The sequence below is a fragment of the Comamonas sp. 17RB genome (genome assembly GCF_030056555.1).
In the GTDB taxonomy this organism is placed as follows: Bacteria; Pseudomonadota; Gammaproteobacteria; order Burkholderiales; family Burkholderiaceae_C; genus Comamonas; species Comamonas terrigena.
The window spans coordinates 57,077-172,419 of record NZ_JASHHY010000002.1 but is presented as its reverse complement, the minus strand read 5'-3'; the positions used below and the strand labels follow the sequence as shown (position 1 = coordinate 172,419).

At 66.8% G+C, this 115,343-nt stretch carries 91 protein-coding genes and 2 riboswitches (2 of these 93 running past the window's edge); of the genes, 42 read left to right on the top strand and 49 right to left on the bottom strand.

Annotation, left to right across the window (positions count from 1 at the left end; genetic code table 11):
• Positions 1-287: the final stretch of an NAD(P)-dependent oxidoreductase gene (locus QM470_RS04035; RefSeq protein WP_283338296.1), read on the top strand. It extends 376 nt beyond the left edge of the window; only the last 287 of its 663 coding nucleotides appear in the window; its start codon lies off the left edge, out of view; the stop codon is at positions 285-287.
• Between the two features lie 105 nt (positions 288-392).
• On the opposite strand, the gene QM470_RS04030 is transcribed toward QM470_RS04035, so the two are convergent.
• Positions 393-1,406: a bifunctional helix-turn-helix transcriptional regulator/GNAT family N-acetyltransferase gene (locus tag QM470_RS04030; protein WP_283338295.1), complete on the bottom strand. Its 1,014-nt coding sequence runs from the start codon at positions 1,404-1,406 to the stop codon at positions 393-395.
• 232 nt (positions 1,407-1,638) lie between these two features.
• On the opposite strand from QM470_RS04030, the gene QM470_RS04025 reads away from it, so the two are divergent.
• The 3 genes from QM470_RS04025 to QM470_RS04015 all read left to right on the top strand — a co-directional run bounded on the left by QM470_RS04025 (position 1,639) and on the right by QM470_RS04015 (position 4,141).
• Positions 1,639-1,995, top strand: coding sequence for a VOC family protein (locus tag QM470_RS04025; protein ID WP_280013475.1), 357 nt, complete (start codon positions 1,639-1,641; stop codon positions 1,993-1,995).
• A gap of 315 nt (positions 1,996-2,310) precedes the next feature.
• Entirely contained in the window at positions 2,311-3,537 is a 1,227-nt protein-coding gene (locus tag QM470_RS04020) for a sugar transporter (RefSeq protein ID WP_283338294.1), read from the top strand.
• Between the two features lie 349 nt (positions 3,538-3,886).
• Positions 3,887-4,141: a hypothetical protein gene (locus QM470_RS04015; protein ID WP_280013472.1), complete on the top strand. Its 255-nt coding sequence runs from the start codon at positions 3,887-3,889 to the stop codon at positions 4,139-4,141.
• 316 nt (positions 4,142-4,457) lie between these two features.
• Here QM470_RS04015 and QM470_RS04010 read toward each other — a convergent pair whose 3' ends face one another.
• From QM470_RS04010 to QM470_RS04000, 3 genes are all read right to left on the bottom strand, one after another.
• Complete coding sequence (locus QM470_RS04010) at positions 4,458-5,423, bottom strand: tripartite tricarboxylate transporter substrate binding protein BugE (RefSeq protein ID WP_066536502.1); 966 nt, start codon at positions 5,421-5,423, stop codon at positions 4,458-4,460.
• A gap of 300 nt (positions 5,424-5,723) precedes the next feature.
• Positions 5,724-6,998, bottom strand: coding sequence for a CaiB/BaiF CoA transferase family protein (locus QM470_RS04005; protein WP_218333703.1), 1,275 nt, complete (start codon positions 6,996-6,998; stop codon positions 5,724-5,726).
• A 270-nt stretch (positions 6,999-7,268) separates the two neighbouring features.
• Positions 7,269-8,459 (bottom strand): acyl-CoA dehydrogenase, encoded by a 1,191-nt coding sequence (locus QM470_RS04000; RefSeq protein WP_066536498.1) that lies wholly within the window; start codon positions 8,457-8,459, stop codon positions 7,269-7,271.
• A gap of 220 nt (positions 8,460-8,679) precedes the next feature.
• On the opposite strand from QM470_RS04000, the gene QM470_RS03995 reads away from it, so the two are divergent.
• Both QM470_RS03995 and QM470_RS03990 read left to right on the top strand, forming a co-directional pair.
• Positions 8,680-9,648: a LysR substrate-binding domain-containing protein gene (locus QM470_RS03995; protein ID WP_218333704.1), complete on the top strand. Its 969-nt coding sequence runs from the start codon at positions 8,680-8,682 to the stop codon at positions 9,646-9,648.
• Between the two features lie 831 nt (positions 9,649-10,479).
• Positions 10,480-10,866: a hypothetical protein gene (locus QM470_RS03990; protein ID WP_283338293.1), complete on the top strand. Its 387-nt coding sequence runs from the start codon at positions 10,480-10,482 to the stop codon at positions 10,864-10,866.
• 115 nt (positions 10,867-10,981) lie between these two features.
• Here the strand turns inward: QM470_RS03990 and QM470_RS03985 are convergent, their stop codons facing one another.
• Positions 10,982-11,977, bottom strand: a complete 996-nt coding sequence (locus tag QM470_RS03985) for a LysR family transcriptional regulator (RefSeq protein ID WP_283338292.1) — start codon at positions 11,975-11,977, stop codon at positions 10,982-10,984.
• A gap of 97 nt (positions 11,978-12,074) precedes the next feature.
• On the opposite strand from QM470_RS03985, the gene QM470_RS03980 reads away from it, so the two are divergent.
• From QM470_RS03980 to QM470_RS03970, 3 genes are all read left to right on the top strand, one after another.
• On the top strand, positions 12,075-13,058 hold the full coding sequence (locus tag QM470_RS03980) for a DMT family transporter (protein WP_283338291.1): 984 nt from the start codon (positions 12,075-12,077) through the stop codon (positions 13,056-13,058).
• Between the two features lie 288 nt (positions 13,059-13,346).
• Positions 13,347-14,579 carry a collagen-like triple helix repeat-containing protein gene (locus tag QM470_RS03975; RefSeq protein ID WP_283338290.1) on the top strand — a complete coding sequence of 411 codons (1,233 nt, stop codon included), beginning with the start codon at positions 13,347-13,349 and terminating at the stop codon, positions 14,577-14,579.
• 66 nt (positions 14,580-14,645) lie between these two features.
• Positions 14,646-16,316, top strand: coding sequence for a ShlB/FhaC/HecB family hemolysin secretion/activation protein (locus QM470_RS03970; protein WP_283338289.1), 1,671 nt, complete (start codon positions 14,646-14,648; stop codon positions 16,314-16,316).
• 136 nt (positions 16,317-16,452) lie between these two features.
• Here QM470_RS03970 and QM470_RS03965 read toward each other — a convergent pair whose 3' ends face one another.
• Positions 16,453-17,169 carry an LrgB family protein gene (locus QM470_RS03965; RefSeq protein WP_066536475.1) on the bottom strand — a complete coding sequence of 239 codons (717 nt, stop codon included), beginning with the start codon at positions 17,167-17,169 and terminating at the stop codon, positions 16,453-16,455.
• Positions 17,166-17,540: a CidA/LrgA family protein gene (locus QM470_RS03960; protein ID WP_218333710.1), complete on the bottom strand. Its 375-nt coding sequence runs from the start codon at positions 17,538-17,540 to the stop codon at positions 17,166-17,168. Before QM470_RS03960 ends, QM470_RS03965 begins: the two co-directional genes overlap by 4 nt.
• A 578-nt stretch (positions 17,541-18,118) precedes the next feature.
• Here QM470_RS03960 and putP point away from each other — a divergent pair.
• The gene (gene putP / locus QM470_RS03955) at positions 18,119-19,609 is read left to right on the top strand and encodes a sodium/proline symporter PutP (RefSeq protein WP_283338288.1); all 1,491 of its coding nucleotides are present in this window, start codon (positions 18,119-18,121) and stop codon (positions 19,607-19,609) included.
• A gap of 77 nt (positions 19,610-19,686) precedes the next feature.
• On the opposite strand, the gene QM470_RS03950 is transcribed toward putP, so the two are convergent.
• Both QM470_RS03950 and QM470_RS03945 read right to left on the bottom strand, forming a co-directional pair.
• Positions 19,687-20,448 (bottom strand): 3-oxoacyl-ACP reductase, encoded by a 762-nt coding sequence (locus tag QM470_RS03950; protein WP_283338287.1) that lies wholly within the window; start codon positions 20,446-20,448, stop codon positions 19,687-19,689.
• A gap of 85 nt (positions 20,449-20,533) precedes the next feature.
• Complete coding sequence (locus tag QM470_RS03945) at positions 20,534-20,692, bottom strand: hypothetical protein (protein WP_283338286.1); 159 nt, start codon at positions 20,690-20,692, stop codon at positions 20,534-20,536.
• A gap of 369 nt (positions 20,693-21,061) precedes the next feature.
• Between QM470_RS03945 and QM470_RS03940 the strand changes: the two genes are divergently transcribed.
• Positions 21,062-22,690, top strand: a complete 1,629-nt coding sequence (locus QM470_RS03940) for a methyl-accepting chemotaxis protein (RefSeq protein ID WP_218333714.1) — start codon at positions 21,062-21,064, stop codon at positions 22,688-22,690.
• 3 nt (positions 22,691-22,693) lie between these two features.
• Positions 22,694-23,209: a bacteriohemerythrin gene (locus QM470_RS03935; protein WP_218333715.1), complete on the top strand. Its 516-nt coding sequence runs from the start codon at positions 22,694-22,696 to the stop codon at positions 23,207-23,209.
• 125 nt (positions 23,210-23,334) lie between these two features.
• On the opposite strand, the gene QM470_RS03930 is transcribed toward QM470_RS03935, so the two are convergent.
• Together QM470_RS03930 and QM470_RS03925 are read right to left on the bottom strand one after the other, a co-directional pair.
• Positions 23,335-23,769, bottom strand: a complete 435-nt coding sequence (locus tag QM470_RS03930; RefSeq protein WP_283338284.1) for a VOC family protein — start codon at positions 23,767-23,769, stop codon at positions 23,335-23,337.
• 174 nt (positions 23,770-23,943) lie between these two features.
• Positions 23,944-26,622, bottom strand: coding sequence for an FtsX-like permease family protein (locus tag QM470_RS03925; protein ID WP_283338564.1), 2,679 nt, complete (start codon positions 26,620-26,622; stop codon positions 23,944-23,946).
• Positions 26,623-26,775: 153 nt separating this feature from the next.
• A riboswitch (cobalamin riboswitch) is annotated at positions 26,776-27,003 on the top strand.
• A 132-nt stretch (positions 27,004-27,135) separates the two neighbouring features.
• Here QM470_RS03925 and QM470_RS03920 point away from each other — a divergent pair.
• Positions 27,136-28,992 carry a TonB-dependent receptor domain-containing protein gene (locus tag QM470_RS03920; protein WP_283338283.1) on the top strand — a complete coding sequence of 619 codons (1,857 nt, stop codon included), beginning with the start codon at positions 27,136-27,138 and terminating at the stop codon, positions 28,990-28,992.
• Between the two features lie 38 nt (positions 28,993-29,030).
• Here the strand turns inward: QM470_RS03920 and QM470_RS03915 are convergent, their stop codons facing one another.
• The 4 genes from QM470_RS03915 to QM470_RS03900 form a co-directional block, all read right to left on the bottom strand.
• Positions 29,031-29,735 carry an ABC transporter ATP-binding protein gene (locus tag QM470_RS03915; protein ID WP_283338282.1) on the bottom strand — a complete coding sequence of 235 codons (705 nt, stop codon included), beginning with the start codon at positions 29,733-29,735 and terminating at the stop codon, positions 29,031-29,033.
• 38 nt (positions 29,736-29,773) lie between these two features.
• Positions 29,774-30,769 (bottom strand): tRNA (adenosine(37)-N6)-dimethylallyltransferase MiaA, encoded by a 996-nt coding sequence (gene miaA, locus QM470_RS03910; protein WP_283338281.1) that lies wholly within the window; start codon positions 30,767-30,769, stop codon positions 29,774-29,776.
• Positions 30,770-30,819: 50 nt separating this feature from the next.
• Positions 30,820-32,010, bottom strand: coding sequence for a multidrug effflux MFS transporter (locus QM470_RS03905; RefSeq protein ID WP_280025227.1), 1,191 nt, complete (start codon positions 32,008-32,010; stop codon positions 30,820-30,822).
• Positions 32,011-32,164: 154 nt separating this feature from the next.
• On the bottom strand, positions 32,165-33,064 hold the full coding sequence (locus QM470_RS03900; protein WP_283338280.1) for an alpha/beta hydrolase: 900 nt from the start codon (positions 33,062-33,064) through the stop codon (positions 32,165-32,167).
• Positions 33,065-33,179: 115 nt separating this feature from the next.
• Between QM470_RS03900 and QM470_RS03895 the strand changes: the two genes are divergently transcribed.
• Positions 33,180-34,052 (top strand): methylglyoxal synthase, encoded by an 873-nt coding sequence (locus QM470_RS03895; RefSeq protein ID WP_066536436.1) that lies wholly within the window; start codon positions 33,180-33,182, stop codon positions 34,050-34,052.
• 135 nt (positions 34,053-34,187) lie between these two features.
• On the opposite strand, the gene QM470_RS03890 is transcribed toward QM470_RS03895, so the two are convergent.
• The gene (locus QM470_RS03890) at positions 34,188-34,652 is read right to left on the bottom strand and encodes a cupin domain-containing protein (protein ID WP_283338279.1); all 465 of its coding nucleotides are present in this window, start codon (positions 34,650-34,652) and stop codon (positions 34,188-34,190) included.
• 222 nt (positions 34,653-34,874) lie between these two features.
• Between QM470_RS03890 and QM470_RS03885 the strand changes: the two genes are divergently transcribed.
• A complete protein-coding gene (locus tag QM470_RS03885) occupies positions 34,875-35,987 on the top strand; it encodes an alkene reductase (RefSeq protein ID WP_283338278.1) in 1,113 nt (370 codons plus the stop codon).
• 23 nt (positions 35,988-36,010) lie between these two features.
• On the opposite strand, the gene QM470_RS03880 is transcribed toward QM470_RS03885, so the two are convergent.
• Together QM470_RS03880 and QM470_RS03875 are read right to left on the bottom strand one after the other, a co-directional pair.
• A complete protein-coding gene (locus QM470_RS03880) occupies positions 36,011-37,006 on the bottom strand; it encodes a porin (RefSeq protein ID WP_283338277.1) in 996 nt (331 codons plus the stop codon).
• Between the two features lie 181 nt (positions 37,007-37,187).
• Positions 37,188-38,195 carry a LysR substrate-binding domain-containing protein gene (locus QM470_RS03875; protein WP_283338276.1) on the bottom strand — a complete coding sequence of 336 codons (1,008 nt, stop codon included), beginning with the start codon at positions 38,193-38,195 and terminating at the stop codon, positions 37,188-37,190.
• A 134-nt stretch (positions 38,196-38,329) separates the two neighbouring features.
• Here QM470_RS03875 and QM470_RS03870 point away from each other — a divergent pair, with 134 nt between their 5' ends.
• Entirely contained in the window at positions 38,330-39,082 is a 753-nt protein-coding gene (locus QM470_RS03870; protein WP_283338563.1) for a sulfite exporter TauE/SafE family protein, read from the top strand.
• 127 nt (positions 39,083-39,209) lie between these two features.
• Here the strand turns inward: QM470_RS03870 and gdhA are convergent, their stop codons facing one another.
• From gdhA to QM470_RS03850, 4 genes are all read right to left on the bottom strand, one after another.
• Positions 39,210-40,556 carry an NADP-specific glutamate dehydrogenase gene (gene gdhA, locus QM470_RS03865; RefSeq protein ID WP_066536423.1) on the bottom strand — a complete coding sequence of 449 codons (1,347 nt, stop codon included), beginning with the start codon at positions 40,554-40,556 and terminating at the stop codon, positions 39,210-39,212.
• Between the two features lie 667 nt (positions 40,557-41,223).
• The gene (locus tag QM470_RS03860) at positions 41,224-42,069 is read right to left on the bottom strand and encodes a MurR/RpiR family transcriptional regulator (protein ID WP_066536420.1); all 846 of its coding nucleotides are present in this window, start codon (positions 42,067-42,069) and stop codon (positions 41,224-41,226) included.
• Between the two features lie 92 nt (positions 42,070-42,161).
• Entirely contained in the window at positions 42,162-44,228 is a 2,067-nt protein-coding gene (mutL, locus tag QM470_RS03855; RefSeq protein ID WP_283338275.1) for a DNA mismatch repair endonuclease MutL, read from the bottom strand.
• 192 nt (positions 44,229-44,420) lie between these two features.
• Positions 44,421-44,657, bottom strand: a complete 237-nt coding sequence (locus tag QM470_RS03850) for a YMGG-like glycine zipper-containing protein (RefSeq protein ID WP_066536417.1) — start codon at positions 44,655-44,657, stop codon at positions 44,421-44,423.
• 345 nt (positions 44,658-45,002) lie between these two features.
• Between QM470_RS03850 and QM470_RS03845 the strand changes: the two genes are divergently transcribed.
• Positions 45,003-45,659 carry a DedA family protein gene (locus QM470_RS03845; protein ID WP_218333811.1) on the top strand — a complete coding sequence of 219 codons (657 nt, stop codon included), beginning with the start codon at positions 45,003-45,005 and terminating at the stop codon, positions 45,657-45,659.
• 142 nt (positions 45,660-45,801) lie between these two features.
• On the opposite strand, the gene QM470_RS03840 is transcribed toward QM470_RS03845, so the two are convergent.
• The 7 genes from QM470_RS03840 to tsaE all read right to left on the bottom strand — a co-directional run bounded on the left by QM470_RS03840 (position 45,802) and on the right by tsaE (position 55,087).
• Positions 45,802-46,023, bottom strand: a complete 222-nt coding sequence (locus QM470_RS03840; protein WP_280013091.1) for a glycine zipper 2TM domain-containing protein — start codon at positions 46,021-46,023, stop codon at positions 45,802-45,804.
• A gap of 142 nt (positions 46,024-46,165) precedes the next feature.
• Positions 46,166-46,693, bottom strand: a complete 528-nt coding sequence (pgaD, locus tag QM470_RS03835) for a poly-beta-1,6-N-acetyl-D-glucosamine biosynthesis protein PgaD (protein WP_280013090.1) — start codon at positions 46,691-46,693, stop codon at positions 46,166-46,168.
• Positions 46,690-48,036, bottom strand: a complete 1,347-nt coding sequence (pgaC, locus tag QM470_RS03830; protein WP_283338273.1) for a poly-beta-1,6-N-acetyl-D-glucosamine synthase — start codon at positions 48,034-48,036, stop codon at positions 46,690-46,692. The genes pgaD and pgaC overlap by 4 nt, the downstream gene beginning before the upstream one ends.
• Complete coding sequence (pgaB, locus tag QM470_RS03825) at positions 48,033-50,075, bottom strand: poly-beta-1,6-N-acetyl-D-glucosamine N-deacetylase PgaB (RefSeq protein ID WP_283338272.1); 2,043 nt, start codon at positions 50,073-50,075, stop codon at positions 48,033-48,035. Before pgaB ends, pgaC begins: the two co-directional genes overlap by 4 nt.
• A gap of 8 nt (positions 50,076-50,083) precedes the next feature.
• Positions 50,084-52,396 (bottom strand): poly-beta-1,6 N-acetyl-D-glucosamine export porin PgaA, encoded by a 2,313-nt coding sequence (pgaA, locus tag QM470_RS03820; protein WP_283338271.1) that lies wholly within the window; start codon positions 52,394-52,396, stop codon positions 50,084-50,086.
• Positions 52,397-53,093: 697 nt separating this feature from the next.
• Complete coding sequence (locus QM470_RS03815; protein WP_283338270.1) at positions 53,094-54,575, bottom strand: N-acetylmuramoyl-L-alanine amidase; 1,482 nt, start codon at positions 54,573-54,575, stop codon at positions 53,094-53,096.
• Positions 54,572-55,087, bottom strand: a complete 516-nt coding sequence (tsaE, locus tag QM470_RS03810; protein WP_502846799.1) for a tRNA (adenosine(37)-N6)-threonylcarbamoyltransferase complex ATPase subunit type 1 TsaE — start codon at positions 55,085-55,087, stop codon at positions 54,572-54,574. The genes QM470_RS03815 and tsaE overlap by 4 nt, the downstream gene beginning before the upstream one ends.
• Between tsaE and queG the strand changes: the two genes are divergently transcribed.
• Positions 55,070-56,158: a tRNA epoxyqueuosine(34) reductase QueG gene (queG, locus tag QM470_RS03805; RefSeq protein ID WP_283338268.1), complete on the top strand. Its 1,089-nt coding sequence runs from the start codon at positions 55,070-55,072 to the stop codon at positions 56,156-56,158. The genes tsaE and queG overlap by 18 nt on opposite strands.
• Positions 56,159-56,162: 4 nt before the next feature.
• Here queG and QM470_RS03800 read toward each other — a convergent pair whose 3' ends face one another.
• On the bottom strand, positions 56,163-57,068 hold the full coding sequence (locus QM470_RS03800) for an AEC family transporter (RefSeq protein ID WP_066537324.1): 906 nt from the start codon (positions 57,066-57,068) through the stop codon (positions 56,163-56,165).
• A 298-nt stretch (positions 57,069-57,366) separates the two neighbouring features.
• Here QM470_RS03800 and QM470_RS03795 point away from each other — a divergent pair, with 298 nt between their 5' ends.
• Entirely contained in the window at positions 57,367-58,335 is a 969-nt protein-coding gene (locus QM470_RS03795; protein ID WP_066536388.1) for a tripartite tricarboxylate transporter substrate binding protein BugE, read from the top strand.
• A 174-nt stretch (positions 58,336-58,509) separates the two neighbouring features.
• Here the strand turns inward: QM470_RS03795 and rpoD are convergent, their stop codons facing one another.
• From rpoD to QM470_RS03775, 4 genes are all read right to left on the bottom strand, one after another.
• Positions 58,510-60,969, bottom strand: coding sequence for an RNA polymerase sigma factor RpoD (rpoD, locus tag QM470_RS03790; RefSeq protein ID WP_280013082.1), 2,460 nt, complete (start codon positions 60,967-60,969; stop codon positions 58,510-58,512).
• Positions 60,970-61,527: 558 nt separating this feature from the next.
• Complete coding sequence (gene dnaG / locus QM470_RS03785) at positions 61,528-63,627, bottom strand: DNA primase (protein ID WP_283338267.1); 2,100 nt, start codon at positions 63,625-63,627, stop codon at positions 61,528-61,530.
• An 834-nt stretch (positions 63,628-64,461) separates the two neighbouring features.
• Entirely contained in the window at positions 64,462-64,992 is a 531-nt protein-coding gene (locus QM470_RS03780; RefSeq protein ID WP_283338266.1) for a Fur family transcriptional regulator, read from the bottom strand.
• A gap of 148 nt (positions 64,993-65,140) precedes the next feature.
• Positions 65,141-66,157 carry a cytochrome-c peroxidase gene (locus QM470_RS03775; RefSeq protein WP_280013079.1) on the bottom strand — a complete coding sequence of 339 codons (1,017 nt, stop codon included), beginning with the start codon at positions 66,155-66,157 and terminating at the stop codon, positions 65,141-65,143.
• 298 nt (positions 66,158-66,455) lie between these two features.
• Here QM470_RS03775 and QM470_RS03770 point away from each other — a divergent pair, with 298 nt between their 5' ends.
• Positions 66,456-68,099 (top strand): acyl-CoA synthetase, encoded by a 1,644-nt coding sequence (locus QM470_RS03770; RefSeq protein WP_283338265.1) that lies wholly within the window; start codon positions 66,456-66,458, stop codon positions 68,097-68,099.
• Between the two features lie 136 nt (positions 68,100-68,235).
• A riboswitch (TPP riboswitch) is annotated at positions 68,236-68,354 on the top strand.
• 319 nt (positions 68,355-68,673) lie between these two features.
• On the top strand, positions 68,674-70,620 hold the full coding sequence (gene thiC, locus QM470_RS03765) for a phosphomethylpyrimidine synthase ThiC (RefSeq protein WP_283338264.1): 1,947 nt from the start codon (positions 68,674-68,676) through the stop codon (positions 70,618-70,620).
• Positions 70,621-70,786: 166 nt separating this feature from the next.
• Here thiC and QM470_RS03760 read toward each other — a convergent pair whose 3' ends face one another.
• The 5 genes from QM470_RS03760 to yjgA all read right to left on the bottom strand — a co-directional run bounded on the left by QM470_RS03760 (position 70,787) and on the right by yjgA (position 75,644).
• Positions 70,787-71,299: a GNAT family N-acetyltransferase gene (locus tag QM470_RS03760; protein ID WP_283338263.1), complete on the bottom strand. Its 513-nt coding sequence runs from the start codon at positions 71,297-71,299 to the stop codon at positions 70,787-70,789.
• A 101-nt stretch (positions 71,300-71,400) separates the two neighbouring features.
• Positions 71,401-72,609, bottom strand: coding sequence for an ABC transporter substrate-binding protein (locus tag QM470_RS03755; protein ID WP_280013073.1), 1,209 nt, complete (start codon positions 72,607-72,609; stop codon positions 71,401-71,403).
• 255 nt (positions 72,610-72,864) lie between these two features.
• The gene (locus QM470_RS03750) at positions 72,865-74,073 is read right to left on the bottom strand and encodes a multidrug effflux MFS transporter (protein ID WP_283338262.1); all 1,209 of its coding nucleotides are present in this window, start codon (positions 74,071-74,073) and stop codon (positions 72,865-72,867) included.
• 286 nt (positions 74,074-74,359) lie between these two features.
• Positions 74,360-74,974, bottom strand: a complete 615-nt coding sequence (gene mog, locus QM470_RS03745; RefSeq protein ID WP_283338261.1) for a molybdopterin adenylyltransferase — start codon at positions 74,972-74,974, stop codon at positions 74,360-74,362.
• Positions 74,967-75,644, bottom strand: coding sequence for a ribosome biogenesis factor YjgA (yjgA, locus tag QM470_RS03740; RefSeq protein WP_280014073.1), 678 nt, complete (start codon positions 75,642-75,644; stop codon positions 74,967-74,969). Before yjgA ends, mog begins: the two co-directional genes overlap by 8 nt.
• 65 nt (positions 75,645-75,709) lie before the next feature.
• Here yjgA and pmbA point away from each other — a divergent pair, with 65 nt between their 5' ends.
• From pmbA to QM470_RS03720, 4 genes are all read left to right on the top strand, one after another.
• A complete protein-coding gene (pmbA, locus tag QM470_RS03735; protein WP_283338260.1) occupies positions 75,710-77,119 on the top strand; it encodes a metalloprotease PmbA in 1,410 nt (469 codons plus the stop codon).
• 262 nt (positions 77,120-77,381) lie between these two features.
• Positions 77,382-78,269, top strand: a complete 888-nt coding sequence (locus tag QM470_RS03730) for an EamA family transporter (RefSeq protein WP_502846808.1) — start codon at positions 77,382-77,384, stop codon at positions 78,267-78,269.
• Between the two features lie 403 nt (positions 78,270-78,672).
• On the top strand, positions 78,673-81,279 hold the full coding sequence (locus tag QM470_RS03725; protein ID WP_283338258.1) for a sensor domain-containing protein: 2,607 nt from the start codon (positions 78,673-78,675) through the stop codon (positions 81,277-81,279).
• Between the two features lie 180 nt (positions 81,280-81,459).
• The gene (locus QM470_RS03720) at positions 81,460-83,253 is read left to right on the top strand and encodes a monovalent cation:proton antiporter-2 (CPA2) family protein (RefSeq protein ID WP_283338257.1); all 1,794 of its coding nucleotides are present in this window, start codon (positions 81,460-81,462) and stop codon (positions 83,251-83,253) included.
• A 119-nt stretch (positions 83,254-83,372) separates the two neighbouring features.
• On the opposite strand, the gene QM470_RS03715 is transcribed toward QM470_RS03720, so the two are convergent.
• Positions 83,373-84,443, bottom strand: coding sequence for a hypothetical protein (locus QM470_RS03715; RefSeq protein WP_283338256.1), 1,071 nt, complete (start codon positions 84,441-84,443; stop codon positions 83,373-83,375).
• Between the two features lie 183 nt (positions 84,444-84,626).
• Positions 84,627-85,718, bottom strand: a complete 1,092-nt coding sequence (locus QM470_RS03710; protein ID WP_283338255.1) for a tartrate dehydrogenase — start codon at positions 85,716-85,718, stop codon at positions 84,627-84,629.
• A 92-nt stretch (positions 85,719-85,810) separates the two neighbouring features.
• Here QM470_RS03710 and QM470_RS03705 point away from each other — a divergent pair, with 92 nt between their 5' ends.
• Positions 85,811-86,731, top strand: coding sequence for a LysR substrate-binding domain-containing protein (locus QM470_RS03705; RefSeq protein WP_283338254.1), 921 nt, complete (start codon positions 85,811-85,813; stop codon positions 86,729-86,731).
• Between the two features lie 91 nt (positions 86,732-86,822).
• On the opposite strand, the gene QM470_RS03700 is transcribed toward QM470_RS03705, so the two are convergent.
• On the bottom strand, positions 86,823-87,269 hold the full coding sequence (locus QM470_RS03700) for a GatB/YqeY domain-containing protein (protein WP_280014065.1): 447 nt from the start codon (positions 87,267-87,269) through the stop codon (positions 86,823-86,825).
• A gap of 199 nt (positions 87,270-87,468) precedes the next feature.
• Positions 87,469-87,681: a 30S ribosomal protein S21 gene (gene rpsU / locus QM470_RS03695; protein ID WP_003052999.1), complete on the bottom strand. Its 213-nt coding sequence runs from the start codon at positions 87,679-87,681 to the stop codon at positions 87,469-87,471.
• Between the two features lie 599 nt (positions 87,682-88,280).
• Between rpsU and QM470_RS03690 the strand changes: the two genes are divergently transcribed.
• The gene (locus tag QM470_RS03690) at positions 88,281-91,532 is read left to right on the top strand and encodes an EAL domain-containing protein (RefSeq protein WP_279999917.1); all 3,252 of its coding nucleotides are present in this window, start codon (positions 88,281-88,283) and stop codon (positions 91,530-91,532) included.
• A gap of 61 nt (positions 91,533-91,593) precedes the next feature.
• Here QM470_RS03690 and QM470_RS03685 read toward each other — a convergent pair whose 3' ends face one another.
• The gene (locus tag QM470_RS03685; protein ID WP_283338253.1) at positions 91,594-92,874 is read right to left on the bottom strand and encodes a BaiN/RdsA family NAD(P)/FAD-dependent oxidoreductase; all 1,281 of its coding nucleotides are present in this window, start codon (positions 92,872-92,874) and stop codon (positions 91,594-91,596) included.
• A 173-nt stretch (positions 92,875-93,047) separates the two neighbouring features.
• Here QM470_RS03685 and QM470_RS03680 point away from each other — a divergent pair, with 173 nt between their 5' ends.
• The 6 genes from QM470_RS03680 to QM470_RS03655 all read left to right on the top strand — a co-directional run bounded on the left by QM470_RS03680 (position 93,048) and on the right by QM470_RS03655 (position 99,991).
• Entirely contained in the window at positions 93,048-93,530 is a 483-nt protein-coding gene (locus QM470_RS03680) for an acyl-CoA thioesterase (protein WP_066536347.1), read from the top strand.
• Positions 93,531-93,645: 115 nt separating this feature from the next.
• Positions 93,646-95,640: a PhoX family protein gene (locus QM470_RS03675; protein ID WP_283338252.1), complete on the top strand. Its 1,995-nt coding sequence runs from the start codon at positions 93,646-93,648 to the stop codon at positions 95,638-95,640.
• Between the two features lie 236 nt (positions 95,641-95,876).
• Positions 95,877-96,371, top strand: coding sequence for a nickel-responsive transcriptional regulator NikR (gene nikR / locus QM470_RS03670; protein WP_283338251.1), 495 nt, complete (start codon positions 95,877-95,879; stop codon positions 96,369-96,371).
• 169 nt (positions 96,372-96,540) lie between these two features.
• Positions 96,541-98,580, top strand: a complete 2,040-nt coding sequence (locus tag QM470_RS03665) for a TonB-dependent receptor (RefSeq protein WP_283338250.1) — start codon at positions 96,541-96,543, stop codon at positions 98,578-98,580.
• Positions 98,581-98,634: 54 nt separating this feature from the next.
• Entirely contained in the window at positions 98,635-99,351 is a 717-nt protein-coding gene (locus tag QM470_RS03660) for a DUF4198 domain-containing protein (RefSeq protein WP_283338249.1), read from the top strand.
• Between the two features lie 133 nt (positions 99,352-99,484).
• A complete protein-coding gene (locus tag QM470_RS03655; RefSeq protein ID WP_283338248.1) occupies positions 99,485-99,991 on the top strand; it encodes a RidA family protein in 507 nt (168 codons plus the stop codon).
• 131 nt (positions 99,992-100,122) lie between these two features.
• Here QM470_RS03655 and cobA read toward each other — a convergent pair whose 3' ends face one another.
• Entirely contained in the window at positions 100,123-100,941 is an 819-nt protein-coding gene (cobA, locus tag QM470_RS03650; RefSeq protein ID WP_280014219.1) for a uroporphyrinogen-III C-methyltransferase, read from the bottom strand.
• On the bottom strand, positions 100,938-101,882 hold the full coding sequence (gene ybiB, locus QM470_RS03645; RefSeq protein ID WP_283338247.1) for a DNA-binding protein YbiB: 945 nt from the start codon (positions 101,880-101,882) through the stop codon (positions 100,938-100,940). Before ybiB ends, cobA begins: the two co-directional genes overlap by 4 nt.
• 411 nt (positions 101,883-102,293) lie before the next feature.
• On the opposite strand from ybiB, the gene QM470_RS03640 reads away from it, so the two are divergent.
• From QM470_RS03640 to tsaD, 3 genes are all read left to right on the top strand, one after another.
• Positions 102,294-102,941, top strand: a complete 648-nt coding sequence (locus tag QM470_RS03640; protein ID WP_283338246.1) for a DUF937 domain-containing protein — start codon at positions 102,294-102,296, stop codon at positions 102,939-102,941.
• Between the two features lie 269 nt (positions 102,942-103,210).
• Positions 103,211-103,663, top strand: a complete 453-nt coding sequence (locus QM470_RS03635; protein ID WP_283338244.1) for a CBS domain-containing protein — start codon at positions 103,211-103,213, stop codon at positions 103,661-103,663.
• A 92-nt stretch (positions 103,664-103,755) separates the two neighbouring features.
• Positions 103,756-104,796: a tRNA (adenosine(37)-N6)-threonylcarbamoyltransferase complex transferase subunit TsaD gene (tsaD, locus tag QM470_RS03630; protein WP_066537293.1), complete on the top strand. Its 1,041-nt coding sequence runs from the start codon at positions 103,756-103,758 to the stop codon at positions 104,794-104,796.
• Between the two features lie 92 nt (positions 104,797-104,888).
• Here the strand turns inward: tsaD and wrbA are convergent, their stop codons facing one another.
• A complete protein-coding gene (wrbA, locus tag QM470_RS03625) occupies positions 104,889-105,491 on the bottom strand; it encodes an NAD(P)H:quinone oxidoreductase (RefSeq protein WP_283338243.1) in 603 nt (200 codons plus the stop codon).
• 387 nt (positions 105,492-105,878) lie between these two features.
• On the opposite strand from wrbA, the gene QM470_RS03620 reads away from it, so the two are divergent.
• From QM470_RS03620 to QM470_RS03605, 4 genes are read left to right on the top strand one after another with little or no spacing between them, the layout of a single operon-like run.
• Positions 105,879-107,366 carry an efflux transporter outer membrane subunit gene (locus QM470_RS03620; RefSeq protein WP_283338242.1) on the top strand — a complete coding sequence of 496 codons (1,488 nt, stop codon included), beginning with the start codon at positions 105,879-105,881 and terminating at the stop codon, positions 107,364-107,366.
• Between the two features lie 40 nt (positions 107,367-107,406).
• Positions 107,407-108,789, top strand: a complete 1,383-nt coding sequence (locus QM470_RS03615; protein WP_283338241.1) for an efflux RND transporter periplasmic adaptor subunit — start codon at positions 107,407-107,409, stop codon at positions 108,787-108,789.
• Positions 108,786-109,589 (top strand): ABC transporter ATP-binding protein, encoded by an 804-nt coding sequence (locus QM470_RS03610; RefSeq protein ID WP_283338240.1) that lies wholly within the window; start codon positions 108,786-108,788, stop codon positions 109,587-109,589. The genes QM470_RS03615 and QM470_RS03610 overlap by 4 nt, the downstream gene beginning before the upstream one ends.
• Positions 109,589-110,794 (top strand): ABC transporter permease, encoded by a 1,206-nt coding sequence (locus tag QM470_RS03605; protein ID WP_280014316.1) that lies wholly within the window; start codon positions 109,589-109,591, stop codon positions 110,792-110,794. Before QM470_RS03610 ends, QM470_RS03605 begins: the two co-directional genes overlap by 1 nt.
• A gap of 522 nt (positions 110,795-111,316) precedes the next feature.
• Here the strand turns inward: QM470_RS03605 and QM470_RS03600 are convergent.
• Entirely contained in the window at positions 111,317-111,700 is a 384-nt protein-coding gene (locus tag QM470_RS03600) for an Hsp20/alpha crystallin family protein (protein WP_066536305.1), read from the bottom strand.
• A 180-nt stretch (positions 111,701-111,880) separates the two neighbouring features.
• Between QM470_RS03600 and QM470_RS03595 the strand changes: the two genes are divergently transcribed.
• Positions 111,881-113,185, top strand: coding sequence for a branched-chain amino acid ABC transporter substrate-binding protein (locus tag QM470_RS03595; RefSeq protein ID WP_283338562.1), 1,305 nt, complete (start codon positions 111,881-111,883; stop codon positions 113,183-113,185).
• Positions 113,186-113,305: 120 nt separating this feature from the next.
• Here QM470_RS03595 and mltB read toward each other — a convergent pair whose 3' ends face one another.
• The gene (gene mltB / locus QM470_RS03590) at positions 113,306-114,433 is read right to left on the bottom strand and encodes a lytic murein transglycosylase B (RefSeq protein WP_283338239.1); all 1,128 of its coding nucleotides are present in this window, start codon (positions 114,431-114,433) and stop codon (positions 113,306-113,308) included.
• A 476-nt stretch (positions 114,434-114,909) separates the two neighbouring features.
• Between mltB and QM470_RS03585 the strand changes: the two genes are divergently transcribed.
• Positions 114,910-115,343 carry the beginning of a histone deacetylase family protein gene (locus tag QM470_RS03585; protein WP_280014318.1) on the top strand. The gene runs 520 nt beyond the window's last position, so the window shows 434 of its 954 coding nt (coding positions 1-434); its start codon is at positions 114,910-114,912; its stop codon lies off the right edge, out of view.

Below are 115,343 nucleotides of genomic sequence, written 5' to 3'. Positions count from 1 at the left end.
CGGCTTTCATCAAGCCCGGTGCCAGTGCCGCCCGCGATATGTACACCGAACTGCAGAAGGAGAGCGCGCTGGACTGGACGCTGCTGAGCCCGGCTGTGGGCTTCCACGGCGGTTCCGACGCGCAATCCCGGGGCCGCACCGGCCAGTACCGTACCGGCCAGGATGCGCCGCTGATGCAGGCCGACGGCCAGCCCGGCGATATCTCGGCGCAGGACCTGGCCGTGGCCCTGGTCGATGCGCTGGAGCAGCACCTGCACAGCAAGCAGCGCTTCACGGTGGCGTACTGAGGCAGGGACAGGGGGCGGTGAGCGGCACAGCCGCCGCTGCCTTTGGCTATCCCTGTGCCGGGAAACCAGGTATGGGGAGCATCCCGATCAGTACCGGCACCGGAGTCAGGCCCTGGCCGCTGGTGGGGTGGCGCCAGCGCTGGGGCGGGGGCGCGTGAATTGCTGCTCGGTCACGGCGTGGCCCCACTGGCTGCCGGGGGCCTCGTGCACCAGGGCAAAGCCATGGGCTTCATACAGGGCGCGGGCGGCGTCCAGCCCTTGGAATGTCCACAGCTGCGTGGCCGCAAAGTCCTGCTGGTCGCAAAAGGCCAGCGCCTGCTGCAGCAAGCGGCGGCCCGTGCCGCTGCCCCGGCAGCCGTCATCCAGAATGAACCAGCGCAGATGGGCCTGGCGCTGGCCCAGATCCTGCCCGTCGATGGCGATGGCACCCACGATCCGGTCCTGCTGCATGGCGCACCAGATCTGGTTGCCCTGCTGGTCCAGCCGGCCGACGAATTCCGCCAGACCGCCGGCCACCTTGCTTTCAAAGAACGCTCCGAAGCCGGCATGTCGGGCATAGAAGCGGGCGTGCATTTCCGCCACGCGGCCAATCACCCCCGGCCGGTAGCCGGCGTGGATGGTCACCGCGGGCGGTATGGTCTGCCCCTGGGGGAGGTCCTGCGCCTGTCCCTGGCGGCAGCTTTGAAGCGCTCCGGCATAGGCGTTCAGGCCCTGGGCCACGGTCTGCTGCACGGCGGGGCTGAGCTGCTGCAGCGCCGCCTCCACCCGCTGTCGGCCGTAGCGGTGGATGGCGGCCGCCGTGCGCCGGCCTTGCGCCGTCAGCTGCAAGGGCTTGGTGCGGGCATCCGCCGCCATGCCGGCCGGCGGCGCGCATTCGGCCACTTCGCCCGCGGCGGCCAGCTTGGCCAGCATGCGGCTGACGCTGGATTTCTCCAGCCCCAGCAGCTGTACCAGCTGGGCGGCGGTGAGTGCGCCCTGCATGTCCAGCTCCAGCAAGGTGTGCACGGCCGACGGTGAGTAGTCCGTGGCAGCCAGGGTGGTCTGCATGAAGCCCAGCTCGCGCACCATGGTGCGCGAGGCAGAACGGACGAGGGCAACCAGATCGGTATCGGTGGACATAGGGGCAGTCGAGAAATTAATGGTTGTACTGTACAACCATTTGCGTGCGCTGTGTGCCTGGATGTCCCAGGGACTGGCGCAGCAGGTGAATAGCACAGGCCGGGTCATGGGGCGCAGACGTCTGGCAGACGTCCGGCAGATGCCATGGCATATTGGCGCCTGTCCTTTATCTGCCTTGCCTGCGCCGCAGCGGGTGGGGCATACACCAGCCTGTCGCCGTGGAGGAACTCCCATGTCAGCCCGTATCGGTCAGATCGATTTCATCGAATTCCCCGGCGCCGATGCCGCCACCTTGCAACAGGTGAAAGCCTTCTACGGCAAGGCCTTTGACTGGGAGTTCCAGGACTGGGGTGGCAACTATGTGGACACCGCCTCCAGCGGTCTGGGTGCCGGCTTCAATGCCGATGCGGCCCAGGCGCCCCGGCAGCCGCTGGCGGTGATTTTTGCGGTGGATCTGGAAAAGGCCCTGGCGGCGGTGCAGGCCGCCGGTGGCACCATCAGCAAGGCGATTTTTCCCTTTCCTGGCGGGCGGCGTTTCCACTTTCACGACCCAGCAGGCAATGAACTGGCGGTGTGGTCGCCGGAGTGAGGGCCGCAGCACCAGCGGTGCTCCCTGTGGGCCTGTGAAGCGCGGGGCTGGCCGTGAATGCGCGCGTCCGGGTCCGCGCGGCCCGTAGTGCGACGCCCTGCAGGGCATTGCTGCGGCCTGCGCTGCGTGTGCGGGCTGAACGCCGTACCATCCCAGGTTGCGCGGCATGTGCTGCAGCGGTGGGCAACAGGCCGCCAGGGCCTGTCCGAGGGCGCGCCACCACATGCAGACCGATTGCCGCAAGGCGCAGCAGGGGCGCAGGGTCTGCCTGCCGTCCTCCTTCTGTGGGCTGTGCGCCGGCCTGTGTGAATCTCTATGTCTGAATCTCTTTCCTCCGCTGCCACCGCATCTGCGCCGGCTCCCGTGTCCGACGCCCGCGCTTGGGTGGGCGTAATCGCGCTGGCGCTGGCCGCTTTTGTCTTCAACACCACGGAATTCGTCCCCGTGGGCCTGCTCAGCGACATGGGTGCAAGCTTTGGCATGCGCACCGAACAGATCGGTCTGATGCTGACCATCTACGCCTGGGTGGTGGCGCTGGCCTCACTGCCCGGCATGCTGCTGACCCGCCACTGGGAGCGCCGCCGCCTGCTGATGGGTGTGTTCGCGCTGTTCATTGCCAGCCATGCGCTGTCGGCGGTGGCCTGGAGCTACCCGGTGCTGCTGGTCAGCCGCATCGGCATTGCGCTGGCGCATGCGGTGTTCTGGTCCATCACCGCAGCCCTGGCGGTGCGTGTGGCACCGGCCGGACGCAAGGCCCAGGCCCTGGGTCTGCTGGCCACCGGCACCACGCTGGCCATGGTGCTGGGCATTCCCCTGGGGCGTGTGGTGGGCGAGGCCCTGGGCTGGCGCACCACTTTCGGCGCCATCGGGGTGGCGGCGCTGGCCGTGATGCTGGTGTTGTGGCGCCTGCTGCCGCTGCTGCCCAGCGAGAACGCCGGGTCCGCCCGCTCCATCCCGGTGCTGCTGCGCCGCCCGGCCCTGCTGGCCACCTACGCGCTGCTGATCCTGATGGTGACGGCGCAGTTCACCGTCTACAGCTACATCGAGCCGCTGGTGCAGCAGGTGGGCGGGCTGAGCAACCATGTGACCACCATCGTGCTGCTGCTGTTTGGCGGCATGGGCATTGTGGGCAGTATGTGCTTCAGCGCCTTTGGTCTGCGCTTTCCGCGCAGTTTTCTGCTGCTGGCGTTGGCGGTACTGACCGCCAGCCTGTGGCTGCTGCTGCCCAGCACGGCCTGGCTGCCCGGTCTGTACCTGGTGTGCGCCGTCTGGGGCGTGGCCATGCTGTGCATGGCGCTGGCGTTGCAGGCCAAGGTGCTGCGGCTGGCATCGGATGCCACGGATGTGGGCATGTCGCTGTTCTCCGGTCTGTTCAATGTGGGGATCGGCGCCGGTGCGCTGCTGGGCAGCCAGGTGGGCACGCATGCCGGCCTGCAGCACCTGGGTGCCGTGGGCGGCAGCCTGGCCGTGGCGGGCCTGTTGTGGTGCGCATATGCCACCTGGAAGTGGGCGGGCAGCTTTCACCCCGCGCCACAGCGCTGAACGCTCATCCAGTTTGTTGCCTGCGTGTAATCAAGGTGATGGACGGTAAATCCGGCGCACCCACGATGTAACAGCCCGCCTGCCCGCACCCCGGGCAGGCGGGCTGCTCTTTTTGGGGGAGTGCGTGCTTGCAACACCGGCCTGCGCAATGACCGCTGGTGCGCTGCAACACCCTGTGAAGCGCGTCACCGGGTCAGACACCACCGCACCCGGGCGGGCGGTGCTGGCAGGGGGGAGGCCATGGTGTCAAGATGAAATCCAGTCCATCCGGAGCGGCGGTTGAAGCGTTTTCTCCCGGGCCGGAGGCTGGTTTTCAGGCGTGAACTTCGTCACCACGTGGAGGCGCACCATGGACCGCGAGACCAAATGGACAAGTTTCTTTCTGCTGGCGCTGGGGCTGCTGGGCATGCTGGTGGGCGGTATGTCGCTGCTGGCGCTGCAGCAGGTGGCCGAAGGCAGCAACTGCGTGGCGCTGTGTGCGGTGGAGCAGGTGTTTGCCGACATGGTGGGGCCGCGCGTGAGCCAGTTGCTGGTGGGGGTGCTGTGGCTGCTGGTGGGGCTGACGTTCAGCAGCGCGGGGGTGAGCGTGTGGCGCAGCCGTTGAAAAGCGGTGGCCAGCAGGCGGTGGCACGGGCATCCAACAGTCGATCCAGGGTCTGCCTAGGCTGTTGCCTCTTCACCGGTTCGTATCCAAAAGACTGCTTCGGCAGTCTTTTTTTTTCAGGAGTCGGAGACAGGGCCCGCAATCGCCATGCACGCACGGATCCCGCATATTGCGGCAGATACATGGCAGCCGGTGCGATTATCTATCCCTATATAAGGCGAGCCTGTATGCGTATTTTGAAAATCATGCATGCCATGGACTTGGAAAATAAAAAACCCCGCACTGCGGGGTTTTTTTGATACGGGTCAGGAAAGATTTATTCCATCGTCAGCTTTTGCTTGTCGACCACAGCCTTGTACGCGGTGTATTCGGCCTTGATTTCCTGGGCAAACTTCTCGGGCGTGCCGGCCACGATCAGCGAACCGGTGTCTTCGATGCGCTTGCGCACGGCCGGATCCTGCAGCACCTTGTGCACGGCGGCATTCACCTTGTTGACGATGTCCTTGGGCAGGTTCTTGGGGCCGACGATGCCGTAGTAGGCCATGCGGTTCACGCCAGGGGCGCCGACTTCGGCCAGCGTGGGCACATCGGGCAGCACCGCCAGACGCTGGGGTGCAGCCACCACCAGGGCGGTCAGGCGCTTTTCCTTCACAAAGGGCAGGGTGGAGGGGAAGTTGTCAAACAGCAGCGGAATCTGGCCTGCGACTGCGTCGTTGATGGCCGGGCCCGAACCACGGTAGGGCACGTGCAGCATCTTGGTGTCGGTGGCCAGCATGAACATTTCCATCATCAGGTGACCGATGGAGCCGGTGCCGGGCGTGCCGTAGGAGTACTTGTCGGGATTCTTCTTGATTTCTTCCAGGAAGCTCTTGTAGTCCTTGCCCACGAACTTGGGGTTGGCGGCAATCACGTTGGGCGTGGCTGCGATGTTCACAATGGGCGTGAAATCCGTGAACACGTTGTACGGGATCTTGGGATTGATGGCCGGGTTGGTGGCCGTGGTGGACACGGTGGCAATACCCAGGTTGTAGCCGTCGGCCGGAGCGCGGGCGGTTTCGGCGGCACCGATGGCGCCACCGCCACCGCCGCGGTTTTCCACGATCACGGGCTGGCCCAGTTCACGGCTCAGGGGATCGGCCACCACGCGGGCCACCAGGTCGGTGGTGCCGCCGGCGGCAAAAGGCACCAGCAGCTTGATGGGCTTGGTGGGGTAGCTTTGGGCGTGGGCGGCGGTGCCGAACGCGGCCAGGATGCCCAGGGCGAGCAGGCTGCGACGAATCATGTTGTCATCTCCGTATTGTTTTGTTGAAACTACCGTTTGGGTAAAACGTGGGAGGAATCGTACGGCCCGGCTTCTGAAAGCGCTATATGCGAAATGCGGTTTTGATTCGGTAGTTACCCTGGGGTGAACGGATTATGTAGATAATCCAGAAATACGATTATCCCTCGCGCATGAATATGCTGCGAAGGATATAAAAGCCAGAGGAGAAAATCCTGCAGCGCCGGGCGCGTGTGGCGCCGGCGGCGCTGCAGGGAAGGTGCCTCTGAAAGCAGCTGCGCCAGGGCAGCGGGGGACTGCGTGTCAGATCACCTGCTGGGCTTGGAGCTGGGCCAGCTGGGCGGCGTCCAGCCCCATTTCGGTCAGCACCTCGGTGGTGTGCTGGCCCAGGGACGGGGGCGCGCTGCGGTAGACCACCGGGGTGCCCGACAGGCGCATCGGGCTGGCCACCGTGCCCACCGTGCCCAGTCCTCCTGCGGCCGGCAGCTCCTTGCGGATGCCGCGCGCCCGGACCTGTGGGTCGTCGAAGGCCTGGGCCACGGTGTTGATGGGGCCGCAGGGCACGGCCTTGTCTTCCAGCAGCGTGATCCAGTCCTGGGTGCCGCGCGTCTGCATCAGCGGGGTCATCAGCATCAGCAGATCGGAGCGGTTCTGCACCCGGGCGGTGTTGGTGGCAAAGCGTGCGTCCTGGGCCCAGCCGGGGTGGCCGACGGCGGTGCAGAAGCGGGCGAACTGGCCGTCGTTGCCAATGGCCAGCAGCACATTGCCGTCACGGGTCTTGAAGTCCTGGTAGGGCGCCAGACTGGGGTGGATGTTGCCGGCCCGGCCCGGTGCCTTGTCGGTGGCCAGGTAGCCGGCGGCCTGGTTGGCCAGCACGGCCATGCCCACGTCCAGCAGCGCCATGTCGATGTACTGGCCTTCCCCGGAGCCATGGCTTGCGTTGTCGCGGGCATGGAGCGCAGCGATGATGGCATTGCTGGCGTACAGCCCGGTGAACACGTCGATCACTGCCACCCCCACCTTCAGCGGGCCGCCGCCGGGTTCGTGGTCGGCGTGGCCGGTGATGCTCATCAGCCCGCACATGGCCTGCACCATCAGGTCGTAGCCTGCGCGTTCGGCATACGGGCCGTCCTGGCCGAAGCCGGTGATGGAGCAGTAGATCAGCCTGGGGTTCAGCGCCTTCAGGCTGTCGTAGTCCAGCCCGTATTGCTGCAGGCCGCCGACCTTGAAGTTTTCCACCACCACGTCCGCCTCGGCTGCCATGCGGCGCAGCAGGGCCTGGCCTTCGGGGTGGGCCATGTCCACGGTGATGGAGCGCTTGTTGCGGTTGCAGGCCGTGAAGTAGCTGGCTTCGCGCGTGTCGTTGCCGGCCGTGTCCTTCAGGAACGGAGGGCCCCAGTGGCGGGTGTCGTCGCCGGCCACCGGACGCTCCACCTTGACCACATCGGCGCCCAGATCGGCCAGTAGCTGCGTGGCCCAGGGACCGGCCAGCACACGGGACAGGTCCAGCACCTTGATGCCGGCCAGCGCGGCGGGACGGGAAGCAGCGGGTGTGGAAGCAGGGGAGGAGGCGGTCATGGAGGATCCGATCCGGCGGGATGTGAGGGGGATAAAGCCAGAGAGCCCGAGGGCTCTGCCAACCAGGGCAGTTGGTGCGCCAGGTGATTGGGCTCTGGAGGCACAACACAGCCAGAACCCAATCAGCTAGCGCCGGGGCGGCGGTGCATGGTGCAGTGCCGCCCCGGCGGTGCCTACGGACGCTAAGGTGAGGGGTGTGGAGTCGCAGGTCGTCGCAGCGCTGCGACCCGGCTCCACCACCCCGCACCCGAGCGTGCGGGCGCCGCGACCTCAGTTCGCGAATGCGGCGATGCCGGTCTGTGCGCGGCCCAGAATCAGGGCGTGCACATCGTGCGTGCCTTCGTAGGTGTTCACCACTTCCAGGTTCACCAGGTGGCGGGCCACACCGAACTCGTCGGAAATACCGTTGCCGCCCATCATGTCGCGCGCCAGACGGGCAATGTCCAGGGCCTTGCCGCAGTTGTTGCGTTTGATCAAGGAGGTGATTTCCACCACGTTCTGGTGCTCGTCCTTCATGCGGCCCACGCGCAGGGCGGCTTGCAGGCCCAGCGTGATTTCGGTCTGCATGTCGGCCAGCTTCTTCTGGATCAGCTGGTTGGCAGCCAGGGGGCGGCCGAACTGCTTGCGGTCCAGCGTGTACTGGCGGGAGGTGTGCCAGCAGAACTCGGCGGCACCCATGGCACCCCAGGCAATGCCGAAGCGTGCGCTGTTCAGGCAGGTGAAGGGTCCCTTCAGGCCGCGGACTTCGGGGAAGGCGTTTTCTTCGGGCACGAACACATCGTCCATCACGATTTCACCGGTGATGGAGGCGCGCAGGCCCACCTTGCCGTGGATGGCGGGAGCGGACAGGCCCTTCATGCCCTTTTCCAGCACAAAGCCGCGGATCTGGCCCACGTTGCCGCCTTCGGACACTTCCTTGGCCCAGACCACGAACACATCGGCCACGGGCGAGTTGGTGATCCACATCTTGCTGCCCTTGAGCTTGTAGCCGCCGTCCACCTTGTAGGCGCGGGTGGCCATGGAGCCGGGGTCGGAGCCGTGGTCGGGTTCGGTCAGGCCAAAGCAGCCGATGAATTCACCGGAAGCCAGCTTGGGCAGGTACTTCTGCTTCTGGGCTTCGGTGCCGAATTCGTTGATGGGCACCATCACCAGGGAGGACTGCACCGACGCCATGGAGCGGTAGCCGCTGTCCACGCGTTCGATTTCGCGGGCCACCAGGCCGTAGCTCACATAGTTCAGGCCGGCGCCGCCGTATTCGGTCGGGATGGTGGGGCCCAGCAGGCCCAGTTCGCCCATCTCACGGAAGATGGAGGTGTCCACGGACTCATTGCGGAACATGGACTGCACGCGGGGCATCAGCTTGTCCTGGCAGTAGCTGCGCGACGCGTCGCGGATCATGCGTTCGTCTTCGGTCAGTTGCTCGTCCAGGTGGAAGGGATCGTCCCATTGGAAGTTGGCCATGTTGTGTCTCCTTGAATCCGTGAAGGTGGGGGAAGAGGTGCTTGTCGCCCGCAGGCATTGCCGACGACAACTGGATGGGAAGGCATGGTAGGTGGCGCCGACCGGTGCCGCAAACGATTTGATTGCATCCATGTATGCGTAAACCGCATTTATGAAACCAATTTCTGCCGCCTTTAGGTATGCTGGAGTCTGTAATTCACTTTTTGCATGAAGGTTTTGCATGCGTCGTGCCATTCCCTCTACCCAGGCCCTGGCCTGTTTCGAATCCGCCGCCCGCCACGAGAGCTATACCAAGGCGGCGCAAGAGCTGGCGCTGACGCAGAGCGCGGTCTCGCGCCAGATCATTGCGCTGGAAGAGTTTGTCGGCCTGCCCCTGTTCAAGCGCACCCGCCATGGCGTGCTGCTGACCGAAGCCGGCCGCCAGTACGCCCAGCAGGTGGCCCGCTGGCTCCAGGGGCTGGAGCGCGACACGCTTGACCTGATGGCCCACCAGGGCGAGGGCGGCACCATCAACCTGGCAGCCGTGCCCACGTTTGCCACGCGCTGGCTGCTGCCGCGCCTGCCGCAGCTGATGAAGGCCCACCCCGATATCCGGGTGCACATCGATGTGCAGACCCGCCCCTTTCTGTTTGCTGACACCGGCTTCGACGCCGCCCTGTACGCCGGCACGCCTGAACAGGTGGCCCACTGGCCGGGCGTGCAGGCCCAGTGGCTGATGGACGAGGAAACCCTGCCGGTGTGCAGCCCCCAACTGCTGGCCACCGCCCAGGAGCGCGACCTGGGCCGCGCCTGGCAGCCCGTCAGCCCTGCCGTGATCGCCGGCATGCCGCTGCTGCAGCAAAGCACGCGGCCCTACGGTTGGCAGCAATGGTTCGATGCCATGGAAGTCAGCGCCCCGCGTGCGCTGGATGGCGCGCGGCTGGAACTGTTCTCCATGCTGGCCGTGGCCGCCAGCCAGGGCCTGGGCGTGGCGCTGATTCCGCCCATGCTGATCGAGCAGGAGCTGGCGCGGGGCGATCTGGTCATTGCCTGTGACCGCCCGCTGCGCGGCAACCGTGCCTACTACCTGGTCACCCCCGCACTGGCGGAAGGCGCACCCCAGGCGCCTGCGCTGCGCGTGTTCAGCCAGTGGCTGCTGCAGCGGGCCGAAGCCGTACGTCCACCCGCAGTGGTGATGCTTAAAAAATAAGCAGCAACCATATTGTCCAATGCTGACAACTGCTTAGTTGACTTATCCCATGTGGACAATGAGCTTGTCCACAAGCTTGGTCAGATCGGATGGGGACAACCGGTGCGGACCGGGCTGGATGAGGCTGGATCTGTCCCTGAACGTGCCCACGGCAGGCTGTGGAGTGCTTTCGCGCCATGATTTATGCCCCTGATTGCCATGCCGAGGCCGGTTTGCATAAAAAATAAGCAGCAACCGGAAACCCCTGTGCTGGCAGTCACTTAAGCCACTTATCCCGCAGGCGGGTGGCATTTGTCCACAAGCTTGGGCAGCCCAATTGGGGAAAACAGCCGCGTGCACGGCGCGGGCGAGGCGGAGACTGCGGTTTCTGTCCCTGATTGTCTCTGTAGGATAGATGCTGCTTAAAAAATAAGCGGATATGGGAAAATCATTGTGAATCAAATGCTTGTCTCACTTATCCATGTGCCGGTGCAGACTTTTCCACAAGTTTGATGGGGTGCGGCGGGGACAAGTGGCGGCAGGTAGGGAGGTCTGCTTTTTATCGGGGACAGATGTTGTGCGACGACATGGTGCCAGTGCGCGCAGGAAGACCGTGGTGTTCTCTTTCGATGCAACTTCGAGATGCGTCCTTCCACAAGCCGGGAAGGCACCGCTCTCACCGATGCTGTTACATTGCCTGCCGATCCGTTCGGCGGCACAGCGCGCAACCGGGGCTGGCAGCACACCTGTTTCCGCCTGATAGGGCCGGACGGAGCCTCCCACCCCAGCACCTGGGCGCCCCGAGCAGTGGGGCAGGAGCCTTCGCCGTGGGTCTTTACCTCCATCCAAGCCATGAAATTCAAGCGGGTGCTGCGTGAAACGCTGCGGTTCTGGCCGTCGCAGATACCGATTGCCGATGGGGAACCCATGGCCGGCAGTGGCGGCGTGTTTCCGCAACTGTCCAGGCTGTGGGACCGGGCCGAAGCCCACGCACAAGCATGGAGCGAAGCGCACCAGTTGATGGTGTGGGCGGTCTTCTGTGCCTGGCACAAGGCTGCGCTCCTGCGCCGGCAGGCGGGCCAGGATTGGGTTGCCAAAGCGGATCTGGATGGCAAGTACCTGCGCCGGAAGTACGAAGAGAGCCTGTTTGCCCCCAGCAGCGCTTACCCACGCCAGATGCTGCGGGCATACCGCCGCGAAATGAAGGCCAGGCAAGGCCGGATCCGTCGCTCCCGTTGAGCCGTGCCGGCAGGCCAGCGCCTGCGGTTCAGCATCTGCATGGAAGATCTGCCTGTGGGGATCACACACCGTGGCCCATGGCCGGGCGCTGTGGACGAGAGCGGCGCGGCGGTCCTCACGCCGCGGCCTGCACCAGATGGTCGATCAGCGCCCGCACCTTCAGCGGCAGATGGCGTGTGGGTGAATACAGGGCGTAGGCCGTGCGTGCGGCATAGCTGCCGCACAGCTGCCAGCCGGGCAATAGCTGCACCAGACGGCCTTCTGCCAGAGCCTGTTCGGCCGCAAAGTCGGCGGCAATGCCCACCCCCTGGTGCTGCAGCGCCAGGGTGACGATGCCGGTGCTGCTGGCCACGGTGATCGGGGTGTGTACGGTCAGCTCCAGCGGTGCGTGGTCGGCCGCAGGGTTCGCGGTCGGGGTGTTGCCCGCAGGCGATGGCGGGGCAGCTGCGGTGGACGGAGCTGCGGCCTGCGGTAGCGGCTCCCAGCGCAGCAGGTTTTGAAAATCTCCGTAGCCCAGGGTGATGCAGGGCAGGTCGGCCAGCGCGTGCGGGTGGGTGATGGGGGCGGGCAACTGCCGCAGCCAGGTGGGCGACGCCACGGGGATATAGCGCACCGTGCGCAGTGCACGTGCCACCAGGCCCGGAGGCAGCTGGTCGGGGGTGGTGATGCGCAGGGCCAGGTCCAGTCCTTCTTCGGTCAGGTCGACCATGCGGTCGCTCAGCTGCATGGCGATTTCCACGGCCGGCCAGCGCTGGCGCAGGGCCGGCAGCTGCGGGGCCAGCCAGATGTCGCCAAACACCACCGGCGCGCTGATGCGTACCGTGCCGCGCGGGATGTCGCCGTAGTGGCCGGCGGTGGCATGCACTTCGCGCGCCAGGCGGGCCATCTGCGCGCAGCCGGCATAGACCTCGGCCCCCAGCTCGGTCAGCGAGACCGAGCGCGTGGTCCGGTGCAGCAGCCTGGCGCCCCAGTGCGCTTCCAGCCGGCCCACGCTGCGGCTGATGGCCGAGGTGGTCAGCCCCAGCTGGCGTGCGGCGGCGGCAAAGCCGCGCAGCTCCACCACTTTGGCAAAGACCAGCATTTCAGGCACCAGCGTGTGTTCGGTCAGCATGGGGGCAAGGGTAAAGAGGTGGTTGTTGAATTGGGTGCAACAGTGCTTTGCATGATGTCTCATTGATGCTTTGCAGGCAATGCGTCACGCTGCAGCCATGCACATCTCCTCTCTCTCTTCTGCGGCCTCCGGCGCAGACCAGCCTGCGGCAACGACCCAGGCACCATCGGCTGCAACGGTACCGACTGCCGCAGCTTCGGCTGCCGCAGCTCCGGCGCTGCTTCAGCCTGTTCTGCCCCGAGGAGGCACCTGGCGCATGGTGCTGGCCATGGCGCTGTCCGGCACCATCGGTCTGCTGGTGGTGGAAAGCGGGCTGCCCGCGCTCTGGGTGGTGTGGCTGCGCTGCCTGTTCGGCGGCCTGGGTCTGGCGGCCTGGGTGGCATACACGCACCAATGGCAGTCGCCCACGCGCCGGGAATGGGGCTGGCTGGGTGTCGGTGGTGTGGCGCTGGTGTGCAACTGGGTGGGGCTGTTCAGCGCCTACCGCTACAGCAGCATTGCAGTGGCCACCGTGGTCTACCACGTGCAGCCGTTTGTGTTGCTGGTGCTGGCGGCGGTGTTCCAGGGCGAAGCCTTGCCGTTCAGGAAGCTGCCCTGGCTGGGCCTGGCGCTGCTGGGGGTGGTGCTGAGCAGCGGGCTGGATGGCACGTACGCCAGCCGTGCGGCCTGGCCCGGCGTAGCGCTGGCCCTGGGGGCTGCCACCTTGTATGCCGTGGCCACCTTGGCCACACAGCGCCTGCGCCGTCTGGCGCCGGCCCAGATCGCCATGCTGCAAATGGGCCTGGGCGTGCTGGTGCTGGCGGGACCGGTGGCCGTGTGGGGTGGGGCAGCCGTGTTCAGCGCCAGGGCCTGGGGGGCCCTGCTGGTACTGGGCCTGATGCACACGGCCTGCATGTACACGCTGATGTATGCCGCCTTTCAGCGGCTGCCTGCCCAGGCGGTGGCCGGTCTGTCCTTCATCTACCCGGTGGTGGCGCTGGGGGTGGACCTGCTGTGGTTTGGTGCCAGGCCCACCATGGCGCAGTGGGCCGGCATGGCCCTGATTCTGGGCGCGGTGGCGGCATACCGGCGCAAAGTGTGAATGATTTTCCTAAATGAATATCGATGAAATATCAATAGGAAATAGGATTTTCAGTATGTAGTTTGTTTATTAAGGTATTCGTAATTCGATAGTTTTTGGTAATTGTTCGTAAGCGTGCGAGCCAATATTTAAATTGGAAGACCAACGGTATCGACCAGACCATCCGCCCTACCAAGTCCGCTGGTTCCTTGCGGGCAGCACGCAGCACCGCTGTAGGAGGTCGATATGCGTACGAAACAACTGACAGTGCGGTTAGCCGCTGTTCACAGTGTGGCCGAGGAATCTCGCATGGCCGTCACATCCACCCGCTGGCGCGCTGCCACGGCCATCGTGCTGGCCCTGGGGCTGGCAGCCTGTTCTTCCAGTGGATCGCTGCGTTCGGACGCCGGGCCAAGCGGCTCAGGGGGCGGAACGGAGGTGGCTGGCGGTGGCGGCAGCACGGGCGGCGGCAGTGGCGGAACGGGCGGCACCGGTGGCGGCAGTACCGGCGGTGGTGATGGAGGTGGTGATGGCGGCGGCACCGGAGGAGGGGTCTCGGCTCCGGTGGCGGCCATCAACGACCTGACGGGCGGCACCAGCAACATCGTCACGTCCACCGGCAATCTGCTGGACAGCGTGGCATCCGGTGTCGGAGGCGTTGGGTCCAACACGGCCCTGGCGCCCACCACGGCGGCGCTGGGGGACACACTTTCCCATCCGGCTGCAGCCGTCCAGGCGGTGGGTACCGCCTTGAGCGATGGTCTGGGCTCCATTGGCACGAATCCGGACGTGATTGGCACCACCGCCAAGGTGATCGAGCCGGTGGTGAATGAGCTGGGGCAGACCGTCTCCGGCGTAGGCACGACCCTGTCCACACTCAACACCCCGGCACTGGGTCCGGTGGGCGATGTGGTAGGCCTGGCCGGCAGCGCGGTGGACGGCGTAGGCCAGGGCGTGTCGCAGCTGTCGGCGCGGGTCGGCTCGGTCCTGGACAGCACGGCGGTCAATCAGCTGACGACCACGGGCAGTCAGGTGGTCACCCCCTTGCTGGTCACGGCCATCGGCGCCACGCAGTCCATCGGTGGGGCGACCCAGTTGGGCGCCCCGGTCAACAACCTGCTGCAGACCGCCGGCGGCGCGGTCAACCAGCTGGGTCAGTCCATCGGCCAGTCGCAGGCCCCGCTGGCTTCGCCGCTGGGGCAGGTGGTCTCTAGCGCCGGGCAGACCGTGGCGGCCGTCGGCGGGGTGCTGAATGGCGGTACCGGCAGCGGTGCGGCGGGTGGCCTGGGCAATCTGCTGGGCGGCAGCACCGGCCTTCCCGTCGTCAGCGGCACTGCGACGGCAGGGGTCACGGCAACGCCTGTCGTCACGCTCGTCAGCAGCGTCACAGGTGCCGTCGGTGGCACGGTAGGATCGACGACAGGAACCGGAACCCAGGCTGCCATCACGGGAACGGCTTCCGCAGGAACCACCACCACACCGGCTGCGCAGACCGGCAATGTGCTGAGCAATGTGCTGGGTGGATTGTTGGGCAAGCGTTGAACCGCATGGTCCTGCAGCCGGCCTGAAACGGCCGGCTGCCAGGGCTGAGGAGGAGAACTGGCCTGTATGAAGCTGTACCTGCGTGTGTTGGTGGTCGGGTGGGCGGTGTGCCCCTGGGGGGTATATGCCCAGGCAGTGGCTCCGGCGGGCAATCCGCTGGATTCGCTGCCGCAGACACCGGCGGTGGCCCCTCCGCCCAAGCCCCAGGTGCAGATCACGCCGCCACAGCAGAGTGCAGACTTTCTGGCGCAGACCGTGGTGCCGCGCCAGTTCGATATCGTGGGGGTGCGCTCGGTCCCGTTCGACAGTGTGGCCAAGGTCTTTGCCCCGTTGGCAGGTCAGCCGGTCACCTTGGCGCGGATTGTGGAGACGGGGACCGAGATCACCCGCATCTACCAACAGGCCGGTTACGCGCTGTCCTTCGCTTTCGTGCCCCCGCAGGATTTTCGCAACGGGGTGGTGAAAGTCACCGTGGTGGAAGGCCACATCGCCCAGCTGCGCATAGAGGGCCAGGCCGGCAAGTCCGAAGCCCTGCTGCGTGAACTGGCAGAGCCGCTGCTGGCGGAAAAGCCGTTGCGCAGCGAGACCTTCCACCGTCAGACGCAGCTGATGGCGCGCATTCCCGGTGTCCGTGTGACGGCATCCGCGCAGTTGCCCACCACCACCGATGGCGCCACCACCTTGGTGCTGGCCTCCACCCACCAGCCTGTCAGCGTGTCTCTGGGCGCAGACCTGCGACAGGGCCATTCCAAGGCCATGGCCACCGTGCTGGCCAATGATGTGCTGGGAGCCGGCAGCCAGCTGACGGCCACCAGCCTGCTGCGTCCCTGGGATGAAGAGCGGTTTCTGGCCGTGGGCTACCGCCAGTGGCTCAACCGGCAGGGGAGCATGCTCAGGGTCAACGCCTCGGAATACCGCCAGACCGTGCAGGATGGGCCGGGTCTGGTCGGCATTGATGACCTGACCCAGCAGCGGCGGATCGATGTGTCGGTGCAGCATCCGCTGCGGCTGGACCAGCGCACGGTGCTGATGGCGGCTGCCGGCATCTATGGGCTCAATTACCAGCGCGGTTTCACCGAAAGGGCCTCCGGTGCGCAGCTTGTGACGCAAGAGCATGTGCGGGCCCTGTATGCGCAGCTGGACTGGACTTCAGCGCAGGAGCGCACCCTGCGCAATGCCTCGCTCATGCTGGTGCATGGATTGAATGCACTGGGCGCGGACACTGAGCGCAGCACCAATTTCGGGGTGGAGCCAGCGCCCAATCCGGCCAAGCTCGCTTTCTGGCGGCTGGCCTGGGATGCCGGCCTGCGCAGCAACAAGGCCAGCGGAGTGGGCGCAGCGGTGTCCTTCGGCGGCCAGTACAGCCCGGACATCCTGCCCATCGCCGAACGCATATCCTTTGGCGGCAGCCGTTTTGGCCGCGGCTACCAGGCCGGGGAAGTCACCGGGGATTCGGGCATCGGCGCTGCCGTGGAGCTGAACTACAGCTGGCCGGTCCAGCAGAAGTGGCTCAAGCAGGTGCAGCCCTATGTGTTGTACGAAGCCGCCCGGACCCGGCAGGAGCAGCGGGGCGTGCCGTCGGCCAGCCTGCGCTCGGCCAGCGTGGGGGTCCGGCTGAACAACCAGCGCTACTACAGTGCCGACTTTGCGCTGGCCAAGCCCCTGGGCGATCCGGCCTTCAACAACCCCGACCGCAAACTGCGGGTGAGCGTGCTGCTCAGCTACCAGCTGGATTGAAGGCGCCGGGCCCGCAGGTCCGGGGTACCGGTGTGCAGGTCGCCGGTGCGTTCGCGGCCGGGCCAGAGGGACTGACCCCAGCCGCATTCCGTCCCTGCCTGTGTAGTGCCGTGGTGCCGCGCAGGGGACGGGAGGCTTACAGCAGGGCCATCAGCAGCGGCATGGCCACCGCCGTGGCAACGCCGTTCAGGCCCATGGCCAGGGCGGCAAAGGCGCCGGCCGTGGGGTGCTGCTGGATGGAGCGGGCCGTGCCGATGGCATGGGCCGTCAGGCCCAGGGCAAAGCCTTCGACAGCCGGGTCGGTGCAGTGCAGCACGCGCAGCAGCCAGGGCGCGACGATGGTGCCCGCAATGCCGGTGATGGCCACGGCCACGGCAGCCAGCGAAGGCAGTCCGCCAAAGCGCTCGGCCAGCGGCAGGGCGATGGGGATGGTGGCCGACTTGGGCGCCAGGGAGACCATGCTTTCCATGGAAGCGCCAAACAGCCAGGCAATGCCCATGGCCGACAGCAGGGCCACCACGCAGCCCACCACCAGCGACACGGCAATCGGGCGCCACAGGCGGCGGATGCGGTCGCGCTGGGCATACAGCGGCAGCGCCAGGGCCACGGTGGCCGGGCCCACCAGCAGGCTGAGCCAGGCCGTGCCCTGCTGGTAGGTGGCGTAGGGTGTACCGGTGAGCAAGAGCACGCACACGATGACGGGCACGGCGGTGAACACCGGAATCAGCCAGGGCTGCTGGCCGCTGCGCTTGTACAGCCAGACGGCGCCCAGGTAGCAGGCAATGGTCAGCACCAGCCAGGGCAAGGGGCCGGCGGTCATGCTGGCCAGGGTGCGGGTGAGAAGCTCATTCATGCCTCGTCCTCCACGGCGCTGCCATGGCGGGCGCGCTCGCGGCCCATCATCCATTTGAAGGTGAGCGCCGTGGCCACCAATGTCAGCGCCGCCCCCACCACGCAGGACAGCACAAACGGCAGCCATTCGCGCGAGAGGCGGTCAAAGTGCAGCATCACGCCCGCAATGGTGGGGATGAACAGCAGCATCATGTTCTGCAGCAGGAAATGGCCCGACTGCTCCAGCCACGTAGGCAGCGTGCGTTTGTAGAGCAGCGCAATTAGCAGCAGCAAGGTGCCCGCCAGCGCACCGGGAAAGGGGATGCCCAGGGCGGTGACCAGCACCTGGCCCAGCCATTGAAATACCAAAAGAACCAGCAAGGCCTGCAACATGCCAATAACGTCAATTCAAGGTGGAAAAGAGGAAGCCCGCCCCTGCCCGCCGGGGCACAGGGAGGGGGACGCAGCCGTGGCTAGCACTGCCGCAGGCTGGCAGTCTAGGCCGGCTGGGCATTGGCTGCTGTGCGCGCGCGACAGTCTGCGTCGCCTGCCTGCTTTCTGGGCAGGCTAAGCCGTCGGCAATGAAATCAAACACTTGGGGGCGGTTTGCACCCGCGGGAAACGACTTGTCCACAGGGTTGTGCAGGGAAGCTGTGGGGAAGGTCTAGGGTAAGTACCTAGAATACACCCTTTGGCCGTTCGCCAGCACCGCAGGTGCGCTGCCCCTGTGGGGGCCCATGCGGGGGTCCATGCGCATCCCCTCGGCTTTCCCTGCTGGTGGGCGTCTGCCGGCTGCGCCTGCTGCGCGCCCATAGACAGCTGCGGCACCGCAATGCACGCTGGCCTGCAAGGGCATGCCGGTGTGCGGACACTTCCGCCTCCGCTGCAGTGGCCCCACCGACCGCCAGCGGGTGGGTGGGCAGCGCGCCGCTGCCGCCCGGCTTTTCCCATTTTTCGACCGACGACAACCTATGACCGCCAATACACCCACCGTGGTGATGTTTGCCATTTACCTGCTGGGCATGCTTGCCATCGGCTGGGCTGGCTACAAAGCCACGGACAACCTTTCCGACTACATCCTGGGCGGGCGCAGCCTGGGCCCGGTGGTCACGGCCCTGTCGGCCGGCGCCTCGGACATGAGCGGCTGGCTGCTGATGGGCCTGCCTGGTGCCGTGTTTCTGCAAGGGCTGTCGGCCTCGTGGATTGCGATCGGCCTGTGCCTGGGGGCCTGGCTGAACTGGCGCTTTGTGGCGGCGCGCCTGCGTATCTACACCGAGAAGGTCGGCAACGCGCTGACGCTGCCGGACTACTTCACCAACCGTTTTGAAGACCGGAGCAATCTGCTGCGCATCGTCACGGCGCTGGTGATTCTGGTGTTCTTCACCATCTACTGCGCCTCGGGCGTGGTGGCAGGCGCGCGCCTGTTCGAATCCATGTTCGGCATGGACTACCAGACCGCGCTGTGGGTGGGGGCCGTGGCCACCATGGCCTATGTGTTCATCGGCGGCTTTCTGGCCGTGAGCTGGACCGACACCATCCAGGCCTCGCTGATGATCACCGCGCTGATCCTGGCGCCGCTGATGGTGATCTACGCCGACGGCGGCGTGGGCCCCAGTGCGGCCATCATCGACACCGCCCGCAGCGGTGCGTTCGACATGTTCCAGGGCCAGACGGTAATCGCCGTCATCTCGCTGCTGGCCTGGGGGCTGGGCTACTTCGGCCAGCCGCACATCCTGGTGCGTTTCATGGCCGCGGAATCGGTGCAGACCATTCCCAATGCCCGCCGCATCGGTATGACTTGGATGGTGCTGTGCCTGGGCGGCGCCGTGGCCGTGGGGTTCTTCGGCATCGCCTTTTTCAACGGCCGGCCCGATCTGGCTGGCGGCGTGAACGCCAATGCCGAAACCGTGTTCCTGGAAGTGGCCAAGCTGCTGTTCAACCCCTGGATCAGCGGCGTGCTGCTGGCCGCCGTGCTGGCGGCCGTGATGAGCACCTTGTCCTGCCAGTTGCTGGTGTGCTCCAGCGCGCTGACGCAGGACATCTACAAAACCTTTTTGCGCAAGCAGGCCAGCGAACGGGAGCTGGTTTGGTTCGGCCGCGCCATGGTGTTTGTGATCGCGGTGATCGCCATCGTGATCGCCCAGGACCCCGAAAGCAAGGTGCTGGGCATGGTCAGCAACGCCTGGGCCGGCTTTGGCGCGGCCTTCGGCCCGCTGGTGCTGCTGTCGCTGCTGTGGAAGCGCATGACGCGCAATGGCGCGCTGGCCGGCATGGTGGTGGGCGCGGTCACGGTGCTGGTCTGGCAGCACTACCAGTGGTTCAAGCTGTATGAGATTGTGCCGGGTTTTGTGCTGTCCACCGTCGCCATCGTCATGGTCAGCCTGCTGGGCAAGACGCCTTCGGCTGCGGTGCAAAAGACCCACGCCGAGGTGGAAGCCGAGATCGCCGCCCAGGGCGAGTGAGCGGCTGCGCTCTCCGAAAAAAAGCCCGCCGGCTTGCAGCCGGGCGGGCTTTTTTGTTGGGGGCTACGTGGCCGGTTTCAGCCTTTGACCAGGCCGCAGTCCACGATCAGGTTCTGTCCGGTCACGGCACGCGACCAGGGCGAGAGCAGCATCAGCACGGCATCGGCAAACTCGGCCGGCGTGGTCACGCGGCGCAGCGGGGTCATGCTGGCGATCAGGTCGAACACCGCTTCCGGGGTGGCGCTGCTGGCGTCGGTGGTGCGCAGCAGACCGCCGGACAGCATGTTCACCGTGATGCCGTCCGGGCCCAGGTCGTTGGCGGCGGTGCGCGTCAGCGACAGCAGCGCCGCCTTGGCGGCGGTGTAGTCGTGGTAGGGCACCACCGGGTTCTGGAACAGGTTGGTGCCCACATTCACCACGCGCCCAAAGCCGGCTGCGCGCATGGCGGGCAAGGTGGCCTGCATGGTGTTGAGCGCGCCTTTGACCGCACCGTCAAACTGCTGGCTGAAGCGCTCCCAGGCGATGGAGTCCAGCTTGGGGCGGGCATCGCCGTCGAAGGCAAAGCTGGTCAGGGCGTTGTTGACCACGCTGGTGATGGCGTGGCCGGTGCGCTCCTGGGCGCTGCGCACCAGGTGCTGTACCGCAGCGGCATCGGTCACATCGGCCTGCAGCGCAATCACGCGGGGGCCCAGTTCTTCGGCCAGCGCTGCGGCCGCCTTGTCGCTGCGGTGGTAGTTGATCACCACGCCCGCGCCTTCGCGCGCGACGGCGCGGCTGATATGTGCACCCAGACCGCGGGCACCGCCGGTCACCAACACCCATTGCTCAGAAATCTGCATCACTTGCCTCATCCACATGAAAGCAGGGATTGTGCAGCGCCCCCAGTCCCGTGCAGGCCGGGAGGGCTTGCCGGGGCAAAGGAAGTCAGCGGGTGTGGCTGACGTTGGCGTCGATGTCGCCGAACACGGTGATGCCGCTGCCCGAACTTCCGGAGCTGCTGGAGCCACTGGGCATGGTGCCGCCGCAGGCGCTCAGGCCCAGGCAGAGCAGGGTGGCGGTGGTGAAAAGCAGACGTCGCAACATGGAAGGCTCCTGAAAAGGGAATGGGTTGGGCGCTGCGTGGGGCGGGCGCGCTGGCGGATGGGATGGGGCAGGCATGCACTGCCGTGCAGTGGCATGGGGCCGCAGGGGCTGCCACCCAGTCTCTGGGCTCATGGTAGCGGCCCCTGCGCACGGCACGGGTTTGACACAGCGCGCAGGCCGCGCGGACGGCACCACCCAGGCGCACCGGAAGGCCTTGGTAACGACCGCTGGGCGGGCGGTTCCCCAGGGGAGGGGTGAAAAGCTGGCAGGTTTGCGCTGGATCAGAAGTTGATTCGTAACTTCGTGTATCAATCGCGCACCTCCGCAGGGTGGCCTGCGGATTTCTTGTTTTTCCTCCTCACGCTTTTCATGTCACTTCCTCATTTTTTGTCGACAGGCCGTGGCCTGCGCATCGGTGCCAAGCTGGGTTTGGCTTTTTTTACGATCAATGTGCTGATGTTCATCATCATCGTGGTGTCGGTGGTGCGCCTGACCGGCGTGACCCACACCACGCGCGACATCATCGAGGTGGAATGGGTCAAGACCGAAGCGGCCAATACCCTCAGCAGCATCGCCCTGGCCAACGGCCGGCGTACCGTGCAGCAACTGGTCAGCGCGCCGGCCGAGCGCCAGGCGCTGCGCAACGAGATCACCGAAGGCCGTGAGCGCTTCATCGCCGCCTTCAAGCTGCTGAGCGAACAGGTCAAGCGCCCCGAAGCGCGCGAGCTGCTGAAGAAGGCCGAAGCTGCACGCGGCCTGTATGTGGAATCGCAAAAGCGCTTCTATGAACTGCTGGACGCCGGCCAGGAAGATGCCGCCCGCCAGGAGATGCTGGGCACCACCCTAGTCCAGCTGGGGTTGGTGCAGCAGAACGCCGACGCCCTGGCCGTGATTGAAAAGCAGCTGGTGGTAGACGCCGGCCACAAGGCCACCGAGGACACCGAATCCGCCCGCCTGTGGGTGTCGGTGATCGGCTTTGGCGCCATGTGCCTGGGCCTGTTTCTGGCGTGGCGTATCACCCGTGCCATCGTCCGGCCGCTGGGCGAAGCGGTGCAGGTGGCCCAGGCCGTGGCCTCCGGCGACCTGAACAGCCGCATCACCGTGCGCACCACCGACGAAACCGGCCAGCTGCTGCAGGCGCTGCAGACCATGAACCACAGCCTGTCGGGCATCGTGACCGAAGTGCGCAACGGCAGCGATGCAATCGCCACCGCCACGTCGCAGATCGCCACCGGCAACCTGGACCTGTCCGGCCGCACCGAAGAGCAGGCCAGTGCGCTGGAGCAGACCACGGCCGCCATGCAGGAGCTGGCCGGCACCGTGGGCCAGAACTACGCCAACGGCCGCCAGGCGGCCCAGCTGGCCGAGACAGCTTCGCAGGTGGCCGTGCGCGGCGGCCAGGTGGTAGGCGACGTGGTCCACACCATGGAAGCCATCAACACCTCGTCGCGCAAGATCGCCGACATCATCGGCATCATCGACAGCATTGCCTTCCAGACCAATATCCTGGCGCTGAACGCCGCCGTGGAAGCCGCCCGCGCCGGCGAGCAGGGCCGCGGCTTTGCCGTGGTGGCGTCGGAAGTGCGTTCCCTGGCCGGCCGCAGCGCGGAAGCCGCCAAGGAGATCAAGGGCCTGATCGACGAGTCGGTCAGCAACGTCAGCAACGGCTGCACGCTGGTGGAGAAAGCCGGCAGCACCATGGACGAGATCGTGGTCAGCGTGCGCCGGGTGGCGGACATCATGAACGAGATCAGCGAGGCCAGCGAAGACCAGACCCATGGCATCGAGCAGATCAACCAGGCCATGATGCAGATGGACCAGGTCACCCAGTCCAATGCGGCCCTGGTGGAGGAGTCCGCCGCCGCCGCCCAGTCGCTGGAAGGCCAGGCCCAGGCCCTGGTGCAGGCCATCAGCGTGTTCAAGGCCGATGCCGTGCTGGTGCAGCGCAGCGCGCCTGCGCTGGGCATGCGCCCGGTGGTGCCGGCGCTGGAGGCCTGAGCGATGGCGTATTTCGAGTGGGCCGATGACATGGTGATCGATGGCGGCCCCATCGATGCAGACCACCGCCTGCTGGTGGATCTGGTCAATGAACTGCACACCGCCACCCGCGAAGGTCAGGGCCGGGCGGTGGTGGCGTCCATCCTGCACCGCGTCATCACCAGCACCCAGGACCATTTGCGCAACGAAGAGAACCTGATGGCGCAGATGGGCTTCCCCGATCTGGAGAACCACAAGGTCGGGCACAACCATTTCATGGACCAGCTGTGGGACCTGGAAAAAAAGCTGCAGGCCGGCAGCATCACCGTGGCGGCGCAGCTGTCTGCCGTGCTGCGGGACTGGCTGTCGCTGCACATCCGCCGCAACGACAAGGAACTGCTGCGCTTCCAGCGCCGCAAGGCGCGCGAACAGGCCCGTGCGGCGGCCGGCACCAAGGCCCCGTTGCTGGCACCAGCCAAGCCCTCGCAGGCGGCAGCTGCCCCCGGCGTGGCGCTGGCGAAGCCGGTGACCAAGGTCTAGGGCGCACCCAGTCCACCTGGCCCCCAGGCCTGGTGGCGGCCTATCGCCACCCACATCAGGCGCCTGCGCAGCCATGCCAGGCGCCTTTTGCATGCCGCGGTGTCGCCAGTCGGGCAAAGGCTTGCCTAGGTGGCGCCGCAGCCTGCCTGTTCCTGCGCCACGATCACCATCCAGGGCACGCCGAAACGGTCTTTCAGCATGCCAAAGGACGGGGAGAAAAACGTCGGCCCCAGCGGCATGGTGACCTCTCCCTGGGCGGACAGCGCATCAAAGTGCTTGCGGGCCTCGGCGGCATCGGTGCAGTTCAAGGTCAGGCTGAAGCCGGTAAAGGGGCGGGTACCGGGGCTGGGGTCGTCGCTGGCCATGATCAGGGTCTCGCCCACCTGCAGGCTGGCGTGCATCACCATGTCGGGCCGTGCGGGCGTGCATTCGGGTGGGGGCGGCTCCGGGCTTTCGCTGTAGCGCATCAGCGCCTGGATGGTCGCACCGATCGCATCGCGGTAAAAGTTCAGGGCCTCTTCGCAGCGGCCCTGGAACAGGAGATAGGTCTGGACTTGCATGCATGCCTCCGGTGGTTAGACAGCGGTTGTACGGCAGCAGCGCCAATGCAGGTATGACAGAACGTAGCCGGGCCGACCAAAGGCCAGGGCGGCATGGCGGGCACGTCGGTAATGGCGGGAATGTCGGGTGGCACGCGGTGGCGGTGTGCCACCGCCGCAGGCGCCATGCTGCCGTTACCAGTCTTCCTTCACCGCCAGCACCGCGTCCTCACCGGTGGCCTTGCGGCCGGCCCACCAGGCCGTCAGGGTGCCGGCCAGCACCACGGCGCAGGCCAGGGCCAGCAGGCGCCCGGCGGGTAGGCGCAGCTCCATGGTCCAGTGAAAGCTTTGCGGGTTGACCACGTGCACCAGGATGGCGGCCACGCCCAGGCCCAGCAAGGTGCCGGCCAGCGCTCCCATGGCCGTCCAGGCCGCCCCCTCGCCGGCGACCACGGTGAGGATCTGCCGGCGCGTCAGCCCCAGGTGGGTCAGCAGCCCAAACTCCTTGCGCCGTGCCAGGACCTGGGCGCTGAAGCTGGCGGCAATGCCGAACAGCCCGATGCCGATCGCCACCGCCTGCAGCCAGTAGGTAACGGCGAAGCTGCGGTCAAAAATCTCCAGCGAGCGCTGGCGCAGCGCGGCGCTGCTGGTGAATTCCAGCGGCGGAGCCTGCCCGCCGGACAGCCGGGCCAGGGCAGCTTCGATGCGCGGCTGCAGCGTGGCCTGGTCTTCGCCCGCAGCAGGCCACAGCGACAGCTCGGACATACGGGCATCGCCCGTCAGGCGCTGGTAGTCGCCCCAGTCCATGGCCACCGCGCCGAACTGGCGGATGTAGTCGCGCCAGATGCCGGCAATGAAAAAGCGCGTTTCTACTGCGCCGGCCGTGGGGGCAGTGGCCGGGCCGTCTGTCCCGGCAGCACTGCTGCCGGCCTGCCCGGTGCTGAACGCACGGTCCAGCAGCGGCCAGGGCTGGCCGGCCTGCACGCCATACAGCGTGGCCACGGCCTCGCTCACGTAGACGGCAACCATGCCGTTCGGAACCGACTGGGCAGGCGCTGCCCCCACCCACGGCAGCTGCTGGGCCTGCGGGCCGTGCAGCGGGCGCAGCAGCAGGCTGATGGCCGGGCGCTGCGGGTCCAGCCACAGGCTGGTGGCCCGCATCGGCTGGGCGCGTTTCACCCCGGGCAGGTCGCGCACGGCCTGCAGCAACGCGGGCGGCAGCAGCGCCGCGTCGGATTTGGACGAGCCGCCGGCCGCACGCAGGTACAGCGGCGAGGGCAGCACGGCGTCCAGCCAGTCCAGCATGCTGCCGCGAAAGCTGGTGACCATCACCGTCAGCGCCACGGCCAGGCTCAGGCTGGCCACCACGCCGCCCACGGCCACGCTGGCGCTGGCCCGCATGCGGCGGGCACGTTCCAGCGCCAGCATGGACAGCGGCTGGCGCAGCGTGGCCGGCCACAGCCGCTGCAGGCCGCCCAGCACGCGATCCAGCAACCAGGGCAGCAGCGCCATGCCGCCCAGCAGCATCAGTCCCACGGCCACATAGGCGGCCAGGGGAATGCCGCCAATGGGCGGCACGCTGGCCAGCAGCGCACTGGCGGCCACCAGGGCCAGGCCGGTCCAGGCGCGCGCAGGCGTCTGGCCCACGGCGCCCAGCCCTTTGAGCGTGGCCGCGGGCGGCAGTGCACGGGCCGTGCGTGCCGGCCACCAGGCGCCGGCCACGGTGGCGGCCAGGCCCAGGGCAAAGAAGGTGGCGGCAGCCGGTGCGCTCCACAGCAGCGGGGGCTGGCCGCCGGCAAAGTAGCCGCCGCCCAGGTCCCCGCCCAGCATGCGCAGGGCCAGCCAGGCCAGTCCGGTGCCCAGCGCAATGCCGGCCGCGCTGCCGACCATGCCCAGCAGGGCGGCTTCCCACAGCACCAGGCGCATGCGCTGCGCGGGCGTGAGCCCCAGCACGGCCAGCAGCGCCAGTTGCGGTGCGCGCCGCGCCACGCTCAGCGCCAGTACGGAGAACACCAGAAACGCCCCGGTGAACAGCGCCACCAGGGCCAGCACGGTCAGGTTGACGCGGTAGGCGCGTGACATCTCGGCCGCACGCTGCTGCTCACCGCCCGGCTGCTGCACCAGCACCTGGGCCGGCCAGCCGGGCAGGGCACGCAGCGCGGCGGTGAAGGCGCTGCGGCCGGTGCCGCTGCGCAGCAGCACATCCACACGCTGGATCTGGCCGTCCTGGCCCAGCAGGTCCTGGGCGGCGCCAATGTCCATCACCGCCAGCGGGGCGCCGCCGGCCGCCACCGTGCCGGCCACGCGCAGCGTCACGGCATGGGTGTGCACGCGCACCGGCAGCAGGGCGCCGGGGGCGCTGGCTTCGTCCAGGCCCAGGGCCTGCAGTGCCGCCGGGTTCAGAAACACCGCGTCGGGCGCGAACAGTTGCAACCGGTCCTGGTCGGCAAACAGCCGGGGCTGCAGCGCAGGGGCCAGTGGGGCCGACTGCAAGGCATCGCCGCCCAGCAGGCGCAGCGACAGTGGTTCCGGGATGGCATGCGGCGCGTGATCGCCAGCCACGGCCGTGGCGGGCGTGCTGTCGATCTGCACCGTGCCCTCGATCCACGGCGCGGCATGCTGCACCTCGGGCCGCAGCGCGATCAGCGGGTAAATGCTCTGGGGCAGGCTGGCGCGCATGCCACGGAATTCCAGATCTGGCTGGCCGTTGACGCTGCGCACCGCGCGGGAAAACTCATCCAGCGCCGACTGGTTGATCACATGCACCGCAAAACCCAGGGCCACGCCCAGCGCAATGGCCAGCAGGGCGGTCAGGCTGCGCCAGGGCTGGCGCCGGTACTCCTGCAGCGAAAAACTGGCCAGCAGGCGCGGCAGCGGAGAAGCGGTGAGAGAGGGTGAGGCGGGCACGGAGGTTCCAGGGCAAAACAGCGGTGTGCACCGCCCCCGGGGCGGGTGGGCACGCCTGCGCGGCCCAGGGTTCCATGGGCAGGGCATTCGCCATCCTACAAGCCCCGTGTCAGCCTGCTGCCTACAATGCGGGGTTTTGGTGCTTGCAGCGCTGTTCTGGCGCTGCGGTTAAACGGGAAACATGGACGCCGGCGCCCGCGCTGGCACAGCATGTACTGCCCCCGCAACAGTGAGCGCACAGGTCCCGCAGGACCCGCTTGCCATCTCTTGCCACTGGAGCCATGCGCTCTGGGAAGGCTTGGCAAGCCGTGCGCCAGTCTGGATACCGGCCAAAACAGGTCCAGCATCCGCTGGCGTGCCGCTGTGCATGCAGACCCGGGTTGCTGGTTGTGTGAAGCACGGGCGGGGACGCCGGTGCCAACCATGTGTGCATCCATGCGAAATTTCCAACCATTCCCAGCGGAAGGCCAGCGCGCTTCCGTGCGTTTTCCTCTGGCGGCCGTGGCCCTGGCCGCGGCCTGCCTGGCCCAGCATGCTGCGGCGCAAAACGTGCCCCTGTCCACCACGGTGGTGACCGCCACCCGCTCTGAAACGCCGCTGGACGAAACCCTGGCCGATGTGCGCGTGATCACCGAAGAGCAGATCAGCAACTCGGCAGGCCGCTCGCTGGCCGAAGTGCTGCAGCGCTTTGCCGGCGTGCAGATGTCCAGCAACGGCGGCCGCGGCAACACGCAAAGCGTCTATATCCGCGGCAGCAAGCAGGTGGTCCTGCTGGTGGACGGGGTGCGCTTCGGTTCGGCCACGCTGGGCACGCCCACGCTGGAGTCGCTGCCGCTGGAAGCCATTGAGCGCATCGAGGTGGTGCACGGCCCGGCATCGGCCCTGTATGGCAGCGATGCCATTGGCGGGGTGATCCAGATCTTCACCAAGCAGGGCAAGGGCGTGAAGCAGGCATTCGTGCCCCATGCCGCACTCACCTGGGGCCGCGCGGGCTACAAAAAGGCCGATGGCGGTTTTGCAGGCGAGCAGTCCGGCTGGAACTACAGCCTGAACATGGCGCGCGTCATCGACCCTGGCTTCTCGGCCACCAACCGCAAGAGCGCCGAATTCCGCTCCGATGCCGACAAGTTCAACCAGACCTCGGTCACGGCGGCACTGGGTTATGCCTTCAATGCCGACTGGCGCCTGGATGCCAATCTGATGCGGGCGGACAGCTATTCCGAGTTCGACCAGGACTACATCTTCATGCCCGACTGGAGCATGCCGCTGGTGAACGGTTCGTACAACGAATTCCGTGCCGCCACTAGCCAGCTCAAGCTGTCGGGCAGGCTGTCTGCCAACTGGAACAGCACCCTGAGCGTGTCGCGTTCCAATGACAAGCAGCGTTCCCACCACCGCCTGGAGGGCCGTACCGACCGTTACCAGGACCTGTTCCAGACCGAGCAGACCGAATACAAATGGGGCAACGAGATCAAGACCCCGGTGGGTGTGGTGGTGGCCGGCCTGGAGCGTCTGGAGCAGCAGATTGCCTCGTCCGAGCGCTACGACCACAAGGACCGTTCGACCAATGCCGCCTATGCCGGCCTGAACGGCAGCCACGCGGCGCATTCCTGGCAGCTCAACCTGCGCCGTGACGACAACTCCCAGTTCGGCGGCTACAACACCTGGGGCATTGGCTACGGCTACGAAGTCCTGTCCGGTCTGCGCGCGCGCGTGGCACGGGCCAGCAGCATGAAGGCGCCCACCTTCAACGACCTGTACTACCCCATGTCCGGCAACCCCAACCTGCAGCCCGAAAGCTCCAAGGGCAACGAAATCGGGCTGGACTGGAGCGTGGGCGGCCACGAGTTCAAGCTGACGGGCTTCGACAACAAGGTCAAGAACCTGATCTCCTGGGCCGACGACGGCACCGGCATGTGGTTCCCCTTCAACATCGACAGCGCACGCCTGAAGGGCTGGTCGCTGGGCTACAGCACCCAGTGGCAGGGCTGGGATCTGTCGGCACGCTACGAGCACCTGGATGCGGTCGATGGCAAGGGCCAGCGCCTGACGGACCGTTTGCCCGAGCACCAGGCCACGCTGTCGGTGGACAAGCGTATCGGCGCCTGGAAGTTCGGCACCAGCGCACTGTATGCCGGCAAGCGCACCGACAAGCAGGGTACGGTGGACCTGGGCGGTTACACCACCGTGGACCTGCACGCCGAATACCAGTTCGCCAAGGACTGGGCGGTGCAGGCCCGTGTGGCCAATCTGACCGACAAGGTCTATGAAACTGCCTACGGCTACAACCAGCGTGGCCGCGCCGGTTTTGTCACCTTGAAGTGGACGCCGCGCTGAAGTCGCGCCGCTAGCACGGCCCCGCGGGCCGGCGTTGTTCAGGCCGCCGCAATGCCCCGGGCCGTCAACCGCAGCACCCGGTCGGCGCGGGCCGCCGCGTCCGGGGAATGGGTGACCAGCACCAGGCTGGCGCCGGCTTCGCGGGTCTGGGCCACCAACAGGTCCATGGTGCGGGCGGCCGTGTCCGGGTCCAGATTGCCGGTGGGCTCGTCGGCCAGCAGCAGGGCCGGGCGGTGCACCAGGGCGCGGGCAATGGCCACCCGTTGCAGCTGGCCGCCGCTGAGCTGCTGGGGCAGGCGCTGCCCCATATCGCCCAGGCCCACGGCCGCCAGCATGGCCTGCACGCGGGCGTCCTGCTCGGCCGGGGTGCCACGCGCCAGCAGCATCAGCGGCAGGGCCACGTTCTGCGCCACGCTCAGATGCGGCAGCACGTGAAAGGCCTGGAACACAAAGCCCACATGGGCACGGCGCCAGACAGCCAGACCGGCTTCGTCCAGCCGGCCGATGTCCTGGCCCTGGTGCAGCACCTGGCCCTGGTCCCAGCGGTCCAGCCCGGCCAGGCAGTTGAGCAGCGTGGACTTGCCCACGCCCGAATCGCCGACGATGGCGACAAACTCGCCCGCCACCACCTCCAGGTTGACCTGCTCGAACACCGTGGCCGCATCGGCCCCTGTGCCATAGCGTTTGGCCAGGTCCACGACCTGAACGTTGGCGGGCGGTGTGCTGGCAGCTGGCAAGGACATGGTGAAGGCAGTCAACGGCGGGAGACGGGAGAGGCGGCTTACTTGGGCAGGCTGGCCTGCACTACACCCCAGGCCGCTTGCACCAGTTGCACGATGGCGTCGGGGGCCTGGCAGTCAATCGGGTGGCGCTGGGGCATGCTGCGCAGCCAGGTGATCTGGCGCTTGGCCAGTTGGCGCGTGGCGGCAATGCCTTTTTCGCGCACCAGGTGCATGTTCAGCGCGGGCTTGTCGCGGCGCTCCTGCCAGTCCAGTTCCTCCCACACCTGGCGGTAGCCCACGCAGCGCATGCTGGGCAGGTCCAGGTGCAGATCGGGACGGGCGCGCAGCGTGCGCACCTCGTCCACCAGGCCGTGCTCCAGCATCTGCTCGAAGCGCTGGGCAATGCGCTGGTGCAGCCAGGCCCGGTCGGTCGGTTCCAGCGAAAACAGCGTGGCATCGAAGCGCGGCGCCGATGCATCTTTCGCGGTATGGAAGCTGGACAGCGGCTTGCCGGAAATCTTCCACACTTCCAGGGCGCGCTGGATGCGCTGGCTGTCGCCGGGCGCCAGGCGCTCGGCGGTGACCGGGTCCACCTGGGCCAGCAGGGCGTGCATGGCGGGCCAGCCGATGTCGGCGGCCTGGGCATCCAGCGCGGCGCGCACTTGCGGGTCGGCGGCCGGCATCTCGTCCAGGCCTTCAAACAGCGCCTTGAAGTACAGCATGGTGCCGCCCACCAGCAGCGGCACGGCGCCACGGGCACGGATCTCGGCCACCAGGCGTTCGGTGTCGCGCACGAATTCGGCGGCGGAGTAGCTTTGTGTGGGCTCCAGGATGTCGATCAGGTGGTGGGGCACGGCGGCCAGCTCGGCCGGTGTGGGTTTGGCCGTGCCAATGTCCATGCCCCGGTAGACCAGCGCGGAGTCGACGCTGACGATTTCAGCGGCCAGGCCGCGCTGCTGCAGCACGGCAGACAGCGCCAGCGCGGCAGCGGTTTTGCCGGAAGCGGTGGGCCCGGCAATGGCAATGCAGGGCAGGGAAGAGGCGGAAGCGGTCACGGTCACAGAAAACAGATCAAGAGCGGGGCAGGAAAAAGGGCAGACGAGGCTCAGGCGGCCGGGGCCACGCCCCAGCGGCGCACCAGCACCCAGGACGCCAGGGCCGTCCAGGCTGCCCAGAAGGCTGTGCCGAAGACCAGAGGGTACACCGTACCGTCCAGGTGCTGGCCCAGCCAGGCACCCATGGCAAAGGCTGTCAGGGTCATGGCGCAGCCGTTGAGTGCCGCGGCGGTGCCGGCCGCCTGCGGAAAGGCGCTGACGGCGCCGCTTTGCCCGCAGGGCTGCTGGATGCCGTGGGCCACCATGTACAGGCTGAACGGCAGGGCATAGGCCCAGGCATTGGCCACATCCAGCAGGGCGGCGGCCAGCAGACTGCCGGTGCCGAGTACGGCCAGCAGCCCGGCTACGGCCACGGTGCGGCGCACGCCCAGGCGCTGCAGCAGGCGGCGGCAGAGGATGGTGCCGGCGATATAGCAGGCACCGTTCACGCCCAGCAGCAGGCCCACATCGGCGGCGGTCCAGCCCAGCACGCCGATGAAGGTGAAGGACGAGGCCGCCAGGAAGGTGAACAGCCCGGCGTAGGAGCCGCTGGTGGTGGCCGTGTAGGCCAGAAAAGTGGGGTGGCGCACGATGGCTGCCCAGGTGCGGGCCAGCTGGCGCGGCTGGGTGGCATCCGGGCGCGGCGTGGCCAGGCTTTCGCGAAAGCGCAGGGCCACCAGCACCAGCGTGGCCGCGCCAAACACCGCCAGCGCGGCCATGGTGGCGCGCCAGCCGAAGTGCTGGGCCAGCTGGCTGCCGGCGATGGGGCTGGCACAGGCGATCACGCCCAGGCCGGTCAGTGCCTTGGACATGGCCTGGGCGCCGGCCGTGGGGGTGTACAGATCGCGCACGATGGCGCGCGCAGCCATCACCCCCGCGCCGGTGGCCACGCCCTGCAAGGTGCGCCAGGCCACCAGCCAGTCCATGCTGGGCGCCAGCGCGCAGCCCAGGGCGGCCACCACATACAGGGCCAGACCGGCCAGCAGCACCGGGCGGCGGCCCCAGCGGTCGGACACCGGGCCCCACACCAGCTGCGAACCGCCAAAGGCCAGCAGCAGGGCGGTGAGCGTGAGCTGGGTCTGCGCCACCGGGGCCTGCAGCTGCGCCGTCAGCAGCGGCAGCGCGGGCAGGTAGAGGTCGGTGGTGATGGGCTGCAGCCCCAGCAGCAGCGCCAGCAGGCCGATCACCAGCAGCGGCGACATGCCGCGCAGCGGGGTGTCGAGGTGGTGGGCAGGGACAGGGTCCGCAGGGACCGAAGAAGAAGCGGGCGCGGCAGGCATACAGGGCCGCGAGCCTATCAGATTGCGCAAGGCTGCGCGGCGGGCCGGGCAGCCGCTCGTGGAGCAGGGGCCGGGTTCAGTTCCTGTCCCGGCCTTTGTCTGCGGTGGTGCTGCGCCCCTGGCCCAGCTCGGCCGGCCACAGCTGCTGTAGTGCCACACGGTACTGGGCCAGTCCAATGGCACCTGCGTTGTGGTGGGTGGCGCCGTCCACCAGCACCCAGCGCTTGGGCGTAGGGGCAGCCTCATAGAGGCGCTGCCCCAGGCTGGAGGGAATCAGCTGGTCGGCGCTGCCGTGCACCACCAGCAGCGGTGCCTTGAGCTGCGGCACCTTGTCCACCGAATCGAAAGGCTGGGTGATGAACGGCTGGAACGGCAGCCAGCCCCATTTGAAGGTGCGCGCCACATCGGCAATGCGGGTGAACGTGCCTTCCACGATCAGGCCGCGCACATCGGGCACGCGCGTGGCCAGGTCCACCGCAATCGCGCCACCCAGCGAATGGCCGAAGATGAAGCGCGGCCGGTCGGGGTACTGGCTGGCCAGCCAGTCCCAGGCGGCCTGTGCATCGGCACGGGCCGAGGCTTCGGACGGCAGGCCCTTGCTGCTCTGGCCAAACCCCTGGTAGTCCACGGCCAGCACGGCAAAGCCCAGCGACTGCATGCGGCGCATGCGGGCCGTGGAGCCGCTGACGTTCCAGCGCGCACCGTGCAGGTACAGCAGCACCGGGGCATCGGCGCGCTGCCCGTCCAGCCACAGGGCATGCAGCCGCGCTTCATGGGATGTGCCCTCCTGGTCCGCCTCCACCCGGTGGGGGTGGGTGATCCAGACCTCCTGCATGCCCTGCTGGTCGCTGCGCGGCCAGAGGCGGTCGCTGGGCTGGAAGATCATTTCGCGCTGCTTGGCGTCGATGGCAGCGCAGCCCCCGCCCGCCAGCAGGGCGGCCGTGGCCAGGGCGAGGAACAGACGTTGCAGGCGCATAAAGAGGTGACGGCCCAGGAAAAAGGGGGTGAAAGATGCGGCAAAACTGCCAGGGATCTGTCGTATTTTGGGTCTATGCTCGGTAATCCAACCAGTTTTATGGGAATGCTTCGACATGCTCTTGGGTCTTGCCGCCAACCGACTGCACCACCAAACCGAAGATGGCGCCCTGTTCGCCCTGCTGCGCGCCTGCGAGCCGGGCATCCGCGAGCTGCAGCTGGGCCTGCATGTGGTGGGCCGCACCTGCGACGCCATTGCGGCGGCCGAAATGCTCAAGGGCTACAAAGGCCTGGTGCGCTACCCCTATGGGCGCGACGGCGGGCTGATGAAGCTGGTGGCCGAGGTGGTGGGCATGCCCGGGGAAGGGCGCACGCTGGACGGCGCCATCTATCTGACCGACCCGGTCGATCCCTCGTCCATCTTTCCCGAGGCGCTGGCCCTGAAGCGCCAGTGCGTGATCCACGGCAAGCCGTTTCTGTCGACCGTGGCCAGTGCGCGCGACTGGGTGGAGATGGAACGCATCCATGCCGGTCTGGCGCCCGACCGCAGCGCCGACCGCTTTCACGATTTCGGGCACCAGACCGTGGCCCTGATTGCCCACGATGCCATGAAGCCCGCCATGCTGGACTTTGCGGCCCGCAATTTCGAGCTGCTCTCGCGCTTTCAGCGCCGGGTGGGTACCGGCACCACGGGGCAGAAGCTCAATGAACTGGCCTGGAGCAAGGGCTGGCCGGCCGACCGTCCCTGGGTGGACCGCTTCAACAGCGGCCCGCTGGGCGGCGACGCGCAGATTGCCGACCTGGTGCTGGAGCGCCGCTGCCAGCGCGCCATCTTCTTTGAAGACCCACATGTGGCGCGCCAGCATGAGGCCGACATCCAGTTGCTGGAGCGTGCCGTGACCACCATCACCCACGAGGCGGTCTGCGCCACCTCGCCCGCCGTGGCGCAGCGCTGGTGCGATGCGGCAGTGCGGCGCGCCGGGAGTTGAGGCGGTAGCGCGTTGGCGGCGGTGGCTGCCGTTGCGGCCTTTGCAGCCGAGGCAGCATTCCGCAGAGGCGTTCCAGACACTCCAGGCACCACACAGCCGCCCCAGGGTGGCTGTGTGCGTTCAGGTGCGGTGCGCTCAGGGCGCAGGCGTGGCCAGCGGCTTGCCCTTTTCCACCACGTAAACGCCGATCAGCTTGACGGCCGCATTGCTGGCGTTGTGTGCGTCGTGCACCACGCCGGCGGGCACCACAAACGATTCACCGGCCTTGAGGGTGCGGGGCGGCTGGCCGTCCACCAGCAGATCGACCTGGCCTTCGCTGACGTAGCTGATCTCGTCACCCGGGTGGGTGTGCCGCCCGGCCCGTGCGCCGGGGGCCACTTCGACCCGGGCCACCACGGCTTCACGCCCGGGTGTGGACACATCGGCCTTGCCCACCAGAGTGCGCGACAGGCCGCTGGCAGGCGCGGGCTGTGCGGCCTGTGAGGCCTGTGAGGCCTGTGAGGGGGGCGGGCTGGCCTGGGGGGCGGCGCAGCCGCCCAGCAGGAACAAGGCACTGGTGCACAGCACGCTGGCCACGGCCGCGCGGGAAGAAAAATGCATGGGACTCTCCTAGGCTGGGGTGACAGGGGAACAACCTGTCCCTTGTACCGGGGAGTGGGGCCGGGTGGCCAGGGGGCCGGCCCTAGGTCGGACAGCGGGGACGGGACCGTCAGGTGCCGCAGCAGGCCATGCGGCCGTCCCGCCGATGCCATATCCTGTGCACTGCAACATTTTTCTGTCTGCGCGACCATGGACGCCATGCCATCTGAAAGGCCTTCGCCGATGTTGTTCACCCCCTACCGCCTGGGCGCACTGACGCTGCCCAACCGCCTGGTCATGCCGCCCATGACCCGTTCCCGCGCCGCCGCCGGCGACGTGCCCACCGCGCTGATGGCGCAGTACTACGCCCAGCGGACCTCGGCCGGGCTGATCGTCAGCGAAGGCACGCAGATCAGCCCCCAGGGCCAGGGCTATGCCTGGACCCCGGGCATCTACAGCCCCGCGCAGGTGGCCGGATGGAAGCAGGTGACCGATGCCGTGCACCAGGCCGGCGGCCGCATCTTTGCCCAGCTGTGGCATGTGGGCCGCATCTCGCATGTGGACCTGCAGCCCGGTGGCGTGCCGCCGCTGTCGTCCTCGGCCCTGCTGGCCGAAGGCGTGAAAGTGTTTGTGGATCCCGGTCAGCAGGGGCCGGAGGCTGGCGTGGGCGGCATGGTGCAGCACAGCATGCCGCGCGCGCTGACGCTGGAAGAGATTCCTGCCATCGTGCAGCAGTTCGCCCACGCGGCCCGCAACGCGCTGGATGCCGGGTTTGACGGCGTCGAGCTGCATGGCGCCAACGGCTATCTGATCAACCAGTTCATTGATTCCCAGGCCAACGACCGCACCGACGCCTACGGCGGCAGCCTGGGCAACCGCCTGCGCTTTCTGAAGGAAGTGGTGGAAGCGGTGGTGGCCGTGGTGGGCAAGGACCGCATCGGCGTGCGCCTGGCGCCGCTGACCACGCTCAACGGTGCGGTGGACGACACTCCCCAGGCCACCTACCTGGCGGCGGCCAAGCTGCTCGACGACCTGGGCGTGGCCTACATCCACATTGCCGAAGTCGACTGGGAAGATGCGCCCGAGATGCCGGTGGCGTTCAAGGAAGCGTTGCGTCTGGTCTACCGCGGCACGCTGATCTATGCGGGGAAATACACCGCCGCCACGGCCGAAGCCGCCTTGCAGGCCGGCTGGGCCGACCTGATCGGCTTTGGCCGACCCTTCATCGCCAACCCGGACCTGCCATACCGCCTGCAGCATGGGCTGGCGCTGAACCCGCCCGACGGCAGCACCTTCTTTGGCGGTGCGGCCAAGGGGCTGACCGACTATCCCCTGGCATCCGCCCTTCCGGCCTGAATGCCGCCGGGCCGGGCTGCGGCTCAGAAATACTGGCGCAGCCCCACGCCGAAGGAGCGCAGATCCCCGCCGGCGGTGCCCGTGCCGTAGCTGGCATGGGCGCGGTTGTCCAACCGGGTGAATAGGGCGTACAGCTTGGTGCGCGGGCTCAGGTTGTAGTTGTACGCCAGCGTCCATTGCAGGGCCTGGGTGTCGGCCGCGTTGCCGGCTTTGCCGGCATAGCCCACGTTGACGTGGTATTCGCTGGCGCCGCGGGTGTGGATGGCGGCGATGCGCGTGGTGTGGCGACCGCCCTGGGTCGCGTCCACCGCATAGCCGGCGTGGTCCCAGCCACGGCTGTACTGGTGGTAGGCCGAGAAGGTCCAGCTTTCGCTGAGTGCATAGGTGGCACGCAGCGTGGCCTGGCGGGCCGGCCCCCAGTCACCATAGCCCAGGCCGAAGGACCAGTCGCCCAGCGCGTAGGTGGCGGCCAGGTCCCAGGCGTTTCTGGCAGGCTCGGCGGCCTGTTCGTGCAGGCTGGTGCCGATCTCCACCGTCAGATCGTTCCAGGTGGGCGTGCGGTAGGACACATGGTTGCTGCCCTGCGACACAAAGGCGTACAGCGCATCCGCCGAGGTGCCGGTGTCGAAGTTGTGCGCATTCACCACATCGGCGGTGGCGTAGTAGGCCTCGCTGATGATGCGGCCCATGCGCAGCATGCCGAAGCGGCCGGACAGATGGACTTCGCTCTTGCGGTTGAAGAACGTGGTGTCGGTGTTCGCACCGGTGTCGGATTCAAAGCCGCTTTCCAGTTGGAAGCCTGCCCGCAGGCCGCCACCCAGATCCTCCTGCCCGCGCAGGCCGAAAAAGGATTCGTTGTTCAGCATGCCGGTGGTGCTGACATGGTCCTGGGTGCTGCGTTCCACCGAGGTGTTGATGCGGCCATAGATCTGCAGGCCGGCGGTTTCGGCCTGGGCGGTCGAAGCCAGGGCTGCCAGGCTGGCGGCAACGGCCAGCACGGAAGGGGTGCGTAGGTTCACGGGGATGGGAAAAGAAAGGCAAAAAACACATGCCCGGGCCGCTGCTGGGCAGCGACGGGACAGCGGGCGCGCATGGGGGCGGGGCGGTGGCAGCACCGCGGGCCGGCCATGCGGCAAGGGGCGACATGCTAGGCCAAGCAGGGCCCGGGTGCAGGCAGCCCAGGCCAAAGCGCAGCACAGGCTATGGGTTTGGGGCGGTGCGGTCGGCCTGGCCTGGTAGATCGGCACAGACCTGCTGCAGGGCCTGGACCAGCAGTTGCTGCTCGGCGTAGCGGGCGCCTGCCTTGCGCTGGAACAGCGTGATCGGCGGCAGCTGCCAGCTGAACTGGTGGGGCACGATGGCCACGCCGGCAATGCGCACCAGCTCCTGGGCAATATCGGCCGGCACGATGGATACGGCGCGTTCATTGGCCGCCACCAGCTCGCCGATCACCTTGGCGGACAGGCTTTCCACATAGGGCGGCGGGGGCTCCACGCCGGCGCGCAGAAAGAAGTCGGTGATCTGCTCGCGCATGGGCGTGTTGCGCGGGCCCAGCACCCAGTCCAGTTCGGCCAGTCCGGCCCAGTCCAGCGGCCGCCGGGCCAGGCGTGCCGCCAGCTTGCGGTGGGCCACCAGCTGCGGTGCCTGGGTGTAGAGCACGGTGTGCTGCAGACCGTCCATGTTCAGGATGGCCGAGGTGCGGCCGACCACGCAGTCCAGCTCGTGCGCACGCAGCCGCTCCAGCAGCTGGTCGCTGGTGGATTCGTGCAGCGTGACGGTGATGCGCCGTCCCTGCAGGCGCGTGCGGTCGATGGCCTGTGCCAGCATGCGCCCGGGCAGAAAGGGAATCACCCCCACCTGCAGGTGGGCGGCACGCTCCTGGGCCACGGCGGCCATGTCCAGCGCCCAGTGGTCCAGATCCGCCAGCAGGGTGCGGGCACGCGCCAGCACCAGCGCGCCCAGGTCTGTGAGGGCCATGCCCCGGGACGAGCGGGTGAACAGCGGCGCGCCGAACAGGGCCTCCAGTTCCGCCAGGGCCTGGGTAACGGCGGGCTGGCTGGTGGCCAGCTGCTCGGCCACGCGTGTCAGCGAGCGCTGCTCGGCAATGGCCACCAGCAGCAGCAGGTGCTTCATCTTCAGCCGCTGGGCCAGGCGGCGGGCCAGTGCCAGCTGGGGCAACGGTGTGGCGGGTGCGGCAGGGGGCTGCATGGCAAGCGTTATTCCATAAGTAAAAAGATATGAAGCAATAAAAATACGCGATTTTCTGCTTATGACAAGTGGCCAGAATCCCCGCCATGGCCCGCGCTGTTGTGGGCAGTGCAGACACGAGGGAGTGGCAGGACATGGAATCGCTGTGGATGGTGGTGGCGCTGGGTGCCGGGGTGGCGGGATTTGTGCAGGGGCTGTCGGGCTTTGCCTTTGGCATGGTCGCCATGTCGCTCTGGGCCTGGGTGCTGCCGCCGCAGCTGGCGGCGGTGCTGGTGGTGTGGGGGGCGCTGCTGGGCCAGTTGCTGGCGGCGTTCACGGTGCGCCGGGGCTGGAGCTGGGCGCTGCTGCTGCCGTTTGTGTTGGGGGGGCTGGCGGGCATTCCGCTGGGGGTGTGGCTGCTGCCGCAGCTGGACATGCGCTGGTTCAAGGCGCTGCTGGGCGGTCTGCTGGTGCTGTGGTGCCCGGTGATGCTGCTGGCACCGCGCTGGCCGGCACTGGTGGTGGGTGGGCGCTGGGGCGACGGGCTGGCCGGCATGGCCGGCGGTGTGCTGGGCGGCGTGGGCGGATTCACCGGCGTGGTGCCCACGCTGTGGTGCACCTTGCGGCGCTACCCCAAGGAGCTGCAGCGAGCGGTGATCCAGAACTTCAACCTGTCCATGTTGCTGGTGACCATGGCGGTGTACCTGGGCACGGGCATGGTCACCCGCGACATGCTGCCGCTGTGTGCCGTGGTGGCGCCGGCCATGCTGTTGCCGACCTGGCTGGGCACCCGGCTGTATATCGGCATCAGCGAGGCGCGCTTTCGGCAACTGGTGCTGGGCTTGCTGACCCTGTCGGGGGTGGCCATGCTGGCGGCGGCAGTGCCGCAACTCCTGGCCGCGTCCTGAACCAGCAGGGCGGGCGGTCAGGGGACAGTGGGGTTGGGATTCTGGCGTGCCGCACCATGCAAAACAGGGACCCGAAGGTCCCTGTTGGAGTGCGTGCACTGCGCGCTGCGGCAGCGCAGCGCCGGGCTTAGATCACACCCTGGGCTTGCATGGCTTCGGCCACCTTCACAAAGCCGGCGATGTTGGCGCCGTCGATGTAGCTGGTGGAGCCGTCGGCACGTTGGCCGTACTTCACGCAGGCAGCGTGGATGCCTTGCATGATCTGCAGCAGACGGGCGTCCACTTCTTCGGCAGGCCAGCTCAGGCGGGCTGCGTTCTGCGACATCTCCAGGCCCGAAGTGGCCACACCGCCGGCGTTGGATGCCTTGCCTGGGGCGTACAGCACGCCAGCGGCTTCGAAGGCCTTGGCGGCTTCGATGGTGGAAGGCATGTTGGCGCCTTCGGCCACGCAGATCACGCCGTTGGCGATCAGGGTCTTGGCATCGGCCAGGTCCAGCTCGTTCTGGGTGGCGCAAGGCAGGGCCACGTCCACCTTGATGGACCAGGGGCGCTGACCGGCCAGGAATTCCACGCCCTGCACCTGTGCGGCGTAGTCGCTGACGCGGCCGTACTTGTTGTTCTTGATGTCCATCAGGATGGCCAGCTTCTCGGTGGTGAAGCCGTTCTTGTCGTACACGGTGCCGGACGAGTCGGACACGGTCACGACCTTGGCACCCAGGGCCATGGCCTTTTCCACGGCGTACTGGGCCACGTTGCCGGAGCCGGACACGGAGACGGTCATGCCTTCGAACGACTTGCCGCGGGTCTTGAGCATTTCGTCGGCGAAGTACACGGTGCCGTAGCCGGTGGCTTCAGGGCGGATCAGCGAGCCGCCGAAGGTCAGGCCCTTGCCGGTGAACACGCAGGCAGCGCTGTTCGACAGCTTCTTGTACATGCCGGCCATGTAGCCCACTTCGCGGCCACCCACGCCGATGTCACCCGCGGGCACGTCGGTGTCCGGGCCCACATGGCGGAACAGCTCCTGCACGAAAGCCTGGCAGAAACGCATGACTTCGGCCGGGCTCTTGCCCTTGGGGTCGAAGTCCGAACCGCCCTTGCCACCGCCCATGGGCAGCGTGGTCAGTGCGTTCTTGAAGGTCTGCTCGAAAGCCAGGAACTTCAGCACCGACTGGTTGACCGAGGGGTGGAAGCGCAGACCGCCCTTGTAGGGGCCGATGGCCATGCTGTGCTGGATGCGGAAGCCGCGGTTGACCTGGACCTGGCCCTTGTCGTCGGTCCAGCTGACGCGGAACTGGATGATGCGCTCGGGTTCGACCAGGCGTTCCAGCAGGGCGTTGTCAGCGTACTTGGGGTTCTTTTCGATGAAGGGCCACAGGGATTCCATCACTTCGGTGACGGCTTGCAGGAATTCGGGCTGGCCAGGGTTGCGGGCAGCAACTTCTTGCAGGAACTGGTCGAGAGAGGCGTACTTCATCAGGAACTTTCAGCAGACAAAAGGTCGATCGCGGAAATGCGAAGAAGAAAATTATGCCAAAAATGTATGGCGGCATGCACCAAAAAAGACATAACCTCTACAAGACTGGTGCATGACTGATTGTTTTTGGTGCGTATTTGTGGGTTTGTGCACAAATTTGGAGCATTTGAGGCACGGGCAGCGAAGCGGCCCGTGTACACGCCGAGATGGCGCCCAGCAACGGCCAGCGGCCGGTGGGTCGCATGGTGTGCTGTCGGGCTGGCGCGGTGGCAGCGCCTCCCATCCATGTGCAGGGGCGATGCAAGACATCGCGAATGGCGATGGTTTGCCGTACCAGTACAGCCCGGTCGCGCAGACTGGCAAAAGCGGCAGCAAGCGGCAAGGGAGCGGCGGCAACAGGCGGAGCCGGTGCAGTAGGGGACGTTGTGGGTGTAGTCAGTCGGTATTGCGATAGCCCAGGCCGGGTGGTTGCTCACGCTGGTTCTGCCGCCCGCGCGATTCTGGTGGCCCGCGCTGTGAGCGTGCACAGTGGCGGGCGGGGCGGCTCCATGTCCGGTGCGCTGCTGTCTGTGGCTGGCTGCGCAGCGATGGCGCGCAGGGTCGGCAGGCACTGCGGCCGATCCGTGCCGCGCGGTTCAGTCCCTGCGCTGCAGCGCAGGCCGGCCGCTCAGATCAGCTCGAACGGCTGGTTGCTCCACTGCACGGCGTGGGCAGTCAGGCTGTAGATCAGGGCCGATGCGGCCGTGGTGTCGAAGACCGGAGGCACATGGCGTTCGGCCCCGCCCTGGTTGCGGCTGTAGGCGCTGGTGTGGCAGCGCAGCAGCCAGTCGGATGCCGGGGCGGTGCTGGCCAGATCGGTGATGCACAGCACCTTGGCGCCGGCCGTGCGCGCGGCCTGGGCCACTTCGCCCAGCAGCGGGTCGGTGCTGTGCAGCGCAAACAGCACCACCAGATCATGGGTGTCCAGGCGCGGCAGCACGTCCTGCACGGTTTCGCCCAGGTCGGGCACCAGAAAGGCGCGTTTGCCCAGGCCATGGCGCAGCTGCCAGCGCAGGTGCGTGGCCAGGCTGTGGTTCTGCTGCAGGCCCATGCAGAACACCTGGGGGGCCTGGTTCAGCGCGGAGGCCATGGCGTCCATCACCGGGGCGGGAATCTGGGCCACGGTGGCGGCCACGTTCTCCTGCACCTGCTGCCACAGCTGCATGGGGGTGGGTGCATGTTCGGCCACGTGCACCGACAGCGGCACGCCACTGGGCGTGCTGTCCAGCCGGGCCTGGCGGCGCGCTTCGTCATAGCTTTCAAAGCCCAGGCGGCGCACAAAGCGGGTGACGGTGGCGTTGGACACCCCGGTCAGCTGGGCCAGTTCGCTGGCGCTGTAACCGGCCGGGTTCAGTGGCTGGTCCAGCACCATCTGGGCGAGCTTGCGCTCGGTGGGCGAGAAATCGGGCAGCGCCTGGCGCACGCGGGCAAAGAAGGGGGCGGCGGGAGCAGGGCTGCGGGGGGTGGTGGCCATGAAAGCAGACGGTTCGGCGGAAACTGGGGCGAAAGTGTAGAGACAAATGGCGGCGCGCGCTGCAGGCGGGCTGCAGCACGGGCCGCCCGGGATCAACGGCCGCGCAGGAACAGCGCGTCCAGCTCCTTCATGCTCAGCTGGCGCCAGGTCGGGCGGCCGTGGTTGCACTGGTCCGAGCGCTCGGTGGTCTCCATCTGGCGCAGCAGGGCGTTCATCTCATCCAGGGTGAGGCGGCGGTTGGCCCGCACGGCACCGTGGCAGGCCATGGTGGCCAGAATCTCGTTGCGTGCGCGCTGCACCACGCCGCTGGCATCCTGCTGCTCCAGCTCGGCCAGCACGCTGCGCGCCAGCTCCACCGCATCGCCCTGGGCTAGCGTGGACGGCACGGCCCGCACGGCCAGGGTCTTGGGCGAAAACGGTGCCACTTCCAGCCCCAGCTCGCGCAGCGTGTCGGCATGGGCCTCGGCCGTGGCCACTTCCTGCGGTGTGGCGGCAAAGGTGGCGGGAATCAGCAACGGTTGGCTGGCGATGGGCTGGTCGTTGCCCAGCTGGGCCTTGAGGCGTTCGTAGACGATGCGCTCGTGTGCCGCATGCATGTCCACAATCACCATGCCCTGGGTGTTTTCGGCCAGGATGTAGACGCCGTGCACCTGGGCCACGGCGCGGCCCAGCGGCCAGGCGGCGGCATCGGCGGTGGCCGGGGTGGCGGAGGACATGCTTTCTGTCGCCGGTGCATCCGGCATGGCTGTGGGCGACGGTGCCGGCACGGTGCTGGCCGGGGCCAGCTGCGGACCGGCCAGGGCCGGTTCTGCGGCCACGGGCGCCGTGGCCGCGAAGGCTGGTGCAGAGGCAGCGGCAAGCGCATCGGCAGCTGCTTCGGTCGCTGCGGCTGCGGGGACTGCCGTGCCGGCCGGGCTGGCTTCGCGCATCGGGGCCCACAGCGCCGTCATGTCGTTGACCACGTGGCCGGCGCGCTCGGTCAGCGGCATGGCGTACTGCACCTGGGGCGTACGGGTGGGTGTTGGGGTCTGGGGCTGCCAGGCGGCTGGTGTCGCCGCGCTGCCCGCCGGCGTGCCGCCTTCCGTATTCTGTGGCTGCGCCTCGGCCTGGGCGGCCAGCAGCGCGGCGCGCGGGGCGGCCAGGGCGTCCTCGATGGCGTGGCGCACGGCCTGGTGCACTTCGCGGCTGTCCCGAAAGCGCACTTCAATCTTGGTGGGGTGCACGTTCACGTCCACCCGGGCCGGATCGATGTCGATGTACAGCGCATACAGCGGCTGCTTGTGGCCGTGCAGCACGTCTTCGTAGGCGCTCTTGGCGGCATGCGTCAGCACTTTGTCGCGCACAAAGCGGCCGTTGACATAGCAGTACTGCTGGTCCGGGCGGGAGCGGGCGGCGTCCGGCAGTCCGGCACGGCCGATCACCGTGATGCCGCTGCTGCTGGTGCGCTGCACCGGCAGGGTGTTGTCCACAAACTCCTGGCCCAGCACATCGGCCAGGCGCAGGGCCAGGGCGGCGTCCGTCAGGGTGCTGGCGGGCACGGCGCGCCACTGCTCCACCAGCTTGCCTTCGTGCCAGATGGCAAAACCCACGTCCGGGCGGGCCAGGGCGTGGCGGCGCACGGCTTCGATGCAGTGCGCCAGCTCGGTGGCATCGCTTTTCAGGAACTTGCGGCGGGCCGGGGTGCTGAAGAACAGTTCCTTGACTTCCAGAGTCGTACCCTGGCCGCGGGCGGCGGGGCGCAGCTCGCCGCTGCGGGCGTCGAGCAGGAAGGCGTTGTCCTGCCCCTGGGGGCGGGAGAGGATGGAGGCTTCCGACACCGAGGCGATGGCCGCCAGTGCCTCGCCCCGGAAGCCCATGGTGACCACGGTTTCCAGGTCGTGCAGATCGCGGATCTTGCTGGTGGCGTGGCGGCGCAGGGCCACGGGCAGCTCGTCGCGGGGAATGCCGATGCCGTCGTCTTCGACCGAGATCAGGCGCACCCCCCCGGCCAGCAGGCGCAGCGTGATCTGCGTGGCGCCGGCATCCAGGGCGTTGTCCACCAGCTCGCGCACCACGGAGGCGGGGCGCTCCACGACCTCGCCGGCGGCGATCTGGCTGATGAGTTCGTCAGGAAGGTCCTGGATGCGCCGGCGTGCGGGCGTGCTGTCGGAAGAAGTCATTGCCGGTGATTCTATGCAGTGCTGGCCCGGGTGCCCGCCGCGGCGGCCATACCGCAGGCCGGGATAGGGGCGGGCCGGAGGGGAACAGGTGCTGGCATAAAAAAACCCGCAGCCCTGGGGGCGGCGGGTGAAGTGAACGCGCGGGCCGCAGGCAGCCGGCGCGGATCAGTACCAGGTCGACCGGGAAGGCGCTCAGCGGCGGTAGCGGCGGCCGCCTTCGCTGTTCTTGCCCACTTCATTGCCCAGCAGGGCGCCGGCAGCGGCGCCGCCGATGGTGCCCACCGGGCCGCCGAAGAGGGCATTGCCCAGCACGCCGCCGGCGACGGCACCCACACCGGTGCCGATCTGGCTGTTCGATGGGTGGTGGGCGCATCCGGCCATGCCGAAGGCAGCCAGGGTCAGGGTGGTCAGGGCAAGGGTTCGCTTCATCACAACAATTCCTCCTTATGGAATCACCAACTCTCACCAACGGAGTTGTTGGCGCATGGGCGCACTGTGCCGTCTCGCAGGCCGGGTTTTGCGAAGAACGTGTCGCCAGCACATAAAGATGTGTAACAAAGCGCATGCGTTGACAGGGCAAATCGAATTGCTTGAAAGCAAAGGTTTCTATTGCATGAAAAGGTGTGCAGATTCCGCGCAACGCGTAACGGCCTCGCTGACAGCGCTACAGTACGCGCAGCAAGCGCACACCGGTGGGTGGGCGTTCTGAGCGTGTGCCGAAAAATCCACTGGAATGACGGCCCCACGCCCTACCGATTACTGAGAGAGCGCATTTTGGAAATCATCCAGTTTCTGATCGACTTCATCCTCCACGTGGACAAGCACCTGGAGGCGTTTGTGGTGGCCTATGGGCCGTGGGTGTACGGGCTGTTGTTCCTCATCGTGTTTGTGGAAACCGGCGTGGTGGTCATGCCGTTTCTGCCGGGCGACTCGCTGCTGTTCATCGTCGGTGCGCTGGCCGGCGCCGGCATGATGGACTATTCGCTTGCCTGCGGGGTGTTGCTGGCCGCGGCGATCCTGGGCGACCAGAGCAATTACAGCATCGGGCGCTTTCTGGGGCCCAAGGTGTTCCAGTGGGAGGATTCGCGCTGGTTCAACCGCCGGGCGTTTGACCAGGCGCACAACTTCTATGAGCGCTATGGCGGCATCACCATCATCCTGGCGCGGTTCATGCCGTTCATTCGTACGTTTGCGCCGTTCGTGGCCGGTGTGGCGCACATGGGGCGGGGCAAATTCACGCTGTTCAACGTGGTGGGTGCACTGATCTGGGTGCTGGGCATCACGGCCGCCGGCTATTTCTTCGGCAATCTGGCATTTGTGAAGCAACACCTGGAAAAGATCATCTGGGCGCTGATCCTGGTGCCGGGCCTGATCGCCATTTACGGCGCCTGGCGCGCCGGGCGCAAGGAGCAGCAGGTCGCCATCCGCTGACCGCAGGGCGTATCCCGCACGCGCCGTGCGGGCCAGGCGCAAAAAAAAGCCACTGCAGCGCTGCAGTGGCTTTTTTCATGGCGGGTGCGCTGCCAGCCACGCCCGGCACGGTGGCCGGGGGGGCAGCCCCCCGTTCAGGCGGTCAGCGGCGGTCCTGGTTCTTGCCGATCTGGTTGCCGATCACGGCGCCTGCGGCCGCACCACCGATGGTGCCGACAGGGCCGCCGAATACGGCATCCCCCACCACACCACCGGCGACGGCGCCTACCCCTGTGCCCAGCTGTTGGTTGTTGGCACAGCCACTGAGACCTGCTGCCAATGCCAGCACGGCGACACAGCTACCAAGGCGTTGCAATGTATGCATTTCAGCTCCTTTCATGCATCTGCGAGCTGCCGTGTGCAGCCCCATTGCAGACAGTCTTGCCTGCCGGGTTGCATCCGCGTGTCAGACACCCGTTGGGGATCCATGTAGGACGCAAGGAGGGCTACGCTTTGTCGCTGTTGTTTCATGCCTGGCCCGGGCCGGGCGGCGCCGTGTGCAGCCGCGGGGCTGCACGCGCGTGGTCTATGGACATGATCGAGCCGTCAAAGGCATGGTGGATCACCGATACCGGCTGGGTGCGCAGGCTGTCGAGGGCTGCCTGGTCGATGCCGTAGCTGCGGGTCAGGCGTGCATCGTCCAGGGCATTGGCGGAACTGCGGCGGGTCTTGCCGTGGAAACGGCTCCAGTTGTACAGCGCCCAGACCAGCAGAAACAGGCCCTGCAGCACCATGGCCAGAGCGTAGATGATCAAGGTATCCACGGACGGCATGACGCGGGAGAAGAACGGCATGTCCACGCCCTGCATCTGGTTGCTGCCCACGGCCATGATGCCCCGGACCAGCAGGTAGAGAAAGGCGCACCAGGCCAGCAGGGTCACGATCCAGTCCACGGCGTGCCGGAACGCGGAGCGCTGGGTACGGATCACCATCGTGGAGGCGTCGATGGCAAGCGGCAGCGGCTTGGCTGCCGGGGTGGTGGAGGAGGCCATCATGGTGTCTCCAGTTGTTGGATGCCCCGGTCCGGACTGACCCAGCGCGCGCGCTGGGGCTGGCGGCGCAGCATGACCTTGGGAAAGCTCACCAGGCTGGTGAACAGATTGGTCATCCAGAACACCAGCGGGTACCAGATCACCCAGAACAGGGTGCCGACCAGGCCTTTCTCATAGCGCCGGTCGATGTAGATGCTGACCGCAAACTGCAGCAGACAGGTGGCCCCCAGCACCAGGCCGGTGAACGCTGGCGGGAACAGGGTTTCCACATGGATATGGGTCGGCAGTGGCATGACCTTGCCCAGCAGGAACAGCAGGATCGACAGCACAAAGGCGTAGGCCCACAGGGTGGAGACCAGAAACTCCACCAGCAGCGGCCACATGCGGCGGTTGCGCCAGCGCAGCAGGCTGCCGAAGTTCTTCAGAAAGATCTCGGCGCCGCCCTGGGCCCAGCGCAGGCGCTGCTTCCACAGGCCGCGCAGGGTTTCGGGCATCAGAATCCAGCCCAGTGCGCGGGGCTCGTAGAAGATGGACCAGTGGTCGCGTTGCAGCTTCCAGCTGATGTCGATGTCCTCGGTCACCATGTCCAGGCTCCAGTAGCCCACGCGGTCCAGCGCCTGGCGGCGGAAGGCCGCAATCACGCCCGAGACGGTGAACACCTGGCCGTACACCCGCTGGGTGCGCTTGATCAGGCCGATGATGGACGAGAACTCGCCCACCTGGACAATGCCCACCAGCGTGGAGCGCGTGCGCACCCGGGGGTTGCCGGTCACGGCGCCGACGCGCGGGTTGTCCAGCATGGGCCGTACCAGGAAGGACACGGCATCGGGGTCCAGAATGGCGTCGCCATCGATGCAGACCAGGTACTCGCTGTTGGACGCCAGTGCGCCCATCCGCAGCGCCATGGCCTTGCCCTGGTTTTCGGCCAGGTGCACCACGCGCAGACGGGGGTGGGCGGCGGCCATGCGCTCCAGCAGGAAGGCCGTGCCGTCGGAGGAGCCATCGTTGACGGCAATCACCTCCACATTCGCGTAGCGCTGCTGCAGCGCAGCCAGCAGGGTCTCCTCGGCGTTCTTTTCTTCGTTGAAGCAGGGAATGATGATGGCCACCTGGGGTGAGCCGGGCAGGGGGGGCACCTCGCGGTCTTCCAGGCGGTCGCCCCATTTCCATGCGCGCTCCAGGTGCAGATAGAAATACAGGCCCCCCGCCATCCACAGCGCCGACATCAGCAGCGGGTAGAAGAAGACAAAGTCCAGGACCAGGTCGCCCGTGACAGCCACGGCGACCACGAATGGCATGGCGATGACACACACCATGAGCACAAAGGCAAAGATTCGGTGTTTCATGGGTAGGGATACCAGGTAATGGACATGTGGGGACGGATGTCCTTCAGCGCGGGATGGTCCTGGGTGAAGTCATCCGGGTAATAGCCGTAGTGCTGCACGCCACGCAGTTGCAGCCGGCGCATCCAGGTGGCAATCACCTGGGAGTCGATCAGCTGAGCGGTGGAAGACGCGTGCGCGCCGGGTTGGCGCCAGTCGCGCGTCTGCAGCTCGAAAATGGTTTTCTGCAGCGCGCCCGGGCGTTGGGCCATGTGGTCCACCAGCTGGTCCAGCCAGCGGTTGGCGTCCTGTCGGGGCACCGATTCCATGTAGGGCATGGCCATCGGTGCGGTCCAGTCATAGGCGTTCAGGAAGTCGTCGGGGTTCTGCGCGAACCACTGCTCAGCCTTGGGGTCCAGGATCGGGGCCGCAAAAATGTTGCGGGCGGTCTTGATTTCCGGGCCGCGGATCCTGCGCACCTTGTCCGTCAGCTCCTGCGTGAACTGCACCAGGGCCTGGGATTTGAAGCGCGTCCAGCGCTGCATCAGTGCCGGATCCGCGCGCATGGCACGGATGTCCCGGGGCAGCCCGGCACGCTCGTAGGCCGCCAGGGCATCGGGGCTGGCATCCTCAAAATCGGACAGCAGGGCATCATCGTGGTAGAGCACGCCGGCAAACGATGCATGGCGGGCCAGGTCCTCGTACAGCCTGCCGATGGCTTCGCGGTTGCGGGCATTGAAAGGGCTCAGGCGCTGGTACTGCCCGGGATCGACCGCCATCTGGCCATCGGCCGGGTTCCAGCGGCTGACGCGCGGGTAGCTGTCGTCCAGCGCCAGGCTCAGCACCGGCATCCAGGCATAGACGCGCACACCGCCGCGGCTGGCCAGCTGCCAGGCCACGCGGTTGAAGAGGTCGGCCCGCACGGGCAGCACCGTGTTGGGGAAGTAGACCTCCCGGACCAGACCGTCGCCATCGGGATCGGAAAACGCCTGCAGGAAGACGGTGTTGATCTTCATGTCCGCAATGCGCTGCACCAGCAGGTCCAGGTTCTTGGCCTGCTGCGCCGGATCGGCGTCGTACAGGTAGTCCAGATCGATGTGCGCGACCCGCAGATTGGGGGAAGGAGCCTCGTCCACCATCAGTGCCGCAATCGACTCGATGTTGTCGCGCCCCGTCATCAGCAGGCGCGGCACGTTGTCGGGTTTCTGCACATCGGCCAGACCCACTTCCAGGGTCAGGAACAGCTCGTAGCCTTCTTCGCGGATGACCTGCAGCGCTTCGCCGCTGGCGCGGCCGTAGGGCCAGACCCAGACCCGGGGCTTGCGGCCCGTGGTTTCGATGATGGTGCGCGTGACGGCCCGCACATCGTCGCGCACCCGCTGCTGGAATTCCTGCGAGGTCTCGTAGCGCTGCTGGTCCGGCAGGTACTGGTGGTTGGCCATGTGCGGCATCAGATTGCCCTGGGGGTTGCCCTGGCTGCCCTTGTGGGAGGCGAAGGTATGGGCGCCGATTTCCACCAGTGGCGACTTGGCCACCTGGCCCAGCTCCTGCGCGTTCAGGAACATCTCACGGGGGGCAGGCTCATCGCCAAAGATCACGGGCTGGGAGGCCGGGGTCAGCATCCAGCTGCCCACCGGCGCCAGCACCGCCGGCCACTGAAAGCTGCGCAGCAAGGGGATCACCCGGGTGTAGAAGTCCTTGTAGCCATCGTCGAACGTCAGCAGCACGGCCTTGGGCGGAAGCTCCGGACCGCCTTTCTGGGCGGCCAGGATCTGGTCCACCGACACGGCCTGGTAGCCGTTCATGCGCAGCCATTGCAGCTGCGCCACCAATTGGTCCGTGCGCACGGCAATGAAGGACTGGTCGGCCACGCCGTCCTGGATGGCGTGGTAGGCCAGGGTCAGATAGTGGTTGCGGGGCCAGGCCTTGTCATGGCTGGCGACAGTACGTTCGGCGGGCGGGGTGAACACCGGAATGTCTTTGGCACAGCCCGCCCCGAGCAGTGCGGTGGCGGACAGCAGCAAGGCCAGCAGGCGGCGGAAGGAGCGGGTGGGTGTGTTCATGGCTTGCTTCAGAATCGGTAAGTCAGATCAAACACAAGACGCCATTCGCGCTCATGCACCCCGTCATAGGGGCGGCGCAGTGCGGACAGCGTGGCCCCCATCTCCAGCACATCGTTGTGCTTGTAGCGCTGCCCATAGCTGATGAATTGCGCGGCACCCGTGCCATAGCCCTGCTGGTGCACACCGCCCAGGCCGATGCTGGCTTTCTGGGTCCATTGCGTTTCATAGCGCTGGTAGATCGTGTGGTTCCACTGCAGCGAAGGCATCAGCCCCACTTCGCGGCGTGGGCTGTAGTACGGCACATCGGTGCGCGAGTTGCGCGCCGCGTAGCCTTCGATCCCCAGGTCCAGGAACCAGGTGGTGCGGGTCAGCAGGCGTTCCTTGCCGGTGACCAGCAGCTCGGTGCGGTGGTTGCCATCGCTGAAGCGCGACGGGGTGATGCCGACGCTCCACTCCCGCAGCTCGCTTTGGCGCCAGCGCAGGCCCAGTTCCACGCTGTTGCTGGTGATGCCGTTGTGCAGGGCGCGCAGCGGCGTGGCGCGGGAGCGCCAGTTGGCCGCAGCGCTCAGCTGCCAGTGGTCGTCGATGTCATAGGCTGCCGCCACGCGTGCCCCGGTCTTGGAGCCCTGGCCGAAGCTGCTGCCGGAGACTTCGGCTTCGGCCCACCAGTCGCGGCTGCGCCACTCCAGGCCGACACGGCCGAAGTTCTGTTGCCCCTTGCCTTCGGGGAAGGTGCCGGTGCGGTGTCCCGCCCCCGCAAACAGGCGCCAGTTGTAGTTCAGCGGCGGGGTGTAGACCGTGGTCTCCAGCCCGAAGTCGCGGCTGCCGAACACGGGGTTGCCGTCATCGTTGTTGCCGCCCCTGCTCAGCCCCTTGTAGCCGGAGATCTGCAGCTCCGCCATGTTGTGGACTTCCCAGGCGCGGGCCAGGCGCTTGGCGGCGGGGGCTTCCGGAAAGCGGCCGATGGTGTCGGCGCTCAGCAGCTCGGCCTGGCGCCATTCCTGCAGCACCAGCGCCGTCTGGCCCTGGTGGGTCTCCACATTCAGGTCGCGCGGCTCGTAGCCTTCGGCAATCTTCAGCTCCTGCTCGGCCAGGCGCGGCCAGCCCCGCATGCGGTAGGCCCAGGCCAGGTCGGTGCGCAGGCTGTTGTTCCAGGGGGCGGCATCCACCAGCTCCTTGAGCCGGGCCTGCCCGCCCGCCAGGTCATTGGCATACAGGTCCACCATGATGGCGGTGTGCTGCACCTCCAGATAGGACTCGTTGGGCACATTGGATTTTTCGCCTTCCACATAGCGCCACTTGGCATAGTCCTGCTGCATGGCGCGCACATGCTGCTGTGCTTCGGCCAGGCGGTCCTGGTCGGTATAGGCGTACAGCAGCCCCTGGTCCTGGGCCAGACGTGCCTGGTCGTCGTTGCGCATATAGCCGGATGCCGCCAGTTTCCGGTAGATCGCTTCGGCCTGTTCGGGCTGGCGCAGGTAGAGATAGGCCGATGCCACATCACCCAAGGCAAAGACCGGGATGTCCACGCCTGCGGCCTGCAGGTCTTCGTATTCCCGCACCAGCTCGGACATGTAGGCGCGTGAATGCAGTGCCTGCAGCCGGTCGATGCGTGCCTGCTGGATCAGGGGGGCCGTTTCCGGGCCCTGTGCCGTCCATTGCGCCAGCAGCGCGTCGTAGCGTGCCAGGGCCTGGTCGGCCACCATGAAGCGCTCGGCTTCGCTGCGGGCGGTAACGCGGGAAAAACGCACCCACTCGGCCGCTTCATCGGCCTGCAGGGTACGGAACTGGGCGGGGGTAAGCAGGCCGGGCTGGCGCGCGACCAGTTCCAGTGCCTGGTGGGCCATGCCCGCCCGCTGCAGCGCAAAAATGTATTCACGCAGCACATAGCTCTGGCCGGGGGCGATCTGCTGCGCCCGGTCGACATATTCCAGGGCCGCAAAGCTGCCGTTTTGTCGCAGCTGCGTATAGGCCTTGATCAGCAAGGCGTCCGCACTGTCAGGGGCCTGGCGCAGCACGCCATCGGCCAGGGCACTGGCCTGCGCCTGCTGGCCGCTGTCGGCCAGCACATAGATCTCGCCGTACTGGAAGGCCGTGTCCCGGGGGTATTGCGCACGACCCTGGCGGTAGTACACCAGCGCTTCGCCCCACTGCTGGGCGTCCCGTTTTTGCTGCGCCAGCTGCAGCAACTGGTCCCGGGCAGCCGGGGCGGAGGGCGTTTGTGCCAGTGCGGCGCTGCCCAGGCAGGTCACCAGCACGGCGACAGAAATGGCCCGGGGCACTCGCTGCAGGAAAGGGCTGGATGCAGAGCGTATGTGCATGGGAAATGGCCTCTCTCGTATGGGCAATGCTGCGCTAAGAATTGAAAATTTCTATGTAAGTGGATGCTTGCATTTGATTCATGTATTCAAGCACTTTTCCTTTCAAAACCGATGCGACTTTGGAGTGGGAATGACGTTTATTTGAGGTTTCCTAGGGTTTGTATGGGGGAGTGTCGCTGGCGGCGAGACCGCTGTGCTGCAGTGGCTGTCTGCATATGAAAGTGTGCGCATGCACTGGTGCTATGCATTGCAGTCTATAAATCTATGCCTCGGTGGTTCCTCCCTGGCGGTCCGCGGCCCTGACTGAATGGGGTGCTGAAATTCGTGTTAATGATTGGAATTTACGAATCGATAGCTGATTTTTATGCTTTGGTGTGCCGCCGCGTTTCGGAGCTGTCCTACCCTTTTGTAGGTGGTGAGCGTGGATTCAAACCGGGATGTTTTTCAGACCGAGGGCATTGCGCACTGCTGCAGCGGGGAGGCTGGCCGGGCAGGTCTGCGCCCGGGAACGCGTTGCCGGCCTGTTGCATGCCGGTGGCGTGCAACGTGAACACCCGTGAGGCTGTGTAACCTGGGGTGTGGCGCCGGCCGTGGTGGCGGCCGCTGCGCGGAGGCAAAAAGGGCAGAGGCTGGAATGGCCCATAAAAAAGGCCCATCCGGGGGATGGGCCTGGTCTGGGCGCGGGGGCCGTCGGTTTTTACACCGTGCGGCTGCGGGCCAGCGGCGGGTTCTTGGCGAAGTAGAGCTTGATGCCGCGCATCAGCGCGTCGGCCAGCTGGGTCTGGTAGGCCGCACTGCGCAGCTTGGCCTCTTCTTCCGGGTTGCTGATGAAGGCGGTTTCCACCAGCACGCTGGGAATGTCGGGGGCCTTGAGCACGGCAAAGCCGGCCTGCTCCACACGGGGCTTGTGCAGCTTGGCCATGTCGCCAATCTGGCCCAGCAGGTGGGAGCCGAGCTTGAGGCTGTCGTTGATCTGGGCCGTGGTGCTCATGTCCAGCAGCATCTGCTGCACATTGCGATCCTGGCTTTTGACGTTCAGTCCGCCCACCAGGTCGGCCTGGTTTTCCTTGTTGGCCAGCCAGCGTGCGGCCGTACTGGAGGCGCCTTTCTGGCTCAGGGCGAACACGCTGGCGCCTTTGGCGGCAGGCGTGGTGAAGGCATCGGCATGGATGCTGATGAACAGATCGGCCTGCACGCGCCGGGCTTTTTCCACCCGGGTGCCCAGGGGCACGAAGAAGTCGGCGTCGCGCGTCAAGAAGGCGCGCATGGGGCTGCCGCCCACGCTGCTGGCATTGATGCGGTCCCGCAGCAGATGGGCAATGCGCAGCACCACATCCTTCTCCCGCGTGCCGCCAGGGCCGATGGCGCCAGGGTCCTCGCCCCCATGGCCGGGGTCCAGGGCCACGATGATGATGCGGTCGGTGCGCTGGGCCGTGGCCACCGTGGGGCCGACCGGACGCTTGGACGGTGCCGGTTCGGGCGGCGGTGTGACTGGGGCCGTGGGTGCCGTGGCCACCACCGAAGGAGGGGGGGCAGGTGCCGGGGCCGGTGCAGGTTTGGCCGGCACGCCGGGCGCCGGCTTGTTGCCATGCTGGGCGATCAGGTCGCCCAGCGGGTCGGCTTCGGGCGGCACGCCGCTGCCCATGGCGGGCTGGTGGGACTGTGCGGTCTGCGGGCCGGCGTCGCGCAGGCGCTCGCTGATCAGCGCTTCCATCGGATCCACTGCCTTGGCCGGGTAGAGGTCGAACACCAGCCGGTGCTGGTAGGCAGCCACCGGCTGCAGGGTGAAGACCTGGGGCACGGCTTCCTGCTTGAGGTCGATGACCAGACGCACCACATTGGGCGCGTTCTGGCCCACACGGATGGCCTTGATGTTCGGGTCGTCGGGGCGGACCTTGGCCACCAGGTCCTTGAGGGCCGGGTTCAGGTCGATGCCTTCGATGTCCACCGCCAGCCGGGGCGGCGAGGCCACGAAGAACTGCTTGGCCACCAGCGGCGTGTCGGATTCCAGCGTCACGCGGGAATACTCCGGCGCAGGCCAGACGCGCACCGCCACGATGGTGGCGCCACGGGCGATCTGCTGGCTGCCGAGCAGCAGCACCAGCGAGCCGGCCTGCAGCAGATGGCGGCGGGTCAGCGGGGAAGAAGGGGCGGGACGGTTAGTGGTGTCGTCACTCATGCGGGCCATTGCTGCAGCATCTGGGCGCCAGCCTGCGTATGGGCATGCAAGCTCACGCGGCGCTGCGTGTCATCAATTGCTTCGATATGGATAGCTATGTCCGCAGGAGGCGTGAGCGCTGCGGCCTTTTCCGGCCATTCTGCCAGTTTCAGGCCGTCACTGGCAAAGATGTCCCGAAAACCGGCATCTTCCCATTCGCGCGGATCGTCAAAGCGATAGAAATCAAAGTGCCACACCGGCATGGCAGCGCATTCATGCGGTTCCACCACGGCATAGGTAGGGCTTTTGATGCGACCGTTCACCCCCAGGGTGCGCAGCAGATGGCGCACAAAGGTGGTCTTGCCGGCGCCCAGGTCGCCATGCAAGGTGATGTAGGCATTGCGCAGCTGGGGCAGTGCGGCCAGCTGGCGGGCAAAGGCGGCGGTGTCGTCCTCGCTGTGCCAAATAAGCTGGCGCGAGGCAAGGGAGAGCGTCATTTCTAAAATAGCGGGGTTATGGTCTGCAGCAGTCAACTCGTTCCTCACATACAAGACTGGGCTCGCGAGTTGGGATTTTCCCAAATTGGCGTGGCCGGTGTCGATTTGTCCTCTGCAGAGCCTGGGCTGCTGCAGTGGCTGGCCGCCGGTTGCCATGGCGAGATGCACTATATGGAAAGCCACGGCCTCAAGCGTGCCCGCCCGGCCGAACTGGTGCCGGGCACGCTGAGCGTGATCACCGCCCGCATGGATTATCTGCCCCAGACCACGCCCGCAGGTTGGCAGGCCGTGGAGTTCGAGCGCCTGCAGCGCCCGCAGGAGGGCATTGTTTCGGTCTACGCCCGGGGGCGGGACTACCACAAGGTGCTGCGTGCACGGCTACAGAAACTGTCCGACCGCATCGCCCAGGAGATCGGCCCCTTCGGCCACCGCGTGTTCACCGACTCCGCGCCGGTGCTGGAGGCCGAGCTGGCCCAGCGCAGCGGCCAGGGCTGGCGCGGCAAGCACACGCTGGTGCTCAGTCGGGAGGCCGGCTCCATGTTCTTTCTGGGCGAAATCCTGGTGGACATGGCGCTGGAGCCGACCGCGCCGGTCAGCGGCCACTGCGGCAGCTGCAGCGCCTGCATGCAGGCCTGCCCCACCGGAGCCATCGTGGCGCCGCACCAGGTGGATGCGCGCCGCTGCATTTCCTACCTGACCATCGAGCACGACGGCCCCATCCCGCTGGAACTGCGGCCGCTGCTGGCCAACCGCATTTACGGCTGCGATGACTGCCAGCTGGCCTGCCCGTGGAACAAGTTTGCCCAGCCCAGCCGTCTGGCGGACTTCGATGCGCGCGACGGTCTGGCCGGCAGCAGCCTGGTGCAGCTGTTCGCTTGGGACGAAGCGCAGTTTCTGCGCCGTACCGAAGGCAGTCCCATCCGCCGCATCGGCCACGCGCGCTGGCAGCGCAACATCGCCGTGGCCATGGGCAATGCGCTGCGCAGCCTGCCGGCCGGCGCCGAGCGCGATGCGGTGCAGTCCGCCCTGGCGGCCCAGGCCGCCCACCCCAGCGACCTGCTGCGGGAGCATGTGCAGTGGGCGCTGGCGCAGTGCGCCCAGGCGTAGAGCGCTAAGGCACCAACGACAGCGCAAACGGCAGGCTGGCCACGCCCAGCACGGTGGACAGCGTCACCAGACCCGCCACATACGGCCCGTTGTAGCCCATGCGCGCCGCCAGCACATAGCAGGTGCTGGCCGTGGGCATGGCCGAGAACAGCAGCAGGATCAGCGCCTGCGTGCCTTCCAGGCCCAGCAGGTGGATGGCGCCCAGCGCAATCAGCGGCTGGATGAAGTGGCGTATGGCCAGCACCCCCACGCTCAGGCGCTTGGCGTGGGTCAGCAGACCCAGCTGCATGCCGGCACCGGCGGACATCAGTCCCAGTGCAATGGAGGCGGCGCCAATGCGGCTGACCGGTGGCTCCAGCCAGCTGGGCATGCGAAAGCCCAGCAGATTGGCCACCAGACCGCAGACCGTGGCCACGATCAGCGGGTTGCGCACCAGCTGACCCCAGAAGCTGTGTTCTCCCGCACGGGCCATGGGCCAGACGGCCGCGATGTTGAACATGGGAACGCAAAAACCGATCAGCACCGAGATATAGAGCAGCCCCTCGGGCCCGGCCAGCCGGTCGGCCAGCGCCAGGCCGATGAAGGAATTGAAGCGGAACGCCACCTGGGCCGCGCTGGCGTGGTCGCGCAGGTTCACATGGCCTTTCAGGCCCGGCCACCAGGGCAGGCTGTAGGCCAGGGCCACACCCACCAGGCCGGACAGCACGCCGGCCGCAATTAGGTTGGAGGTGGCTGCCCAGTCCAGCGGGCTTTTGACGATGGAGTGAAACAGCAGCACCGGAAACAGCAGGTAGTACACCAGTGCTTCGGCACCTTGCCAGACGCTGCGGTTCAGCGGCGTGAACCGGCACAGCAGGTAGCCCAGCAGGATCAGGGAGAAATCGGGGAAGAGGAGCTGGGCGTAATTCACGGGCGCCAAGCATACGCCGGGATTGCTGGTCACCGCAGCAGGGGGGCGATGGCCCTGCCACGGAAGTGACAAGCGATGCCGCGCTGCGACGACAGCGCATGGCGGCCAGAGGGTCGAATCTGCGTGAAAACCCGGCATGCCTAGCGCAGAAACAGGGCCTGCGATGTCAGCTTTTGTCAGTGTTTGCGCTAGTCGGGGGTAAACACCTAGGTATTTGGCAGTTGCCAGTGGTCGGCTGGATAAAAGGGCGCTTTAGCATCGCCATTCCCCCTTGGAGACAGAATTGAGGAGTACTTTCATGGATCGTCGTTGCTGGATGGGTGTTGTGTTGGCGTTGGCCGGTTCGGCCGCCATGGCTGATGCATCGTTCCCCAACAAACCCATCAAGTTGCTGGTGCCGTTTGCGGCCGGCGGCACCACCGACATCATCGCGCGCGTGATTTCCGAGCCCCTGTCCAAGGAGCTGGGTCAGCCGGTGATAGTGGAAAACCGTGGCGGTGGCGGCGGCGTCATTGGCGCGCTGGAAACCTCGCGCCAGAAGGCCGATGGCTACAACCTGGGTATTGCCACCGTGTCCACCATGGCCACCAACCCGGCCATCAACCCCAAGAACCCCTATGACCCGCTGACGGCCTTCACCCCCATCGTCAACATTGCGGCCACGCCCAATGTGATCGCGGTGAACCCCAAGTTCGCCGGTGCGGCCAACTACAAGGCATTCGAAGCCGAGCTCAAGAAGAACCCCGGCAAGTATTCCTACGGTTCCTCGGGTACGGGCGGCATCCAGCACATGCTGATGGAGTTGTACAAGAGCCTGACCGGCATCGAAATGACCCACGTGCCCTACCGTGGCGCGGGTCCGGCCCTGAACGACGCCGTGGCCAACCAGATCCCGATGATTCTGGACAACCTGCCTTCGGCACTGCCCTTCATCAAGGACAAGCGCCTGGTGGCCATCGCCGTGGCAGCCCCCCAGCGCCTGAGCGTGCTGCCCGATGTGCCCACCTTCAAGGAAGTGGGTCTGGAGCCGGTGAACCGCATGGCCTTCTACGGCCTGATCGGCCCCAAGGGCATGCCCAAGGAAGTGGTGGACAAGATCAATGCCGCCACCCGCAAGGCGCTGCAGGATCCTGCCATCCGCAAGCGCATCGAAGACACCGGCTCGGTCATCGTGGGCAACACGCCTGAGCAGTTCGCCAAAGAAACCAAGGACGAACTGACCATCTACAAGGAAGTGGTGGCCAAGCAGAAGCTGACGCTGGAATGAGCGCCACCTGAGCTGAAAAAAAAGCCGCGCATTGCGCGGCTTTTTTGTGTCCGGAGATTTTCTGCCGCAGGGCTGCCGGGGCATGCGGCAGGGCCCATGAAAAAAGCCTGCGCGGCGGTGGCCGGCAGGCTTTGGGGGGCCGCTCCCGCACCGTGTGCGGGAGGAGGCTGGCGCTTACAGCGAATCGATGAAGCTGCGCAGCTTGTCGCTGCGGCTGGGGTGCTTCAGCTTGCGCAGTGCCTTGGCTTCGATCTGGCGGATGCGCTCGCGCGTCACGTCGAACTGCTTGCCCACTTCTTCCAGCGTGTGGTCGGTGGACATTTCAATGCCGAAGCGCATGCGCAGCACCTTGGCTTCGCGGGGGGTCAGGCCATCGAGGATGTCCTTGACCACGTCGCGCAGGCCGGCCTGCATGGCGGCATCGATGGGGGCGGTGTTGTTGCCGTCCTCGATGAAGTCGCCCAGGTGGGAATCGTCGTCGTCGCCGATGGGTGTTTCCATCGAGATCGGCTCCTTGGCGATCTTCATGATCTTGCGGATCTTGTCCTCGGGGATCTCCATCTTGGCCGCCAGGATGGACGCATCGGGCTCGAAGCCAAACTCCTGCAAGTGCTGGCGCGAGATGCGGTTCATCTTGTTGATGGTTTCGATCATGTGCACCGGGATGCGGATCGTGCGGGCCTGGTCCGCGATGGAACGCGTGATGGCCTGGCGGATCCACCAGGTGGCATAGGTCGAGAACTTGTAGCCGCGGCGGTATTCGAACTTGTCCACCGCTTTCATCAGACCGATGTTGCCTTCCTGGATCAGATCCAGGAACTGCAGACCGCGGTTGGTGTACTTCTTGGCGATGGAGATCACCAGGCGCAGGTTGGCCTCGATCATTTCCTTCTTGGCATCGCGGCTGGAGCGTTCACCGTCGTTCATGCGCTTGTTGATGCGCTTGAGCTCTTCCAGCGGCACCACCACGCGGGCCTGCAGGTCGATCAGGTTCTGCTGCAACTCCTGCACGGGCGGGATGTTGCGGGCCATGACGTTGCTCCAGGGCTTGCCGGCAGCGGCTTGCTTGGTGACCCAGTCCAGGTTCAGCAGGTTGGGCGGGAAGTCCTTGATGAAGGTTTCCTGCGGCATGCGGCACTTGTCCACGATGATCTTGCGCAGCTCGCGTTCCTTCTTGCGCACGTCGTCCACCTGGGCACGCACCAGATCGCAGAGCTTCTCGATCGTCTTGGCCGTGAAGCGGATGGTCATCAGCTCCTCGGTGATCGTCTTCTGGATCTTCATGTACGTGGCCGAGCCGTAGCCCTCCTTGTCGTACACCTTGTGCATCTTCTCGAAGTGGCCGCGGATGCTGTCGAAGCGCGACAGGGCTTCGTTCTTCAGCTCTTCGAGCTTCTTGGTCAGCGCCTTGGAGCCGCCCTTGCCGTCGTCGTCGTCCTCTTCGTCGTATTCGTCGAAGTCTTCTTCGGCCACATAGTCGTCGTTTTCGTTGGCGTTCACGAAACCGTCGACCACGGTGGAGATCACGACCTTGCCTTCACGGATTTCCTCGGCCATGCCCAGGATTTCCGCAATGGTGGCGGGGGAAGCCGAGATGGCTTCCATCATGTCCATCAGACCGCCTTCGATGCGCTTGGCGATTTCGATTTCGCCTTCGCGCGTCAGCAGTTCCACCGTACCCATTTCACGCATGTACATGCGCACGGGGTCGGTGGTGCGGCCGAATTCCGAATCCACGGTGGACAGCGCCGCTTCGGCTTCTTCTTCCGCTTCTTCTTCGGTGGTGGCCGATTGTCCGGTGTTGTTCAGCAGCAGGGTTTCGGCGTCGGGCGTCTGCTCGTACACCGCCACACCCATGTCGTTCAACATGGAGATCACGACTTCCAGCGTTTCGGCATCGACCAGCTTGTCGGGCAAGTGGTCGGAGATTTCCGCGTTGGTCAGGTAGCCACGGGTCTTGCCCAGCTTGATCAGGGCCTTCAGGCGCTGGCGGCGGGTGTTCAGTTCGTCTTCGGTCAGGACGGTTTCGTCCAGGCCGAATTCCTTCATCAAGGCGCGTTCCTTCGCCTTGCTGATCTTCATGCGCAGGGGCTTGGCCTTCTCGGTGGTGGTCGTGGTCTCCACTTCCACTTCGGCTTCGGCCTCCACTTCGACATCGCCATCGATGTCGCCGTCGATGTCACCATCCAGATCGGCGTCGTCCATGTCATCCGACATGTCCTTGGGCTTGCCGCCCTTGGCGGCCGTCTCGGCCTTGGGCTTGCGGCCGCGCTTGGCGGGCGCCTTGTCGGTGTCGGCTGCAGCGGCCTTGGCCGTGGTGGTCTTCTTGGCCGCAGCCTTCTTGGCGGCAGCAGGCTTCTTGGCAGGGGCTTCGGCTTCGTCGCCGTCTACAGCTGCAGCTTTCTTGCTGACGCGTTTCTTGGAATCCGCTGCGAGCAGCGCGTCGGCCAGGGCTTTGAGTTCAGCTTGTGATTTGGTTGCCACTTGGGTGTCTTTCTTGGCTTCGGCCGCCTTGGACGAGGCGGGCTTTTTCACGGCAGCAGTCTTTTTGGCAGCTGCAGCCGTGGAAGAGGTCTTGGACTTCGCGGAAGCATCGGGGGCCTGCTGGGACTTCGCGGACTTTGAAACGGGCATGCATACCTCACGGTCAAAAGCGGACACACAAAGAAAACTCGCAAGCGCCTCGAAAACCGGCGCGCACAACACATGCCATGGACGCGCCAAGGCATGTGGGGAGCGGACGGGCTCCCGGGGCAAGATGGGTGGGCGAACATTTGGTGTGCAGTCCTTGCGGTGGAATTGGCCATGCACTTGCTGCAATCCGCGTGAGTTCTGTCACGGGGGCCGGGTCCGGAGGTGCTGCTGTCGCTCTTGCCGAATAGCCTTTAATTATACCTTCGGCAGAAAAAATCAAGAGGTTCGGCGTTATTTTTTCAAAAAAACCTTGTGGGTCAATAGCGGCTTGCTAAAGATGCTACGGTTTTTGATGAATTTGAGGGCTGGATGGCCGTTGATCCTGCCCGTACGGCAGCCAGGGGCATGGTGCACCAGGACCCTAGCAGCGCATTTGGAACGGCTGACCACAACCCTTGATTCATCATTGCTTCGCCTTGTCGTACGGCTGTACTGTCTGCGGCTTCACGCCTCGTCTCCACCGCAAACCTGTGGTTTGCTGGGTCGTGTTGGTCGCTCTTACTCGCCGGTCTGCGGTGCAGGCGCCGCCGCCAGCTGCTTGCGGCGTTCCTGCAGCGCGCGGTAACGGTGCACGGCCTGCGGGTCGGTGGCCACCTCGGCCAGGGCCTGGGCTTCCAGCGTCTTCAGGCGCTTGACCAGCATCAGATTGAGCACGCTGCGCAGCTCGCAGCGCAGCTCGGGCAGCTCGCCTTCGGGTTGGCCATGGGGGCCGTCCATCAAGGTGCGGGCCAGCTGGGCTTCGCCGCTGCTGCCCAGGCGGGACTGCAGCACCGCCCAGGACTGGGGACCATGCTCCTGGTACTGGCTCTCCACCCAGGCGAACAGCGGGCCGTGCGGGGCGGGCTGGCTGACCAGGGCATCCAGGTCTTCGTTGGCCAGCTCTTCCATGAACTCCATGTGCGACAGCAGCAGGCGTGCGGCCTGGTCCGGCCCCAGCGGCTGGGCGATGCGGGGCGGACGCGGGGCTTCGTTCCAGCCCGTGTTGCCGCCGCGGTCGCGTCCCCAGGGTTTCTTGCCCCAGCCGTTGCGGCCTTCGCCACGCGGGCCGTTGCCGTTGCGAAAGTTGCCCCGGTTGCCATAGCCATTGCCGGCCTGGCCAGGCGCGCCGCCGGTATAGCCCGTGTACGTGCTGCCACCGGCATCGCCCCAGCCGTCATGGGCGCTGTGGCCGTAGTCGGCGTCCGGCGGTGCCCATTCGCCCGGGGGCGGGGCGGACGCGGCCGGGAAGGCCTGGGAACCTGCTGCGGGCGCCGGGTGGGCCCCGGCGGCACCGCCACGCTGCCAGCGGTTTTCCTGGGCAGCGGCCTGCTCCCACAGCTCGGTCAGATCGCTGCTGGACAGCTGGGCCTTGCCCGCCATCTCGGCCAGCAGCTGGCGCTTCAGCGCGCCATCGGGCAGCAGATTCCACAGCGGCCGGGCCTGGCTGGCCATGCGTGCGCGGCCTTCGGCCTGGCCCAGATCGCAGCCTTCGCTGACGGCGTCCAGCAGAAAGCGCGACAGCGGCAGCGCATCGCCCACATGGCGGGCAAAGGCGTCCGGGCCGTGTTCGCGAATGAAGCTGTCGGGGTCGTGCTCGGCAGGCAGGAAGAGGAACTTCACGCTGCGCGTGTCGCTGGCATAGGGCAGAGCGCCTTCGAGCGCCTTGCGTGCAGCGCGGCGCCCGGCGGCGTCGCCGTCAAAGCTGAACACCACCGCGTCGGTGAAGCGGAACAGCTTGTGCACATGCTCGGGCGTGCAGGCCGTGCCCAGCGTGGCCACGGCATTCGGAAAGCCCAGCTGTGCCAGGGCCACCACGTCCATATAGCCTTCGGTGACCAGGGCATAGCCTTTTTCGCGCAGCGCGTTGCGGGCTTCGAACAGGCCGTAGAGCTCGCGTCCCTTGTGGAACAGCGGCGTCTCCGGCGAGTTCAGGTATTTGGGTTTCTCGTCCCCCAGCACGCGGCCGCCAAAGCCGATGCACTCGCCTTTGACATTGCGTATCGGGAACATGATGCGGTCGCGGAAGCGGTCGTAGCGCTTGTCATCGTCTTCGTTGACGATGACCAGGCCCGCTTCCTGCAGCTGCGGATCGTCGTACTGCGGGAACACGCCGGCCAGGTGGCGCCAGCCGGCCGGGGCATAGCCCAGGCCGTAGCGGCTGCAGATGGCGCCGGAGACGCCGCGCTTTTTCAGGTAGTCCACCGCATGGGCGGAATCCTTGAGCTGCTTGCGGTAGGAGTCGCCGGCGCGTTCGAGCACATCGGTCAGCGACGCCTGCTGGCGCTTTTGCGCGGCCTGGCGCTCGCGCTCGGCCGGGCTGATGTCGTCCTGCGGCACCTGCATGCCCACCTGCTGGGCCAGGTCCTGCACCGCTTCCACAAAGCCCATGCCGGTGTGCTCCATCAGGAAGCTGATGGCATTGCCGTTCTTGCCGCAGCCAAAGCAGTGGTAGAACTGCTTGGAGGGGCTGACGCTGAACGAGGGCGACTTTTCCCCATGGAAAGGGCACAGCCCCATGAAGTTGGCGCCGCCTTTTTTCAGCGGCACATAGCGGCCGACCACGTCAACCACATCGACGCGGGCAAGCAACTCCTGGAGGAAAGACTGGGGGATGGACACCGGCCGTATTGTGCGCCATGGCGCCTACCCGGTGCAGCCGCAGCGGTATCGGAAGTGCTGCCAGCGGCCCGCGTTCGCCGGGACGTACCGGGCCTGCTGTGCACCGCTGCGGCAGGGGGCACCCAGGCTGGCGCCGCTTGGGGACATGCCGTCAGGGGCGGTGGCTGTGGCGTGCCGGAAACACCTCGGATGCCCATCAGCCGCCAGGGTCTGGAGGGTCGGCCTGCGGCTGGCCGGGCGTTGCGCCATAAAAAAGGCCCGCATCGGTGGATGCGGGCCAGTCTCCTCCGCCCTGGTACATGCCAGGGCGTTTCCTCATTGATGCACAGGATGCAAAGGACGGTGCCGACTGCCCTTGCGGGCGGGGTCTGCACAACCCATGGCGGCATTGTAGGGAGGAAAACGCACAAATCGCTATTTGTGTAATTTATGTCTTATATAAGACGTAAGTTTGTGCAATCCCTGGAATGGTGCTAGCAGGGCTTTGGATGCTGCTAACTGGTTGATTCATTGGGGTGGGTTGCAGTTTGGAAGGAGCGGCTGCCTCTGTGGTGTGATCCGGAATGTGCACAAAAATAGACTGCTGCATGGGGGCAATGTGTATGCGTTCGGCATCATTTTGTGCAGAAATTGCATGGCCGCATGCCGGCCGCAGAGGGGCATGCCCGCACGGCGACCCGGCCACCACAGCGCAGGGGGCCGGGCCAGCGCCAGGCCGTGGCGGCGGCACAGGCGTGCCATGCCACCAGCGGAGCGGCAGCGCCGGGCGGGTGGGCAAGCCGGTGGGGCGGAGCGGGAACGCACAGGCGCGCGGAGCGCGGGCCTGCGGGACGATCAGGCCGCGCTGGCGGCAGCGTCTGGTGCAGCTGCGGTGCGGCGCACGCGCACCACCATGTCGATGGCGGCCACCTCCAGGCCCGGGGCCAGGGGCGGCAGCGCATCCCAGCGGATGCAGTCGGGCGGCAGGTCCAGCACCTCGCCGCTGTCTTCGATCAGCAGGTGGGGGTGGACTTCGGTGCTGGAGTCATAGACCGTGTGTTCCAGCCCCAGCGGCAGGGCGCGCAGCAGGCCGCGCTCGGCAAACAGCGGCAGGCTGGCGTAGACCGTGGCGCGCGACAGGCTGGGGTAGTGCTGGCGCGCCGCCTGCAGGACCTGCTCGGCATGCATGTGCACCGGCGCACCCAGCAGCACCCGGGCCATGGCCAGGCGCTGGCGGGTGGGCTGCAGCCCTGCCTGGCGCAGGCGCTCTGCCAGCTGTGCGTCCTGTGCCTGCTGCGGGACCTGCGCGGCCAGCGCCCGCGGACGGCGCGCGCGCGCGGGGGCAAGGCGGGTGGCAGCAGTGGTGGCGGTGGTGCGCGGGGGCATGGCGGGTCGCAGTCGGGCAATCAAGGTCAGGGTCGCTATTGTGATGAAAAAAAGCGCACCCGGCAAAACACCGGGTGCGCGAGGGAAGGCCCAGCCACAGCGCGGGCTATGGCAGGGCGGAGCTAACAGGTCGGTATCCGGGTTGCGGTCACTTCTTCTTGTCGAAGGGCGTGGGGCGCGGGGTGGCGTCGCTCGAGGGCGGCAGCACCGGCATGCCGATCTGGGGCTGGTCGCCGGTCAGGGTCTTCAGGAAGGCCACGATCTTGGCGTTCTCTTCCTTGGTGAAGTTCTTGCCCAGCTGCACGCGGCCCATGGTGTCCACCGCCTGGCCCAGGGTGTCGGCCGCACCGTCGTGGAAGTAGGGGTAGGTCAGTTCCACGTTGCGCAGGGTGGGCACCTTGAAGTTGAAGCGGTCGGCGTCCTTGCCGGTCACCGCGGCACGGCCTTCGGCCGGGTTGCTGGTCTTGTAGGCTTCGACCAGACCCATGCGCTGGAAGGAATTGCCGCCCACGGCCGCACCGTTGTGGCAGGCCACGCAGCCGCTGTCACGGAACAGCTTGTAGCCTTCCAGTTCGGTCTTGGTGATGGCGTTGGCATCGCCCTTGAGCCACTTGTCAAAGCGCGAGTTGGGCGTGACCAGCGTTTCCTCGAACGCGGCGATGGCATCGGTCACCTGGTCGATGTCGATCTTCGACTTGCTGAACACCTTCTTGAACTCCGCCTGGTAGCCGGGAATGGAGTTCAGCATGTCCACGGCCAGCTCGTGGGTGAAGGCCATTTCGCCCGGGTTGGCGATGGGGCCGCCGGCCTGTTCCTTCAGGTTGCCGGCACGGCCGTCCCAGAACTGGGCCACGTTCATGCTGGAGTTCAGCACCGTGGGCGAGTTGATGGGGCCTTCCTGCCAGTTGTGACCGATGGAGGTCTTCAGGTTGTCGCTGCCACCCATGGACAGGTTGTGGCAGCTGTTGCAGGAGATGAAGCCCGACTTGGACAGGCGGGGATCGAACCACAGCTTCTTGCCCAGTTCCACCATGGCCGGGTTCTTGACCACGGCAGGCGCGATGGGCTGGATGGGTTCCTGCGCGCCTTGTGCATGGGCAGGCAGTGCCAGGAAGGCGGCCGCGGCGGCCAGGGCTGCAACGAGGGGTCGGAGGGTGTTTTTCATTGTGTGCTTCCAAACGCTTGTGTGGTGAATGCCTGGTGCGCAGCCAAGGCGGCACACCAGCCACCTGCCGGTACGGCCACGTCTTCCTCTGCGTGGTTTGGACTCAGTCCAGATGGCGTAACCATTGCACCGCATCGCCTGACGGGCGGTATTGCGCAGTATCAAAAGTGCGGCGGGGCAGACCGGTGGCATGCGGGCCGCCCAGCCGCAGGGAATGCATGAGTGCCGCCAGGGGCTGTAAGCCTGTGTTGTGGCGTTGGCGCAAAATGCACAAAAAGACCGGCTTCGGAGACATTTCATGAGCAAGTACAACGAGCACCTGGACCGCAATGCGGCCAACTTTGCGCCCCTCAGCCCGCTGAGCTTTCTGGAGCGCACCGCCACCGTCTACCCGGACCGCCTGGCCATCGTGCACGGGGATCTGCGCCAGACCTGGGGCCAGACCTACCGCCGCTGCCGCCAGCTGGCCAGCGCGCTGCGCCAGGCCGGCGTGGGCAAGAACGACACCGTGGCCGTGATGCTGCCCAACACCCCGCCGATGGTGGAGGCCCACTTTGGCGTGCCCATGTCGGGCGCCGTGCTCAACACCCTCAACACCCGCCTGGACGCGGAGACCCTGGCCTTCATGCTGGACCACGGCGAAGCCAAGGTGCTGATCGTGGACCCGGAATTCACGGCCCTGATGGCCAAGGCCCTGCCGCTGCGCAAGTCCACCGCACCACTGACGGTGATCCGTGTGGAAGACGCGCTGTACGGCGACGCCGCTGTGCAGCTGGGCAACACCACCTACGACGATTTCGTCGCCCAGGGCGATCCGGATTTCGCCTGGGACCTGCCCACTGACGAGTGGGATGCGATTGCGCTGAACTACACCAGCGGCACCACCGGCAACCCCAAGGGCGTGGTCTACCACCACCGCGGTGCGGCCATCAACGCCATCAGCAATGTGCTGGAATGGGACATGCCCAAGCATGCGGTCTATCTGTGGACGCTGCCCATGTTCCACTGCAACGGCTGGTGCTTCCCCTGGACCGTGGCCGCGCGCGCAGGTGTCAACGTCTGTCTGCGCCGCGTGGACCCGCAGAATATTTTCGACGCCATCCGCAACCACGGCGTCACCCATTACTGCGGTGCGCCCATCGTGCAGTCGCTGCTGGTGAATGCACCGGCCGCCATGAAAGAAGGCGTGCCCGCCGGCGTCAAGGCCATGGTGGCCGGCGCTGCGCCACCTGCCTCGATGATCGAAGGCATGGAAGCCATGGGCTTCGATCTGACCCATGTCTACGGCCTGACCGAGACCTACGGCCCGGCCACCGTCTGCGCCCAGCATGCGGAGTGGGACCAGCTCGACATCGGCGAGCGTGCCCGCCTGAATGCCCGCCAGGGCGTGCGCTACCACCTGCAGCGCGATGCCCAGGTGCTGGACCCCGAAACCATGCAGCCCGTGCCGCACGACGGCGAGACCATGGGCGAGATCATGTTCAAGGGCAATATCGCCATGAAGGGCTATCTGAAGAACCCGCAGGCCACGGACGAAGCCTTCCGTGGCGGCTGGTTCCACAGCGGTGACCTGGCGGTGCAGTATCCGGACGGCTACATCAAGATCAAGGACCGCAGCAAGGACATCATCATCTCCGGCGGCGAGAACATCTCGTCCATCGAAGTCGAAGACGTGCTCTACCGCCATCCTGCCGTGCTGGCTGCGGCCGTGGTGGCCAAGCCCGATGCCAAGTGGGGCGAGACGCCCTGCGCCTTCTTGGAAATCAAGGCCGGCGCCACGGTGACCGAGGCTGACATCATCACCCACTGCAAGCAGCACCTGGCCGGCTACAAGGTGCCGCGCGCCATCGTGTTCGGCGAGCTGCCCAAGACCAGCACCGGCAAGATCCAGAAGTTCGAGCTGCGCAAGCTGGCGGGCTCGGCCACCGCCATTGCGGTGTGAGGCGCTGACGCCCGGCGCAGCCGGGTGACCGGGCTGCTCGCCTCGGTGTGCCCCGGTGCGCCCCCCATACTGGGGAAATACATAACCCAGTGGGAGCAGCGGAATGGTGGCGCGCGCGCTGTGCTGGCCTATACTCGCGGCTGCTCCGGGGTGTGCGAAAGCGCTGAGATGCGGGCTGCTGTGACAACAGCGGTCTGCGAACCCGACGAACTTGATCCGGTTCATACCGGCGGAAGAAGAGCGGGACCCTGATGCAGGGCCATGGACAGGCAGGCGCGAAGGCGGGGGTGCGAACGCACACGCCACGCAGCCCGTCCACAGGCACAGCAAACCCCAGGCGCCTCGCGCACTGGGGTTTTGTCTTTTCTGGACGGTCCACAGCGCGCACCAGCCCTGGCCGGAATCACCCGATTCCGGTGGATGCACCACCCCACTGGGCCACCAGTGGGACGGTACAGCCAGGTGCAAGGCGGTTGGTGGATGGACCAGGACGGGACCATCCCCGGCGCCATCAGAGCAGGGCCGGCACTCCACGGAGCGTTTGATGCATTTCAACCGCTTTATGGAGACCGCGATGAACGCCCCTGATGCCATCTTCACCCCCCCCGCGTCCAACTTCTCGGGCGATGCCCCCGACACCGCCCGCTTTGCCGAGCTGCTGGCCCAGTCGCGCCAGCCGTTTCCGGCATCCACCAAGAGCTATCTGAGCGGTGCCATCCACCCCGGCCTGCGCGTGCCGGTGCGCGATATCGCACTGACCAATGGTGAACAGGTCAGCGTCTACGACACCTCCGGCCCCTACACCGACCCGGCGGCGCAGATCGACGTGCACCAGGGGCTGGCCAGCGTGCGCGGCAGCTGGATCGAAGCGCGGGGCGACAGCGAGTTCTATGTGGGCCGCCAGCGCGTGGCGCTGGACGATGGCGGCAAGCGCGGCGAGGAAGACGCACGCGTGGCCCAGCTGCGTGCCGAAGCCGCCGCGCTGCAGCGCCAGCCGCGCCGCGCCAAGAGCGGTGCCAATGTGACCCAGATGCATTACGCCAAGCGCGGCATCATCACCCCCGAGATGGAATACGTGGCGCTGCGTGAAAACGGCCGCCGCGAATGGATGGCGCAGTACCAGCAGGATGCCGCGCGGGAAGCCCGCCTGGCCGGCAACAGCCTGGGCGCCGCCATTCCCAAGATCATCACCCCCGAATTCGTGCGCGACGAAGTGGCCCGCGGCCGCGCCATCATTCCCGCCAACATCAACCACCCCGAAATCGAGCCGATGGCGATCGGTCGCAATTTCAAGGTCAAGATCAACGCCAACATCGGCAACTCGGCCGTCACCTCCAGCATCGAGGAAGAGGTCGAAAAGCTGGTCTGGGCCATCCGCTGGGGTGCCGACAACGTGATGGACCTGTCTACCGGCCGGAACATCCACACCACGCGCGACTGGATTGTGCGCAATTCGCCCGTGCCCATCGGCACCGTGCCCATCTACCAGGCGCTGGAAAAAGTCGGCGGCATCGCCGAAGACCTGACCTGGGAAATCTTCCGCGACACCCTGGTGGAACAGGCCGAGCAGGGCGTGGACTACTTCACCATCCACGCGGGCGTGCGCCTGGCCTATATCCACCTGACGGCGCAGCGCCGCACCGGCATCGTGTCGCGCGGCGGCTCCATCATGGCCAAGTGGTGCATGGCCCACCACCGCGAGAGCTTCCTGTACGAGCACTTCGAAGACATCTGCGACATCATGAAGCAGTACGACGTGAGCTTCTCGCTGGGCGACGGTCTGCGCCCCGGTTGCGCCAGCGACGCCAACGACGAAGCCCAGTTTGCCGAACTGCACACCCTGGGCGAGCTGACCCAGATCGCCTGGAAGCACGATGTGCAGACCATGATCGAAGGCCCCGGCCATGTGCCCATGCACATGATCCAGCAGAACATGACGGAGCAGCTCAAGCACTGCCATGAAGCGCCGTTCTACACGCTGGGCCCGCTGACCATCGACATCGCTCCCGGCTACGACCATATCGCCAGCGCCATCGGTGCGGCCATGATCGGCTGGATGGGCACGGCCATGCTGTGCTACGTCACGCCCAAGGAACACCTGGGCCTGCCCGATCGGGACGACGTCAAGCAGGGCATCATCGCGTACAAGATCGCGGCCCACGCCGCCGATGTGGCCAAGGGGCATCCGGGCGCACGTTCGCGCGACGATGCACTGAGCCAGGCGCGTTTCGACTTCCGCTGGGAAGACCAGTTCAATCTGGGCCTGGACCCCGACACCGCGCGCGCCTTCCACGACGAAACCCTGCCCAAGGACAGCGCCAAGGTGGCGCATTTCTGCAGCATGTGCGGCCCCAAGTTCTGCTCCATGAAGATCACCCAGGAAGTGCGTGACTTCGCCAAGCAGCAAGGCGTGGCGGCGGAACAGGGCATTGCCGTGGGCATGCAGGCCAAGGCGACGGAGTTCAACCGGGCCGGCGGGGATTTCTACATCCCCATTGCCTCGGACACCACGGCGCGGTAAGCCGCGCGGCCCGGCGCCTGTGTAGGCCCTGCGTCTGCCGGGCCCTGACCGGGAACCGCAGCGACAGCATGCAGCCGCCGGTGTGCAAGCGGTGGGCGGTACGGGGTTGAAAAAATCTTTTCAACCCCGCGACGAATGCGGGCGTCGTCCCGCCGCCGCGTCTGCCTTACTGCGGGCGGTGCGCCTCGAAGTGCAGCAGGTCGAACCACTGGCCGTTCAGCTCCATGCTGCGGCGCGAATGGCCGAACTGGGCAAAGCCCTGCTTGCACAGCACCCGCACGGAGGCCGGGTTTTCCGGGCGGGCAATGGCCTCGATGCGCTGCAGACCGTGTGTGGTGAAAGCCTGGTGCAGCACGGCGGCCACGGCCTGGCTGGCCAGGCCGCGCCCGCCGCAGTCCGGTGCCACGCGGTAGCCCAGGGCGGCGCTGTGGAAATAGGGGCGCCGTACCTGGGTCAGATTGATGCGGCCGGCCAGGCGCTGGCCCTCCCACATCAGGTAGTGGAAAGCCTGGTCCTGCTGCTGGCGCTGCAGCGAGGCGTCCATTTCTTCCGCAAAACCTTCGGCGGTGTAAAAGTGCGCAGACCGGGCCTGCACCCATTGTTCGAAATAGGCGCGGTGGGCGGTTTCAAAATCCCAGAGCGCAGGGGCGTCTGTGGCGGCAAGCAGGCGGATGTCCATGGCAGTTCGGCAGGCAGAAACAAACACAGGCTGCCACCCGCAAGGGTGCAGCCCGTGCATTCTAGGCAGCCACCGGGGTGGTGGCCTGTCGCCGACTCAGCTCATTTCCAGTACTGGCACTTGCTCTCGGCCTTGGTGGTCCACACCTGGTCGGCGGGCAGCTTCTTGATGATCTTGTAGTAGTCCCAGGTGCCCTTGGATTCGGCGGGGGACTTCACTTCCATCAGGTACATGTCGTGGGCGTAGCGGCCATCGGGGCGGATCACGCCTTCACCGAAGAAGTCCTTGATGGGCTTGCCCTTCCATTCGGCCATCACCTTGTCGGCCTCCAGCGTGCCGGCGCGTTGCACGGCCTGCAGCCAGGTCATGGTGGCGGAATAGTCGGCGGCCTGGATCTCGCTGGGGCGGCGCTTGGTCTTGGCCATGAACTTGTCGGCAAACTTGCGCGACTCGGCGTTCATGTCCCAGTACCAGGGGGCGGTGAACTGCATGCCTTCGGTGTTCTTCACCCCCAGGCTGTGGATGTCGCTGAAGAACACCAGCAGGCCGGCCAGCTTCATGGTCTTGGTGACGCCGAATTCCTTGGCGGCCTTGATGGAGTTGACGGTGTCGCCACCGGCATTCGCCAGGCCCAGGATCTGCGCCTTGCTGTTCTGTGCCTGCAGCATGAAGCTGGAGAAGTCGCTGGCGTTCAGCGGCGTCTTGACGGCACCCAGCACCTTGCCGCCGTTGGCCTGCACGATCTTGGTGGTGTCGGCCTCCAGCGCATGGCCAAAGGCATAGTCGGCGGTCAGGAAGAACCAGCTCTTGCCGCCGGCTTCCACCACGGCCTGGCCCGTGCCCTTGGCCAGGGCCACGGTATCGAAGGCATAGTGCACGGTATAGGGCGTGCACTGCTCGTTGGTCAGGGCCGAGCTGCCGGCGCCGTTGTCCACGAAGATGCGTTTCTTCTCGGCGGCCACCTGGGCCATGGCAAGGGCCGTGGCGCTGTTGGTGCCGCCAAACACCAGGCTGATGTCCTGCTGGTCGATCCACTCGCGTGCCTTGCTGGCGGCGATATCGGCCTTGTTCTGGTGGTCGGCCGTCATCAGCTCGATGGGCTTGCCCAGCACCTTGCCGCCAAAGTCATCGATCGCCATCTGGATGGCGGTGGCGCCATGCTTGCCTTCCACGTCGGCGTAGAGGCTGGACATGTCGGTAATGAAGCCGATCTTGACGGTGGCCGGTTCCTTGAACTGGGCCTGTGCCGCACCGTGGGCCAGGCCCAGTGCACAGATTGCCATGGCCAAGGGCGTGAGTTGCTGCCGCATGCGAGTGTCTCCTGTAGATGTTGTGGTCCGTGGCGCTGAACGCCACTTGCACTGCACATGCTGGCACTGCGGCTCGCCGCCGGATAGCGGGCAAGTGCGCAGGGGAAACTCCGGGCTTGCCAGGTCAGGGCCGCCGCTGGTCACCAAGGTGAGGGGCAAACGCGGGCCACCAACTCGGGGCACCAACCGGCCCTGCCGATGCAGGCGACGGCGCCCGGCGCAACGGTAGCGGAGAGGCCTGGCAGGCGGGGCCGCTCAGGCCACGCGGCTGCGGTCGGCCTGCGGGACCGGTGTGCGCGTGGCCCACCACCAGATCAGCGCCCCCAGCGAGACGGTGATGGCCTGGCCCAGCGCCAAGGCCAGGCCGCTGTGGAACAGGTGGGGCACCACGGCGCCGGCCATGGTGGCGAACACGCTCATCTGCGTGAACCCCTGCAGCGACGAGGCCAGGCCGCGCATCTGCGGGAACATGCCCATCACCTGCAGCGTGAGGATGGGCATCAGCAGCGAAATGCCCAGCGTGTAGCAGGTGATGGGCAGCACGGCCCAGGGCACCACGGGTGCATCGGTGAAGGCGTTGTAGAGCACATTGCTGGCGCAGCCGGCCAGCAAAAAGGTGTAACCCATGGCCTTTTGCACACGCGGCGGAATGCGCTTGGCCAGCGAGCCGGACAGGGCCGAGCCGATCATGGAGCCGCCGATCAACGGAATGAACAGCCAGCCGAACGAGGTTTCCTCCAGGTGCAGCACGTTCAGGATGAATTCCGCCGCCGAGCTGATGTAGACCGAGTTGGCGCCGGCCATCAGTGCCAGGCCCAGCACCATCAGGCGAAAGCGGCCGTTGCGCAGGGCGGTCAGGTAGTTGCCGGCAATCACCCGCAGCTTCAGCGGCACGCGCTTCTCGGGCGCCAGGGTTTCCGGCAGGGCACGCCAGCACAGCAGGGCCAGCAGCACGCCAAAGCCGGACAGAAAGAAGAACGCAGCGCGCCAGCCGCCATGGGTCTGCAGCCAGCCGCCGAAAATCGGCGCCAGCGCCGGGGCCAGGCCAAAGCAGAACATGACCATGCTCACCATGCGCTGGGCATCGGCGCCCTGGAAGCGGTCCTGCACCATGGCGCGCACCACCACCATGCCGGCACCGGCCGTCAGGCCCTGGACAAAGCGCACGGCAATCAGCGCCTCGATGCTGGTGGCAAAGGCCGCCACGCAGGAGGTGAGGGCAAAGCCCATGGCGGCACACAGCAGCACGCGCTGGCGGCCGAAGGTGTCACTGAGCGTGCCGTAGAACAGCATGGTGATGGCCATGGCCAGCACATAGGCGCTGAGCGTCTGCTGCACGGCTGCAGGGCCCACGGCAAATTCCTGGGCGATGGCGTGGAACGAGGGCAGGTAGGTGTCGATGCCCAGTGGACCGATCATGGTGCACAGGGCAAACAGCAGGGTCAGGGCGATGGATGATTTCATGCAGCGGCAACAGGGACAGGCACCACAGGCAAGCTGGGTGCTCTGGAATAACTGACGATGGCAGCGCCTCGGCAGGGCGCCAGCGGTCGATTGGACGGCAAAACGCACCAGCCCGCGCGGCGGGTGCGCAAGACCGCTGCAGGCGGCTGGGCACCGCCGGTAACCGCTGCGTAAAGCGGCCGGCTGTGCGCAAGCGGGAGCACGTGAGTGGCAGGGGGAGGGCGCCCGCGGGGTGGGGCGGCCTTGAGAGGCCGCCGAGGGGCGCTGCGGCGCCGGTGTCAGGCAGTCAGGCTGCGCGCACGCGCACCGCGTTCTTGGGGCGGAAGGCCTTGCAGACGCTGTCCTGGGTCTCCAGGTAGGGGCCGCCAATCAGGTCGATGCAATAGGGCACGGCGGCAAAGATGCCATGTACCTTCTGCACGCCCTCGGCGTCCTTCAGGCCTTCCAGCGTCTCGGCGATCGCCTTGGGCTGGCCGGGCAGGTTGATGATCAGGCAGTTGCCGCGGACGACCGCCACCTGGCGCGAGAGAATGGCCGTGGGCACAAAGGCCAGGCTGATCTGGCGCATCTGCTCGCCAAAGCCGGGCATCTCCTTGTCGGCCACGGCCAGCGTGGCTTCGGGCGTCACATCGCGCAGGGCCGGACCGGTGCCGCCGGTGGTCAGCACCAGGCTGCAGCCGGCATCCACCAGCTCCACCAGGGTCTGGCTGATGGTGGCCTGCTCGTCGGGAATCAGGCGCGCGGCGAAGGTGATGGGGTTGTGCAGCGCACGGCCCAGCCAGTCCTGCAGCGCTGGCAGGCCTTTGTCCTCATAGACCCCGCTGCTGGCGCGGTCGCTGATGGAGACAATGCCGATCTTCACCGGATCGGCGGCAGGCGCCTGGCGCACCGGCTCATTCATCGGCATCGTCCTCGGCGTCACCGCCTTCGGCAGCTTCGCCGCCGGTGATGTGGAAGCGCACCAGCTGGAACAGCTCGCGGTAGGCCCGGCCCTTGGTGGCGGGCGGGGGCGTCTGGCCCTTGGCTTCGGCCTCGGCGGCCTTGGCCTTGGCGGCGGCATCGTCCTTGCGGGCCTGGCGCATCAGTGCGCGCAGCTGCTGGGTGTCGGTGGCCGGGAACTGGTCCATCCACACGCCCAGGTGGTCGTCGCTTTCGATCAGGCGGTCGCGCCAGTGCTCGGCAATCTGCGTCTGCTGCTTGCCGATGCTGGCGCCGTTGCGCTGTTCATTGAGCGCATCCTTGATGGCGGCGATCTGCTGCTCGTCGAGCTTGCGCATCTGCTTGCCGATGAACTGCATCTGGCGGCGCTTGCCTTCGAAGTTGGTGATGCGCAGCGCTTCGGCCAGTGCTTCGACCAGCTTGTCGGGCAGCTGCAGGCGCTCCAGCAGGCCGCGGCGCAGCGTGAGCAGCTCCTTGCCCAGGTCCTGGAGGGCATCGCTTTCGCGCTTGAGGTCGGTCTTGGTGGAATCCCAAGTGCCTTTGAGTTCGGCCTTCAGTTCAAGGTCGAGTTCGCTGCCTTCGGCGACGAACTTGCCTCGTACGAAGTAGCCCTTGGTGGGTTTGCGTGACATGGTGAGGGGGCAATTGTCTTGGCGGCGCAGGGAGCGCCGCAGTGGCAAGTATCATAGCTGCCGCTATGAAAAAACCCCGTCCCAGCTCCACAAGCACCAGCAGCGTGCAGGCCGATTCCGGATTCAGCTACCGCCGCGACTTTTTTGAGGGCCTGGTAGACCAGGCGCTGGCACATGCCAAAAAGCTGGGTGCCACCGATGCCGGCGCCGATGCTTCCGAGGGCTGCGGCCTGAGCGTGAGCGTGCGCAAGGGCGAGCTGGAGACGGTGGAACGCAACCGCGACAAGTCGCTGGGCGTGACGGTCTATGTGGGCCAGTGCCGCGGCAACGCCAGCACCTCCGACTTCTCGGAAGAAGCCGTCAAGCGCACGGTGCAGGCTGCCTATGACATCGCCCGTTTCACGGCCGAAGACCCGACCGCCGGTCTGCCCGATGCCGAAGATATCGCCCTGCCCGGCACCCACCGCGATCTGGACCTGTTCTTCCCCTGGGACGTGAGCAGCGAAGAGGCCGCACGCATCGCCCTGGAATGCGAGGCAGCCGCCCTGGGCACCCACAAGCGCATCACCAACAGCGAAGGAGCCAGCGTCTCGGCCCAGCAAAGCCATTTCTTCAGCGCCCACACCCGGGGCTTCAGCGGCGGCTATGCCAGCTCGCGCCACAGCCTGTCGGTGGCACCGATTGCCTCGCTGCCTGGCCGGAATGGCGAGATGCAGCGCGATTACTGGTACAGCTCCATGCGCGACGCCAAGGAACTGGCATCGCCCGAGGCCGTGGGCCGCTACGCCGCCCAGCGCGCCCTCAGCCGCCTGGGCAGCCGCAAGATCCCCACCACCGAATGCCCGGTGCTGTTCGAATCCACGCTGGCATCCGGGCTGCTGGGCGGTTTTGTGCAGGCCATCAGCGGCGGCACGCTCTACCGCAAGAGCAGCTTCTTGCTGGATTCCCTGGGCAAGAAGGTATTTCCCAAGCACATCGACATCGCGGAAGACCCCTTCATCCTGCGCGGCAAGGGCAGCTCGCCCTATGACGACGAAGGCGTGAAAGTGCAGGCGCGCAAGGTAGTGGACGCCGGCCGGGTGGAAGGCTATTTCCTGTCCAGCTACTCGGCACGCAAGCTGGGCATGAAGACCACCGGCAATGCGGGCGGCTCGCACAACCTGAGCCTGACCTCGCGCCTGACGCGTGCGGGCGACGATCTGGACGCCATGCTGAAGAAGCTGGGCACCGGTCTGTTCGTGATCGAGCTGATGGGCCAGGGCGTGAACTATGTGACCGGCGACTATTCGCGCGGCGCCAGCGGCTTCTGGGTGGAAAACGGCCAGATCGCCTTTCCGGTGCAGGAAATTACCATCGCCGGCAACCTGAAGGACATGTACCAGGGCATCGAGGCCGTGGGCGCCGATGCCTACAACTACGGGGCCAAGACCGTGGGCTCCATCCTGATCAACCGCATGAAGGTGGCCGGCAGCTGAGCGCTGCACAGGGCCGTCTCCGTGAAAGCAGCCTGCGGGCTGCTTTTTTCATCGCGGCCCGCACATGCCCAGCGGGTGCGCAGGGGGCCTGGCCGGGAGCCCGGCGGGCCCGCCATGGACACGCGGCAGCGTGGCATCCAATTTGCTCCATGCCACCTGGCCTGCACGGCGGGCGCGGTCGGGCGATACTGAACGGCTGCTTTCCATTCACGCATAACAACAAAGCTTCATGACTTCTGCCTCCCCTTCTGCCACCGCGGGCATGTCCCGTGCCGACTGGCTCAGCGCTCTCATCGTCATCGTGGTCTGGGGGCTGAACTTTGTGGTGATGAAGTGGGGCCTGGCCACGCTCTCGCCCTTGCTGCTGTGCGCGCTGCGCTTTGTCGCGGCATCGCTGCCGTTTCTGCTGTTCGTGCGCCCGCCGCGCAATCTGTCCTGGGGGCTGCTGGCTGCCTACGGCCTGGTGCAGGGGGTGGGGCAGTTCGGCCTGCTGTTCACCGGCATGAAGCTGGGCATGCCGGCCGGCATGGCCTCGGTGGTGCTGCAGACCCAGGCCTTCATCACCATGCTGATGGCCGCTGCGCTGCTGGGCGAAAAGCCGCAGCGCTGGCAGTGGATCGGCCTGACGGTGGCCATTGCCGGCCTGGTGCTGATTGGTGCGGCCCATGGCGACGGGGCCAGCCAGATGACGCTGCTGGGCTTTCTCTTCACCGTGGGCGCTGCAGCCATGTGGGCCAGCTCCAATCTGCTCACGCGCATGGCCGCCAAGCAGGGGCCGTATGAGCCGGTGTCCTTCATCGTCTGGACCAGTCTGTTCCCCATTGTCCCGCTGCTGCTTCTGTCGCTGTGGCTGGACGGCGCCGACCAGGTGGCGCAGCAGCTGCAGGCCATCGGTCTGCGGGAACTGGGGGTGATCGCCTACCTGGCCTTCCTTTCCACGCTGCTGGGCTATGGCTTGTGGACGCGCCTGCTGCAGCGCTATGCCGCCAGCACCGTGGCGCCGTTGTCCCTGCTGGTGCCGGTGATCGGCCTGCTGTCGGCCATGCTGCTGCTGGGGGAATTCCCCACGGCCTTGCAGTGGCTGGGGACCGCCGGCGTGCTGCTGGGCATGGTGGTCAACCAGTTCGGCGGGAAATGGCTGCGGCGCTGAGCGCGCCGGGCGGCGCAGGCCGCCTCCGGCCTGTGGCTGCGGCAAGCGCGGCCGTAGGGCCGGGAAGCTGACACGCAACTGATAACCCTGTGGCTTGGGGCCATGGGGTGCTGCCCCCACGGCGCAGAGGGGACGCTGCATGTCTCACGCTGTGGTGGGTGGTTACTTTGGGCGGATGGACAGGCGGCTGCGGCCTGTCCGTGGGGCGGGCGCCGTGCCGGTCGTCTGCAGGCGGCAGCAGGGCGGCGCCGGCGCGCGAAATACACCAGATATATAGTTTGTAAATATCGCGTTCGTCCTTATTATTATTGCGATCAATATAAAAAGTCACCGGTCCACGCAGAGGAGGGCTGCCGACCGTTGCCTCGCCACCGATTCGTCGGATGAAGCAAAAGGAATCAGCATGCAAGAGGGAGCTGCGCACGGCGCACTGTCGCAGGCGCTGCAACTGGCACAGTTGCAGGCCCTGGACCGGGTGATGGCCATAGCCGCATTCGAGGTCGATGGCACCTTGTGCCATGCCAATGCCAATTACCTGAAACTGATGGGGCTCTCGGCGGCACAGGCCCGGGGGCGCCGTCACAGCAGCTTCTGCACGCCCGCCCTGCTGGGCAGCGACAAGTACGAGACCATCTGGTCCAGCCTGTGTGCGGGCCATGCCTATTCGGGCATTGTGGAACGCCTGCGCAGCGATGGCAGCAGCTGCTGGCTGGAAGCCACCTATTCGCCGGTGCTGGATGCCCAGGGCCGGGTGCTGCAGATCCTGAAGGTCGCCACCGACATCACGGCGCGCCATGCCCGCGAGCAGGCGCAGCAGGAGCATCTGCGCCGTCTGTCGCTGGTGGCGGACGCCTCCGACACGGCGGTGCTCATCAGCGACGGGGCGTCCTGCATCCTCCACGTCAACGGCGGCTTTACCCGCATGTTCGGCTGGACCACCGAGGAAGTGGCCGGGCGCACACCGATTGCCTTGCTGGCGCCCCAGATGTCGGAAGCATTCGTCAACATCTACCGCACCGAGCTGCGTGCCGGCCGGCCGGTGGGGCGCGAAGAGATCGTGGTCGGCAAGAACGGCCAGCGCTACTGGGCCAAGGTCATCAGCAACCCGATTCTGGATGCCGACGGGCAGTGGCGCTACACGGTGTCCATGCTCACCGACATCACCCGCTCCAAGATGCACGAAGCGCTGCAGCACCGGGTGCTGGAAGCCATGGCCCGCGAGCGGCCGCTGGCCGAGGTGCTGGAAATGGTCTGCCAGGAGGTGGAGCGCATCGCCCCGGAAGTGACCGCATCCATACTGGAAGTGGACGCACAGGGCCTGATGCACCCGCTGGCAGGCCCCAGCCTGCCTTCGTCGTATTCGCAGCAGCTCGACGGCGTGGCCATCGGCCCCCAGGTGGGCTCCTGCGGCACGGCGGCATGGCGCAATGCACCGGTGCAGGTGGACGATATCGCCCAGGACCCGCTGTGGAGCAATTACAAGCAGCTGATCCTGCCGCTGGGCTACCACGCCTGCTGGTCCACACCGATCCGCAACAGCCAGGGCCACCCCATCGGCACCTTTGCCTTCTACTACCGCGAGCCCCGCACCGATGCCTCCTCGGCCTTCCACCAGCAGTTGGTGGATGCCTGCTCGCACCTGTGCGCGCTGGCGCTGGAGCGCGAACACGCCCGCGCCCGCATCCGCCAGCTGGCCTTCTATGATGGCCTGACGGGCCTGCCCAACCGCAGCCTGCTGCAGGCCAAGGCCGACCAGGCCATTGCTTCGGCCACACGCAACGACGAACAGCTGGCCGTGCTGTTCATCGATCTGGACCGCTTCAAGCAGGTCAATGACTCTCTGGGCCACCCGGCCGGTGACGAGCTGCTGCGCAATGTCGCCAGCCGCGTGCAGCAGGTGCTGCGCGGCTCGGACATTGCCGGGCGCCTGTCGGGCGACGAGTTCGTGGCGGTGCTGCCGCAGTGCGATGCCGAGCATGTCACCAACACCATCGAGCGCCTGCAGGAGCTGCTGGCCGCACCGCTGACCATTGCCGAGACCTCGCTGGCCGTGTCCGCCAGCATCGGCATTGCCATGTTCCCGGCCGATGGACGCGATATGGAAACGCTGGTGCACCGCGCCGACATGGCCATGTACCAGGCCAAGAGCCAGGGCCGCGGCCGCTTCAGCTTCTTCAGCAGCGAAATGAACCGCCTCGCCCAGGAACGGCTGGCATTGGAGACGGCGCTGCGCAAGGCGCTGCAGGAGGGCGGGCTGCGCCTGCACTACCAGCCGCAGATCGACATGGCCAGCGGCCAGCTCTACGGTGTGGAGGCCCTGGCCCGCTGGACCCATGCGGACCTGGGCGAGGTGTCACCGGCCCGCTTCATTCCGCTGGCGGAAGAATGCGGCCTGATCGCCGATCTGGGCCGCTGGGCGCTGGGCGAGGCCTGCCGCCAGCTGGCGCAGTGGCGCACCCAGGGGCTGGCGGTGCCGGCGGTGTCGGTCAATCTCTCGCCGTCGAGCTTCCACAACCTGGACCTGCCGCGCATGATCGCCGACACGCTGGACCGCAATGCGCTGGCGCCCCAGGACCTGACGCTGGAGCTGACCGAAAGCATTCTGCTGGACACCAACCCCAGCACCATGAAGACCATCGACGAGGTGCACGCGCACGGCGTGCGCCTGTCCATGGACGACTTCGGCACCGGCTATTCCAGCCTCAGCTATCTGCGCCGCCTGCCGGTCAGCGAGCTGAAGCTCGACCGCAGCTTTGTGGCGGACCTGGAGCACGACGAAGCCGCCCGCGCACTGAGCAGCGCCATCCTGGGCATCGGCAAAAGCCTGCACCTGACCGTGGTGGCCGAAGGGGTGGAAACCGCCACCCAGAACGTGATGCTGCGCGAGCAGGGCTACCCGGTGGCCCAGGGCTTTCTGTTTTCCCGTCCGCTGTCACCCCAGGACCTGGAGCAGTGGCTGATCCGGCGCCTGGCAGAAGCGCCGGCATTGGCGCCGGTGGCGCAGCTCTGAGCCGCTGCCGCAAGGGTTGAAGCCGCCGGCTGCGGCGGCCCGTGAGCGGGCCTGCGTACGGGCCTTTCTGGCATATGGCCATCCCGCGGAAGTAGCCGGATAGGCATGGGATGTGCGTTAGCATCGCTGACCCTGCCGCGCATGCCGCGGCCTTCGGAATGCACGTACAAGGAACTGCCAATGGCCGCAGACGGCAATACCAGCCAACTGGTGGGAATCGTGACTTTGCTGGGGGCCGCCGTTGTCGGTGTGCCGCTGTTCAAACGCCTGGGGCTGGGTGCCGTGCTGGGCTATCTGGCCGCCGGTCTGGTGATCGGTCCGTTCGGCATGGGCCTGCTGACCGATGCGCAGACCATCATCCATGTGGCCGAGCTCGGCGTGGTGATGTTCCTCTTCGTCATCGGGCTGGAGATGAAGCCCTCCCATCTGTGGGGCCTGCGCGGGCAGATCTTCGGCCTGGGCAGCATGCAGGTGGTGCTGTCGGCCCTGCTGCTGACCGGGGTGGGGGTGTCGTTTGGCTTCCCGTGGCAGGTGGCGTTCGTCAGCGGCGCGGGCTTTGTGCTGACGTCCACCGCCATCGTGATGCAGGTGCTGGCCGAACGGGGCGATCTGCATGCGCCCCAGGGCCAGCGCATCGTGTCCATTCTGCTGTTTGAAGATCTGCTGATCGTGCCGCTGCTGGCGGTGGTGGCCTTTCTGGCGCCGGCCGATGCGGCCGCCGCCAGTGCATCGGCTTCGCCGCTGTGGCAGCGTATCGGCATTGCCGTGCTGTCGCTGGGTGCGCTGGTGGCCGCCGGCCGCTGGCTGCTGAATCCCATGTTCCAGGTGCTGGCCCGGGCCAAGGCGCGCGAGGTGATGACCGCCGCAGCGCTGCTGGTGGTGCTGGGGGCGGCGCTGCTGATGGAGTGGGGCGGTCTGTCGATGGCGCTGGGGGCCTTTGTGGCCGGCGTGCTGCTGTCGGAGTCGAGCTTCCGCCACCAGCTGGAGGCCGACATCGAACCCTTCCGCGGCCTGCTGCTGGGCCTGTTCTTCCTGGGGGTGGGCATGGCCCTGAACCTGGAGGTGGTGGGGCGCAACTGGCCGCTGATCGTGGCCGGGGTGCTGGCACTGATGGTGGGCAAGGCGCTGTGCATCTATCTGGTGGCACGCTTTGCCAAAAGCCCGCATGCCGAGGCCATGGACCGCGCCATCCTGATGGCGCAGGGCGGCGAGTTCGCGTTCGTGCTGTTCACCGAAGCGCTGAAGCTGCGCGTCATGGATGCGGAGGTGAATGCCAATATGACGGCCATCGTGGTGCTGTCGATGGCGCTCACGCCGCTGGTGGTGGTGCTCTACAAGCGCTGGGTGCGGGCTGACGCGCTGTCGCTGGACGGTGTGGAAGCGCCGCAGGACCTGCAGGGCAATGTGCTGATCATCGGCTTTGGCCGCGTGGGGCAGATCGCCAGCCAGGGCCCGCTGGCCAAGGGGGTGCAGCTGTCCATCATCGACAACGACCCGGACACCATCCGCGCCGCGGCGCTGTATGGCTTCAAGGTCTATTACGGCGACGGTGCGCGGCCGGACATCCTGCATGCGGCGGGGGCGAAGCACGCCCAGGCCATCGTCGTCTGCGTGGACGACAAGGCCGCAGCCACCCGCATCGTGGAGAACGTGCGGCGCGAATGCCCGCATGTGCAGCTGGTGGTGCGGGCCTTTGATCGCGAACATGCGCTGGAGCTGGTGCGCCACGATGCCGACCATGTGGTGCGCGAGACCTTTGAATCGGCCATGGTGATGGCCCGCCAGACGCTGAAGGTGATCGGTGTGGACGACAGTGAGGCCGAACTGCTGCTGGAGCAGGTGCGCAGCCGCGATGCCGAACGCTTTGCGCTGGAAACCGCCGGCGGCCTGTTTGCCGGCCGGGCCCTGGTGCTGGGCAATATCGAGCACATTGCCCCACCGCGCCACGACGACGGCGCGGGCAAGCAAGGCTGAAGCAGGGCCGTCCGGGCTGTCAGGACCGTAAGGACCGTGTGCAGCCTTGCGAAAAGGGCCGCGGGCGCTGGCGGTGAATGCGGGTGCGCCCGCCGCTCCGCAGTCCGGTGCGGGCGGGCCTAGGCTTTGCCCCAGACCAGGGGCTGGGGGGCGGGTGCCAGGGCCTGCCCGTCCAGCTTGCCCAGTGCCGCGCCTTCCAGCCGGGTCACCCCCAACGCGGCCAACCTGGCCGGGTCCACGGCATCCAGCGGTCCCATCTGCGGCCCCTGGAAATGCGCGCAGAAGGCCACGGCGTCGGCCTTTTTCACAAAGTACACCCACACGGCCTCCAGGCGCAGATGGCCGTGAAAAGCCTGCTCCAGCACCACGCTGTAGGGCGAGGCGTCGAACGGCACATAGTGGATGCGCTGGCGCAGCGCCCAGGAGGTGGGGCGTGCGGCCCGCTCGGCTAGCTTGAGCAGGCGCGGGCGGTCTTCCTGCACGCCCACATAGAACAGCACATCGCGGGCGTTCACCTCCACTTCCCCGGCCTCGCTGGCGAACCGGGCCTGGGTGCCGCTGTCCCCACTCCAGCCGAGAAAGCGGCTCAGGCGCGTGGGCATGCCTTCCTTGCCCAGCAGGTACATGCGGTAGCGGTCGGTGACGGAGCTGAAGTCGTCCAGCTCGCGCGGCGCGTGCAGCTGAAAGAAGCCGCCGCCATGGGGCATCACGCGGCGGTAGTCGCTGAAAAAGGCCGACGCATTGAAGCTGGGGTTCTGCTGCGCAATGTGGCGGGTGAGCATGGCCTGCAGGCTGTCGGTGACCACCTTGCACAGCGCTGCCACCGCCGGCTGGTGCAGCACCTGCACGGCGGCCTCCCCATCCTCGTGGCAGTGCACCGAGAGGATGGGGGTGCCGTCCAGGGTAAGCAGGTGCCCGGTCGTGCGCCAGTGGCGCTTGGATTCTTCCTTGAACCGGTCTGCGGCCAGGCCAAAACTGTAGACCTCATGCAACTGCAGCCGGTCTGTGTAGTGCGCCTGCAGCTGTTCCAGGGTCTGCAGCGCAGCCGGGTCGCGCGGTGCGATGCGGATGGCCCCGCCGCTGAGCTGGCCCAGGGCCGCAAAGAAGATCTTGCGGGCCGTGCTGTCCCCCAGCGCAGGGGTGCAGGGCGATGCTTCCAGGAAGGAGTGCAACAGCTGGTCTGTGTCCATACCGGCTCCAGAAAAGGAAAAAGCAGGAAGCCGTCGCTGTGCACGCGGCCACCTGCTTTCTAGAGCCGGAGCGGCCGGAACGCAAAGGTTCCGGTCTGAAAGTCCGGGAAAACCGATCCAAAGGCAGGACCGGCGATGCCGATGGACGGCCGCGTCGGCCGCCATCGCCCCACGGTCAGTGCATCAGCCCTGGGCAATCTGCGCTGCAATGGCCTCGCCCACCTGCGTGGTGTTGGCGCTGCCGCCCAGGTCCGGCGTCTTGGGGCCGGCTTTGATGACGGTTTCGATGGCCGCCACGATGGCATCGTGGGCCGCACGCCAGTTGCCTTCGCTGTGGCCCAGGAAATCCAGCATCAACGCACCGGACCAGACCATGGCGATCGGGTTGGCGATGTTCTGGCCGTAGATGTCGGGGGCCGAGCCGTGCACGGGCTCGAACAGCGACGGGAAGCTGCGCTCGGGGTTCAGGTTGGCCGACGGGGCCAGACCGATGGTGCCGGTGGTGGCCGGGCCCAGGTCAGAGAGGATGTCGCCGAACAGATTGGTGGCCGCCACCACATCGAAGCGGCCCGGCTGCAGCACAAAGCGCGCGGTCAGGATGTCGATGTGCTGCTTGTCCAGCGTCACTTCGGGGTAGGCCTGGTGCATGGCGTCGGCCTGCTTGTCCCACCACGGCATGCTGATGGCAATGCCATTGCTCTTGGTGGCCAGGGTCACATGCTTTTTGCTGCGGCTCTGCGCCAGATCGAACGCGTATTTCAGCAGGCGCTGGGCGCCGTGCTTGCTGTAGACCGATTCCTGGATGCAGATCTCGCGGTCCGTGCCCTCGAACATGATGCCGCCCAGCGCGGTGTATTCGCCCTCGGTGTTCTCGCGCACCACGTAATAGTCGATATCGCCGGGCTTGCGGCCGGCCAGCGGGCAGGGCACACCTTCGAACAGGCGCACCGGGCGCAGGTTGATGTACTGGTCGAACTCGCGGCGGAACTTGAGCAGCGAGCCCCACAGCGAGACATGGTCGGGCACGGTGGCCGGCCAGCCCACGGCGCCGAAGAAGATGGCGTCCATGCCGCTGAGCTGAGCCTTCCAGTCGTCCGGCATCATCGTGCCGTGGGCCGCGTAGTAGTCGCAGTGTGCCCAGTCGAAGTGGTGGAATTCCAGCGGCAGCTGGAATTTTTGGGCTGCGGCTTCCAGCGCGCGCAGGCCTTCGGGCATGACTTCCTTGCCGATGCCGTCGCCGGCGATGACGGCAATTTTCTTGGGGGGGATGCTCATGGTCGTGCTTTCCATCAAAGTGCGTGGGCCTGATTCTGACCCATGATGTAATGAAGCCAATCCTTTGTTTGTGCTTTGATTATTTACATATCGTGTTTAAAAACCTGCTGCCTGAAGACCTGCGTGTGTTCCTGGTCGTGGTGCGCCGCGCCAGCTTTGTGGCGGCCGCGCAGGAGCTGGGGGCCTCGCCGGCCTATGTGAGCAAGCGCATCCGCCTGCTGGAGCAAGAACTGGCCGTCAGGCTGCTGCACCGCACCACCCGCCGCGTGGCGGTGACGGAGGAGGGCGAGCGCGTCTTCCAATGGGCGCAGCGCATCCTGGATGACATCGACCACCTGGTGCAGGATGTGAGCACCACCCGCGCCGAGGTGCGCGGTCTGCTGCGCGTGAGCAGCAGCTTTGGCTTCGGTCGCAATGTGATTGCGCCGGCCTGCTCCAGGCTGATCGCGCAGCACCCCGGCCTGCAGGTGCGGCTGGAAGTCTTGGACCGCATCGTCGATGTGGCGGCCGAAGGCTTCGATCTGGATGTGCGGGTGGGCGACGAGATTGCTCCCCACCTGCTGGCCAGGAAGCTGGGAGCCAACCACCGCGTGCTCTGCGCAGCACCCGGCTATCTGCAGCGGCGCGGGGCACTGCGCAGCATCGATGAACTGCCGGCCCACGACTGCCTGGTCATCAAGGAGCGCGACCACCCGTTTGGCGTGTGGAAGCTGCGCGCCGGTGCCGAGGAGCGCACGCTGAAGGTGACCGGCCCGCTGTCCACCAACAACGGGGAGATGGCGGTGCAATGGGCCGTGGATGGCCACGGCATCATCCTGCGCTCCATCTGGGATGTGCAGCCCATGCTGGACGACGGTCGCTTGGTGCCGGTGCTGGCCGGCTGGACCCAGGAGGCCAATGTCTGGGCGGTCTATCCCAGCCGCCTGAGCCGCTCGGCCAAGGTGCGCGTGGCGGTGGAGTTCCTGCAGCGCTACCTGGTGGAGGAAGCGGGCCTGCAGGGGCCCGGCGCCTGAAGACCGCAGCGGATGAGCAGCTGGCTGTGCTGCAGGCATGAAAAAAGCGCCCGCAGGCGCTTTTTTCCACGGCTCTCCAAGAGCCCGGCGCTTACTTGCTCAGCGCAGCCTTCACGGCGGCCGACACCAGACCCATATCGGCCTTGCCTGCCAGCTGGGACTTCACGGCGCCCATGACCTTGCCCATGTCGCCGGGGCCGGTGGCACCGACTGCGGCCACGATCGCGGCCACGGCCGCGGTGATTTCGGCCTCGCCCATGCGTTCGGGCAGGTAGACCTTCAGCACTTCCACTTCGGCCTTTTCCACGTCGGCCAGATCCTGGCGGTTGGCGCTTTCGAAGGCAGCGATGGAGTCCTTGCGCTGCTTGATCAGCTTGTCGACGATGGCGATGACGGCAGCATCATCCAGCTCCACGCGCTCGTCCACTTCCTTTTGCTTCATCGCGGCCTGCAGCAGGCGGATGGTGCCCAGGCGTGCGCTGTCCTTGGCACGCATGGCGGTTTTCATGTCTTCGGTAATCTGGGCTTTCAAGCTCATCGCTCTCTCCTGGGTGCGGGCGGATGGGGCGTGACACCGGTCACGGCGTTGCAGGGCCTTGCCTCGGCGTGGCGCTCCATCTGCGGGGAGGTCACTGCGCCGCAATCGGTGTTCGCAGTGGCCAGAAAACAAAAAACCCGCGCTTGGCGTCCCTAGCGCGGGTTGCGGCTTTTAAGGGCCGACGAATCCTAGAGGCTGATTAGTACAGCTTCTTGGGCAGCTGCATGCTGCGCACGCGCTTGTAGTGGCGCTTGACGGCGGCAGCCTTCTTGCGCTTACGTTCAGCGGTGGGCTTTTCGTAGAATTCACGAGCGCGCAGGTCGGTCAGCAGGCCCAGCTTTTCGATGGTGCGCTTGAAGCGGCGCAGAGCAACTTCATAGGGTTCGTTTTCTTTGACGCGGATGGTAGTCATTCAATTTCCAGATATATCTGTGCTGCCAGCGGGTTCTCGGGAAGATCGGGCCTAAGAGCCATGTACAGCGGTTGTCCCCGTCTCTATGAACTAGTATGGCGGACGGGGTTGCCAGCAAAGTCGAGCATTATAGCCGCATCCTTGGCGCATGCAAGCCGCTGGGCTGCAGCCGGCGCATTTCGCCCTGTCTGCGCTGTGCGCAGGAGGCCCGCAGATGCGCCATGGAAGGCGCTGATTCGCTCATGCCGGCGGCCCGCTCCCGGCGTGGCCGGGCAGGAACCGGCCCGCAGCGCAGGCTGCCGATTCCAGTCTTTCTCAGTGGCTCCCAATCGCTCCCAATCGCTTCCAGTCGCTTCCAGTCGCTTCCAGTCGCTTCCAGTCGCTTCCAGTCGCTTCGAGTCGCTTCCAGGTACTGCCCATCGTTTCCTGTCGTTTCCCGCTTCCGGCCTGGGCTTTGCCGCGCTCGCTGTCGCCTGGGGGCCACCGCCGCCATGCATGCCTGTGCAATTGGGTGCGGAATTTGCTAGAGCCTCCAGGCTTTGTCAGATTCACCACAGGGCGGCCGCTGCCAGCGCAGGACGGGCCGCCGCGGAGGCGCCATGTCGTTGATGTACCGGGTTTCGAGTTGGTTGGGACGCCTGAGTGTGGGTCGCAAGTTGATGCTGATTTACCTGCTGGACCTGTCCGCGGTGATCTACGTCTCCAGCATCCTGATCCACGAGAAATACCTGTCCATCGATTTCACGCGCAAGGAAATCGTCGGCACCACCTACGCCGCCGTGGTGCGCGACGGCCTGCTGGGCCGCTTTCTGCCGGCCGACCAGCAACCCCTGCCCGTCGCGCAGGCCCTGGAGCGGCTGGCCCAGGTGCGCCAGGCGCATGACGAGCAGCTGCAGACCACCCAGGCCAGCCAGGAGTTTGCCGACACCTTGCAGGCCCTGGCGCCACTGTCGCCCCAGGATGGGGCGGCGCTCTCGCGCCTGCGCAACCAGCTGCTGCGCGACGGGCGCGAGCTGCTCACCACGGTCAGCAACCAGTCCAACCTGATCCTCGACCCGGATCTGGACAGCTACTACGTGATGTCGCTGGTGGCGCTGCGCTACCCGGTGCTGCTGCAGACCGTCTACGACACCATGGGCTTTCTGGCCGCCAGCCCGCTGGCGCGCAACCCGCAATGGTCGTCCGACCTGCTGACCCTGGCCGGGCGGCTGGATGCGGTGGCGCAAGGCATAGAGTCGGACTTCAACCAGGCTTTTCTGGCCGGTTCCCCGCAGATGCGCGAAGCCCTGACCGGGCCGCGCCAGCAGCTCAAAGCCACGTTGGACGACTTCCAGCGGCAGATCCAGGACATGGCCAACGGCGATGCCACGGGCACGCTGGCCCAGCTCAGCACCCATGAGGCCGCGGTGCTGGGGGCGCTGACCGGCGCCTGGAATGTCGGCATCACCGAGCTGGAGCGCCTGCTCCACCAACGGGTGGACAGCCTGTTTGCGCGCATGTGGCTGCACCTGGGCACGGCCCTGGTGCTGCTGGGCTGCATCCTGAGCCTGGTGACCCTGGTGGCACGCCAGATTGCCCGGCCGCTGCAGCAGCTGGCCGGCGTGGCCGACAAGGTGCGCACCAGCGGCGACCACACCCTGCGCGCGCACTGGAACAGCCGCGACGAGATCGGCCGCCTGGTCACCGCCTTCAACGGCATGCTGGCCCAGCTGGACCATGAACGCCTGCTGCAGCAGGAGCTGGCGGCCAGCGCCCGGGCCGCCCAGGCGCAGCGCGAACTGGTGGAGGCCTTCCCGATCCCGATGGTCGTGACCTCGATTCCGGAGCACCAGGTGCTGCACGCCAATGCGCCGGCGCAGCCCTGGCTCAACGGCCGGCGTCTGGACCCCTGGGCCGTGGGCCTGGAGGCCGGCGTGCGGGCACGCTTCTTCCAGCGGCTGGCGGACCAGGGCGTGGTGGACGAATTCGAGGTGCGCTGGAAAGGTGGCGCCGAACCCTCGTGGGCGGTGCTGTCGGCACGGCGCCTGCAGTTCCAGGGGCAGGATGCGGTGCTGACGGCGTTCACGCCCATCAATGTGCTCAAGGTGATGGAGCAGCGCCTGGAGCTGTGGGCCAAGGTGTTCGAAGCCTCTTCGGAGGGCATCATCATCATGAACGCCGAGCAGCACATCATCAGCGTGAACAAGGCGTTCTGCCGCAGCACCCAGTACGACTTCTACGAAGTCATCGGCGAGAGCCTGGACCTGCTGCTGGAAGAACGGGAGGGCGAGCCGCTGTCGGCACAGATTTCGCGCACCATGGTGGAAAAGGAATCCTGGCAGGGCGAAGTGCGTTTTCGGCGCAGGAACGGCGAAACCTACCCCGCCTGGCTCATGGTCTCGGCGGTGCGGCCGGTCAAGGGCGAGGCGGTGCTCAACCACATCGGGATTGCGATCGACATCACCGACCGCAAGCTCAACGAAGAGCGCATCCAGTTCCTGGCCCACCACGATGTGCTGACCGAGCTGCCCAACCGCTCGCTGTGCGTGCTGCGGCTGCAGGCGGCACTGGCCCAGGCACAGCTGACCGGCGAGAAGGTGGCCGTGCTGTTCATCGACCTGGACCGCTTCAAGACCATCAACGACACCCTGGGCCACCACATCGGGGACGGCCTGCTGCGCTCGGTGGCCGGGCGGCTGCAGCAGTCGGTGCGCAGCTGCGACACGGTCAGCCGGCTGGGCGGGGACGAATTCGTGGTGGTGATGCGCGGCGTGACCGGGCGCGCCGATGTGCAGAACATGGTGGAGCAGCGCCTGATCCGCCTGATCCGCCAGAGCCATTCCGTGGAAGGGCACGAACTGAATGTGTCCTGCAGCGTGGGCATTGCGGTCTACCCCGAGGACGGCGCCGACATCGAGGAGCTGATGCGCCGCGCCGATGCCGCCATGTACGAGGCCAAGACCACCGGCCGCGACATGGCCTGCTTCTATTCGATGGAAACCGACCTGCGGGGCCAGGCACGCCAGACCATGGAGCAGCAGCTGCGCCGCGCCATCGAGCGGGGCGAGCTGAGCGTGCACTACCAGCCCCGGGTGGGCGCGCGCAGTGCCCAGCTGCTGGGGGTGGAGGCGCTGCTGCGCTGGAACAGCGCGCTGCTGGGATCGGTGCCTCCCAGCGAATTCATTCCCATCGCCGAAGAAACCGGCCTGATCCGCAGCCTGGGCGCCTGGGTGCTGGAGCAGGCCTGTGCGCAATGGATGCGCTGGCAGGACAGCACGGTGGCGGGCGGTGCGCTGATGGGCGTGGGGCTGTCGGTCAATCTGTCGGCCGTGCAGCTGGCCGACCCCTCGCTGGCGGCCGACATTCGCGCGGTGCTGGAGCGCACGGGCATGCCGGAGCAGCACCTGGAGCTGGAGATCACCGAATCCCAGCTCATGGAAAGCGCGCCCAGTGTCGCCGACCAGGTGGTGGCGCTCAAGCTGCTGGGCGTGCAGCTGTCCATCGACGACTTCGGCACCGGCTACTCCAGCCTGGCCTACCTCAAGCGCTTCGACATCGACCGGCTGAAGATCGACAAATCCTTTGTCCACGACATGCTGGACGATCCGGCCGATCTGGCCATCACGCGCGCCATCATCAGCCTGGGGCATTCCCTGGGCCTGAAGGTGGTGGCCGAAGGCGTGGAAAACCGCGCCACGGCCCAGATGCTCAGTGCGCTGGCCTGCGAGGAGCTGCAGGGCTTTTATTTCAGCCGGCCCTTGCCGGTGCCGGAGCTGGAGCGCTGGGCGCATGCCTACCTCGGGTCCGACCCGCTGTGGCGGCCCGGCACGGCGGGCGGGACCGTGGCCGGCGGGGCGGCGCTGGCGGAGTAGACCGGGGCGAAGTAAGTGGGGGGAATTGCGGCTGCAGCCGCCAGCGGGGTGGCGGGTGGCGTCAGTCCGCCGCCATGCCGGCGGACAGCGCCATGGCCTCGGCGCAGGCGGCTGCGCTGGCCCAGGCCCACTGGAAGTTGTAGCCGCCCAGCCAGCCGGTGATGTCCACCACCTCGCCAATGGCGTACAGGCCGGGCTGTGCCTTGCACTCCATGGTCTGCTGCGACAGCGCCTTGGTGTCGATGCCGCCCAGCGTCACCTCGGCCTTTTTGTAGCCTTCGCTGCCGGTGGGCGTGATTTCCCAGCGCGTGATCTGGTCGGCCAGCTTGGCCAGGGCCTTGTCGCTGGCCTCGTTGATGGGGCGCTGCAGCTCGGGGTGCTGGGCCACCCAGGCCTCGGCCAGGCGCGTGGGCATGTGCTGGGCCAGCTCGTTCACCACCAGCTTGCGCGACTGCAGCTTGGCGCTGGCCAGCAGCTGCGCCACGTCCACGCCGGGCAGCAGGTTGATGTGCAGCGGTGCACCGTCCTTCCAGTAGCTGCTGATCTGCAGCACCGCCGGGCCGGACAGGCCGCGGTGGGTGAACAGCAGGTCTTCCAGAAAGGCCATGCGTTCCTTCTTGCTGCCGGTGCTGATTTCCACGGGCAGGGCCAGACCGGCCAGCTGGGCGTAGGGCTGCCAGGCCGCGCCGTCAAAGGTCAGCGGCACCAGGCCGGCACGGCGCTCGATCAGCGGCAACTGAAACTGTTGGGCCAGGCGGTAGCCGAAATCGGTGGCGCCGATCTTGGGGATGGACAGGCCGCCGGTGGCCAGCACCAGCCTGGGCGTGCGCACCAGGCCGCGGTCCGTGTGGATCTGGTAGCTGCCCGTACCGTCGGTGTCCGCCTCCGCATCTGCGGCTGCATGCACCACTTTCTCGACGCGGCAGGGCTGCCAGCGGGTTACGCCGCCGTCGGCACACTCGGCCAGCAGCATGCGGATGATGTCTTCGGCGCTGGTGGTGGCAAACAGCTGGCCCTTGTGCTTTTCCTCATAGGGAATGCCATGCCGCTCCATCAGGGCAATGAAGTCCTGCGGCGTGTAGCGCGACAGGGCCGAGCGGCAGAACTGCGGGTTCTGGCCGACATAGTGCTTGTGCGGCGCGCGCACATCCAGATCGCGGTTGGTGAAGTTGCAGCGTCCGCCCCCGGAGATGCGGATCTTCTCGGCCACCTTCTCGGCATGGTCGATCAGCAGCACCTTCAGTCCGCGCTGGCCGGCCTGGGCGGCGCAGAACAGCCCGGCCGCACCGGCCCCCAGGATCACGGCGTCAAAGTGCAGGGCGGAGGTGGTGTCGGAAGGCATGGCGCAGTGAAAGCAGGCAGGTCAGGGCCGCCGGGGGCGGCTGCTGGGGGCAGGTGCGGCGCCAAGCACAGGCGCCGCTGCAAAGGCGGCAGTGTAGCCAAGCCCTGTGCACCCGGTGGGTTGAGCGCGCCATGCCCTGCCAAAACGGGTGGCGCTTTCTACAATCGCCGTCCATGAACCTGCCCGCACACCAACTCAGCATGACGGTGCTGATGTCCCCCGATATGGCCAACTTCTCCGGCAATGTGCACGGGGGCGCCATCCTCAAGCTGCTGGACCAGGTGGCCTATGCCTGTGCCAGCCGTTACGCGGGCCGCTATTGCGTGACGCTGAGCGTGGACCAGGTGATGTTTCTGCAGCCCATCCACGTGGGCGAACTGGTGACCTTTCTGGCCAGCGTCAACTACACCGGCACCTCGTCGATGGAAATCGGCATCAAGGTGGTGGCCGAAGACATCCGCAGCCAGGTGGTGCGCCACGTGAACAGCTGCTTCTTCACCATGGTGTCGGTGGACGACGACAAAAAGCCCGCACCCGTGCCCGCGCTGCAGCTGGAAACCGAGGAGCAGACGCGCCGCTGGCAGGCCGCGCTGATCCGCAAGGACATGCGCAAGGAAGTGGCCCAGCGCTTTGCCCAGACGCGCAAGCCCAGCTGACGGGCTGCAGCGCATGTGACGCTCCGGTGGCAGCCGTGTGACGGCTGCGGTCACACCGGGCCGGCTTGTCACGCGACTGTCATGGCGGCTTTCCACAATGCCGGCATCCTACACGATGCCCGAGGAAAACATGCCATTTGCCCGCACCACGCCGTCCATTGCGATCGACAGCGAAGACCTGCCCACCAACCTGTCTGACAACCCGCATTTCCAGAGCGTGGTGGAACAGGCCGTTTCGCGCCGGGGTTTTTTGCGCAGCGGCACCGGCCTGTCGGCGGCCCTGTTCCTGGGCCTGGGCGGCGGCGTGGCCGGCCTGGCGGGCTGCGCCACGGGCGGCAGCCGCAGCGGTGCCCCGCTGATGGGCTTCACCGCCATCCCCATCAGCACGGACGACGCCGTGCACATTGCCCCCGGCTACACCGCCACGGTGCTGGCACCCTGGGGCACACCGCTGCTGGATGGTGCGCCCGCCTTCAAGGGCGACGGCAGCGAAGATGCTGCGGCCCAGGCGCTGCAACTGGGCGACAACCACGACGGCATGCATTTCTTTGCCATCGACGGCAAGAACGACGAAGGCCTGCTGGTGCTCAACCACGAGTACTGCACCGTGGACGACAAGAAGAAGCACTATGTCTGGCTGTTCGGCGCCCAGGGCGAAGCCGTGGCCCGCAAGTGGGGCCGCGACCATGTGCACAAGGCCATGAATGCGCATGGCGTCTCGGTGGTGCACATCCAGCGCAATGCCCAGGGCCGCTGGGACCTGGTCAAGGACAGCCTCTACCACCGCCGCATCACCGCCCACACCGCCATGGAGCTGACCGGTCCCGCCGCAGGCGATGCGCTGCTGCAGACCCAGGGCGACCCCAGCGGCCGCCGCGTGCAGGGCACGTTCAACAACTGCGGCAACGGCTTCACCCCCTGGGGCACCTACCTGACCTGCGAAGAGAACTTCAACAACTACTTCGGCACCACCAGCGGTGCCGACCAGCGCACGGCGGCGCAAAAGCGCTACGGCCTCTCGGCCCAGGCCAGCCTGTTCCAGTGGGAAGGCCATGAGCCGCGCTTCGACTATGTGAAGCACCCCCAGGAAAGCCACCGCTTCGGCTGGATCGTGGAGATCGATCCCTTCAACCCCACCAGCATGCCCAAGAAGCGCACGGCGCTGGGCCGCATCAAGCACGAGAACGCCGCCTTTGCCCTGAGCAAGGACGGCCGCGCCGTGGTCTACATGGGCGACGACCAGGCCGATGACTACATCTATAAATTTGTCTCGGACGGCAAGTACGTGAAGGGCGGCGACAACAGCCGCCTGCTGGACAGCGGCAAGCTCTATGTGGCGCGCTTCGGCGCCGGTGCCACGCCGGGCGACTTTGCCGGCACCGGCGAATGGCTGCTGCTGGACAAGGCCGCAGACCCCAAGCTCCAGGCCGACAGCCGCTTTGCCAACCAGGCCGCCGTGCTGGTCTACACCCGCCTGGCCGCGGACGTGGTGGGCGCCACCAAGATGGACCGGCCCGAATGGGTGGCCGTGCACCCGCACACCGGCGAGGTCTATGTGACCCTGACCAACAACAGCGGCCGCAAGGTCGCGGACGAAGCCAATCCGCGCGAAAAGAACATCTACGGCCAGATCGTGCGCTGGCGCGAAGCCGGCAGTGATGCCGCCGCCACCACGTTTGCCTGGGACATCTTTGTGCTGGCCGGCAACCCCATGGTGCACACCGACCGCAAGGATTTGCGCGCCGGATCGGCCAATGTCACGGCGGACAACAGCTTCAACAGCCCGGACGGCCTGGCCTTCGACAACGACGGCCGCCTGTGGATCCAGACCGATGGCAAGTACAGCAACCGTGGCGACTACGCCGGCCAGGGCAACAACCAGATGCTGTGTGCCGACCCGGTGAGCAAGGAGATCCGCCGCTTCTTTGTCGGCCCCAAGGAGTGCGAGGTCACGGGCATCAGCTTCACGCCCGACAGCAAGACCATGTTCATCAACATCCAGCACCCGGGCGAAGAAGGCGACAGCCACTGGCCCGGCGGCGGCAACAGCATCCCGCGCTCGGCCACCGTGGTCATCACCAAAAATGATGGTGGCGTGATCGGAACTTAAGGCGCGCAGGTGCATCCATAGACAGGACATGCATCCGGGCCCACAAGGCCGGGGCGCATGGCAAGGGCTGGCGCAGTGGTGGATGTGCCAGCCCTTGTTGTTTTTGGGACGGCGCTTTTGGTGCGCGCCAGTGCAAGGCACCAAGGTGGTGCAATAACGCACCGGGTCGGTGGTGGCAGCGCGGGGAATTTCGGCCTTATCCTCGGCGACAGGCACCGTACTTGCTAATTTTCCGCATGCAAAGATTCACCATCTCCCTGGACGACGAACTGGCCGACGAGTTCGAGCGCTACATGCACCGGGCCGGTTATGCCAACCGCTCGGAAGCCATCCGCGACATGCTCTACATCCGCCTGGGCCAGCAGCGCGAGCAGGCCGACCACCAGGGTGACTGCATGGCCGTGCTGTCCTATGTGTACGACCACCACGCGCGCGACCTGACCGAGCGCCTGGCGCGCCTGCAGCATGCGCGCCACCAGCTGACCATCTCCACCACCCATGTGCATGTCGACCCCTTGCAGTGCCTGGAAACCGTGCTGCTGCGCGGCCCGGCGGGCGAGGTGCGGGCGCTGGCCAACGCCATCATGGCCGAGCGCGGCGTGCACCATGGCCAGCTGAATGTGGTGATGGGCCAGGACGCCCAGGGCCATTCCCATGAAGCTTCCCACGACGGTTCCCACGGTCATGCACATGACCATCCCCATGGGCACCCCCATGACCATTCCTGTTAGCGACGGCCTGCGGCGGGCCTGACGGTACGGCCGCGGGCCGCCGGATGCGGACCCCGGCGCCAGAGCTGCGGCGGTTGGTATGAAGTTTGCATAAATCTTCATAACTGCATGGCAGATGCAGGACAGCCTTTCCCGGAAGGCATGCACCACCACCACGTTTGCCCCCTCCATGCCCTCTCTCTTGCGACAGCTCGCCTGTCCACTACTGCGCACGGCCGCGGCGCTGGCCGCACTGTGCGCCTGCCTCCCCGCTGCGGCCGAAGAGGCCCGACTGGCCGCCCTGACCGTCAAGGGCCAGGCCCTGGCCGCCAGCCAGGCCGCTTTCAGCACCCAGCACCTGACCCAGGAAGATCTGGCCGCCGCCGGCGCGCAAGAGGTGGAAGAACTGTGGCGCCAGGTGCCTGGAATGCATGTGAACGACTACCAGTTGAGCGGCGTGGCCAACGCCGTGGTGCTGCGCGGCTTTGGCGGGGGCGGCCACGGCGGCGATATTGCCGCCACGCTGGATGGCATCACCCTCAACGAAGCCATGTCCCATGCCGATGGGTATTTCGACCTGAATGTGGTCGTGCCGCTGGAGGTGGAAGAAGTCACCGTGCACAAGGGCCCGGTGTCGGTGCTGCAGGGCAATTTCAACCGCGCAGGGCTGGTTGCACTGCAAACGCGCCGCTCCGGTACCTACACCGAGGCGCAGCTGCAGGCCGGCTCGCACGGCACCTACGACCTCCAGGGGGCGCTGGGCCGCCAGCTCGGGGCGGACGACCAGATGTTCCTGGCCGCACAGTCCTACACCACGGACGGTGCCCGGCCCGATGCCGAGGCCCGGCGCCATACGCTCAGCGGCCGCTGGCACCACCGGGTGGACCACCGGCTGGACTTTGCGCTGTCGGCCCGCTGGCACGAGGCCCGCGGCGAATCGCCCAGCTACCTGACGCAGGCCCAATGGCCGCGCGACCCGCAGGGCAAGGACCTACGCGTGCAGGGCGACGGATCGGAAAAGACCTTCGCCACGCTGCGCCTGGATGTGAACTATGCGCTGAGCGACAGCACCCAGCTGCTGGCCTTTGCCTACGGTACCCGGCAGGATTTCGTGCGCTGGTTCACCCGCCCGCGCAGCGGCAGCTGGATGCAGCGCGAAGAGCGCTATGACCGCGACGTGCTGGGCATGGGCCTGCAGCTCAGCGGCAGCGCCGCCCTGGTGGGGGCGCCGCTGGAATGGCTGCTGGGCACCGAGCGCCTGCAGGAAGACACCGACTACGGCTACTGGGAAGGCACGCAGAACCGCCAGCGCATGGCAGCGGCCGTCAGCGACCGGCGCACGGCGCTGGACACCACGGCCGCCTACGCCCAGGCGCACTGGAAACTGGCTCCCTGGCTGCAGCCCAGTATGGGCGTGCGCTGGGACCGCTTCACCGGCGATTGCCGGCGCCTGGGCGCGGAAACCGGCAGCGACGCCTGCGAGCGCATGGCCACCACCCGCCATGCCAGTCCCAAGCTGGGGGTGACATCGCAGATTGCACCGCAGACCACCTTGCGCGCCAGCTGGTCGGAAGGCTTTGCACTGGCCAGCGACTTTGCCAAGTACGCACTGGGCACCGCCGGGCTGGACCCCAATGTCTTCCGCCAGACCGAGCTGGGTGTGCAATGGGCACCCCACAGCAGCCTGTGGCTGGATCTGGCCGTCTACCGCACCACTTCCAGCAACGAAATCCGCAACGTGGCGCCGGGCGTGTACGAGAACTTTGGCAGCACGCGCCGCAGCGGTGCGGAACTGCAGGCGCACTGGACGCCACTGTCCAAGGTGGAGCTGCAATGGAGTTACGGCCGCATGCACTCGCGTGTGACGGAAAACGCCAATGCCGCGCTGGTGGGCAAACAGGTCACCGCCGTGCCCGCCTACACCAGCACCGTGCAGGCCAGCTACCGGCCCACCGCTGACTGGACGCTGCGCGCCATCTGGCGCCATGTGGGCCGGGGCGCGGTGGATGCCGCCAACACCCAGTGGAGCCGCGCCTACCAGGTGGGCGATGTGGGGGCGCAGTACGCGCTGCCGCGCAGCCTGGGCTGGGGCGATGCCCAGCTGAGCCTGTGGGTGCGCAACGTGACCGACCAGCGCTACGCCAGCAGCACCAGCGTGATCGGTGGCGAACGCCTGGTGGCCCCCGGCGCGCCGCGCACCGTGACCGTGGGCCTGAAGTTCGCGCTGTGAAGCGGCGCTGAATCCCGGTCTCTTTTTTATCGTTTTCCCAAGCAGGAATTCCCCATGACACCCTCTTTCCCCCGCCGCCTGCGCTGGCCCGCGGCCCTGTCCGCCCTGTGCCTGTCCGGTGCCGCACTGGCCCACAACGTCTGGCTGGAGCCGGACTCCGATGGCAGCTACCTGCTGCAGTTTGGCGGCCATGCCGGACAGCTGGAAGCGTTTGACCACGCCAAGCTGCAGAGCGTGACCGCCTATGACCGGCGCGGCCGCAGCGTGCCCGCCCAGGTCCAGACCGTGGCCCAAGGCCTGAAAGTCCACCCCGCTGCCCAGGCCGCGCTGCTGGCTGTGGAACTGGACAATGGCTTTTTCAGCGGCCAGCCCGGCGACAAGGCCATGCGCAACCTGCCCATGGACCAGAACCCGGGGGCCACACGTGGGGTGTGGGCCCGCAAGTACCACAAGACGCTGCTGGTCTGGGGCGCGGTGGCGCGCAAGGAACTGGGCCAGAAGTTCGAAGTGACGCCCCAGCAGGGCCAGGTGCCGCATGCGGGCGAGCAGGTGCTGCTGCAGGTCACGCTGGACGGCAAGCCGCTGGCCGGTGTGCGCCTGAGCCAGGGCGAGAACGGCAGCCCCGTGACCACCGATGCCCAGGGCCTGGCCCGCGTGCCGGTGGTGGCGGGCACCAACACCATCCAGGCCATCTACCGCCAGCCCGTGCAGGGCGATGCACGCACCACGGAGCTGAGCTTTGAACACCTGCTGCGCTTTGCCGTGCACTAGCCCGGGCACTGCTGCCTGCACCACGGTGCGGATGGCGGTGGGCACGGCGGCCGAGGGCCTACACTGACCACATCTGTAACCGGGGCTGCGCCGCAGGGGCCGTGCCCCATGCCCGAAGGGCAGGGAGAGCGAGATGACGACACGGGATCAGCGGCTGGCACAAGCCGCCCAGGCACTGGATTGCCCCATGGATGTGGAGATTGCCCCCGGCGGCAGCTACCGCCCGGTGGTGCGGGACGAGCGCATGCTCTATGTCAGCGGCCAGCTGCCGCGCCTCAACGGGGCCATGGCATCGCTGGGGCCGGTGGCACCGGCCTCCGCCGCACCGGCCGCCGGCACGGCCACGCTGGAACAGGCCCGGCGCGCGGCCCGGGTCTCGGCCCTGCGCAGCCTGATGCTGGTGCAGCGCACGCTGGGCAGCCTGGAGCCGGTGCAGCGCATCTGCCGCATGACGGTGTATGTGCACTGCACCAGCGACTTCACCCAGCACAGCGAGGTGGCCGACGGCGCCTCCGAGCTGCTGGTGGAAGTGCTGGGCGACATCGGCCTGCCTGCGCGCTCGGCGATCGGCGTGGCGCAGCTGCCCAAGAACGCCTCGGTCGAGGTGGAGCTGACGGCATCGGCCCACTTCGCGCTGTGACGCTGTAAGGGCGCAGACCCCTTCAGGCCCTGCCAGCCACGCCGCAGGGCCGTACCCCACAAAAAAAGAGCGCCACCAAGGCGCTCTTTTTTTGTGGGGCTGTGTGGGTGCAGCGCCGTGCCGGAAGCGGCCTAGCCCGCCACTGCCTGCAGCGCCGCGGCGGCGTGCGCGCCGGCCGAGTTCTGCAGTGCCCATTGCGACACGCCGCGCACCACATCGCCAATCACCAGCACGCTGGGGCTGCCCAGCTGCTCGTCGTGCAAGGTGGCGGGCAGCTGGCCCAGCGTGGTGATGGCGTGGCGCTGCTGCGCCAGGCTGGCGTGCTGGATGACGGCCACGGGCAGGTGGCTGGGCAGGCCGCCTTCCTGCAGATCGTGGGCAATCGATTCGGCAGAGCGCACGCCCATGTAGATCACCAACGTCAGCTTGGCCGCATGGGCCGTGGCGGCCAGCGCGCGCCAGTCGGTGCCGGCGTCACCGGGCTTGGCATGGCCGGTGATGAAGACGACGCCATGGGCATGGTCGCGGTGGGTCAGCGGTGCGCCCAGGCTGGTCAGCCCGGCCAGACCGGCGGTGATGCCGTTGATGACCTGCACCTCGATGCCTTCGGCGCGCAGGTGCTCCACTTCCTCGCCCCCGCGGCCAAAGATGAAGGGGTCACCCCCCTTGAGGCGCACCACCTCTTCACCTTCCTGCACGGCCTGCAGCATCAGCTTTTCGATGAAGGCCTGGGGCGTGCTCTTGCAGCCGCCGCGCTTGCCCACGTACACCACGCGGGCCGTGGGGGCGGCATGGGCCACGATCTCGGGCGAGACCAAGTCGTCCACCAGCAGTAGCGTGGCGTTCTGGATGGCTTTGAGCGCCTTGATGGTCAGCAGCTCCGGGTCGCCCGGGCCGGCACCCACCAGGGTGCAGCGGCCGGTGGGAAGGGGCGTGGTGGCGGTGGTCATTCTGTGGCTCCTTGCGCAGCGGTGCTGCGCAATTGGCGGTGCAGTGCAGTCAGATACTGCACTTGTTGGGCAATCGGGGCGGGAACGGGCTGGCGGTCTGCGAGCACGTTCTCGATATAGCGGGCCGTGGACTCTACATCATGGCTGGGCGGGAGCGCAGGCAGATCGGTCAGCGTGCCGCGCTGGTTTTCCTGCAGCGGCTGCAGCTGGCCGCGCAGCACGGCCGTCATGGCCGGGTGGCGGCGCGGGTCGGCCACGGGCTCGCCCTCGGTGCCGCGCAGCAGCAGGGCGGTGGCGCCCACCAGGGCCTGGGTGGCGGCCATGGAGGTGGCGTATTCGGGGTGGGTGTAGCTGCCCACCACCAGCGTGTCGTGGCCGCTGCGGCCCAGCGGGTTCAGCAGCTTGACCAGGCTGTGCGAGGGGTTGCGCAGGCCGATGGCGGCGCGGGCATTCAGCAGCCTTTGCAGGCCGGTGTGCAGCGCGCCCGTGGCGCAGTGCAGCAGCTGGCCGGGGGCGATGTCGGTCAATGCGCCGGCGGGGGCATGGCCCAGCGCCAGCAGCACCTGGGCGCTGGTGGTGCGGCTGGATTCGGTGGTGCTGCCGTGCAGCAGCACCGGCAGGCCTTCGCGTGCCAGCAGCAGGGCCAGCAGCGGGGTGAGCACCGGCAGCTTGCGCGCGCCGTTGTAGCTGGGCAGCACGATCCAGGGCTGCTGGGGCGCAGCCAGTGCGGGCAGGCGCTGGTGGATCGCATCCAGAAAACCGGCCATCTCTTCGGGCGTTTCGCCCTTGATGCGCATGGCCACGCAGAAGGCGCCGGTGGCCAGATCATCCACCTGGCCGTCCAGCAACTGGCCCATCAGGTCGGCGGCCTGGTCACGCCGCAGCGCCCGCGCGCCGTCTTTGCCGCGGCCGATTTCTTTGAGGTAGTGCTGGATCGACATGGGGTATATATTTTCTTTCGTTGTTATGGTTTGTTTTTAATATTTATTTTTCATATGCAAATGGTGCCAGCGGTCGAAGGCCTGGACGGGGGACCAGACCGGCTGCACCGCTGCGGCGGCTATTTTCGTGCTGAATGGATGCGGTGTTCGCGCAGGGGGCCGCTGGGGCGGTCGCTGTGCACATTTTTTTCTGTTTTTGGAAGGGCCGGTGCAGGCGCGGGTCTGCGTTGCAGGCCATCGGAAAGCCTGCAGTCACAGTGGGAGGGAGCCGTCGTTGTCCCCGGGGGGCACACCGGGCGGTGCACCGGGGACGACAGTGATGATTGTTCACGATGGCAGCCATGGCTTTCGGTGGACGCCGCGTGTACGGTCTGTACGATGGGGTGCTGAATTTCTTCAGGAGTCACTGCCATGAACGCTTCCCCCTCCCTGGTCGATGAGCTGATGTCCCAGCTGCAAGGTGCCCCCATGCAGCAGATGGCGCAGCAACTGGGTACCGACACCGAGCAGACGCAGTCGGCCGTGGGCGCGGCCCTGCCGCTGCTGCTGGGGGCCTTGGGTCAGAACGCAGCCCAGCCCCAGGGCGCCGCCGACCTGCTGGGGGCGCTGCAGCGGGACCACAGCGCAGCCGTGCCCCAGGGCCTGAGCGGTCTGGGCGATCTGCTCGGCTCGGTGCTGGGCGGTGTACAAGGTGGTAACGGTGGTGGTGGCGCCGGACTGGGCGGTGGTGCCGACATCCTGGGCCACATCTTTGGTGGCAACCAGCAGCGCGCGGAAGCAGGTCTGGGCCAGGCCACCGGACTGGGCGGCAATGCCGGCAATCTGCTGCAGATGCTGGCCCCCATCGTGATGGCGTTCCTGGCCAGCCGGGTGCAGTCCGGCGGCCTGGATGCCGGCGGACTGGGCCAGGCCCTGGGGCAGGAGCGTGAGCGGGCGCAGGCCCAGGGCGGTCTGGGCGGCGGCTTGCTGGGCAGCCTGCTGGACCAGGACGGTGACGGTCAGGTGGGCATGGGCGATCTGTTCAAGATCGGTGGTGCGTTGCTGGGCGGACGCCGCTGAGCGAAGCCGGGACAGCGCTGGCCGTTTCTGTAGGGGATCGGCACAGACCGGGAGTCGGATGAAAAAGGCAGCGCAGGCTGCCTTTTTTGTGGGCGATCGGCGCAGGCCGAGGTAGGAGAGCGGCGCGAGGGCTGCTTACCCGCTACAGGGATACGGGCATCGCCTGATTGCTGCATTGCCGCGATGCCGCCACACTGGCGCTGCGAGTCTGGTTGGTATGCATGCCAATGGCAGTTCCGTTGGCGCTTTTTGTCCCAAGGAGATGCGGTATGACGACTGTGGCTGACATCCTGCGAGCCAAGAACAACAGCCCCGTGCACAGCGTGGCCCCCACCGACACCATGCTGGCGGCGCTGCAGCTCATGTCCGACAAAGGCATCGGCGCGCTGCTGGTGCTGGACGGCGGACGCATCGCCGGCATCGTGACCGAACGTGATTACGCCCGCAAGGTGGTGCTGCAGGGGCGCAGCTCCAGCACCACCCAGGTGCAGGAGGTGATGACATCCCAGGTGCACTGTGTGCTGCCGCGCCAGACCACGGCCGAATGCATGGCGCTGATGACGTCCCGGCGCATCCGCCATCTGCCGGTGGTCAACACCGAGCACCAGGTGCAGGGCATGGTCTCGATCGGGGACCTGGTCAAGGAAATCATCTCCGAGCAGCAGTTCACCATCCAGCAGCTGGAGCACTACATCACCGGCTCCGCGCACACCACCAACTGAGCACCGGCGGCGCCGGACCGGATGGCAAACGGCAGGCCGGGCCAATGCCCGCCTGCCAGCGCCGCTGCGCCGCAGGTTCTACACTGGCGGCCATGAGTTCGCTGATCCTCGGTATCGAATCCTCCTGTGACGAAACGGGCGTGGCCCTGGTGCGCCTGCCCGATGGCGGCGCCGTGCCCCAGTTGCTGTCGCACGCACTGCACAGCCAGATCGACATGCACCGCGCCTATGGCGGGGTGGTGCCGGAGCTGGCCAGCCGCGACCATATCCGCCGCGTGCTGCCGCTGACCGAACATGTGCTGAAGGAAAGCGGCACCACGCTGCAGGACGTGGACGTGGTGGCCTTCACCCGTGGACCGGGCCTGGCGGGTGCGCTGCTGGTGGGGGCCGGTGTGGCCTGCGCCCTGGGCGCGGCGCTGGACAGGCCCGTGCTGGGCGTGCACCATCTGGAAGGGCATCTGCTGTCGCCCTTTCTGAGCGAGGATCCGCCCGAATTCCCCTTCATTGCCTTGCTGGTCTCCGGCGGCCACACCCAGCTGATGCGGGTGGACGGGGTGGGGGACTACGCCATCCTGGGCGAGACCATCGACGACGCGGCCGGTGAAGCCTTCGATAAATCGGCCAAGCTGATGGGCTTGCCCTATCCCGGCGGGCCCGAGCTGTCCCGCCTGGCCGAAGGCGGCGATCCGGAAGCCTTCAAGCTGCCGCGCCCGCTGCTGCATTCCGGGGATCTGGACTTTTCCTTTGCCGGCCTGAAGACGGCGGTGCTGACCCAGGCCAAGAAGCTGGGGGACGACCTGGAGGCGCGCAAGGCCGATCTGGCCGCCAGCACCCAGGCGGCCATTGTCGACGTGCTGGTGCGCAAGACGCTGACGGCGCTGAAGGACACCGGCATGCGCCGCGTGGTGGTGGCCGGCGGCGTGGGCGCCAACAAGCTGCTGCGCGCCCAGCTGAATGCCGCCTGCGCCAAGCGCCAGATCCGTGTGCACTACCCCGAGCTGCACCTGTGCACCGACAACGGTGCCATGATCGCCATGGCCGCTGCCATGCGCCTGCAGGCCGGGCGCGAACAGGCGGAAAAAACCTATGCCTTCGATGTGAAGCCGCGCTGGCCGCTGGATTCGCTGAAATAAGGCCAGACCAGACCTGGGGGCCGTGCCGCCCACACAAAAAGCAGCCCCTGGAGGCTGCTTTTTTGTTGCTGCCGTGGCGGCCGTGACCGGGCTTAGCCCGCCAGCTTGGCCGCCAGCTTGGCGACGGTGGCGCCCTGGTTGCGGGCAATGGCCAGCTCATCCGGGTGCGGCTGGCGCGAGCCGTCGGGGCCGGCAATGGTGGTGGCACCGTAGGGCGAATTGCCGCCCTTGACCGCAGACAGATCGGTCTGCTGCGGCAGGGCGTAGCCGATGGGCACGATCAGCATGCCGTGGTGGGCCAGCGTGGCCCAGGTGGTGGTCACGGTCATTTCCTGACCACCGCCGGTGCCGGTGGATGCGAACACGCTGGCCACCTTGCCGATCAGCGCCCCCTTGGCCCACAGGCCGCCGGTCTGGTCCCAGAAATTGCGCATCTGGGCGGTCATGTTGCCGAAGCGGGTGGGGGTGCCCACGATGATGGCGTCGTACTCCGCCAGCTCCTGCGGGGTGGCCACGGGTGCGACCTGGTCGGCTTTGCCGCCGGCATTCTTGAACACGTCGGCGGGCATGGTCTCGGGCACGCGCTTGACGGTGACCTGGGCGCCGGCCACGCTGCGTGCGCCGTCGGCCACGGCGTTCGCCATGGTTTCGATGTGACCGTACATGGAGTGATACAGAACCAGAATCTTGGCCATAGTGCTTTCCTGCAAGGGTTGGGGAAGGAGCTCAAAGACGTCCCGAAGCGACCCCGGTAAGGGCCTGGCTGGGACAGAGAAGACGCCCGTGCATCGTAGGCAGCCGTGCGGGGTTTGAGAAGGCCTTATCCGGCGCGGCTCTGTAGGTGCATGCCCCGTGCTGCGGTGCCGGTCTGCTGCGGGCAGCCAAGGAAGCGGCCGCTGGGGGCGCAAATCGCCCCGGAGCACAGGGATTCAGAGGGAGGAGAACCCGCGCCTCTCGGCACAATCGCGTGGCCTGCGGGTGACAGTCTGCTCTTTACCAGGGCTTCACACAGAGTTTGTCGCAGCCCTACAGAGCTTGCGCACAATCCGTCACAGTTCACGGCACGATCCACCAGGGCCTTCATGCATTTTTCTTCCTCCTTCCCTGTCATTGCTTCTTCGGCGCGGCGCCCGGCCGCGCTGCCGTTGGCGGTGGCCTTGGCCGGCGCCCTGCTGCTGGCCGGCTGCAGCCACACCACCTCCTTCACCCCGGCAGGCGCCATGCCGGCGGTGCCCACGGCATGGCATGCCGCCCAGTCTGCACCCCAGCAGCAGGTGCCGGAAGACCTCTCGCGCTGGTGGCAGCGCTTTGGCGATGCCCAGCTGACCGCCTTGATCGACCAGGCCCTGCAGGCCAACCCCAGCCTGCTGAGCGCCCAGGCCGCCGTACGCCAGGCCCGGGCCACGCGCGATGTGCAGGCCGCCGGCCTGCTGCCCAGCGCCGGCGCCAGTGCCGGGGTGGGGCGCAGCCGCCAGGGCAATAACGACGCGCGCAACAGCTATTCCACCGGGCTGGACGCCAGCTGGGAGCCGGACTGGTGGGGCGCGCAGGGCAACCGGGTCGACGCCAGCGAAGCCTCTGCCCGCGCGGCCCAGGCCACGCTGGAAAGCACCCAGGTGTCGCTGGCGGCCGAAGTGGCCCAGACCTATGTGGAACTGCGCGGCCAGCAGGACCGTCTGCGCATTGCCCAGCAGAACCTGGCGCTGCAGCAGCAGACCCAGCAGATCACCGAATGGCGGGTGCAGGCCGGTCTGGCCACCTCGCTGGAATCCGAGCAGGCCCGCCAGTCCACCAACCAGACCGCCGCGCAGATTCCGGCGCTGCAGACCAGCCTGGCGCAGTCGCGCCATGCGCTGTCCATCCTCACCGGCCAGCCGCCGGCCGCGCTGGAGGAGCAGCTGCAGGCGCTGCAGCCCGTGCCCCGTGCCCCGGACGAGCTGGCCCTCACGCTGCCGGCCGACACGCTGCGCCAACGCCCCGATGTGCGTGCGGCACAGCACCGGCTGGAAGCCGCACTGTCCACCTTGTCGGCCCAGGAAGTGGCCAACTACCCCAGCCTGCGCCTGAGCGGCTCGCTGGGCCTGAGCGCCTTGACTCTGGGCGCGCTGACCAATGGCGCCTCGGTGGCGGCCAGCATGGCAGCCGGCCTGTCGGCCACGCTGTTCGACGGCGGTGCCAACCGGGCCCAGATCCGCGCCCAGAGCGCGGTGGTGGACCAGGCCCAGGCCAGCTACCACTCTGCCGTGCTGACGGCGCTGCAGGAAGTGGAAGACGCGCTGGTACAGCTGCAGGGCGACAAGGAGCGCCTGGTGCGCCTGCGCGCGGCCGAAGCGGCGGCACGCAATGCCTCGCTGCTGGCCAACCAGCGCTACCAGAGCGGGCTGATCGACTTCCAGACCGTGCTGGACACGCAGCGCACGCTGCTGAGCTCGCAGGACAGCGTCTCCACCGTGGCGGCCAGCATCAGCACCGACCACATCCGCCTCTACAAGGCCCTGGGCGGCGGCTGGACGCCGACCGTGGCGGCCGATGCCGCTGCCACGCCCGTGGCCCGCAACAGCCAGCCCTGAGCCACGCTGACCGCAGAAGAATCAACAGGATCTACCGAACATGAAAAAGAACAAAACGACTTCCAGCAGCCAAGAAGTGCAGGACCTGCTGGGCGACGGCCTGGCCCGCAAATGGTGGCAAAGCCCCACGGTGTGGATCGGCGCCGTGGCCGTGGCTGTGGCCGTGGGCGGCTTTGCATGGTGGCAGGCCGACCAGAAGGCCAAGGCCAAGCCCGTGTATGTGACCGAGGCACTGAAGAAGGGCACGTTGTCGCTGACCGTCTCGGCCAACGGCACGCTGCAGCCGACGCGCACGGTGAGCGTGGGCTCCGAGCTGTCGGGCACGGTGCGCAAGGTCTATGTGGACGTCAACGACAAGGTGCAAAAGGGCCAGGTGATGGTCGAGCTGGACACCGACAAGCTCATGGCCCAGGTGGGCCGCTCGCGCGCCACCATGGCCTCGGCCCAGGCCAAGCAAAGCCAGGCAGAAGCCACGCTCAAGGAAGCCCAGGCCAATCTGTCACGCCTGGAAGAGGTGCACCGTCTCTCCGGCGGCCAGGTGCCTTCGGCCACCGAGCTGGATTCCGGCCGCGCCTCGCTCGACCGCGCCAAGGCCGATGTGGCCGCCGCCAAGGCCTCGGTGGAAGACGCCCGCAACGCGCTGTCCACCGACGAGACCAACCTCTCCAAGGCCTCCATCAAGGCCTCGATCGACGGTGTGGTGCTGACCCGCACGGTGGAACCTGGTCAGGCCGTGGCCGCTTCGCTGCAGGCTGTGACCCTGTTCACCGTGGCCGAAGACCTGAACAAGCTGCGCCTGGAAGTGGCGGTGGACGAAGCCGACGTCGGCACCGTGCAGGCCGACCAGCGCGCCAGCTTCACCGTCAGCGCCTACCCCTCGCGCCGCTACCCGGCCAAGGTGACGCGCGTGGATTACGGCTCCACCAAGACCGACAACGTGGTCACCTACGTGGCCCGCCTGGAAGTGAACAACGAAGACCTGAGCCTGCGCCCCGGCATGACGGCCTCGGCCACCATCCGTGCCAATGAACGCCAGGATGTGCTGCTGGTGCCCAACTCGGCCCTGCGCTTCACGCCCACCGGCATGCAGAACCCCGGCCAGGCGGCTGCGGGAGCCGGTGCTGCGCGCGAAGGCGGTAAGCCTGCAGGCGGCGCACCCGGTGCCAGCGGTGGCAACAGTGGCGGCATCGTCGGCCAGCTGATGCCGCGTCCCCCGCGCCAGGGCGGCTCCCGCCAGGGTGGCCGTGAACAGGCCCAGGCCCCCGGCCAGACCCGCTATGTGTGGGTGTTGCAGGGCGGCCAGCCCGAAGCCCGCCAGGTCAAGACCGGCCTGAGCGATGGCCGCATGACCGAAGTGGAGAGCGAAGCCCTCAAGGAAGGCGATCTGCTGATCACCGACCAGCGCAGCGGAGCCTCCAAATGAGTGTGCTGTCGAGTGCGCTGACGCCTGGCGCCGCGGACGCCGGCGGCCTGCCGCTGATCCGTCTGCGCGGCGTGACCAAGACCTATGGCGAAGGCGGTCTGGCCTTCCAGGCCCTCAAAGGCGTGGACCTGGACATCGCCCAGGGCGACTTTGTTGCCATCATGGGCCCCAGCGGTTCGGGCAAGTCCACGGCCATGAACACCCTGGGCTGCCTGGACCGTCCCACCACCGGCTCCTACCTGTTCAAGGGCGTGCACGTGGAAGGCCTGTCGCGTGACGAACGGGCACGCCTGCGCCGGCGTTACTTCGGCTTTGTGTTCCAGGGCTTTCACCTGCTGCCGCGCACCACGGCACAGGAAAACGTGGAACTGCCGCTGCTGTACCGGGGCGAGCCCACGGCCCAGCGCCACGCCGCCGCCGCCCGCGCGCTGGATGCGGTGGGGCTCAAGGGCTGGGAGCACCACACGCCGGCCGAACTGTCGGGCGGCCAGCAGCAGCGCGTGGCCATTGCCCGGGCCATCGTCTCCGACCCGGCCGTGCTGCTGGCCGACGAGCCCACCGGCAACCTGGACACCCAGCGCAGCGAGGAAATCATGGAGCTGCTGTGGAAGCTCAATAGCGAGAAAGGCATCACCGTGCTGATGGTGACGCACGAGCCCGAAATGGCGGCCTACAGCCGCCGCATCGTGCGCTTCAAGGATGGGATGATGGACACCGACACCCCCAACGAACCGCTGGTGCTGCGCCGCGCCGCACTGGACAGCCAGGCCCTGGCCGCGGCCGAGAAAGGCGGTGCCTGATGCTGTGGAACACCATCTGGCTGGCACTGCGCTCCATCCGCCGCAACCTGCTGCGCTCGTTCCTGACGGTGCTGGGTATTGTGATCGGCGTCAGCGCCGTGATCACCATGGTCACCCTGGGCAACGGCGCCACCGTGGCCGTGCAGAACCAGATCTCCGGCCTAGGCACCAATCTGCTGCAGGTGCGCTCCGGCCAGCGCATGGGCCCGGGCGCCACCGTGGCACCGTCGTTCAAGGACACGGATGCCACGGCCATCGCCCAGCAGATCGGCGGTATCCAGGCCGTGGCCCCCGAGGCGCGCTCCAGCGCCACGGTAGTGGCTGGCGGGCGCAACTGGTCCACCAGCGTGATCGGCAGCACGAATGACTGGCTGATCACCGGCAACTGGAAGCTGGGCCAGGGCCGTGAATTCACCGACGAGGAACTGCGCGCTGGCGCCGCCGTGTGCATCATCGGCGCCACGCTGCACCGCGAGTTGTATGGCAACAGCGCGGACGTGATCGGCCAGCAGCTGCGCATCAAGGGCTTTTCCTGCAGCGTGATCGGCCTGCTGGACTCCAAGGGCCAGGGCGCCTTCGGCAACGACCAGGACGACACCGTGCTGATCCCGCTGAACACGCTGCAGCGCCGCGTGACCGGCAGCAAGCGCCTGAACACTATCCTGGTGTCCATGGAGGACGGCAGCGACCCCGAACGCGTCAAATCCAGCCTGAACCAGCTGCTGCGCGAGTTGCGCAAGCTGGCCCCCAGCGACGAGGACAACTTCAACGTGCTGGACACCAAGCAGTTGGCCGACACCATGGCCGGCACCACCAAGGTCATGACCACGCTGCTGGGCGCGGTGGCGGCGGTGAGCCTGCTGGTGGGCGGCATCGGCATCATGAACATCATGCTGGTGAGCGTGACCGAGCGCACCCGGGAAATCGGCCTGCGCCTGGCCATCGGCGCGCTGGAGCGCGAAGTGCTGTTGCAGTTCCTGATCGAAGCGGTGGTGCTGGCGGCACTGGGCGGGCTGGCCGGCATTCTGATTGCCACTGCTGCCTCCTATGTGCTGGCGCAGGTGATGGGCGTGCCCTATATCTTCAACGCCGGGGTGAATGCGCTGTCCTTCATCTTCTCCGCCGCCATTGGCGTGGTGTTCGGCTACTTCCCCGCCCGCCGCGCGGCGCAGCTGGACCCGATCGAGGCACTGCGCCACGAGTAAGCCGGTCGCCCGTCTGCACCGTGGCGGTGGCCACACCCCGAACGCCATCCACCCGGATGGCGTTTTTTCATGGGCGTTCAGGTGCCTGCACTGGCGGAGCCCACTCCGGTAGCAGTGACCGATGCTTGGGGTAGGCGTGCCACGCACGGGGCTACCGCCGGTGCTGGGGTTCCGGTGTCTGGTGCTTGGGATGCTGTGGATGGAGCGCCTGTACTGGTGAGGCCTCAGCCCTGTGCCCCCTTTCACCTTTTTACCCTTTGAGCGTGAGCGCTCCTTGGCACCAGACGCCGGCGGCATTCACCACCACCGATGGGGCAGAACAGGGGATGCTGCGGGCCATGGCACCGTGCATTGCACCGCGACGCTCGGAACCCGCAGGCAAAAAAGAAGCCCGTCAACGTTGTGCAACGTTGCGGGCTTCATGCTGTCTGGCGTGCCGGTGCTAATCAAGAGGAGAAGAAAGGTGGCAGGCCAGTCAACAACGGGTGGACAGCGCACGCTGCACTGCCCGGAAGACGGGACTTACTGGATGCTCAGCTGCACCGAGGTGTCCACCGGCTTGCGCTGTGCCAGCACCAGGGTCAGCACACCGTTTTCCAGTTTGGCGCTGCTGGCAGCGGCATCGATGGCATGGGGCAGTTCCCAGCTGCGCTGCACCTGGCGGGGTGCGCCTTCCACGCTGCTGAGGTGCACCTGGTGGTCTTCGATGCGCAGTTGCAGCTGCTCGCGGGCCAGGCCCGGCACATCGACGGACAGCGTGGTGGCGTCCTCGGTGGAGGTGGCGGTATAGCCAGCGGTCTTGGCCGCTGCGTGCTGCGAGGCTTGCAGGAAGCGCTGCAGGGCCAGGTCGGCCTGGTGGGAAGCGTTGAAGGCAGAACGGCGGATGACAGGCGATGCGAAGAACATGGTTGTTGGGCTCCTATACACTGCGCGGCGCTCCGGTTGGTTGCCGCATGCTCAGCAATTGCAGGCTGTGCCGGGGTTTTCAAGGGATGATTTGGTATGAATAAATTTGGCTCGCAGGGCTTGAAAAACCACCAACCAGCGCCATCGCGCAGGCATCAGGTGGCATCTTCACTGCGCAAAATGGTGCTGGCCGGGGTGGCGGGTGCCACGGTATGGGGCCTGGGGGGCGTGGTAACGGCTGCAGTGGCAGCCAGCCCTGCCAAGGCCGGCACGGCCGCTGCAGCGCCCACCGGCACTCCCATCCAGCTGGCGCTGGTGGAAAGCCTGTCCGGCCCGTTTGCCAACACGGGTGAAGCAGTGTTCCGCAACATCCTGATGGCGACCGAACGGGTGAACGCACGCGGCGGCGTGCGCCTGCAGGGCGATGCGGCAGCTCATCCGCTGGTGGTGCAGCGTTTTGACAGCAAGGGCCAGAACGAGGAGGCGCTGTCCGCGCTGCGTGCCGCGATCGACGGCGGTGCGCGCATCATCCTGCAGGGCAATTCCTCGGCCACGGCTTCGGCGCTGCTGGACGCCATCAACAAGCACAATCAGCGCGAACCCAAGAAGCGGGTGCTGTTTCTGAACTATTCGGCCGTGGACCCGGCCTTCACCAACGAGCGTTGCAGCTTCTGGCATTTCCGCTTTGATGCCCATGCCGACATGCGCATGGCCGCGCTGATGCAGCTGGTGCAGGCCGACAAGGCGCTCAAGAACGTCTACCTGATCGGCCAGGATTACAGCTTTGGCCAGGCCGTGCTGGGCGAAGCCCGCCGCCAGCTGGCCGCACGCCGCCCGGAAGTGACGGTGGTGGGCGACGAGCTGCACCCCGTGGGGCGCATCAAGGACTTTGCCCCCTATGCGGTGAAGATCAAGCACAGCGGTGCCCAGGCGGTGATCACCGGCAACTGGGGCAACGATCTGACGCTGCTGGTCAAGGCCGCGCGCGAAGTGGGCTTTGACGGCATGTTCTACACCTTCTACGGCAACGCGCTGGGCGCGCCCGCCGCACTGGGCGATGCCGGTGTGGGCAAGGTGGTGGCTGTGGCCGACTGGCTGCCCAACACGCCGGGCGCCGCCAGCGAGCAGTTCTACCAGAGCTTCCGCCAGCGCTTTCCCAAGCCCGAAGACGACTACGCCCACCTGCGCATGCAGATGATGGTCGAGGCCCTGGCCCAGTCCATGCAAAAGGCCGGCAGCACCGAAGCCGCCGCCGTGGCCCGCGCCATGGAACAGATGCAGGTGCAGCTGGCCGGCCGCACCGGCTATATGCGCGCCGCCGACCACCAGTTCCAGCAGCCGCTGGCCGTGGGCGTGATGGAACGCCAGGGCACACCGGGCGTGAAGTTCGATGTGGAAGGCTCGGGCTACGGCTTCCGCGTGGTGCGCGAGATCACGGCCTTGCAGGCCGAGCTGCCCAGCACCTGCCAGATGAAGCGTTTCTGAGGTCCGGAGGGACGGCTGCGGCATCCCCGCCGTGCTGTCTCCTGCCGCACCGTATCGCACAAAAAAGGCCCGCATCTGCGGGCCTTTTGCATGGTGCACTCATGGTGCGCTGTGCAGTGCCTACGGTGCGCTTGCCGCAGCGGCGCGGGGCGCCTGCGGGGCAGAGTCCAGGCTGGCTTCCTGCACGGCGGCGGCCACTTCCTGGCCCAGGTCGTGCACGGCCATGGCGTAGTAGCTGGACATGTTGTAGCGGGTGATGGCGTAGAAGTTCTGCGTGCCGATCACGTAGGTGGGCGCGTCCTCGCCATTGAGCAGTTCCACCAGGGCCAGCGGCCCCTGGTGGCGCATGCCGCCATCCAGCGGAATGGCCCCCAGCTGCAGCATCTGGTCGGCGGTGAAGCTGGGCTTGATGTCCGGGGCCAGCAGCGTGGCCATATCGGTACCGTTGGGGTTGAAGGCCACGCCGTACTGCACGGCCATGCCGGGTTGCCAGCCGTGGCCGCGGAAGTAGTTGGCCACGGAGCCAATGGCGTCCACGGTGCTGTTGTACAGGTCGACCTTGCCGTCGCCATCAAAGTCCACACCAAAGCGGGCCAGGCTGCTGGGCATGAACTGGCCCAGACCCATGGCTCCGGCAAAGCTGCCCAGCGTCTGGGTGGGGTCCTGGCGGGCGCTCCAGGCGGTGGTCAGGAACTGCGCCAGCTCGCCCTGGAAATAGGCCACGCGCTCGGCCAGGCGCGGGTGGTTGGCGGGGTAGTCGAACGCCAGCGTGGCCAGGGCGTCGAGCACGCGGAAGTTGCCCATGTTGCGGCCGTAGATGGTCTCCACGCCGATGATGCCAACAATGATTTCCGGGGGCACGCCATAGGTTTGCTCGGCGCGTTCCAGCGCGGCGGCGTTCTCCTGCCAGAAGCGCTTGCCGGCCTGCACGCGCACCGGGTCGATGAAGCGGCTGCGGTACACCGCCCAGCTGCGGGCCGTGGTCTTCTTCGGGCCGGTGCTGGGCGTCATCAGGCGGCGGACCTGCTCCAGCTTCTGTGCCTGGCCCAGTTGCTGGCGCAGCCAGGCGGCATCGATGCCTTGCTGCTGGGCCAGGGTATCGGCCCAGCGCAGCGCTTCGGCACGCTGGCCGTAGCTGTTGTCCACAGCGGTCGCAGCGCGGGCTTTGGAGTTTTTGGGGCTTTGCGCGTAGCTGGGGAGGGCGCAAGCAGCAATGCAGACAAGAGCAACGGGAAGCAGTCGGGTCATGAAATCTCGGTGAGGGGGACGGCCCGGCGGCCAGGGCAGGAAGCGGAACTCCCACCGCAGCGCACGCAGGCTGGCTGTGCCGGGGTGGCGCAGGCATTGCGGGCATGTTCCATGCATTCCCGCCAGGCCTGCAGCGCTGCGGCACCGAGCCCCCATTGTGCGATGGTCCGCAGTGCTCCCACGCAAGTCCATGTGCCGGGCAGTGGGTATTTTTTGTGGAGGGCCGCAACGGCCCGTTGGGTGGTGCGCAAAGCGTGCCGTGCACGCCGCTGCCGTCCGCTGCAGCAGTCCGTGGCGCACAGCGCTTCGCTGCCAAGCTGACCGCCCGCCAACAGGCCAGCAACGCAGTCGTGTACTCGCTGCGGGCGGCCCGCAATGACCGTGTTAAGCTGGTCCACAAGGTCCTGCGCAGCGCCTGTGCGTGCTGCATCCATCGGGGGCCATGGCTGAAAAAAACAAAAACGGGGACAAGGAAAATGGGCAGAACAGGCTATTTTTCCCACAAGGATTGCTGGAAGCATGAGATGGGCCCGGGGCATCCGGAATGCCCGGAACGACTGGACGCCATCGAGGACCGCCTGCTGATCACCGGGGTGTTCGACGGGCTGGAGCGCGTGGAAGCGCCGCTGGCTTCGCTGGCCGATGTGGAGCTGGCCCATGACCGCATGCATGTGGCGGCCCTGCGCGGCCTGACGGACCGGCTCAAGGAAGAGGTGCAGGCCGGCGGCCCCGCGTACTCGCCGCTGGACACCGACACCTCCATCAATGTCCACACCTGGGATGCGGCACTGCGCTCCGCCGGGGCGGCCGTGGCCGCCACCGATGCGGTGATCGACGGCAGCCTGGAAAACGCGTTCTGCGCCACCCGCCCGCCCGGCCACCACGCCGAGCGCGCCAAGTCCATGGGCTT

Bases quoted from the DNA above. Each gene is read 5' to 3' on its own strand.
- QM470_RS03640 (WP_283338246.1), top strand. From the start codon at position 102,294: ATGAACGCTTCCCCCTCCCTGGTCGATGAGCTGATGTCCCAGCTGCAA.
- QM470_RS04010 (WP_066536502.1), bottom strand. From the start codon at position 5,423: ATGATTCGTCGCAGCCTGCTCGCCCTGGGCATCCTGGCCGCGTTCGGC.
- QM470_RS03760 (WP_283338263.1), bottom strand. From the start codon at position 71,299: ATGGACATCCGCCTGCTTGCCGCCACAGACGCCCCTGCGCTCTGGGAT.
- mltB (WP_283338239.1), bottom strand. From the start codon at position 114,433: ATGACCCGACTGCTTCCCGTTGCTCTTGTCTGCATTGCTGCTTGCGCC.
- QM470_RS03665 (WP_283338250.1), top strand. From the start codon at position 96,541: ATGCCCTCTCTCTTGCGACAGCTCGCCTGTCCACTACTGCGCACGGCC.
- QM470_RS03685 (WP_283338253.1), bottom strand. From the start codon at position 92,874: ATGCCTTCCGACACCACCTCCGCCCTGCACTTTGACGCCGTGATCCTG.
- QM470_RS03675 (WP_283338252.1), top strand. From the start codon at position 93,646: ATGCCCGAGGAAAACATGCCATTTGCCCGCACCACGCCGTCCATTGCG.
- QM470_RS03770 (WP_283338265.1), top strand. From the start codon at position 66,456: ATGAGCAAGTACAACGAGCACCTGGACCGCAATGCGGCCAACTTTGCG.
- QM470_RS03990 (WP_283338293.1), top strand. From the start codon at position 10,480: ATGAAATTCAAGCGGGTGCTGCGTGAAACGCTGCGGTTCTGGCCGTCG.
- gdhA (WP_066536423.1), bottom strand. From the start codon at position 40,556: ATGAAGTACGCCTCTCTCGACCAGTTCCTGCAAGAAGTTGCTGCCCGC.
- QM470_RS03950 (WP_283338287.1), bottom strand. From the start codon at position 20,448: ATGCAGATTTCTGAGCAATGGGTGTTGGTGACCGGCGGTGCCCGCGGT.
- queG (WP_283338268.1), top strand. From the start codon at position 55,070: ATGGTCTGCAGCAGTCAACTCGTTCCTCACATACAAGACTGGGCTCGC.
- QM470_RS03725 (WP_283338258.1), top strand. From the start codon at position 78,673: ATGCAAGAGGGAGCTGCGCACGGCGCACTGTCGCAGGCGCTGCAACTG.
- QM470_RS03775 (WP_280013079.1), bottom strand. From the start codon at position 66,157: ATGAAAAACACCCTCCGACCCCTCGTTGCAGCCCTGGCCGCCGCGGCC.
- QM470_RS03915 (WP_283338282.1), bottom strand. From the start codon at position 29,735: ATGTCCTTGCCAGCTGCCAGCACACCGCCCGCCAACGTTCAGGTCGTG.
- mutL (WP_283338275.1), bottom strand. From the start codon at position 44,228: ATGACTTCTTCCGACAGCACGCCCGCACGCCGGCGCATCCAGGACCTT.
- QM470_RS03690 (WP_279999917.1), top strand. From the start codon at position 88,281: ATGTCGTTGATGTACCGGGTTTCGAGTTGGTTGGGACGCCTGAGTGTG.
- QM470_RS03750 (WP_283338262.1), bottom strand. From the start codon at position 74,073: ATGAAATCATCCATCGCCCTGACCCTGCTGTTTGCCCTGTGCACCATG.
- QM470_RS03600 (WP_066536305.1), bottom strand. From the start codon at position 111,700: ATGTTCTTCGCATCGCCTGTCATCCGCCGTTCTGCCTTCAACGCTTCC.
- tsaD (WP_066537293.1), top strand. From the start codon at position 103,756: ATGAGTTCGCTGATCCTCGGTATCGAATCCTCCTGTGACGAAACGGGC.
- QM470_RS03850 (WP_066536417.1), bottom strand. From the start codon at position 44,657: ATGAAGCGAACCCTTGCCCTGACCACCCTGACCCTGGCTGCCTTCGGC.
- QM470_RS03795 (WP_066536388.1), top strand. From the start codon at position 57,367: ATGGATCGTCGTTGCTGGATGGGTGTTGTGTTGGCGTTGGCCGGTTCG.
- QM470_RS03895 (WP_066536436.1), top strand. From the start codon at position 33,180: ATGCTCTTGGGTCTTGCCGCCAACCGACTGCACCACCAAACCGAAGAT.
- QM470_RS03875 (WP_283338276.1), bottom strand. From the start codon at position 38,195: ATGCAGCCCCCTGCCGCACCCGCCACACCGTTGCCCCAGCTGGCACTG.
- QM470_RS03655 (WP_283338248.1), top strand. From the start codon at position 99,485: ATGACGACACGGGATCAGCGGCTGGCACAAGCCGCCCAGGCACTGGAT.
- QM470_RS03940 (WP_218333714.1), top strand. From the start codon at position 21,062: ATGTCACTTCCTCATTTTTTGTCGACAGGCCGTGGCCTGCGCATCGGT.
- QM470_RS03870 (WP_283338563.1), top strand. From the start codon at position 38,330: ATGGAATCGCTGTGGATGGTGGTGGCGCTGGGTGCCGGGGTGGCGGGA.
- QM470_RS03840 (WP_280013091.1), bottom strand. From the start codon at position 46,023: ATGCATACATTGCAACGCCTTGGTAGCTGTGTCGCCGTGCTGGCATTG.
- pgaD (WP_280013090.1), bottom strand. From the start codon at position 46,693: ATGATGGCCTCCTCCACCACCCCGGCAGCCAAGCCGCTGCCGCTTGCC.
- QM470_RS03905 (WP_280025227.1), bottom strand. From the start codon at position 32,010: ATGTCGCCGCTGCTGGTGATCGGCCTGCTGGCGCTGCTGCTGGGGCTG.
- rpsU (WP_003052999.1), bottom strand. From the start codon at position 87,681: ATGACTACCATCCGCGTCAAAGAAAACGAACCCTATGAAGTTGCTCTG.
- yjgA (WP_280014073.1), bottom strand. From the start codon at position 75,644: ATGTCACGCAAACCCACCAAGGGCTACTTCGTACGAGGCAAGTTCGTC.
- QM470_RS03930 (WP_283338284.1), bottom strand. From the start codon at position 23,769: ATGCAAGTCCAGACCTATCTCCTGTTCCAGGGCCGCTGCGAAGAGGCC.
- QM470_RS03660 (WP_283338249.1), top strand. From the start codon at position 98,635: ATGACACCCTCTTTCCCCCGCCGCCTGCGCTGGCCCGCGGCCCTGTCC.
- putP (WP_283338288.1), top strand. From the start codon at position 18,119: ATGACCGCCAATACACCCACCGTGGTGATGTTTGCCATTTACCTGCTG.
- QM470_RS03815 (WP_283338270.1), bottom strand. From the start codon at position 54,575: ATGAGTGACGACACCACTAACCGTCCCGCCCCTTCTTCCCCGCTGACC.
- QM470_RS03710 (WP_283338255.1), bottom strand. From the start codon at position 85,718: ATGAGCATCCCCCCCAAGAAAATTGCCGTCATCGCCGGCGACGGCATC.
- QM470_RS03995 (WP_218333704.1), top strand. From the start codon at position 8,680: ATGCGTCGTGCCATTCCCTCTACCCAGGCCCTGGCCTGTTTCGAATCC.
- QM470_RS03885 (WP_283338278.1), top strand. From the start codon at position 34,875: ATGTTGTTCACCCCCTACCGCCTGGGCGCACTGACGCTGCCCAACCGC.
- QM470_RS03935 (WP_218333715.1), top strand. From the start codon at position 22,694: ATGGCGTATTTCGAGTGGGCCGATGACATGGTGATCGATGGCGGCCCC.
- QM470_RS04025 (WP_280013475.1), top strand. From the start codon at position 1,639: ATGTCAGCCCGTATCGGTCAGATCGATTTCATCGAATTCCCCGGCGCC.
- QM470_RS03975 (WP_283338290.1), top strand. From the start codon at position 13,347: ATGGCCGTCACATCCACCCGCTGGCGCGCTGCCACGGCCATCGTGCTG.
- QM470_RS03970 (WP_283338289.1), top strand. From the start codon at position 14,646: ATGAAGCTGTACCTGCGTGTGTTGGTGGTCGGGTGGGCGGTGTGCCCC.
- cobA (WP_280014219.1), bottom strand. From the start codon at position 100,941: ATGACCACCGCCACCACGCCCCTTCCCACCGGCCGCTGCACCCTGGTG.
- QM470_RS03980 (WP_283338291.1), top strand. From the start codon at position 12,075: ATGCACATCTCCTCTCTCTCTTCTGCGGCCTCCGGCGCAGACCAGCCT.
- QM470_RS03595 (WP_283338562.1), top strand. From the start codon at position 111,881: ATGGTGCTGGCCGGGGTGGCGGGTGCCACGGTATGGGGCCTGGGGGGC.
- QM470_RS04030 (WP_283338295.1), bottom strand. From the start codon at position 1,406: ATGTCCACCGATACCGATCTGGTTGCCCTCGTCCGTTCTGCCTCGCGC.
- nikR (WP_283338251.1), top strand. From the start codon at position 95,877: ATGCAAAGATTCACCATCTCCCTGGACGACGAACTGGCCGACGAGTTC.
- QM470_RS03890 (WP_283338279.1), bottom strand. From the start codon at position 34,652: ATGCATTTTTCTTCCCGCGCGGCCGTGGCCAGCGTGCTGTGCACCAGT.
- QM470_RS03945 (WP_283338286.1), bottom strand. From the start codon at position 20,692: ATGTTGCGACGTCTGCTTTTCACCACCGCCACCCTGCTCTGCCTGGGC.
- QM470_RS04020 (WP_283338294.1), top strand. From the start codon at position 2,311: ATGTCTGAATCTCTTTCCTCCGCTGCCACCGCATCTGCGCCGGCTCCC.
- QM470_RS03985 (WP_283338292.1), bottom strand. From the start codon at position 11,977: ATGCTGACCGAACACACGCTGGTGCCTGAAATGCTGGTCTTTGCCAAA.
- QM470_RS04000 (WP_066536498.1), bottom strand. From the start codon at position 8,459: ATGGCCAACTTCCAATGGGACGATCCCTTCCACCTGGACGAGCAACTG.
- QM470_RS03715 (WP_283338256.1), bottom strand. From the start codon at position 84,443: ATGGACACAGACCAGCTGTTGCACTCCTTCCTGGAAGCATCGCCCTGC.
- QM470_RS03720 (WP_283338257.1), top strand. From the start codon at position 81,460: ATGGCCGCAGACGGCAATACCAGCCAACTGGTGGGAATCGTGACTTTG.
- pgaA (WP_283338271.1), bottom strand. From the start codon at position 52,396: ATGCACATACGCTCTGCATCCAGCCCTTTCCTGCAGCGAGTGCCCCGG.
- QM470_RS03700 (WP_280014065.1), bottom strand. From the start codon at position 87,269: ATGAGCTTGAAAGCCCAGATTACCGAAGACATGAAAACCGCCATGCGT.
- QM470_RS04015 (WP_280013472.1), top strand. From the start codon at position 3,887: ATGGACCGCGAGACCAAATGGACAAGTTTCTTTCTGCTGGCGCTGGGG.
- QM470_RS03730 (WP_502846808.1), top strand. From the start codon at position 77,382: ATGTCCCGTGCCGACTGGCTCAGCGCTCTCATCGTCATCGTGGTCTGG.
- QM470_RS03780 (WP_283338266.1), bottom strand. From the start codon at position 64,992: ATGCCCCCGCGCACCACCGCCACCACTGCTGCCACCCGCCTTGCCCCC.
- pgaC (WP_283338273.1), bottom strand. From the start codon at position 48,036: ATGAAACACCGAATCTTTGCCTTTGTGCTCATGGTGTGTGTCATCGCC.
- QM470_RS04005 (WP_218333703.1), bottom strand. From the start codon at position 6,998: ATGACCGCCTCCTCCCCTGCTTCCACACCCGCTGCTTCCCGTCCCGCC.
- QM470_RS03605 (WP_280014316.1), top strand. From the start codon at position 109,589: ATGCTGTGGAACACCATCTGGCTGGCACTGCGCTCCATCCGCCGCAAC.
- ybiB (WP_283338247.1), bottom strand. From the start codon at position 101,882: ATGTCGATCCAGCACTACCTCAAAGAAATCGGCCGCGGCAAAGACGGC.
- QM470_RS03635 (WP_283338244.1), top strand. From the start codon at position 103,211: ATGACGACTGTGGCTGACATCCTGCGAGCCAAGAACAACAGCCCCGTG.
- QM470_RS03900 (WP_283338280.1), bottom strand. From the start codon at position 33,064: ATGCGCCTGCAACGTCTGTTCCTCGCCCTGGCCACGGCCGCCCTGCTG.
- thiC (WP_283338264.1), top strand. From the start codon at position 68,674: ATGAACGCCCCTGATGCCATCTTCACCCCCCCCGCGTCCAACTTCTCG.
- QM470_RS03755 (WP_280013073.1), bottom strand. From the start codon at position 72,609: ATGCGGCAGCAACTCACGCCCTTGGCCATGGCAATCTGTGCACTGGGC.
- QM470_RS03680 (WP_066536347.1), top strand. From the start codon at position 93,048: ATGAACCTGCCCGCACACCAACTCAGCATGACGGTGCTGATGTCCCCC.
- QM470_RS03610 (WP_283338240.1), top strand. From the start codon at position 108,786: ATGAGTGTGCTGTCGAGTGCGCTGACGCCTGGCGCCGCGGACGCCGGC.
- pmbA (WP_283338260.1), top strand. From the start codon at position 75,710: ATGAAAAAACCCCGTCCCAGCTCCACAAGCACCAGCAGCGTGCAGGCC.
- rpoD (WP_280013082.1), bottom strand. From the start codon at position 60,969: ATGCCCGTTTCAAAGTCCGCGAAGTCCCAGCAGGCCCCCGATGCTTCC.
- wrbA (WP_283338243.1), bottom strand. From the start codon at position 105,491: ATGGCCAAGATTCTGGTTCTGTATCACTCCATGTACGGTCACATCGAA.
- QM470_RS03965 (WP_066536475.1), bottom strand. From the start codon at position 17,169: ATGAATGAGCTTCTCACCCGCACCCTGGCCAGCATGACCGCCGGCCCC.
- QM470_RS03960 (WP_218333710.1), bottom strand. From the start codon at position 17,540: ATGTTGCAGGCCTTGCTGGTTCTTTTGGTATTTCAATGGCTGGGCCAG.
- QM470_RS03615 (WP_283338241.1), top strand. From the start codon at position 107,407: ATGAAAAAGAACAAAACGACTTCCAGCAGCCAAGAAGTGCAGGACCTG.
- pgaB (WP_283338272.1), bottom strand. From the start codon at position 50,075: ATGAACACACCCACCCGCTCCTTCCGCCGCCTGCTGGCCTTGCTGCTG.
- QM470_RS03620 (WP_283338242.1), top strand. From the start codon at position 105,879: ATGCATTTTTCTTCCTCCTTCCCTGTCATTGCTTCTTCGGCGCGGCGC.
- mog (WP_283338261.1), bottom strand. From the start codon at position 74,974: ATGAATGAGCCGGTGCGCCAGGCGCCTGCCGCCGATCCGGTGAAGATC.
- QM470_RS03860 (WP_066536420.1), bottom strand. From the start codon at position 42,069: ATGGCCACCACCCCCCGCAGCCCTGCTCCCGCCGCCCCCTTCTTTGCC.